Source organism: Microtetraspora sp. NBRC 16547 (genome assembly GCF_030268965.1).
GTDB lineage: Bacteria > Actinomycetota > Actinomycetes > Streptosporangiales > Streptosporangiaceae > Microtetraspora.
In genome coordinates this window covers 57,672-173,014 of record NZ_BSSE01000009.1, presented here as the reverse complement: position 1 = coordinate 173,014, position 115,343 = coordinate 57,672, and the positions used below count along the sequence as shown (strand labels likewise).

Annotated in this window: 101 protein-coding genes, 1 tRNA gene, 2 pseudogenes and 2 CRISPR repeat arrays (2 of these 106 cut by a window edge); of the genes and pseudogenes, 43 read left to right on the top strand and 61 right to left on the bottom strand. The window is 69.2% G+C overall.

Going from position 1 to position 115,343, the window contains the following annotated elements; translation table 11 throughout:
• Positions 1–720, top strand: partial view of an MFS transporter gene (locus QSK17_RS15510; RefSeq protein WP_285705438.1) — the 3' portion only. The gene continues 831 nt to the left of window position 1, outside the view; only the last 720 of its 1,551 coding nucleotides appear in the window; its start codon lies beyond the left edge, outside the window; it ends in the stop codon at positions 718–720.
• Positions 721–783: 63 nt separating this feature from the next.
• Here the strand turns inward: QSK17_RS15510 and QSK17_RS15505 are convergent, their stop codons facing one another.
• Positions 784–1,593, bottom strand: a complete 810-nt coding sequence (locus QSK17_RS15505) for an LLM class flavin-dependent oxidoreductase (RefSeq protein WP_285705436.1) — start codon at positions 1,591–1,593, stop codon at positions 784–786.
• A 363-nt stretch (positions 1,594–1,956) separates the two neighbouring features.
• Here QSK17_RS15505 and QSK17_RS15500 point away from each other — a divergent pair, with 363 nt between their 5' ends.
• Complete coding sequence (locus tag QSK17_RS15500; protein WP_285705435.1) at positions 1,957–2,430, top strand: DUF8711 family protein; 474 nt, start codon at positions 1,957–1,959, stop codon at positions 2,428–2,430.
• A 209-nt stretch (positions 2,431–2,639) separates the two neighbouring features.
• A complete protein-coding gene (locus QSK17_RS15495) occupies positions 2,640–3,152 on the top strand; it encodes a DUF6640 family protein (protein ID WP_285705433.1) in 513 nt (170 codons plus the stop codon).
• A 107-nt stretch (positions 3,153–3,259) separates the two neighbouring features.
• Here the strand turns inward: QSK17_RS15495 and QSK17_RS15490 are convergent, their stop codons facing one another.
• Positions 3,260–4,192, bottom strand: a complete 933-nt coding sequence (locus QSK17_RS15490) for a pseudouridine-5'-phosphate glycosidase (RefSeq protein WP_285705432.1) — start codon at positions 4,190–4,192, stop codon at positions 3,260–3,262.
• A 118-nt stretch (positions 4,193–4,310) separates the two neighbouring features.
• On the opposite strand from QSK17_RS15490, the gene QSK17_RS15485 reads away from it, so the two are divergent.
• Positions 4,311–5,204, top strand: coding sequence for a LysR family transcriptional regulator (locus QSK17_RS15485; protein ID WP_285705431.1), 894 nt, complete (start codon positions 4,311–4,313; stop codon positions 5,202–5,204).
• A 41-nt stretch (positions 5,205–5,245) separates the two neighbouring features.
• The gene (locus QSK17_RS15480; protein ID WP_285705430.1) at positions 5,246–6,484 is read left to right on the top strand and encodes a GNAT family N-acetyltransferase; all 1,239 of its coding nucleotides are present in this window, start codon (positions 5,246–5,248) and stop codon (positions 6,482–6,484) included.
• A gap of 34 nt (positions 6,485–6,518) precedes the next feature.
• On the opposite strand, the gene QSK17_RS15475 is transcribed toward QSK17_RS15480, so the two are convergent.
• The 4 genes from QSK17_RS15475 to QSK17_RS15460 are packed head-to-tail and all read right to left on the bottom strand — an operon-like array spanning position 6,519 to position 10,527.
• The gene (locus QSK17_RS15475) at positions 6,519–7,406 is read right to left on the bottom strand and encodes a MurR/RpiR family transcriptional regulator (RefSeq protein WP_285705429.1); all 888 of its coding nucleotides are present in this window, start codon (positions 7,404–7,406) and stop codon (positions 6,519–6,521) included.
• 54 nt (positions 7,407–7,460) lie between these two features.
• A complete protein-coding gene (locus QSK17_RS15470) occupies positions 7,461–8,291 on the bottom strand; it encodes a carbohydrate ABC transporter permease (protein WP_285705427.1) in 831 nt (276 codons plus the stop codon).
• A complete protein-coding gene (locus QSK17_RS15465) occupies positions 8,288–9,256 on the bottom strand; it encodes a carbohydrate ABC transporter permease (RefSeq protein ID WP_285705426.1) in 969 nt (322 codons plus the stop codon). The genes QSK17_RS15470 and QSK17_RS15465 overlap by 4 nt, the downstream gene beginning before the upstream one ends.
• Positions 9,235–10,527, bottom strand: a complete 1,293-nt coding sequence (locus QSK17_RS15460) for an extracellular solute-binding protein (RefSeq protein ID WP_285705425.1) — start codon at positions 10,525–10,527, stop codon at positions 9,235–9,237. Before QSK17_RS15460 ends, QSK17_RS15465 begins: the two co-directional genes overlap by 22 nt.
• A 597-nt stretch (positions 10,528–11,124) precedes the next feature.
• Here QSK17_RS15460 and QSK17_RS15455 point away from each other — a divergent pair.
• Positions 11,125–12,135: a zinc-dependent alcohol dehydrogenase gene (locus tag QSK17_RS15455; RefSeq protein WP_285705423.1), complete on the top strand. Its 1,011-nt coding sequence runs from the start codon at positions 11,125–11,127 to the stop codon at positions 12,133–12,135.
• Between the two features lie 85 nt (positions 12,136–12,220).
• Here the strand turns inward: QSK17_RS15455 and katG are convergent, their stop codons facing one another.
• Positions 12,221–14,452: a catalase/peroxidase HPI gene (katG, locus tag QSK17_RS15450; protein WP_285705421.1), complete on the bottom strand. Its 2,232-nt coding sequence runs from the start codon at positions 14,450–14,452 to the stop codon at positions 12,221–12,223.
• A gap of 49 nt (positions 14,453–14,501) precedes the next feature.
• Positions 14,502–14,939, bottom strand: a complete 438-nt coding sequence (locus tag QSK17_RS15445; RefSeq protein WP_285705420.1) for a Fur family transcriptional regulator — start codon at positions 14,937–14,939, stop codon at positions 14,502–14,504.
• A gap of 326 nt (positions 14,940–15,265) precedes the next feature.
• On the opposite strand from QSK17_RS15445, the gene QSK17_RS15440 reads away from it, so the two are divergent.
• Positions 15,266–15,976, top strand: a complete 711-nt coding sequence (locus QSK17_RS15440) for a poly-gamma-glutamate hydrolase family protein (RefSeq protein ID WP_285705418.1) — start codon at positions 15,266–15,268, stop codon at positions 15,974–15,976.
• On the opposite strand, the gene QSK17_RS15435 is transcribed toward QSK17_RS15440, so the two are convergent.
• Genes QSK17_RS15435 through QSK17_RS15405 form a run of 7 tightly spaced genes read right to left on the bottom strand, consistent with a single transcriptional unit; the run spans position 15,945 to position 24,516 of the window.
• Positions 15,945–16,769: a glutamate ABC transporter substrate-binding protein gene (locus tag QSK17_RS15435; protein WP_502889214.1), complete on the bottom strand. Its 825-nt coding sequence runs from the start codon at positions 16,767–16,769 to the stop codon at positions 15,945–15,947. The genes QSK17_RS15440 and QSK17_RS15435 overlap by 32 nt on opposite strands.
• 13 nt (positions 16,770–16,782) lie before the next feature.
• Positions 16,783–18,240, bottom strand: a complete 1,458-nt coding sequence (locus QSK17_RS15430; protein WP_285705416.1) for a GlnX family signal transduction membrane protein — start codon at positions 18,238–18,240, stop codon at positions 16,783–16,785.
• Position 18,241: 1 nt separating this feature from the next.
• Complete coding sequence (locus QSK17_RS15425; protein ID WP_285705415.1) at positions 18,242–18,922, bottom strand: FHA domain-containing protein; 681 nt, start codon at positions 18,920–18,922, stop codon at positions 18,242–18,244.
• A 2-nt stretch (positions 18,923–18,924) separates the two neighbouring features.
• Positions 18,925–20,214, bottom strand: a complete 1,290-nt coding sequence (locus QSK17_RS15420; RefSeq protein ID WP_285705414.1) for a VWA domain-containing protein — start codon at positions 20,212–20,214, stop codon at positions 18,925–18,927.
• Complete coding sequence (locus QSK17_RS15415) at positions 20,211–21,146, bottom strand: PP2C family protein-serine/threonine phosphatase (RefSeq protein ID WP_285705413.1); 936 nt, start codon at positions 21,144–21,146, stop codon at positions 20,211–20,213. Before QSK17_RS15415 ends, QSK17_RS15420 begins: the two co-directional genes overlap by 4 nt.
• The gene (locus QSK17_RS15410) at positions 21,143–23,344 is read right to left on the bottom strand and encodes a serine/threonine-protein kinase (protein WP_285705411.1); all 2,202 of its coding nucleotides are present in this window, start codon (positions 23,342–23,344) and stop codon (positions 21,143–21,145) included. Before QSK17_RS15410 ends, QSK17_RS15415 begins: the two co-directional genes overlap by 4 nt.
• A complete protein-coding gene (locus tag QSK17_RS15405) occupies positions 23,341–24,516 on the bottom strand; it encodes a hypothetical protein (RefSeq protein WP_285705409.1) in 1,176 nt (391 codons plus the stop codon). The genes QSK17_RS15410 and QSK17_RS15405 overlap by 4 nt, the downstream gene beginning before the upstream one ends.
• Before the next feature lie 267 nt (positions 24,517–24,783).
• On the opposite strand from QSK17_RS15405, the gene QSK17_RS15400 reads away from it, so the two are divergent.
• Positions 24,784–25,659, top strand: coding sequence for a universal stress protein (locus tag QSK17_RS15400; protein WP_285705408.1), 876 nt, complete (start codon positions 24,784–24,786; stop codon positions 25,657–25,659).
• Positions 25,660–25,778: 119 nt separating this feature from the next.
• Here QSK17_RS15400 and QSK17_RS15395 read toward each other — a convergent pair whose 3' ends face one another.
• The 8 genes from QSK17_RS15395 to QSK17_RS15360 all read right to left on the bottom strand — a co-directional run bounded on the left by QSK17_RS15395 (position 25,779) and on the right by QSK17_RS15360 (position 35,057).
• Positions 25,779–26,552 carry a PspA/IM30 family protein gene (locus tag QSK17_RS15395; RefSeq protein ID WP_285705407.1) on the bottom strand — a complete coding sequence of 258 codons (774 nt, stop codon included), beginning with the start codon at positions 26,550–26,552 and terminating at the stop codon, positions 25,779–25,781.
• 233 nt (positions 26,553–26,785) lie between these two features.
• Complete coding sequence (gene secD / locus QSK17_RS15390; protein ID WP_285705406.1) at positions 26,786–29,032, bottom strand: protein translocase subunit SecD; 2,247 nt, start codon at positions 29,030–29,032, stop codon at positions 26,786–26,788.
• Positions 29,033–29,068: 36 nt separating this feature from the next.
• Positions 29,069–29,419, bottom strand: a complete 351-nt coding sequence (locus tag QSK17_RS15385; RefSeq protein WP_285705405.1) for a hypothetical protein — start codon at positions 29,417–29,419, stop codon at positions 29,069–29,071.
• An 88-nt stretch (positions 29,420–29,507) separates the two neighbouring features.
• Positions 29,508–31,460 carry an ABC transporter ATP-binding protein gene (locus tag QSK17_RS15380; RefSeq protein WP_352231802.1) on the bottom strand — a complete coding sequence of 651 codons (1,953 nt, stop codon included), beginning with the start codon at positions 31,458–31,460 and terminating at the stop codon, positions 29,508–29,510.
• Positions 31,461–31,524: 64 nt separating this feature from the next.
• A complete protein-coding gene (locus QSK17_RS15375; RefSeq protein ID WP_285705403.1) occupies positions 31,525–33,261 on the bottom strand; it encodes an ABC transporter ATP-binding protein in 1,737 nt (578 codons plus the stop codon).
• On the bottom strand, positions 33,261–33,857 hold the full coding sequence (locus QSK17_RS15370; RefSeq protein WP_285705402.1) for a TetR/AcrR family transcriptional regulator: 597 nt from the start codon (positions 33,855–33,857) through the stop codon (positions 33,261–33,263). Before QSK17_RS15370 ends, QSK17_RS15375 begins: the two co-directional genes overlap by 1 nt.
• A 259-nt stretch (positions 33,858–34,116) precedes the next feature.
• Positions 34,117–34,407 (bottom strand): DUF6204 family protein, encoded by a 291-nt coding sequence (locus QSK17_RS15365; protein ID WP_285705401.1) that lies wholly within the window; start codon positions 34,405–34,407, stop codon positions 34,117–34,119.
• Positions 34,408–34,418: 11 nt separating this feature from the next.
• Positions 34,419–35,057: a TetR/AcrR family transcriptional regulator gene (locus QSK17_RS15360; RefSeq protein WP_285705400.1), complete on the bottom strand. Its 639-nt coding sequence runs from the start codon at positions 35,055–35,057 to the stop codon at positions 34,419–34,421.
• Positions 35,058–35,087: 30 nt separating this feature from the next.
• Here QSK17_RS15360 and QSK17_RS15355 point away from each other — a divergent pair, with 30 nt between their 5' ends.
• Positions 35,088–35,357, top strand: a complete 270-nt coding sequence (locus tag QSK17_RS15355) for a hypothetical protein (RefSeq protein ID WP_285705399.1) — start codon at positions 35,088–35,090, stop codon at positions 35,355–35,357.
• 80 nt (positions 35,358–35,437) lie between these two features.
• Here QSK17_RS15355 and QSK17_RS15350 read toward each other — a convergent pair whose 3' ends face one another.
• The 4 genes from QSK17_RS15350 to QSK17_RS15335 all read right to left on the bottom strand — a co-directional run bounded on the left by QSK17_RS15350 (position 35,438) and on the right by QSK17_RS15335 (position 40,090).
• Positions 35,438–36,538 (bottom strand): HNH endonuclease signature motif containing protein, encoded by a 1,101-nt coding sequence (locus tag QSK17_RS15350; protein ID WP_285705398.1) that lies wholly within the window; start codon positions 36,536–36,538, stop codon positions 35,438–35,440.
• A gap of 224 nt (positions 36,539–36,762) precedes the next feature.
• The gene (locus tag QSK17_RS15345) at positions 36,763–37,044 is read right to left on the bottom strand and encodes a hypothetical protein (protein ID WP_285705397.1); all 282 of its coding nucleotides are present in this window, start codon (positions 37,042–37,044) and stop codon (positions 36,763–36,765) included.
• A 1,289-nt stretch (positions 37,045–38,333) separates the two neighbouring features.
• A complete protein-coding gene (locus QSK17_RS15340) occupies positions 38,334–39,527 on the bottom strand; it encodes a Cmx/CmrA family chloramphenicol efflux MFS transporter (RefSeq protein ID WP_285705396.1) in 1,194 nt (397 codons plus the stop codon).
• Positions 39,527–40,090, bottom strand: a complete 564-nt coding sequence (locus QSK17_RS15335) for an SDR family oxidoreductase (protein WP_285705395.1) — start codon at positions 40,088–40,090, stop codon at positions 39,527–39,529. Before QSK17_RS15335 ends, QSK17_RS15340 begins: the two co-directional genes overlap by 1 nt.
• 78 nt (positions 40,091–40,168) lie before the next feature.
• On the opposite strand from QSK17_RS15335, the gene QSK17_RS15330 reads away from it, so the two are divergent.
• Both QSK17_RS15330 and QSK17_RS15325 read left to right on the top strand, forming a co-directional pair.
• A complete protein-coding gene (locus tag QSK17_RS15330) occupies positions 40,169–40,759 on the top strand; it encodes a TetR/AcrR family transcriptional regulator (RefSeq protein WP_285705394.1) in 591 nt (196 codons plus the stop codon).
• Positions 40,756–40,932, top strand: a complete 177-nt coding sequence (locus QSK17_RS15325; RefSeq protein WP_285705393.1) for a lytic polysaccharide monooxygenase — start codon at positions 40,756–40,758, stop codon at positions 40,930–40,932. The genes QSK17_RS15330 and QSK17_RS15325 overlap by 4 nt, the downstream gene beginning before the upstream one ends.
• A gap of 252 nt (positions 40,933–41,184) precedes the next feature.
• On the opposite strand, the gene QSK17_RS15320 is transcribed toward QSK17_RS15325, so the two are convergent.
• From QSK17_RS15320 to QSK17_RS15290, 7 genes are all read right to left on the bottom strand, one after another.
• On the bottom strand, positions 41,185–42,675 hold the full coding sequence (locus QSK17_RS15320; protein WP_285705392.1) for a cysteine desulfurase/sulfurtransferase TusA family protein: 1,491 nt from the start codon (positions 42,673–42,675) through the stop codon (positions 41,185–41,187).
• Positions 42,672–43,367 carry an ArsR/SmtB family transcription factor gene (locus QSK17_RS15315; protein ID WP_285705390.1) on the bottom strand — a complete coding sequence of 232 codons (696 nt, stop codon included), beginning with the start codon at positions 43,365–43,367 and terminating at the stop codon, positions 42,672–42,674. Before QSK17_RS15315 ends, QSK17_RS15320 begins: the two co-directional genes overlap by 4 nt.
• A 185-nt stretch (positions 43,368–43,552) precedes the next feature.
• Positions 43,553–44,581 carry a GNAT family N-acetyltransferase gene (locus QSK17_RS15310; protein ID WP_285705389.1) on the bottom strand — a complete coding sequence of 343 codons (1,029 nt, stop codon included), beginning with the start codon at positions 44,579–44,581 and terminating at the stop codon, positions 43,553–43,555.
• Positions 44,582–44,673: 92 nt separating this feature from the next.
• Positions 44,674–45,270 (bottom strand): response regulator, encoded by a 597-nt coding sequence (locus tag QSK17_RS15305; protein WP_285705388.1) that lies wholly within the window; start codon positions 45,268–45,270, stop codon positions 44,674–44,676.
• Positions 45,270–46,355, bottom strand: coding sequence for a sensor histidine kinase (locus tag QSK17_RS15300; protein ID WP_285705386.1), 1,086 nt, complete (start codon positions 46,353–46,355; stop codon positions 45,270–45,272). Before QSK17_RS15300 ends, QSK17_RS15305 begins: the two co-directional genes overlap by 1 nt.
• 4 nt (positions 46,356–46,359) lie before the next feature.
• Positions 46,360–47,049 (bottom strand): ABC transporter permease, encoded by a 690-nt coding sequence (locus QSK17_RS15295; RefSeq protein WP_285705384.1) that lies wholly within the window; start codon positions 47,047–47,049, stop codon positions 46,360–46,362.
• Positions 47,046–47,759: an ABC transporter ATP-binding protein gene (locus tag QSK17_RS15290; protein ID WP_285705383.1), complete on the bottom strand. Its 714-nt coding sequence runs from the start codon at positions 47,757–47,759 to the stop codon at positions 47,046–47,048. Before QSK17_RS15290 ends, QSK17_RS15295 begins: the two co-directional genes overlap by 4 nt.
• A gap of 183 nt (positions 47,760–47,942) precedes the next feature.
• On the opposite strand from QSK17_RS15290, the gene secY reads away from it, so the two are divergent.
• On the top strand, positions 47,943–49,256 hold the full coding sequence (gene secY / locus QSK17_RS15285) for a preprotein translocase subunit SecY (RefSeq protein ID WP_285705381.1): 1,314 nt from the start codon (positions 47,943–47,945) through the stop codon (positions 49,254–49,256).
• Here the strand turns inward: secY and QSK17_RS15280 are convergent.
• From QSK17_RS15280 to QSK17_RS15270, 3 genes are all read right to left on the bottom strand, one after another.
• Positions 49,231–49,896, bottom strand: coding sequence for a response regulator (locus QSK17_RS15280; protein ID WP_285705493.1), 666 nt, complete (start codon positions 49,894–49,896; stop codon positions 49,231–49,233). The two genes, secY and QSK17_RS15280, sit on opposite strands and share 26 nt — an antisense overlap.
• A gap of 50 nt (positions 49,897–49,946) precedes the next feature.
• The gene (locus tag QSK17_RS15275; protein WP_285705380.1) at positions 49,947–51,038 is read right to left on the bottom strand and encodes a sensor histidine kinase; all 1,092 of its coding nucleotides are present in this window, start codon (positions 51,036–51,038) and stop codon (positions 49,947–49,949) included.
• A 101-nt stretch (positions 51,039–51,139) separates the two neighbouring features.
• Complete coding sequence (locus tag QSK17_RS15270; RefSeq protein WP_285705379.1) at positions 51,140–52,180, bottom strand: FUSC family protein; 1,041 nt, start codon at positions 52,178–52,180, stop codon at positions 51,140–51,142.
• 241 nt (positions 52,181–52,421) lie between these two features.
• Here QSK17_RS15270 and QSK17_RS15265 point away from each other — a divergent pair, with 241 nt between their 5' ends.
• The gene (locus tag QSK17_RS15265) at positions 52,422–54,881 is read left to right on the top strand and encodes a cellulase family glycosylhydrolase (protein ID WP_285705378.1); all 2,460 of its coding nucleotides are present in this window, start codon (positions 52,422–52,424) and stop codon (positions 54,879–54,881) included.
• A gap of 112 nt (positions 54,882–54,993) precedes the next feature.
• Here the strand turns inward: QSK17_RS15265 and QSK17_RS15260 are convergent, their stop codons facing one another.
• Positions 54,994–56,244 (bottom strand): alpha/beta hydrolase family protein, encoded by a 1,251-nt coding sequence (locus QSK17_RS15260; protein ID WP_285705377.1) that lies wholly within the window; start codon positions 56,242–56,244, stop codon positions 54,994–54,996.
• A 159-nt stretch (positions 56,245–56,403) separates the two neighbouring features.
• On the opposite strand from QSK17_RS15260, the gene QSK17_RS15255 reads away from it, so the two are divergent.
• Together QSK17_RS15255 and QSK17_RS15250 are read left to right on the top strand one after the other, a co-directional pair.
• Entirely contained in the window at positions 56,404–57,558 is a 1,155-nt protein-coding gene (locus QSK17_RS15255; RefSeq protein WP_285705376.1) for a sensor histidine kinase, read from the top strand.
• Positions 57,555–58,253 carry a response regulator gene (locus QSK17_RS15250; RefSeq protein WP_285705375.1) on the top strand — a complete coding sequence of 233 codons (699 nt, stop codon included), beginning with the start codon at positions 57,555–57,557 and terminating at the stop codon, positions 58,251–58,253. Before QSK17_RS15255 ends, QSK17_RS15250 begins: the two co-directional genes overlap by 4 nt.
• Before the next feature lie 90 nt (positions 58,254–58,343).
• On the opposite strand, the gene QSK17_RS15245 is transcribed toward QSK17_RS15250, so the two are convergent.
• The gene (locus QSK17_RS15245; protein WP_285705374.1) at positions 58,344–59,396 is read right to left on the bottom strand and encodes a sensor histidine kinase; all 1,053 of its coding nucleotides are present in this window, start codon (positions 59,394–59,396) and stop codon (positions 58,344–58,346) included.
• 276 nt (positions 59,397–59,672) lie between these two features.
• On the opposite strand from QSK17_RS15245, the gene QSK17_RS15240 reads away from it, so the two are divergent.
• Positions 59,673–61,013, top strand: coding sequence for a M1 family metallopeptidase (locus QSK17_RS15240; RefSeq protein ID WP_285705373.1), 1,341 nt, complete (start codon positions 59,673–59,675; stop codon positions 61,011–61,013).
• Between the two features lie 98 nt (positions 61,014–61,111).
• Here QSK17_RS15240 and QSK17_RS15235 read toward each other — a convergent pair whose 3' ends face one another.
• The 9 genes from QSK17_RS15235 to QSK17_RS15195 all read right to left on the bottom strand — a co-directional run bounded on the left by QSK17_RS15235 (position 61,112) and on the right by QSK17_RS15195 (position 70,252).
• The gene (locus QSK17_RS15235) at positions 61,112–61,462 is read right to left on the bottom strand and encodes a hypothetical protein (protein ID WP_285705372.1); all 351 of its coding nucleotides are present in this window, start codon (positions 61,460–61,462) and stop codon (positions 61,112–61,114) included.
• Positions 61,463–61,775: 313 nt separating this feature from the next.
• Positions 61,776–63,329: an aldehyde dehydrogenase (NADP(+)) gene (locus QSK17_RS15230; RefSeq protein WP_285705371.1), complete on the bottom strand. Its 1,554-nt coding sequence runs from the start codon at positions 63,327–63,329 to the stop codon at positions 61,776–61,778.
• Positions 63,326–64,207, bottom strand: a complete 882-nt coding sequence (locus QSK17_RS15225; protein WP_285705370.1) for a fumarylacetoacetate hydrolase family protein — start codon at positions 64,205–64,207, stop codon at positions 63,326–63,328. Before QSK17_RS15225 ends, QSK17_RS15230 begins: the two co-directional genes overlap by 4 nt.
• Entirely contained in the window at positions 64,204–65,088 is an 885-nt protein-coding gene (locus QSK17_RS15220) for an SMP-30/gluconolactonase/LRE family protein (RefSeq protein ID WP_285705368.1), read from the bottom strand. Before QSK17_RS15220 ends, QSK17_RS15225 begins: the two co-directional genes overlap by 4 nt.
• Positions 65,088–66,098 carry an alcohol dehydrogenase catalytic domain-containing protein gene (locus QSK17_RS15215; RefSeq protein WP_285705367.1) on the bottom strand — a complete coding sequence of 337 codons (1,011 nt, stop codon included), beginning with the start codon at positions 66,096–66,098 and terminating at the stop codon, positions 65,088–65,090. The genes QSK17_RS15220 and QSK17_RS15215 overlap by 1 nt, the downstream gene beginning before the upstream one ends.
• Before the next feature lie 44 nt (positions 66,099–66,142).
• Positions 66,143–67,336, bottom strand: coding sequence for a mandelate racemase/muconate lactonizing enzyme family protein (locus QSK17_RS15210; protein WP_285705366.1), 1,194 nt, complete (start codon positions 67,334–67,336; stop codon positions 66,143–66,145).
• Between the two features lie 57 nt (positions 67,337–67,393).
• Positions 67,394–68,440, bottom strand: coding sequence for a substrate-binding domain-containing protein (locus QSK17_RS15205; protein ID WP_285705365.1), 1,047 nt, complete (start codon positions 68,438–68,440; stop codon positions 67,394–67,396).
• 25 nt (positions 68,441–68,465) lie between these two features.
• Entirely contained in the window at positions 68,466–69,485 is a 1,020-nt protein-coding gene (locus QSK17_RS15200; protein ID WP_285705364.1) for an ABC transporter permease, read from the bottom strand.
• A complete protein-coding gene (locus tag QSK17_RS15195) occupies positions 69,482–70,252 on the bottom strand; it encodes an ATP-binding cassette domain-containing protein (RefSeq protein WP_285705363.1) in 771 nt (256 codons plus the stop codon). The genes QSK17_RS15200 and QSK17_RS15195 overlap by 4 nt, the downstream gene beginning before the upstream one ends.
• Positions 70,253–70,450: 198 nt before the next feature.
• Between QSK17_RS15195 and QSK17_RS15190 the strand changes: the two genes are divergently transcribed.
• Genes QSK17_RS15190 through QSK17_RS15175 form a run of 4 tightly spaced genes read left to right on the top strand, consistent with a single transcriptional unit; the run spans position 70,451 to position 74,547 of the window.
• Positions 70,451–71,206 (top strand): SDR family NAD(P)-dependent oxidoreductase, encoded by a 756-nt coding sequence (locus QSK17_RS15190; protein ID WP_285705362.1) that lies wholly within the window; start codon positions 70,451–70,453, stop codon positions 71,204–71,206.
• 55 nt (positions 71,207–71,261) lie between these two features.
• Positions 71,262–72,029 carry a FadR/GntR family transcriptional regulator gene (locus QSK17_RS15185; protein ID WP_285705361.1) on the top strand — a complete coding sequence of 256 codons (768 nt, stop codon included), beginning with the start codon at positions 71,262–71,264 and terminating at the stop codon, positions 72,027–72,029.
• Positions 72,030–72,056: 27 nt separating this feature from the next.
• The gene (locus QSK17_RS15180) at positions 72,057–72,455 is read left to right on the top strand and encodes an ArsR/SmtB family transcription factor (RefSeq protein ID WP_352231801.1); all 399 of its coding nucleotides are present in this window, start codon (positions 72,057–72,059) and stop codon (positions 72,453–72,455) included.
• A gap of 55 nt (positions 72,456–72,510) precedes the next feature.
• Complete coding sequence (locus QSK17_RS15175; RefSeq protein ID WP_285705358.1) at positions 72,511–74,547, top strand: LamG-like jellyroll fold domain-containing protein; 2,037 nt, start codon at positions 72,511–72,513, stop codon at positions 74,545–74,547.
• Between the two features lie 311 nt (positions 74,548–74,858).
• On the opposite strand, the gene QSK17_RS15170 is transcribed toward QSK17_RS15175, so the two are convergent.
• Positions 74,859–75,026 carry a hypothetical protein gene (locus tag QSK17_RS15170; protein ID WP_285705356.1) on the bottom strand — a complete coding sequence of 56 codons (168 nt, stop codon included), beginning with the start codon at positions 75,024–75,026 and terminating at the stop codon, positions 74,859–74,861.
• Between QSK17_RS15170 and QSK17_RS36415 the strand changes: the two genes are divergently transcribed.
• From QSK17_RS36415 to QSK17_RS15155, 3 genes are all read left to right on the top strand, one after another.
• Positions 75,004–75,963, top strand: coding sequence for a lysozyme family protein (locus tag QSK17_RS36415; RefSeq protein WP_285705355.1), 960 nt, complete (start codon positions 75,004–75,006; stop codon positions 75,961–75,963). The two genes, QSK17_RS15170 and QSK17_RS36415, sit on opposite strands and share 23 nt — an antisense overlap.
• A gap of 183 nt (positions 75,964–76,146) precedes the next feature.
• Positions 76,147–80,058 (top strand): metallophosphoesterase, encoded by a 3,912-nt coding sequence (locus tag QSK17_RS15160; RefSeq protein WP_285705354.1) that lies wholly within the window; start codon positions 76,147–76,149, stop codon positions 80,056–80,058.
• Positions 80,059–80,148: 90 nt separating this feature from the next.
• On the top strand, positions 80,149–81,294 hold the full coding sequence (locus QSK17_RS15155; protein WP_285705353.1) for a HupE/UreJ family protein: 1,146 nt from the start codon (positions 80,149–80,151) through the stop codon (positions 81,292–81,294).
• A gap of 220 nt (positions 81,295–81,514) precedes the next feature.
• Here the strand turns inward: QSK17_RS15155 and QSK17_RS15150 are convergent, their stop codons facing one another.
• A complete protein-coding gene (locus QSK17_RS15150; protein ID WP_285705352.1) occupies positions 81,515–82,459 on the bottom strand; it encodes a site-specific integrase in 945 nt (314 codons plus the stop codon).
• Here QSK17_RS15150 and QSK17_RS15145 point away from each other — a divergent pair.
• The 4 genes from QSK17_RS15145 (at position 82,434) to QSK17_RS15130 (ending at position 86,852) form a co-directional block, all read left to right on the top strand.
• Positions 82,434–83,066, top strand: coding sequence for a hypothetical protein (locus tag QSK17_RS15145; protein WP_285705351.1), 633 nt, complete (start codon positions 82,434–82,436; stop codon positions 83,064–83,066). The genes QSK17_RS15150 and QSK17_RS15145 overlap by 26 nt on opposite strands.
• Positions 83,067–83,525: 459 nt before the next feature.
• Positions 83,526–84,068, top strand: coding sequence for a riboflavin biosynthesis intermediates N-glycosidase (gene ybiA / locus QSK17_RS15140; protein WP_502889217.1), 543 nt, complete (start codon positions 83,526–83,528; stop codon positions 84,066–84,068).
• The gene (locus QSK17_RS15135) at positions 84,065–85,807 is read left to right on the top strand and encodes a GNAT family N-acetyltransferase (protein WP_285705349.1); all 1,743 of its coding nucleotides are present in this window, start codon (positions 84,065–84,067) and stop codon (positions 85,805–85,807) included. Before ybiA ends, QSK17_RS15135 begins: the two co-directional genes overlap by 4 nt.
• A gap of 460 nt (positions 85,808–86,267) precedes the next feature.
• Positions 86,268–86,852 carry a class I SAM-dependent methyltransferase gene (locus QSK17_RS15130; RefSeq protein WP_285705348.1) on the top strand — a complete coding sequence of 195 codons (585 nt, stop codon included), beginning with the start codon at positions 86,268–86,270 and terminating at the stop codon, positions 86,850–86,852.
• Between the two features lie 516 nt (positions 86,853–87,368).
• Here the strand turns inward: QSK17_RS15130 and QSK17_RS15125 are convergent.
• The 3 genes from QSK17_RS15125 to QSK17_RS15110 all read right to left on the bottom strand — a co-directional run bounded on the left by QSK17_RS15125 (position 87,369) and on the right by QSK17_RS15110 (position 90,817).
• On the bottom strand, positions 87,369–88,265 hold the full coding sequence (locus tag QSK17_RS15125) for a hypothetical protein (RefSeq protein WP_285705347.1): 897 nt from the start codon (positions 88,263–88,265) through the stop codon (positions 87,369–87,371).
• Between the two features lie 94 nt (positions 88,266–88,359).
• Positions 88,360–88,965, bottom strand: coding sequence for a hypothetical protein (locus tag QSK17_RS15120; protein WP_285705346.1), 606 nt, complete (start codon positions 88,963–88,965; stop codon positions 88,360–88,362).
• Between the two features lie 955 nt (positions 88,966–89,920).
• Entirely contained in the window at positions 89,921–90,817 is an 897-nt protein-coding gene (locus QSK17_RS15110; RefSeq protein WP_285705344.1) for a LysR family transcriptional regulator, read from the bottom strand.
• A 91-nt stretch (positions 90,818–90,908) separates the two neighbouring features.
• On the opposite strand from QSK17_RS15110, the gene QSK17_RS15105 reads away from it, so the two are divergent.
• Both QSK17_RS15105 and QSK17_RS15100 read left to right on the top strand, forming a co-directional pair.
• A complete protein-coding gene (locus QSK17_RS15105) occupies positions 90,909–91,643 on the top strand; it encodes an SDR family oxidoreductase (protein WP_502889213.1) in 735 nt (244 codons plus the stop codon).
• Between the two features lie 142 nt (positions 91,644–91,785).
• Positions 91,786–92,103 carry a nitroreductase/quinone reductase family protein gene (locus tag QSK17_RS15100; protein WP_285705342.1) on the top strand — a complete coding sequence of 106 codons (318 nt, stop codon included), beginning with the start codon at positions 91,786–91,788 and terminating at the stop codon, positions 92,101–92,103.
• A gap of 435 nt (positions 92,104–92,538) precedes the next feature.
• On the opposite strand, the gene QSK17_RS15095 is transcribed toward QSK17_RS15100, so the two are convergent.
• Positions 92,539–93,045, bottom strand: coding sequence for a hypothetical protein (locus tag QSK17_RS15095; protein WP_285705341.1), 507 nt, complete (start codon positions 93,043–93,045; stop codon positions 92,539–92,541).
• A 30-nt stretch (positions 93,046–93,075) separates the two neighbouring features.
• On the opposite strand from QSK17_RS15095, the gene QSK17_RS15090 reads away from it, so the two are divergent.
• From QSK17_RS15090 to QSK17_RS15070, 5 genes and pseudogenes are all read left to right on the top strand, one after another.
• Complete coding sequence (locus QSK17_RS15090) at positions 93,076–94,443, top strand: AfsR/SARP family transcriptional regulator (RefSeq protein ID WP_285705340.1); 1,368 nt, start codon at positions 93,076–93,078, stop codon at positions 94,441–94,443.
• A 74-nt stretch (positions 94,444–94,517) separates the two neighbouring features.
• Positions 94,518–94,700 (top strand): annotated as a pseudogene (locus QSK17_RS15085) (ISAzo13 family transposase); the annotation flags it as partial.
• Positions 94,701–94,710: 10 nt separating this feature from the next.
• Positions 94,711–94,923, top strand: a pseudogene (locus QSK17_RS15080) (transposase); the annotation flags it as partial.
• A 661-nt stretch (positions 94,924–95,584) separates the two neighbouring features.
• Complete coding sequence (locus tag QSK17_RS15075; protein WP_285705339.1) at positions 95,585–98,986, top strand: malectin domain-containing carbohydrate-binding protein; 3,402 nt, start codon at positions 95,585–95,587, stop codon at positions 98,984–98,986.
• A gap of 347 nt (positions 98,987–99,333) precedes the next feature.
• Positions 99,334–99,762, top strand: a complete 429-nt coding sequence (locus QSK17_RS15070) for a hypothetical protein (protein WP_285705338.1) — start codon at positions 99,334–99,336, stop codon at positions 99,760–99,762.
• 225 nt (positions 99,763–99,987) lie between these two features.
• On the opposite strand, the gene QSK17_RS15065 is transcribed toward QSK17_RS15070, so the two are convergent.
• A complete protein-coding gene (locus QSK17_RS15065; protein WP_285705337.1) occupies positions 99,988–100,380 on the bottom strand; it encodes a hypothetical protein in 393 nt (130 codons plus the stop codon).
• Positions 100,381–100,502: 122 nt separating this feature from the next.
• On the opposite strand from QSK17_RS15065, the gene QSK17_RS15060 reads away from it, so the two are divergent.
• The 5 genes from QSK17_RS15060 to istB (QSK17_RS15040) all read left to right on the top strand — a co-directional run bounded on the left by QSK17_RS15060 (position 100,503) and on the right by istB (QSK17_RS15040) (position 105,401).
• Positions 100,503–100,576 (top strand) — tRNA-Pro (locus QSK17_RS15060).
• A gap of 324 nt (positions 100,577–100,900) precedes the next feature.
• Positions 100,901–101,563, top strand: a complete 663-nt coding sequence (locus QSK17_RS15055) for a hypothetical protein (protein ID WP_285705336.1) — start codon at positions 100,901–100,903, stop codon at positions 101,561–101,563.
• Between the two features lie 170 nt (positions 101,564–101,733).
• A CRISPR array of direct repeats spans positions 101,734–102,545; the repeat unit is 30 nt; unit sequence GTCCTCATCGCCCCTACGAGGGGTCGCAAC.
• Positions 102,546–102,727: 182 nt separating this feature from the next.
• On the top strand, positions 102,728–104,209 hold the full coding sequence (gene istA, locus QSK17_RS15050) for an IS21 family transposase (RefSeq protein ID WP_285705492.1): 1,482 nt from the start codon (positions 102,728–102,730) through the stop codon (positions 104,207–104,209).
• Positions 104,206–104,625, top strand: coding sequence for a hypothetical protein (locus QSK17_RS15045; protein WP_285705335.1), 420 nt, complete (start codon positions 104,206–104,208; stop codon positions 104,623–104,625). The genes istA (QSK17_RS15050) and QSK17_RS15045 overlap by 4 nt, the downstream gene beginning before the upstream one ends.
• The gene (gene istB / locus QSK17_RS15040; RefSeq protein WP_285705334.1) at positions 104,622–105,401 is read left to right on the top strand and encodes an IS21-like element helper ATPase IstB; all 780 of its coding nucleotides are present in this window, start codon (positions 104,622–104,624) and stop codon (positions 105,399–105,401) included. Before QSK17_RS15045 ends, istB (QSK17_RS15040) begins: the two co-directional genes overlap by 4 nt.
• A 97-nt stretch (positions 105,402–105,498) precedes the next feature.
• Positions 105,499–105,920: direct repeats of the CRISPR family, unit length 30 nt; unit sequence GTCCTCATCGCCCCTACGAGGGGTCGCAAC.
• A 79-nt stretch (positions 105,921–105,999) separates the two neighbouring features.
• Here istB (QSK17_RS15040) and QSK17_RS15035 read toward each other — a convergent pair.
• Genes QSK17_RS15035 through QSK17_RS15020 form a run of 4 tightly spaced genes read right to left on the bottom strand, consistent with a single transcriptional unit; the run spans position 106,000 to position 109,951 of the window.
• Entirely contained in the window at positions 106,000–107,484 is a 1,485-nt protein-coding gene (locus QSK17_RS15035; RefSeq protein WP_285705332.1) for an SAVED domain-containing protein, read from the bottom strand.
• Positions 107,484–108,404 carry an AAA family ATPase gene (locus QSK17_RS15030; RefSeq protein WP_285705331.1) on the bottom strand — a complete coding sequence of 307 codons (921 nt, stop codon included), beginning with the start codon at positions 108,402–108,404 and terminating at the stop codon, positions 107,484–107,486. Before QSK17_RS15030 ends, QSK17_RS15035 begins: the two co-directional genes overlap by 1 nt.
• A gap of 30 nt (positions 108,405–108,434) precedes the next feature.
• Positions 108,435–108,950, bottom strand: coding sequence for an HORMA-1 domain-containing protein (locus QSK17_RS15025; protein ID WP_285705330.1), 516 nt, complete (start codon positions 108,948–108,950; stop codon positions 108,435–108,437).
• Between the two features lie 2 nt (positions 108,951–108,952).
• Positions 108,953–109,951: a CBASS oligonucleotide cyclase gene (locus QSK17_RS15020; RefSeq protein WP_285705329.1), complete on the bottom strand. Its 999-nt coding sequence runs from the start codon at positions 109,949–109,951 to the stop codon at positions 108,953–108,955.
• A gap of 606 nt (positions 109,952–110,557) precedes the next feature.
• Here QSK17_RS15020 and QSK17_RS15015 point away from each other — a divergent pair.
• A complete protein-coding gene (locus tag QSK17_RS15015) occupies positions 110,558–111,109 on the top strand; it encodes a hypothetical protein (RefSeq protein WP_285705327.1) in 552 nt (183 codons plus the stop codon).
• A 40-nt stretch (positions 111,110–111,149) separates the two neighbouring features.
• The gene (locus QSK17_RS15010; RefSeq protein WP_352231800.1) at positions 111,150–111,692 is read left to right on the top strand and encodes a transposase; all 543 of its coding nucleotides are present in this window, start codon (positions 111,150–111,152) and stop codon (positions 111,690–111,692) included.
• Between the two features lie 340 nt (positions 111,693–112,032).
• Here QSK17_RS15010 and QSK17_RS15005 read toward each other — a convergent pair whose 3' ends face one another.
• Entirely contained in the window at positions 112,033–112,170 is a 138-nt protein-coding gene (locus tag QSK17_RS15005; RefSeq protein WP_502889212.1) for a hypothetical protein, read from the bottom strand.
• A gap of 233 nt (positions 112,171–112,403) precedes the next feature.
• Between QSK17_RS15005 and istA (QSK17_RS15000) the strand changes: the two genes are divergently transcribed.
• Together istA (QSK17_RS15000) and istB (QSK17_RS14995) are read left to right on the top strand one after the other, a co-directional pair.
• On the top strand, positions 112,404–113,978 hold the full coding sequence (istA, locus tag QSK17_RS15000) for an IS21 family transposase (protein ID WP_502889211.1): 1,575 nt from the start codon (positions 112,404–112,406) through the stop codon (positions 113,976–113,978).
• Positions 113,979–114,016: 38 nt separating this feature from the next.
• Entirely contained in the window at positions 114,017–114,754 is a 738-nt protein-coding gene (gene istB / locus QSK17_RS14995) for an IS21-like element helper ATPase IstB (RefSeq protein ID WP_285705323.1), read from the top strand.
• A gap of 382 nt (positions 114,755–115,136) precedes the next feature.
• On the opposite strand, the gene QSK17_RS14990 is transcribed toward istB (QSK17_RS14995), so the two are convergent.
• Positions 115,137–115,343 carry the final stretch of a hypothetical protein gene (locus tag QSK17_RS14990; protein WP_285705322.1) on the bottom strand. Its footprint extends 879 nt past the window's final position, so 207 of the gene's 1,086 nt are visible here — the last part of the coding sequence; its start codon lies beyond the right edge, outside the window; its stop codon occupies positions 115,137–115,139.

Here is a 115,343-nt window from a genome sequence, read left to right as displayed (position 1 = left end):
TCCGCGGTCGTCGCCTGTGACCTCTTTGCCGTACTGGGCCTGACCGGGCTGGTCTTCTTCCTCTCCCAGTTCCTCCAGCTCGTCCAGGGCCTCTCGCCGCTCCAGGCGGGCATCGCCGAGCTGCCCGCCACCGCGGGCGCCGTACTCACCGGACTGCTGGCCGGAGCGGCGGTCCGCCGGACCTCGGTCCGCGCCGTCATCTCCGGCGGACTCGCCGGCATCGGCGTCGCCCTGCTCCTGCTGACCAGGCTCGAACCGAGCACCGGCTACGGGCTGCTGCTCACCACGCTGCTCCTGGTCGGCGTCGGCGCGGGCCTCGCCTTCACCACCACCGCCGACGTGATCGTCTCCAGCGTCCCGAAGGAGCAGGCGGGCGCCGCCTCCGCCGTCGCCGAGACCGCCTACGAGCTCGGCGCGGCGCTCGGCATCGCCGTCCTCGGCTCCATCGTGAACGGCGTCTACCAGGGCTTCACCACCCCGCCCGGCATCTCGCCCGCAATCGCCGAGGCCGCGCACGCCTCCATAGGGGGCGCGGCGGAGGCCGCCGCCTCACTCGGCGGAGCCGACGGCCACGCCCTCCTGACCGCCGCCCAGGACGCCTTCACCGCGGGCCTGGCCAGTACGGCTGCCGCCGGCGCGGTGGTCCTCCTGGCCACCGCCCTGGCCGCCTGGTTCCTCCTCAAGGGACAACGGCAGGGCAGCGCCGCGGACCACCACTGAGACCCGGTCGACAGCAGGACGTGTCCGGTTCCGGCGCCACCGGCGAGCATCCTGGACGCGGCGCTACGGCGCGGGTGGGCCCGCCTTGACGCGCTGCATCAGCCGTTCCACTGAGCCCCGGTAGCTGTGGAGGTGCTCCAGCCACCACGTGGCGCCCGCCTCGGCATAGGCCCGCACCGCTGAGCCGGGCTCGCTCACCCCGATGACCGCCACGTCGAGGTCACCCGCGGTAGCCCGGTGCCGGCGCAGCTCGGTGACCTGAGCGGCCAGGGAGTCGGGCGAAAGCGTCATGCGGCCCTCCTGGTCATCTCCGGCGACGATCCAGCCGTCCCAGCGTGCGGCACGCCGAAGGGCGCCCGGCGCCGTGCCGCCGACCCACACCGGGACCCGGGGCCGCTGGATGGGCAGCGGCGCGAGCCGCACCCCGTCGACGGTGTAACAAGCGCCCCGGTGGTGCACCTCGTCACCGGACCAGAGCGAGCTCATCACGTCGAGTGCCTCGTCGAGCACGACCCCGCCGGGACGCGCTGAGCCGAAGGCGGTGAACTCCCGCGTCACGCCGCCCAGCCCGGCGCCCAGGATCGCGCGGCCGCCGCTCAGCCTGTCGAGCGTCGCCACGGTCTGGGCCAGCCTCTCCGGGCGGTGCCGGGCCACGGCCGTCACCGCCGTGCCCAGCCTGATTCGCGAGGTCGCCTGGGCCACGGCGGCCAGCGCCACCCATGGGTCGGCCGACGGCATGCCCCAGGCGAAGGCCAGATGGTCCCACACCAGCACGGCGTCCCACCCGGCGGCCTCGGCCTCCCGGGCGAGGGTGACCAGGCGTGCCGGATCTGCAAGGTCACCGAGGATCGCGACGTCGATGCCGTAACGCATGCCCCCACCCAAGCACTCGGCACCGACAGTTCCCGGGGTGCCGCCGACCGTACCGCTCGTCTGGCAGCACCCCGGAATGTAGAGGTGCTTGAAGCCCCGTCCGGCGGCCCCTCCCGTCGTCTCCGGCGAGAGGCCCGGGGCGCACGCATGAGCTGCCGATATCCGTGCTGACACGGATCACTCTCAGCCACTGGCGGGCCAGGCTTGAGGACCGTGGCACCTGCGTCCACCGGTCTGACTCCAGCGATTTTCCCCGACCTCGGCCCGTCCGCCGTGTTCACTGGGTGACAGGCCTTTGAAAGCGAGCCTCAAGGGAGCGCGTGAAAGCTCCTTCTCAGTGACGAAACATCGGAAGGACCACCAATGAGCAACCTCCGGAAGACCCTCACAGCCGTCGCGGCGATCGTGCTCGTCTCCCTCACCGCGGCCTGCAACACCACCGACGGCGGCGGCGGCGGCAAGAGCGGAGAAGGCAAGCCGGCCGGCGTCAGCAAGGTCGCAGGCGGCGCCGACGACAGTGGCACCGACGACGGTACGAAAGGTGTCGCGGGCGGCCCGGGCAACCCGGCGATCTGTGCCGAGGCGGTCGCCGCGACGGGCGACTTCATGGCCAAGGTGATGGCGGCGCCCACCGACCACGAGAGCATGAACAAGGCGATCTCGGGCCACGCCGACACACTCAAGAAGCTCTCCGAGCGGGCCGACGGTGGTCTCAAGGCGGCCCTGTCCGAGATGGTCGACGCGTTCTCCCAGCTCGACGTCGGCTCCGCCACGGCGAGCGAAATCAGCAAGAAGGTCAACCTGGCCAGCAAGAAGCTCCTGGCCGCCTGCTCCTGACCCCGCAGGCCTCCAGGCGTGCGGCCGACCAGGGCGCTCCCGACGTGGTCGTGTACGGCCGGGGGTTCCCCACCCAGGGACCGCGGAGAGTTTGCCGTCCGGGCGGCGTAATCGGCCAACATGAGGGGAGGCCACAGCGGAGGGCGGACCGCAGGGGCCCGCCACTGCTTCGCCGAACGCCGTCTGGCCAGGCACTCCCGGAGGACACAATGGCGAGAGTCGGTCAGCTGCTCGTGACAGCCGCCGTCCTGGGCACTGGGATCAGCCATGCCCTGGCGGACCTGAACCGCACGCACGTCTTCAACCCCCGCTGGACGCCGCACGCCCGCTTCCACGCGGCGTCGGCCGTCGCGACCGACGTGGGCTGGTCAATCGCCGCGCTGTGGCTGCTGTGGCGACCGGGAACACGTCGAGAACGGGATCTCGCGCTGAAGGTCGCTGCACTGCATCCGATCCTCACCTATGCGCCCTTCTACATCGCGGTCGCGCTGCCGGGATCCGAGGCCGAGGACGAGCCCGGGCAGATACCGCGTGTCGCCGGAGTGCCGGTGAACCTGTTCGTGGCCGGTGTCGCGTCGGGTCTGTCGGTACTCGGATATCTGCTGGCCCGTGCCGACGATCGCCGGAGCAGGCCCTTGGCGCCATCGTCGAATGCCCGCTCGACCGCGGGCATCCACCCTGGCGAGGTTCGTGACCACGAAGCTCTGGCAGCGGGAACGTGACGACCGGCGCCCACCCTCGTACCCGCCGCCGAACCGCGGCGTGAATGACTCCCGAACCGGGGCCGCACACTCGTTCACCGCGAGATCGTCAGAAAAGCACCGGTCACCTAGGTCCGGTCCCGCGCCGTCTCCGCGGACAGCGCCGCCGCGACCCTGGCGCCGAGGGTGACGTTGCCGCGGTAGACGTCCACGTTGACCTCCAGGCTGCGGCCGCCGGTGTCCCGCTGAATGAATTCGAGCAGGAACGGCGTCGCGGCGTTGCCGTTGATCCCCTGCCTGTCGGCCTCCGCCCACGCGCGTCGCAGCACGTCGTCGAGCACGTCCGGCGGCAGTTGCCGCGACTCGTCGACGGGGTTGGCGAGCAGGACCGCCTGCCGCAGCCCCAGTTCGTCGCGGGCGGAGATGATCCTCGCGGCCTCCTCGGGAGAGTTCACCGAATAATGCAGCTCATATCCGGAGTCCGAGATGTAGAAGCCGGGGTAGCGGCGCGTCCCGTACCCGATGACGGGGATGTTCAGCGTTTCGAACCGCTCCAGGGTCGCCCCGATGTCGAGGATCGACTTCACGCCCGCGCTGATGATCGTGATGGGCGTCACGGCGAGCGTCGTCAGATCCGCGGACTCGTCGAACGTCTCGGAGGCGCCGCGGTGGACGCCGCCGAGCCCGCCGGTCGCGAAGACCCGCACGCCGACCCGGTTCGCGAGGTAGGCGGTCGCCGCGACGGTCGTCCCGCCGTGCCGCCCGAGCCCGGCTACCACGGGCAGGTCGCGGAGGCTCACCTTGTCGATGTCGTCGGCCTCCGACAGCGCCGCGATCTGCTCGGCGGTCAGCCCGACCGTGGGGACGCCGTCGTAGACGCCGACCGTCGCGGGGACCGCTCCCTCCGCCCGGATCCGCTCCTCCGCTTCGAGGGCGACCGTCAGGTTCCGGGGCCGAGGAAGGCCGTGGGTGAAGATCGTGGATTCGAGCGCGACGACCGGCGCGCCGGTCTCCACCGCGCGCGTGATCTCATCGGAGACGTGGATCGCAAGACGTGACATACGTTCAGACCTTCTTCGAGTCGCCCACAGAGCGTGGCGTGAGCACGGGCTTCACAGGCTAGGGAGGCGTGCACTCAAGAACCAGAATGAAAAACTCGGGCTGCGATAGCTTCACGCTATGAAGTTCACTCTCAGGCAGGTCGAAGTCTTTCTCGCCGTCGCCGACTGCCTCCACTTCGGGCGTGCCGCGGAGAAGCTGCACATCTCCCAGCCCACGGTGAGCCAGGAGGTCGCCCGACTGGAACGGGCCGTCGGTCTCGCCCTCCTCGACCGCAGCCGCCGCACGGTCACCCTGACCCCGGCGGGCAGGGTCATGGCGTCCGAGGGCCGCCTGCTCCTCGACCGGGCGGGCTCCCTCATCGGGAAGGTCCTGCTCCATGAGGAATCGAGGTTGAACACCGCTCGCCTCGTGGCGTCCCCAAGCGTCGTGAACCGCCTGCTCCCAGCCGTCCTGAGCCAGGCGGAGATCGACCTTCCCACCCTCAAGATCGATGACATGGCCGTCGAGACCGGCGCCGTCTCATCGGCTCTCGCGGCCGAGCTCGCCGACATCGGCCTGGGACGGTTCCTCGACGACATGCCCGGCTTCCGCAAGGAGACGATCGCCGACGAGCCGGTCTTCGTCGCGATCAGCCGCGAACATCCGGCGGCCAGGCTGCCGGGCGTCGCCCTCCGCGACCTCGCGGACGTTCCCCTGCTCCTGTGGCCGAGAGAGCAGCATCCGAAGTACTACGACTTCGTCCTCGCGATGTGCGCCGACCGCGGGCTCGAACCGCACGTGCTCGTGAGCCCGCCCAGGATCGTCGGCTCCCGGCTCTACCTCCTGTCGCAGGGGCGGGCGTTCTCCCTCGTGCCGGGATCGACGACCGGCCACCTGTCCGAGAACGTCGTCGCGGTTCCGCTGCAGGAGCGGGCGACGCTTCCCCTGGAGATGCAGTGGCGGTCGGACGACCGGCGTCCGCAACTCCTCGCGCTGCGCGAGCTCATCCGCGGAAAGGGAGCGGAGCTCTAAGACCATGGACGATGCGGCCCAGACGATGCGATAGTCCCCCCGTGACCGCGACCACAGGCTTCCCCGCACCCATCTCACTGGCCGACGGCCTCGTGCTGCGACAGGCACAGCCCGCAGACCTCGACCAGATCGGCACGCTCCTCGCCGAACGCGGTGAACCGGCCGACGCGCTCGACCACCGGCTGGTCGTCACAGACCCCGACGCCGGCTGGTCCGCCTGCGCCGTGGTCGTCGACGGCGACCGGGTCGTCTCCACCGCGACGCTCCTCGACGAAGAGGTGCGCATCGGCAGCGTCCACCTGCCCGCCGGGCAGGTCGAACTGGTTGCCACCGACCGCGAGTACGAAGGACGCGGACTCGTACGGGCGCTCATGCGATGGGCCCACGACCGCTCCGCCGCCCGCGGCCACGTCATGCAGGCGATGATCGGGATCCCGTACTTCTACCGGCTGTTCGGCTACGAGTACGCCATCGACATACCGCCGGCGCAGACCGTGCGCACACCACCGCCCGGCGAGGGAACACCCGCACTCCGCGCCGCCCGGCCCTCCGAGATCCCCGCCATGGCGGCCCTGCAGGACGCGACCCAGAGCCGGTTCGACGTGGCCATGCCGCACTCGGCGGCATGCTGGCGATGGCTGCTGGCCCACGAGGCGAGCAACCTCTGGGTCCTCGAGCAGGCCGACGCCGTCGTCGCCGTCGGACGCACCACGCCCCCCGACGACGGGGTGCTCCTGGCCGAGGCCGCCGCACGCGACGAGGCGGCGGCGCGGGATCTGCTCCGTGGCGTCGCCGCCCTGGTACCCGACAGCGAGGTGCGGGTCGTCCATCGGGCCGGCACAGTGACCGCCACCGCCTGGCAGGAGTTCCTCGACTACGAACCGCGTAAGCAGGCGGAGCAGTACTACGTCCGCATCCCGGACGTCGCGGCGCTCCTCGGTCGGCTGCGGCCGCTGCTCTGGCACCGCCTCACCACAGCCGGGATGGATCGCACCGGCCGCGACATCGTCATCTCCACCTTCGGCGCCCACTACCGGATCCCGGTCCACGCGGACGGCCTCGGCGAGGTCGTCGCCGGCGGCGCGATGCAGAGTCCCGGAATCGTGGGAGGCGCCGGAGTGGCGCCCGACTACCTGCCCGCCCTGCTGTTCGGCCCGCACGGCATCGAGGGGCTGACCCGGATCCGGCCGGACGTCTACGCCAGGAGGGAGGAGGAGCTGTTCCAGGCACTCTTCCCACCGCTCACCGCCGATCTGCTCACCTACTACCTGCCGTACTAGGCCTGTTCGGGATTCGGATCGCGGCCGGCCGCACTCACTTGCGCCGGCGGCTGCTGATCGCGCGGTAGGTGTCCTCCAGTGCGGTGAGGGTCTCGTCGTACGTGCGCTGGGCGGCCACCCCGACGAAGAGGCAGTCGATGACGGTGAGCTGGGCGATCCTGCTGCCCATCGCGCCGAAGCGGAACGGGGTCTCGCGGGCCGCGGTCTTCAGCACGATGTCGGCCAGCTCGGTGATCGGCGAGGGGTGGAAGTTCGTGATCGCGATCGTGGTCGCCCCATGGTCGGCGGCGAGCTGCAGCGCATCCAGGACGTCGACTGTGGTGCCGGTGTGCGAGATGCCGATCGCGACATCGCCCGTGCGCAGCAGCGCTGCCGAGGTGAGCGCGCTGTGGAAGTCCCGCCAGGCGGACGCCATCAGGCCGATCCGGTGCAGTTTCTGGTGCAGGTCGGCCGCGACGAAGCCGCTCGCCCCGGCGCCGTAGAGATCCACCCGGCGGGCCTCGACGATCGCGTTGACCGCGCGCTCCAGGGCGGCGACGTCGAGGTGCTCGGCGGTCTCCGCCACCGCGCGGGAGTCGCTGTAGCCGATCTTGGCGACGATCTCCTCCAGCGGGTCGTCGGCGCTGATGTCGCCGTCGAGCGGGCGGGCGCCGCCGGCACGCGAAGCCTCCAGGGTCGCCTCGCGGGCGAGCGCGAGGCGCAGCTCGCGGTAGCCGCGCAGCCCCATGGCCCGGCAGAACCGCAGCACCGTGGTCTCCGAGGTGCCGCATTCTCGGGCGAGCACGCCGATCGGCCGGTCGGCGACGCCTTGGGGATCGGCCAGCACCGCGTGCGCGACCCGTTGCTCGGAGGGCCGCAGAGACGGGATCGCGCCGCGCAACCGCACCAGGATGCCGCTCGAGTAGTCGCCGCCGGGGTCCACGCCGCCTCCGTCGAAGTCTCTAACATGTACAGCGCAAATGGTGCAGGTCATTTCCTACTTGCTCATACCGGCGGTCAGCCCCGCGATGATCTGCTTGGTCGCGAGGACGAAGAGCACGAAGAGCGGCGCCGTAGCGAGGACCAGCCCGGCGAACAGCGCCGACCAGTCGGTCGTGTACTCGCCGAAGAACTGCGACAACCCGCGCGGGATCGTGAACTTCTCGTCGGAGCGCAGCAGCACCAGCGGGTAGAGGAACTCATGCCACAGCGGCACGAACTGGAACAACATCACCGACGCCAGCGCGGGCCGCACCAGCGGCAGCATGATCTGCCCGAAGATCCGGAACTCGCCGGCCCCGTCGAGCCGAGCCGCCTCGTCCAGCTCACCGGGCAGGGAACGGTAGAACGCCGACAGCACGAAGATGCAGAACGGCACCCCGGACGCGGCGTACAGCAGCGTGAGCCCGAGCAGCGAGTCGATCAACCCCATGGAGTCCATGAGGTAGAAGATCGGCACCAGGCCCAGCCGGATCGGCAGCATCAGCCCGGCCAGGAAGTACGCCCCGAGCACGCGGTTGCCGAAGAAGTCGTAGCGGGCCAGCGGGTAGGCCGCCAGCGCGGAGACCACCGTGCCGAGCAGCACCGCGCCGCAGGTGACGATCAGCGAGTTCAGGAAGTACGTGCTGAACGACGCGTCCGTCCACACCCGGAGGTAACTGTCCAGCGTGGGGGACGTCGGCAGCCCCAGTGGCGCGGTGAAGATCTCACTGGTCGGCCGCAGCGAATTGAACAGCATGACGACCAGCGGCAGCAGCGCGACGACCGCGTACCCCCACAGCAGCAGGTGGACGGCGACCCGCCCCGGAGCCCGGCGCGCGGACGTCACACCAGCCTCCTTTCGCGGCGGCGGAAGTACGAGGTCGCCAGCAGCGACACCCCGAAGATGAACACGAACATCAGCACGGCGAGCGCCGACGACCGCCCGATCGCCTCCACGCCGCCCTCCACGAACGCGACCCGGTAGAACAGCAGACCGAGCACGTCGGTCGAACCCGCCGGGGATCCGGTCGACCCGGCCATCGCGTAGACCAGCCCGAAGGCGTTGAAGTTGCCGATGAACGTCAGCACGCTCACCACGCCGATCGCCGGAGTGAGCAGCGGCAGCGTCACCCGCCGGAACGCCTGCCAGGCCGAGGCCCCGTCGACCCGGGCCGCCTCGTGGTACTCGGCCGGGATTCCGGCGAGCGCGGCGGAGAACAGCAGCATGGGGAAGCCCACCCACTGCCACGCGTTGACCAGGATGACGATCGGCAGCGCCGTACGTGTGTCGCCCAGCCAGGGCAACGCCCACGAGTCCAGCCCGACCGCCTCAAGCAGCGCGTTGACCGGGCCGAACGTCGGGTTGAGCAGCAGGCTCCACAGGTAGCCGACGACCAGCGGGTCCACCAGGTACGGGGTGGTGAACGCGGCCTGCAGGAACCGCCTGCCGCGGCCGTACTGGAACAGCAGGAGGGCGAAGAGCAGCCCGACCGTGTTCTGGATCACCATGGTCCCGACGAAGAACAGCGCGTTGTGCGCGAACGCCCGCCACAGTTGCTGGTCGTACGGGTAGATGCTGAGCAGGTCCCGGTAGTTGTCGAGCCCGGCGAACCCCATCTGCCGGATCCCGCGCCACTTGAAGAAGCTGTAGTCGAGCGCGCTGACCAGCGGATAGATCATGAAGACCGAGTAGAGCAGGAGCGCGGGGAGCAGGAAGACGGCCAGCACCCGCCACCGCGGCACGTACCGGCGACCGGCGCCGGTACGTGCCGCGCGACGTCGAGGAGCGCTCAGTTCCCCGGCTTGAACCACTGCTCGACACCCTTCTGCACGCTCTCGGCGACCGCCTCGGGGTCGGTCTGACCCGCGAGCATCTTCTGCACCTCGTCCCGGAAGACCGCGTCACCGTTCGGCTGGCCGTACCGGAAGTTGACGAGCAGCATGTACGGCGCGCCGTTGCCGGCGTAGTTCTTGGCCATCTCGGCCAGCAGCGGGTCCGACGGCGTGACCCCGGGGACCGCGGACAGCTGCTTCAGCTCGGTCGCGTAGAGCTGCCCGAACTCCGGCGTCGCCATCCAGTTGACCAGTTCGAGCGCCTCGGCCTGGTGGGCCGACTTGGCGTTGACGCCGAACGAGCCGTCGGCCCAGCCCGGCGTGACGGGCGTGGTCACCGGTGAGCCGGGCGGCGGCGGCGCCTGGAAGACGCCGACCTCCAGGCTCGGGTTGGCCGCGAGCACGGGCGCCAGGTCGAAGCTGCCCGTCGGGTACATCGCGGCCTTCCCGGTGGCGAACAGCGCCTGGACGTCGGGGATCTTGACGGCCACCACGTCCTTGGGGAAGTACGGCTCCAGGTCCTTGATCAGCTTGATCGAGGCCGTGAAGTCGGGGTCGGTGAATTTCTTCTCGCCGCCGACCAGCGCGTCCCGGAACGCGGTGCTGCCGTAGCGGGCGTTGCCGAAGATCTCGTGGACGATCGGCAGCGTCCAGGTGGAATCGGGCCCGGCCGCGACGGCGAACGGCGTGATCCCGGCCGACTTCAGCTTCTTGGCCGCCGCGATCATTTCGTCCCAGGTGGCGGGGGGCTGGATGCCGTTGTCGCTGAACAGCTTCTTGTTGTAGAGCACCTGGAGCGTCTGATAGGCGAACGGCACACCGTAGATCTTGCCGTCGGTGTGACCCTTGGCGCCTTCCAGCAGTTTGGCGTCGAAGCCGGACAGCGCCTCCACCTTGCCGTCCAGCGGGAGGAGCTGGTCCGCCTCGACCAGCGGCTGGAGCCCGCCGTACGCCCGGAGCTGGGCGACGTCGGGACCGCCGCTGCTGGACAGGCCCGTCGCCAGGATGTTGTTGTACTCGGTGGCCTGGAACGGCTTGAACTCGACGTGAATCTTCGGGTGCGACTCCTCGAACTTGGCGAGGATCTTCTCGTACGCCTTGACGTCCTCCACACGCCACGACCACAGACTCAGCGTGACCTTGTCAGTGCCCGCCTTGTCGCCCTGGTCGGACGCGCCGCCACCGGGCGCGCACGCCGCCAGCGCCACCGCGAGTACCCCGATCGCCCCCGCGATCCACCTTCTCCTCATGGAACTTCCTTTCGGCTCGTAACCAGTTCGGCGAGCGCAGCGCGGACCCTGCCGTCTGCGGCCTGTAGTGCGATCCGCGCCTCTTCCACGGGGGCGTCGGCGAGGAGGCAGACCAGGGCGACCTTCAGGTTCCCCTCTGCCGCAGTGGGCGTTTCGGCGCGCTGCGCCTCGGTGCACGCATCTGTCGTCCAGCCCTTCGCATGAAGGTAAATGCCATGCAAAGTCACAGCATTGTTCGGAAGTTACTTACATATGGCTGGATGGTCAATGCTTTTCGACGGGGCCGCGCGCTTCTTCAGCCCGCCCGGCTTGTACACAGGGCGCAGACGTGCACCGAATTACCGAATTCACACCACACGTGCTCATTTCAGACCCCGCTGGCCAACCCCTCGACGCAGAGTGGCTCGAGGGGTCGGCCCATAGCCGCTCAAGCGTTGACCCATTCGGCGGGCGGTGCGGGACCTTGGGCCGCGGATCCGGATGGCCCTTCGACCCGCCGGTCGTGGCCCGTTCGACCCGCCGGTCGTGGCCCGTTCGACCCTCCCCGCGGGGGCATCGCAGGCTGGACGCTGGAAGTCCAATGCGAGGAGGCTGGCAATGCGTGCGTCACTGGTCACCGGGTTCGACCGCCCGATCGAGATCCGCGATCTTCAGATCCCTGAGCTCCAGCCCGGCCAGGTGCTGGTCCGGGTCGAGGCCAGCGGGCTGTGCCACACCGACATCCACGCCGCACACGGCGACTGGCCGATCAAGCCGGCATTGCCGTTCACACCCGGCCACGAGGGCGTCGGCGTGATCGAGCAGGTCGGAGCCGCCGTCACCGGCCGCACCGTCGGCGAGCGGGTAGCGGTCCCCTGGCTGGGCTACGCATGCGGCAGCTGCGACTACTGCCTGAGCGGACGGGAAACCCTCTGCGAGTCGCAACTGAACACCGGCTACAGCTTCAACGGCTGCCACGCCGAGTACGTCGCGGCCTACGCGAGCCACGTGGTCCCCGTGCCTTCGGGCGTCAGCCCGTTCGACGCCGCTCCCCTGACCTGCGCCGGTGTGACCACCTACAAGGCCGTCAAGGTCTCCGGGCTACGCCCCACAGAACGCGCGGCGATCTTCGGCATCGGCGGACTGGGGCACCTGGCCCAGCAGTACGCACAGATCTTCGGTGCCGACACCATCGCGATCGACGTCACCGACGACAAGCTCCGCCTCGCCCGCGAGCTCGGCGCCACCCACGTCGTCAACGCCAAGACCACCGACCCGGTCGCCGCGATCCGCGACCTCGGCGGCGCCGACGTGGCCGTCGTCCTGGCGGCCGACCCCCGGGTCCTGCAGCAGGCGCATGCGTCCCTGCGCCGGGGCGGGCGCCTCGTGCTGGTCTCCTTGCCCCAGGACAACGTGATGCCCCTGCCCATCTTCGAGACGGTGCTCGGCGGCATCAGCGTGATCGGGTCCATCGTCGGCACCCGCGCCGACCTCGCCGAGGTTTTCCGGCTGCACGCGGCCGGTCGCACGACGGTCAAGTACGAGACCCGCGACCTGGAAGAGATCAACCAGGCCGTCGAGGAAATCCTCTCCGGCCAGATCCCTGCCCGGCTGGTCTTCGAGCTGTGAGGTGAGCTGCCCCGTCTCCGCCCCACCACCAGCAAAGGAGCGGGACGTCCAGGTCGGCCGGCGCGGGCCGACCTGGACGTCATGATCAGACGAGGTCGAACCGGTCGAGGTTCATCACCTTGTCCCACGCCGCGACGAAGTCCTTCACGAACTTCTCCTTCGCGTCATCGCTCGCGTAGACCTCCGCGACCGCGCGCAGCTCGGAGTTCGCCCCGAAGACGAGGTCGGCCCGGCTGCCGGTCCACTTGACCTCGCCCGTGGCGGCGTCGCGACCCTCGAACGTGTTCGCGTCCTCGGACGTCGCCTTCCACGTCGTGCCCAGGTCGAGCAGGTTGACGAAGAAGTCGTTGGTCAGCGAGCCGGGAGTCGTGGTGAAGACGCCGAGCGGCGACTGCTGGTGGTTCGCGCCCAGGACGCGGAGACCGCCCACGAGCACCGTCATCTCCGGCGCGCTCAGGGTCAGCAGGTTCGCCCGGTCGATCAGCAGGTACTCGGCCGGCAGCCTGCTGTCCTTCCCGAGGTAGTTGCGGAACCCGTCGGCGGACGGCTCGAGCGCGGCGACCGACTCCACGTCGGTCTGCTCCTGCGAGGCGTCCATGCGGCCGGGCGCGAACGGGACCTCGACATCGAAGCCGGCGTCCTTGGCGGCCTTCTCCACGGCGGCACACCCCGCGAGCACGATCAGATCGGCGAGCGAGACCTGCTTGCCACCGGTCTGGGCGGAGTTGAACGCCTCCTGGATCCCCTCCAGCGTGCGCAGCACCGTCGCCAGCCGGTCGGGGTCGTTGACCTCCCACCCGCTCTGCGGCTCGAGGCGGATGCGCGCGCCGTTGGCGCCACCGCGCTTGTCGCTACCACGGAAGGACGCGGCCGACGCCCACGCGGTGGACACCAGCTGGGACACCGACAGGCCCGAGTCGAGGATCCGGCCCTTGAGGGCGGCGATGTCCTCGGCGTCGACGAGCTCGTACGTCCGCGCCGGCAGCGGGTCCTGCCACAGCAGCGGCTCGGCCGGAACCTCCGGGCCGAGGTAGCGCGCGACCGGGCCCATGTCGCGGTGGGTCAGCTTGAACCACGCGCGGGCGAAGGCGTCCGCGAGCTCGTCGGGGTTCTCCAGGAAGCGCCGCGAGATCTGCTCGTAGATCGGGTCGACCCGGAGCGAGAGGTCGGTCGTCAGCATCATCGGAGCGTGGCTCTTCGACGAGTCGTGGGCGTCGGGGACGGTGCCGGCTCCGGCGCCGTCCTTCGGCCTCCACTGGTTCGCGCCGGCGGGGCTCTTGGTCAGCTCCCACTCGTAGCCGAACAGGATCTCGAAGAAGCTGTTGTCCCACGTGGTCGGGGTGGTGGTCCAGGTGACCTCGAGACCGCTGGTGATCGTGTCGCCGCCCTTGCCGGTGCCGTACGCGCTCTTCCAGCCGAGGCCCTGCTGCTCGATCGGGGCGGCCTCGGGGTCGGGGCCGACGTTGTCCGCCGGGCCGGCGCCGTGGGTCTTCCCGAAGGTGTGACCACCCGCGATCAAGGCGACCGTCTCCTCGTCGTTCATCGCCATCCGGCGGAACGTCTCCCGGATGTCGCGCGCCGCGGCGAGCGGGTCCGGGTTGCCGTTCGGGCCCTCCGGGTTGACGTAGATGAGGCCCATCTGAACCGCGGCGAGGGGGTTCTCGAGGTCCCGGTCGCCGGTGTAGCGCTCGTCGCCGAGCCAGGTGGTCTCGGGGCCCCAGTAGACGTCCTCGTCGGGCTCCCAGGCGTCCACGCGACCGCCGGCGTAGCCGAAGGTCGTGAAGCCCATCGACTCCAGCGCGACGTTGCCGGCGAGGATCAGGAGGTCGGCCCACGAGATCTTCCGGCCGTACTTCTTCTTGACCGGCCAGAGCAGGCGGCGGGCCTTGTCGAGGTTCGCGTTGTCCGGCCAGCTGCTCACAGGGGCGAAGCGCTGCTGGCCGGAGCCGGCGCCGCCGCGCCCGTCGCTGACCCGGTAGGTGCCCGCGCTGTGCCAGGCCATCCGGATGATGAGCGGGCCGTAGTGGCCGTGGTCGGCCGGCCACCAGTCCTGCGAGGTCGTCAGCACCTCTTCGATGTCCCGCTTCACGGCCGCGAGATCGAGGGTCTTGAACGCCTCGGCGTAGTTGAACTCCCCACCGAGGGGGTTGGCCACGGCGGGGTTCTTGGCGAGGATCTTCAGGTTGAGCCGCTCCGGCCACCACTGGCGGTTTCCGCCGCCCTGAGTCGGGTGCGGGGCGCGCTCGTGCACGACGGGGCAGCCACCTCCGGCCTCTCCCTTCGTGTCCACAACGGTTGCCTCATGGTTCTCAGACATGGGAATCCTTCCGTACTAGGCGGATCACGGTGTTCAGGAATCACGGTGTTCAGGAACTGCGGGCGGTGGAACAGTCGGGGCACATGCCCCAGTAGACGACCTCGGCCTCGTCGATCGAGAAGCCGCGGTCGTCGGACGCGGTCAGGCAGGGCGCCTCGCCGGCCGCGCAGTCGACGTCAGCGACGACACCGCACGACCGGCACACGACGTGGTGGTGGTTGTCCCCGACGCGTCCCTCGAACCGGGCCGGGCTGCCGGCCGGTTCGATGCGGCGAAGGAGTCCCGCCGCGGTGAGCGCGTGGAGGGCCTCATACACGGCCTGAAGGGAGACATGGCCCACGCGATCGCGCACACCGGAGGCGATCGCCTCGACGTCGAGGTGGTCACCGTCCCGGACGGTCTCGAGCAGTGCGACGCGGGCGGCCGTCACCCGCAGGCCGACACCGCGCAGCTCGTCGCCGGTGGTCGGGGTCCTGGGTGCGCTCATGCTGCCAAACCTACCTTCATAAACACGAATGATGCAAGATAACGAACAATCCAAGTTTAGTCCTGCGTCGGGCAACGTTCGCCCCGTTGTGGCGTGACGCGCCGTCCGGATGGGGGCCTTGGGGGCCGGCGCGTCACCGCTGACGCCCTCCGCGTGCAGGCCGCCCGCCGCCCGCACGCCGCCCGCACGCCGTCTGCACGCCGTCTGCAGGCCGTCGATCCGGCGCGACCGCTTCGCCCGGGTCCTCCGTGAACAGATCCCCGCGATGATCGCGTGATCATGTCTTGTATTCTCGGGCAATCCGTGATCTTCGAAAGGTTTACCCAATGAAGAAGGCGCTGTTCGTCGTCGCGGCGAACGTACTCGTGCTCACGTTCTGCAATACCGCCCAAGCCGCCTCGGCCAGCAGGGCCGATACGTATCCCAACTTCCGGGAGCTCGCGGCCCACCAGGCCGAAGGGAAGGACTACCGCCGCGTACAGCGCTTTCCACGTGGGTCGCGAGTGGCGCACATCGCCATCCACGGCGGTGCGATCGAGCCGCCCACCACCCAGCTGGCCGACGCGGCCGCAGGGGGCAGCTACGCCTTCTACTCCTTCGAGGGGCTCAAGTCGTCCGGCAACAGGGAGCTCCACATCACCTCCACCCGCTTCGACGAGCCCACGGCCCTCAAGCTGGTGGCGGCGGTCGACTACACCGTCTCCTGGCACGCCGCCGCAGGCGCCAAGGCGACGACGTACGTCGGCGGCCGCGACAAGGGACTTGTCAGTAAGGTCAGCGCCGAACTGCGTGCGGCGGGGTTCACCGTCGCGACCTCGGTGCCCGGCAAGATCGCGGGTGTGAGCACGCGTAACATCGCCAACAAGAACCGCAGAGGCATGGGCGTACAGCTGGAGATCAGTCGCGGCCAGCGCGAACAGTTCTTCGCCGGGGGGAAGCTGGGCCGCGCCTGGATCGAGAACCCGGCCAACCGCACCAAGGCCTTCTACCGGTACGTCGCCGCGGTCAACCGCAGCCTTCGAACTGCGGGACGGTGAAAGTGAGCGCCAGGCCGGACTTCCCGAACCACTCCTGCAGCAGCTTCTTGGCGGTTCCGTCCAGGTACATCTCGGTGATGGCCTTGTTGACCGCCTCGCAGCCGTCCAAGTCCCCGGCCTTGATGCCCACGCCGTACCGCTCGTCGGTGAACGGCGCGTTGACGATCTTCAGATCCGAGGTGGCGAAGCCGGCCAGGATGAGGTCGTCGGTGGATACCGCGTCCACCTTCCCCGCCTTCAGATCGGACATGCACTCGCTGTAGGAGGCGGCCTCGACCAGTTCCACGGCGATCTTCCGTTCCTCCTTCACCCGGCGCCAGGAGTTCGAACCGGTCACCTGGCACAACTTGCGCCCCTTCAGGTCCCGCACGCCGGTGACCGCGCTCTCCCGGGCCCGTACGAGAGTGTCCTGGTGTGCGACGTAGTACGGCCCGCCGAAGGCCACCTTCGTCTTGCGTTCCGGGGTGATCGAATAGGTGGCGACGACCAGATCGATCGAGCCGTCCATGAGCGCCTTCTCCCGCTCGGACGAGGGCACCGCGACGAACCTGGCGTTCTTCCCCAGCTTGCGGGCGATGTAGGCGGCCACATCGACGTCGAAGCCGGCGAACTCACCCTCCGCCTTCTTCATCCCCAACCCGGGCTGGTCCGGCTTCACCCCGATGACCAGGACATCCTTGTCGAGGATCGACGAGCCGGCGCCGCAGGCCGTCGCCGACAGCAGCGCTACGGCCCCTAGCAGCACCGAGGCGGTGATGCGCCGCAATCGGCCCCTCCTGGTCAGCGCGACCATGAACATCTTCCCTTCACCGGTACTCGGCGAGCCGGGGCCGGACTCCGACCAGGATCAGTAGGGCGGCGGCGAGCGCCGCCCCTGGCAGCAGAAGGTTCCAGCCGCCGAGTGCGCGGTCGCCCGCCGCCACGGCGGCGTCGAACGCCAGTCGGTGCAGCTTGGTCAACTCGACCAGAGCGCCGTCGTAGGCCCCGAACGAGGCGCCCATGGCCTGCCGCACGGCGTCCCTGTTCTTGCCCGTTGTGGCGAACTGCCGCATCTGCCGGTCATCGTGCTGGAACTGCCGGTAAAGCGTGAGCACCTTGGCCAGTGCCTCACGCTGGCCGGGCAGGGTGATTCGGTCGGCCTCCGAGCCGTAGAAGCCGAGGAAGTCCGCCTTGCCGGGGAAGGCGGCGACGCTGTTGTCCACCGCGGCGTAGTACTTGTCCAGGTTCCCGCCGGGGACGTAGAGCACCGACTGTGACTTGTCGAGGTATACCTGCTCGTAGGTGTCCGCCCGCTGCGGGTCGAGCAGATACCTGCTCTCGTCACCGTGCAGACTGTTTCCGATCGCGCGTGCCCGAGACAGCACGAGAACCGAGTCGAAGCCATCCTCCTTGGCCGTCCGCAGATCGTCGGACACCCGCTGCAGGACGAGCACTCCCGCGATGGTCAGCACACCGACGACGACGGTGGCCGCCAGCAGCGCCGGGTTGATCGCACGGCGGAACCTACGGGCCAGGAAGACCTGCAACGCGACCAGGACGGCCAGCGCGAGCGCCCCACCGAGCGCCACCCAGAACCGGCCCGCCAGCACGGCGGACGACTCGTCCGCGTAAGCGTGCCTGACGACGGTCCCGCTGTCGAGCGTGAGGTTGTACGCCTTGGGCAGCAGGTCCAACCGCATCAGGTCGGTGGCCTGGCGATAGACGTCGAGAGCCGGCCGCGAGGGGGGTCCGGCGCCATGCCGGGACTGCTCGTCCAGGAGCAGGGCGCGCGACGCGAGCCGCTCGTAGCGGCCGAGCCCGTCGAGTACGGCGCGCACGGTCAGCTGCCCCGTCGGGTCGCCGCGAGCCAGGTCGGCGGCCTGCAGCACGGCGCTGTCGGCCTGCGCGCGGCGCTGATCGTAGCGGTCCAGCGCCGCCTGGCGGCCGGGCCCGCTCTCTTCCCCGGCCAGCAGCACAGTGGCTACCTGAGCGTCCATGTCGCTCAGCGCGAAGTACAGGTCGGCGGTGGCCACCACCTGCGGGCCCGCTGTGTGCCCGATCGCCCGCAGTCCGTCCCCGGCGTGCCCCAGAGCCACACCCATCAGCGCGAACAGCAGGCCGACGGCGAGGACGGCGGCACCGGCCCCGGCGCGGATCCGGCCGGGAACCGTTCGCAGCCGCAGGGCGCGCGGCGGCGAAGGGGTGGGCGTAGGCGCGGCTACAGGCGCGGACGGAGGAACGGGCACGGACGCGGGGCCGGTGGTGGTGGGGGTGACAACGGCCATCTCAGCCCTTCCGCACCGTGATGCTGGTCCATGCGCCGACGTGGACGCGATCCCCGTCGCCGAGCGGGATCAGCGCGTTGTGCTCCACCGTCTTGCCGTTGAGCAGAGTTCCGTTTGCGGATCCCGGGTCGACGAGCTGCCACGTCCCGTCGGCCTGTGCGAGCAGCACCGCGTGCAGGTGGGAGACGCCCGGATCCTCGGGCGGCCCGGCCAGGTCGATTTCGGGGGCCAGCCCCCGCGACTGGCTGCGCCGCCCGATCCTGACCTCGGTCCCGACCAGAGGTACCCGCCGCTCCGGGCAGTACGGCGGGAACGTGACGCGGGCCGCGTCGGGGCCGCCCTGCGCGATCATCGCCTCGTAGTGGCCACGGTCCGCCTCGATCACCGCGACCCAGCCGGAGGCCGGAATGGCCGGCATGGAGGGCATGGAGGGCGTGGAGGGCTGCGTGGAGGGCGGCGTCCCCCGGTTCCCGCCGCCGAGCACGAAGTCGTACCCGCAGCTCTCGCAGAATCGGCCGCCACGAGGTGCCCCGCAGTCGGGGCAGTCGTCCATCTGGTGGGCGCCGGGCGGGACGGCCGGAGCCGAAGCAGCCGGGCCGGGCGGGGTGCCCGCCAGCAGCGCGCCGCAGACGTCGCAGTACTCCTCGTCCGCGGAGTCGTGCCCTACCGGGCAGATCGCCATGCTCAGGCCTCCGGGTCCTTGCGCATCCGGACGGTGCGGACCGACCGGGTGTCGAGCGCGATCTCGTCCGCCTTGTCGACGTCCCGCCGGAGGCGGGCGGTTCCCGTGTCAGGGTCGACCTCGATCACCTTGTCGAGCAGCTTGGCGGTCTCCTCGTTGCCGGCCTTCTCCGCGATGCCGCGTGCCTTGCCGAGCCGTGCGGTCGCGGTGTCCAGGTCGCCGTCGTTGCGGGCCTGCAGGCCCTCCTGGATGAGCGAGGCGAGTTCCTGCTGGCCGGTGTAGTGGGCCACCCGGGGATTGATGCGGGTCGACTGGACGGGGTCGTCGCTCCACTGCGCCAGGATGTTCCCCTTGGCCAGCACCTCCCCGGTCCCGGGCAGAACCAGCCGCACCAGGCCGGCGCGCATCTCCTGGCCGACGTTCCCGGCCGGCACCCGCACGTTGATGTGGTACTCGCGGGATTCACCACCCCAGGCTCCGGTGGGGTAGTCGCCGGTCAGCGCGTCCACCTCGGTGCGGCGGCCGGTCAGGTCCTCCAACGTCGGCGAGACCTGCTTGACGAAGTTCAGCTTCGCCGCGCGCGGCGTCCACAGACGCAGCGCCACGTCCGCGACCGTCTTGCCCATCGCCGCCTGGGTCATCGCCCGGAAGTCGGCCTCCAGGTCCTCGGGCCGGCGGATGTCCATCACGCTGCCGAGCAAGGTGGAGGCGATCTCGCGAAGCTCGGCGACCACCCAGTCGACGCCCACACCGCGGCAGTCGCAGACGAACTTCCCCGTACAGTACGCCAGGTTCGCGGCGAACTCCGGCGCCTTCTCGTGCTCGTTCTTTCCGTCGGTCAGCAGGATGGCATGCTTGATCGCGCCGGGGTACGCCTGCTGGAAATCGCTGAACAGATCGGCGGCGCGACGCAGCCACCGGCCCATCGCCGTCCCCCCGTCGGCCACCAGCCGGGTGACGGCCTCCCTCGCGGCGTTCCTGCTCTCCGGGGTCGCCGGCACCAGCGCCGCCCGGTCGGGGAAGACGATCTGGGCTTCGTGGTTGCCGGCGACGACCGCGAAGTGCACGCCGTCGCGGAGGGTGTCGATGGCGGCCCGCGCGGCCTTCCTCGCCTCGGCGATCTTGTCGTACGACATCGAGCCGGAGGTGTCGACGATGATGATCTCGGCGGCCTCGGCCGTGGGGGCACGCTCGATCGGGCCGCTCGCCTCGACCGTGACGATCGCGTGCACCTCCCCGCTTCCCGCAGGAAGGTATTTGTTCTGGTCTACGCGCATGGTGAAGTCGGTCACTGCTGCTCCTTCGGGAAGACCACGGTGGCCTCGGCCTGATCCCCGGGTCCGAAAGGGATCACCACGACGGTGATGTTGTCGTGTCCTCCGGCCTCCAGCGCGAGCCGCACGAGCCGCTGTGCCGCCGCGCGGGGGGTGGCGTTCAGGGCGACGGCCGCGAGCGTCGCCGGCTCGGGGTAGTAATTCCACAGGCCGTCGCTGCACAGCAGGACCACGCCCGGCCCGTCCGGGGTGAACGTGCGGATGTGCGGCACGACCTCGCCCGCGTCCGCGCCCAGCCAGGCGGTCAGCATGTGCGTTCCCGGGGTGGCGTCGTCACCGGTCAGCACCTCGGATCCGGATCCGAGCCAGTAGGCCCGGCTGTCGCCCACCCAGCCGACCGTGACCTGCCGTCCGCCGACCACCGCCGACACGTAAGTGCAGGCGGGCGCGTCCTCGCCCTGCTCGGCCAAGGCGAAGACGGCTTCGGCGGCGAGCCGTACCGCCTCCCGGGTCGCGGTCTCGGGGTCGGCCCCCTCCCCCAGCTGCTTCGCCAGGGCGGCCACGGCAGTGTCGACGGCGGTCTGGGAGGCCTCCTCCGGGCGCAGCGAGGTGGACACCCCGTCACAGACCACTCCTACGGCCACCGTGCCCGCCGCCGTGCCCGCCGCCGTGCCCGCCACCGTGCCCGCCGCCGTCAGCGCCATGGCGTCCTCGTTGCGGCTGTGCCGCAGGCCACGGTCGCTCACCCCGGCCGCGATCTCCAGCTCGATCTCGACGTGGTCGCGGCCGGAGGGCTGGAGCATGCCGCAGTTCTCGCAGTATCCGTCGGCCCCGACCGCCGGAGCGCCGCAGGCGGTGCAGCCGGCGACTCCCAGCGCGTGGCCGCACTGCTCGCAGAATGCCTCGCCCACCAGGACGAGCGTCCCGCAGGCGGGACAGGCGCCGCTCACCACAGCGTCCTCGGGCGTACGGTGTTGGCCAAATCGACGAAGTCGTGCCGCTCCTCCACGGATCGCGCCGATCTGGCCAGCGCCCGGTAGACGCGCTCCAGTTCGGCGCGCACACCCTGCTCATGCAGCGGTGTGCCCAGCAGCGTCGCCTGCCCTGATGAGGTGGCCTGACCGGTGGTGACCCGGCCGAGGGCGCTCCGCAGCACCTCCGAGAGCAGCCCGTCGCGGTCCCGGGCGTCGAGCTTCAGACTCCGCAGCCGCTCGCCCGCGGCGACGAGCTCGCCTTCGGCGGGGTCATGTCCTCGCACGGCCGCCGCCACCGCGGCCGCCTGCGCGGCGGTGCGGTGGATGGAGGTCGCGGGCACCTCGTCCAGGCCGGCGGCCGCCCCGGCGCGGTCGCCCTCCGCCAGCCGGAGCCTGGCCAGGCCGAAGCCGGCGCTCACGTATGACCGGTCTGTCTGCCAGATGGCCGCATAGTGGCGAGCCGCCTCCTGGCCCGCTCCGCCGGCTTCGAGGGCGAACGCGAGAGCCAGCCTGGGCGCGGCCTCGCCGGGGAGCCACGAATAGAGCCCGTCGAAGATGCGCGCTGCTTCCTCCGGGTCCCCCGAGGCCAGCTGCCCGACCCCCCGATACCACCAGATCCGCCAGTCTCCCGGCAGCTGCCCGGCGGCGTCCGCGAACAGCTGGTCCGGGACCGGACGGCCGAGTTCACTGAGCACCCTGATCAGCGCGAGCGTGGTCTCCGGGGTGGACGGGGCGGATTCGAGCAGCGTCACCAGCTCGGCGGGGTTTCCCGAAGTGAGGCCCGCGAGCAGGCCGGCGGCGAGGTCGAGCGGGTCCACCAGGGGGGCGGGCAACGCGGACGCGGACGCGAGGCGGTCGAGCGGGCCGAAGACCTGCCCCGTGGCAGCCGGGGCGAGCTCGGTTCCGACGGCCCGGCGCTCCGGGCCGAACAGTCCGGACTGCGCGGGGTGGGGAACGCCCTCCTCGGCGGCGCGCACCTCCCTGAGCACGCCGACGAGCTGGTCGGACATCTCCGCCGTGCCCTGGAACCGCCGGGCGGGCTCGGAGTCGGTTGCCCGCTCCAGGAACCGGCGGTAGGACTCGTACGTCTGGTCGATCGCCGGCAGTGGAGCGGCGGACCCGCCGCTGACGGGGCTGAACGGGAAGCTCAGCACCGCGAGCGTGCGCCCCACCGTGTAGAGGTCGGAACAGACTGACGGCCCGTCGAAGGCGATCTCCGGTGCCTGGTACCCGACCGTCCCGTAGAGCGCGCTGTCCGCGTCGTCGATCCGCCGCACGGCGCCGAGATCGATGAGCTTGAGCTGCTCCTCCACCTGGATGACGTTGCCCGGCTTCAGATCGCAGTACAGCAGGCCCTGGTCGTGCAGGTAGCCGAAGGCCTTGAGGATCTCCAGCCCGTAGGCGATGACCTGGGCGACCGGGAGCGCCTGGCGGTTGTCGCTTTCCGTCAGCCGCGCGCGCAGCATCTCCTGGAGCGGCACGCCGCCGATGTACTCCATCACGATGTAGCCCACCATCGTCCCGGTGCCGGGGTCGGGGTGGGTGACGAAGTTGAAGATCTTGACGATGTTCGGATGGTCCATCGCGGTGAGGAAATGCCGCTCGGCCTCCGCCGCGGCCAGCGCCTCCACGTCCCCGGTGTCGAGCAGCCCCTTCAGGACCACCCACCGGCCTTCCAGGTGCCGGTCGGCCGCCAGGTAGATCCAGCCGAGACCACCGTGCGCCAGACAGCCCTTGACCTCGTACTGCCCGCCGACGAGGTCGCCCTCGGCGAGCTTGGGCGTGAACGAGAACCGCCAGCCGCAGTGCGGGCAGAACCCCTCCGGCCGCCCCGGCTGGTCACCTCTGCGGCGGCCCACCGGCTTGCCGCAGTCGGGATTGCCGCAGAAGCGCCGGTCCTCCGGCACCTGGGCGTCGGCCAGCACCACCCCGGCCGGGTCCCGGTACGGCACGGCCGGCACCTCGACCAGGCCCATCCCGAGCTGGCCCCGGCTCGACCGGCTGCTCGACCGGCTCGTGCCGGCGCGGGCTGTACCCGACATGTCCAGCGGGATGGATGGTCTGGTCAACGGCGCCGAGGGCGGGGCCGGCTCCGGCTGTGGGGCCAGGCCGCAGGCGTCGCAGTAACCGTCCTCCACCGTGCCGCCGCACCCTGGCTGGGCGCATCTGATCATCCCGCCACTCCGATCCGGCTGATCGCCCGCTGGTAGGCGGCGATCGCGACGGTAGCCTGCCGTAGATCGCACGGTGCCGTCCAGAGCAGGGCGCGGGCCTCGCCGTACATCTCACCGAGCGCGGCATCCTCGGCCTGCCCGAGCCGGACCACCTTGGCGTGGTAAGCCTCCAGCCGGCCACGCAGCTCGTCACGGCGGCCGATGAGGCCCGCCATCGATTCGGTCGCGGTCCGCGCTCGCTCCAGCGCCTCGTCCACGGCCCGTTCCAGCCCGGTCAGCCGCTCGACCAGCTCCAGCCAGCGGTCGCCGGCCGTATCCAGCGCGTCCAGCCGGTCCCGCAGCGCGGCGGCCTGGTCCGGCAGCGCCGGCAGCGCGGGTGACGCGATCTTGACGAGTACCGTGTCCCGGATCGAGCGGGCCTCGTTCTCGGCCTCGGCGACCTGCGCGATGCGCTCGCCGAGGCGGTGGGCCCGGTCGCCGTACTCCGCCCGGATCCGCGCGGCCTGCTCCAGCAGCCCGCGACGGGCGGTGAGGTCGGCGAGCAATCCGTCGAGCTCGCCACCGATCTTGCCATCGGGGGCGGCAGAGCCGAGCGGGTCGGCGGTGACCGCCGCGCGAATCCGGTCGATCCCGGCGCCGACGCGCTCCAGATCCGGATCGTCGCCGTCCAGGTCGCGCAGCAGGTCCTGAGCCGAGCGGCGGGCAACATCGGCCTCGTCGAGCCGCGGGAGCAGCGCACTCCAGGCGTCGTCCGCGGCCGCGACCATCTCGGCGACATCGCGGTAGGCGGCGTCCATCCGCGCCACCACCGTGTCCAGCGTGATCCACTCGCCTGCGGCCCGCAGCAGCGACCGCTTCTCGACGGGCACGTTCTCCGGCTTCAGCTCCACCGACGGGCCGGCGAGCAGCCCGGTCAGCGCGGCCAGGTCGGGCTTGCCGGCCCTGAGCTCCTGCGCGCGATCGAGCACCCCCCGGTAGGCGTCGAACAGCCACCACAAGGTCACCGCTCGGGCCTGTGCCTCGTCCCAGCGGCGCCGGGTCTCCCCGGTCAGCCGCGCACCCTTGAGCAGCCGGTAACCCGGGTGCGAGTCGAGGTCCAGCAGGTCGTCCGAGATCCTGTCACGTTCCTCGGCACGGCCGCGCAGCGCGAGGTCGACTTCTTCGATGCTCATCGACGGGCCACCGGCCCTTGGCATGACCAACGTGCTTGTGCCCCCAGCGTGGGATGGACAAGATTATTCCCATCCCCATTCTTTACACAATTTTGGGATTCGCGCGCTACATCCGTTTGCTCGGCCGGTCGGTGCCCGGAGGGATGTGGTTGGGGAACGAGTCATGCGCGCTCGAGCCCAGGTGACGCACGATGGCAGAGGGGGCCGGCTGCGGGCTCCGAGGTCGGGCCTCGATCACATCTGGTGGCCGAGACGGGAGGACACACCATGAGCGAACCCATCGTGGTCGGCGTGGACGGATCTGCAGAAGCTCTACGCGCTGTGGACTGGGCCGCCGCCGAAGCCGGGCGGAGACGCCTGCCGTTGCGCATCGTGCACATCGCAGTCCACTGGGAGTACAGCATCGCGATCCGGGAACCCGGCTTGGAGGCCCCACGGCCGGAGGCCGCGGGACTGGGGGTCCTTGAGATCGCCGAGGAACGCGCCCGGACCTTCGCATCCGTCGACGTCAGTTGCCGGCTCGGCATCGGCCCCATCCCCGCCACGCTCCTTCAGGAGGCGGCCGACGCCGCCCTGCTGGTGCTGGGCCCACACGGAACCGGGGGCTTCCCCCGACTGCTGCTCGGCTCGGTGAGCCGCCAAGCGGCGGAACACGCCTCGTGTCCCGTCGTCATCGTGCCCCGGGACCCCGGCACCCGACCCGGCCGATCGGGGATCGTCGTCGGCATCGACGGTTCTGAGGCCTCCATCGACGCCGTGGGTTTCGCGTTCGAGGAGGCGTCCCTGCGCTCGGTCGGCCTGCACGCTGTCCACGCCTGGGCCCACCCGGCTTACCCACCGGAGATGCGCGCCGCCCGCTACGACACGGCGGCGGTCGAACAGGAAGGTGCCAGACTCCTGTCGGAGTCCCTGGCGGGATGGAAGGCCGAATATCCCGACGTTCCGGTCACCGAGCAGGTGGTCGAAGGCGCGCCCGCGCCGGTTCTGGCCGATGCTTCCGGCGACGCGGAACTCCTCGTCGTCGGTGCCAGAGGGCGCGGCGGTTTCCCCGGGCTCCGCCTCGGCTCGATCAGCCACGCCGTCCTCCACCATGCGAAAGGACCTGTGGCCGTGGTCCGCGGCCGCCCCCGACAAACCGCCTGACTACGAGCTCAAATCACCAGACGAGGCGCCACCCAGCACAGCATTCTTAAGCCGACGCACCTCAACGGCGTTGACAAGCTCGCGGGATGCTCAACATGACGCCCTCCTCGGCTCCCTGGTCAGGGGCTGCCCCTACCGTCCGCCTGCTCATCGGTGGTCGATTTGGCGGAGGAGGCCGACGGGGCGGGCGCCGCCTCCAGTTGCCGCTTCATCCGGGCGATCTGCTCATCGATGTCGCCTTCCGCGGAGATCCCCGCCAGCTGCGTCTGCAGGTCGTCACGCCCGGCGGGTAGCGTGGCGTCCTCCAGGACACCGGAGGCGAGGAGTTCGTCCAGGGCCCCGGCACGGGCCTCCAGCTGAGCGGTCTTGTCTTCGGCGCGCTGGATGGCCAGCCCGACGTCTCCCATCTCCTCCGAGATGCCGGTGACGGACTCGCTGATCCGGGTACGCGCCTCCGCCGCGGTGTAGCTCGCTTTGATCGCCTCTTTGTGCGTGCGGAACGCCTCCACCTTGGCCTGCAGACGCCGGCTCGCCAGCGTGAGCCGCTCCTCCTCGGCCTGGAGCGAGGTGCGCTGGTCCTGCAGGTCGCTCAGCTGGGACAGCGCGGCCGCGCGGCGGGTCAACGCCTCGCGTGCGATCTCTTCCCTACCCGCGGACAGCGCCTGCTGCGCCTGCGCTTCCAGCTTGGCGGCGGACTCCCGCACCTGGTTCAGCTGCAGCTCGACCCGCTTGCGGCTGGTGGCCACGTCGGCCACGCCACGGCGAACCTTGTTCAACAGCTCCAGCTGTTGCGAGTAGGAGTAGTCGAGCATCTCCCCAGGATCTTCCGCGCTGTCCAGCGCTTTGTGCGCCTTGGTACGAAACAGGGCCGCGATGCGGCGGGTCAGACTCATCCCCGTCTCCCTCCTACTCGCAGCCATGCGACTACACGCAGCCATGCGACTACACGGCCCGCATGCGGGCCGAGCGGCTTCTACCCATTTGCTATCTCTTCTCACCTACGCCCGGCGACGAGTGGAAGGGAGGCACGAAAGGGCGGCATGCGCCGGCACGAATCGGCCCCGCCGGCGCGCCTCCCCTTCAGCGCACCGGCGGGGCCTTTGTGATCGAACTCAGAGCGCGAGGCTCAGAGCACCGCGCCCGATCCCTCACGGGCGCGGGGCGCACTCCGCTTGCTCGTCTGCTGGGGCGGCGGCTGCTTGCTGAACCTCTCCAGCTCGATCGCCGCCGGCCCGGCCAGGAACGTCGACGACAGCGTGCCCACGAAGATGCCGATGAGCAGGGCGATCGCGAAGTCCCGCAGGGAGTCGCCGCCGAGCACCGCCAGCGCCGCCACGACGAACATCGTGCTACCGCCGGTGTTCACCGTGCGCGGCACGGTCTGCAGGATCGCGGTGTTCATGACGCGGTGGAACGGCGCCTTACGGTTCGCCGGCCACAGTTCCCGGACCCGGTCGAAGACGATGACCTTGTCGTTCACCGAGTAGCCGACGATCGTGAGCAGGGCGGCCAGGAAGATGCCGTCGATGGGTTTGCCCAGCCAAGCGAACGCGCCGACGACGGCGGACGTGTCCACGAACAGCGCGATCACGGCGGCGGCGCCGAACGTCCATCGGAATCGGACCGCCAGGTAGATGAGCTGAGCCACCAGCGCGACGCCGAGCGCGATGAGCGCGTTTCTCCGCAGTTCCTCGCCCATGCTGGGCCCGATCAGCTCGTCACGCTGCTTGGTGACATCGCCCACCTGCTTGTCGAGCGCCTGCTCGATACGGACCGCGTCGTCGGCGCTGATCTGCCCGGTCCGCACGGAGATCGCGTCGTTCGACATCTGCACGACGGCCGATGGGAACCCGGCCTCCGACACGGCCTGCCTGGCCGCCCCGGCGTCGACGGTCCGGCTGGTGGCGAACTCCATGATCCTTCCGCCGGTGAACTCCACTCCGTAGTTCAGCCCACGGGCGAACAATCCCACGGCCACCGCTACTACCAGCCCGCCCGAGATGAGGAGCCAGAGCCGCCCACGCGACATCAGGTCCGGGTTCCGCCGGGTCAGCCAGGACCTGACCCGGCCGACCGAGCCGAGACCGGACACCTTCGGGCTGATCCGGCCGATCACGAAATGGGTGAGCACCCGGGTGATCACCATCGCCGAGAACATCGAGGCGATCACGCCGATGCCCAGCGTCACCCCGAAGCCCTTGACAGGTCCTGACGCCAGCCAGAACAGCAGGCCGGCGGCGAGCAGGGTGGTGATGTTGGAGTCGGCGATCGCGCTCCAGGCGTTCTTGTATCCCCGGTCGAGCGCGGCCCGCAGGCCCCTCTGGCGCGATTCGTCGTACTCCTCCCTGGCGCGTTCGAAGACCAGCACGTTGGCGTCGATCGCCATGCCGATCGCCAGCACGAAACCGGCCAGGCCCGGCAGGGTGAGCGTGGCCCCGAGCGCCACCAGCCCCGCGTACGAGATCAGGGCGTAGCAGCCGAGGGCGACCGCGGCGAGCACACCCACCAGACGGTAGATGACGCCGATGAACACCGCGGTGAGGAGCACACCAAGGAGTCCCGCCTTGGCGCTCGCTTCGATCGCCTCGGCACCGAGCGTCGGGCCGACCGTGCGCTGCTCGACCAACTCCAGCGGCACCGGGAGCGAACCGCCCTTGATCAGCACCGCCAGGTTCTGCGCCTCCTCGGCGGTGAACGATCCGCTGATCTGGGTGGTTCCGCCGGAGATGCCGACGTTACAGCCCACCGTGTCGTTCACCTGAGGTGAGGAGATGATCTCGTTGTCGAGCACGATGGCGACCCTGCGCTTGGGGTCGCCGACCGGCTCGCAGGCCGCCTTCCCGGTCAGCTCGCGCCAGGGATCCGCCTCCTTGAAGTCGATGGTGACGAACCAGCCGAGCCCCATCTGGGGATCGGTGCCTGCCGCGGCGTCCGTGACGTCGGCCCCGCTGATGGCCACCGGGCCGAGCTTCAGCTTCTGGCCGCTCTCGTCCGCGACGGCGTCCTTGTCATCAGCCTCGGCGGCTCCGAGCACCGGGTGGAAATTGAGCTGCGCGGTCTTGCCGATGACCTTGGCCGCCTCGCGCGGGTCGAGCACGCCGGGCAGCTCGACGATGATCCGATTCTCGCCGGAGCGGACCAGGGTGGGATCGACGACTCCGAGGGCGTCCGCCCGGCGCCGGAGCACGTCGAGAGCACGGTCGGCGGCTTCGGAGTCCGCCTTGACCGTGGGAGAGTCTCTCGTCTCGAAGACGAGCTGGGTCCCGCCGCGCAGGTCGAGACCGAGGCGGGGAGCCATGGTCAGGGCCAGCAGCAGCGAGGTCGCGATGACGGCAAGCGCCGCCAGCGCACGCCACAAGGGCGCACGTGACATTCGAGCCTCCACAGGCTTGTCGTTATGAGAAACGTGTCACTGCGCTGTGGAGGGCGGCGCTCGCGCCGGGGCGATCGACGTGCTCAGAGGCACGGGCAGGCCGAGGCCCGCCGGCCCGCCCTCTCCTGTAATGAGGAGACGGCGGTACGGCACGGCCTCGGGAAGCACGGCTATGCCTCCGGACCCGGCGAACGGGCCCGAGCGCGCCTGCAGGCGGGACGTCCTGTGCTGCTGGCCCACCACGGGACCGGCAAGCTCGGTCCACTGGAGCGCCGTGTAGGCGGATCCCGCCCGGTGGGCCGCGGCGTGCGCGGCCGTCGGGGTCGCGTACGCCAGGAAGAAGATGGGCAGCAGAAGGAGCAACGCGGCGGTCAGTCTGCTCCGCATCGTTCCTCCTTTCTGCTTAACAGGTCACCGTAGCCGGGAACCCTCCCGAGTGCCCGCCACGATCCCCCCGCGTGGCGAGGTTCGGACTCTAATCCACCTCCGCGACGGCCTCGGCGAACTGCGCCGAGTACAACCGGGCGTAGGCGCCGCCCGCGGCCAGTAGCGACTCGTGCGTGCCCTGCTCGACGATCTGCCCGTTCTCCATGACCAGGATCAGGCTGGCGTCGCGGATCGTGGACAGCCGATGGGCGATCACGAAGCTGGTGCGCCCCTCTCGCAGCGAGCTCATCGCCCGCTGGATGAGCACCTCGGTCCGGGTGTCGACCGAGCTGGTCGCCTCGTCCAGGATCAGGATCGCGGGCTCGGACAGGAACGCCCGGGCGATCGTGATCAGCTGCTTCTCGCCCGCGCTGACCGTCGCGCCCTCCCCGTCGATCATCGTGTCGTAGCCGTCGGGCAGCGTGTGCGCGATGCGGTCCACGTGGGCGGCCTCCGCGGCGGCTTCGATCCGTTCGCGCGTGGCGCCTTCCGCCCCGTAGCCGATGTTCTCCGCGATGGTCCCGCCGAACAGCCAGGTGTCCTGCAGCACCATGCCGATGTTGGCGCGCAGCTCCTCCCTGGACATCTCGGCGATGTCGACGCCGTCGAGCGTGATACGGCCGCCGGTCACCTCGTAGAAGCGCATGATGAGGTTGACCAGGGTCGTCTTGCCCGCTCCCGTGGGACCGACGATGGCCACAGTCTGGCCGGGCTCCACGGTCAGCGACAGGTTCTCGATCAGCGGACGGTCCGGCGCGTAGCGGAAGGACACGTTCTCGAACGCCACACGGCCCCTGACCTGCGCGGGCCGCGCGGGCTCGTCGGACTCCGGGGACTGCTCCGGAGTCTCCAGCAGCTCGAAGACCCGCTCGGCCGACGCGACGCCCGACTGAACCAGGTTCGCCATGCCGGCCACCTGGGTCAGCGGCTGGCTGAACTGCCGCGAGTACTGGATGAACGCCTGCACGTCACCCAGCGAGATCGAGCCCGAGGCCACCTTGAACCCACCCACCACCGCGACCAGCACGTAGTTCAGGTTGCCGATGAACATCATCGCCGGCTGGATGATCCCGGAGATGAACTGGGCGCGGAAGCTGGAGGTGAACAGCGCCTCGTTGTGCTCGGCGAAGGTCTCGGCGGCCTCCTTCTGCCGGCCGAACACCTTGACCAGCGTGTGCCCGCCGTACATCTCCTCAATGTGGCCGTTGAGCTTGCCCGTCGACGACCACTGCTTGATGAACTGCGGCTGCGAACGCTTGCCGATGACCGTGGTGACGTAGACCGACAGTGGCACCGAGACCAGCGCGATGAGCGCCAGGACCGGCGAGATCCAGAACATCATCACCAGCACCCCCACGACCGTCAGCAGCGCCGAGATGAGCTGGCTCATCGTCTGCTGCAACGTCTGGGCGATGTTGTCGGTGTCGTTGGTGGCGCGGCTGAGGATCTCGCCGCGCGGCTGGCCGTCGAAGTAGCTCAGCGGCAGCCGGGCCAGCTTGGCCTCGATCCGCTCGCGCAGCCGGAACGCCGCCCGCTGCACGACCGTTGTGGTCAGCCGGAACTGCACGATGCCGAGCAGCGCCGCCAGCAGGTAGATCGCCAGCACCCAGCCCAGCACCTGGGCCAGCGCGGTGAAGTCGATGCCGTGGCCGGGCACCACGCTCATCGACGAGACCATGTCGGCGAACGTGTCCTGGCCCTTGGCGCGCAGCCCCGCCACGGCCTGCTCCTTGGTGATCCCCGCGGGCAGCCGGGCCCCGATGATGCCGGAGAAGATCAGGTCCGTCGCGTGGCCGAGGATCTTGGGACCCGTCACGGTCAACGCGACGCTGGCCGTACCGAGGGCCAGGACGACGGCCAGCAGCGCGCGCTCGGGGTGCAGCAGCCGCAGCAGGCGGCGGAGCGAACCGCCGAAGTCGAGGGCCTTCTCGGCGGGCCCGGCCATCATCCTGCCCGGGCCGAAACCGGGCTGGGGGCGGCGCGGGGGTGCCTGGGTGGTCACGAGTCCTCCTTCGTCGGTCTCATGACCAAGGTGCTGTGCCTATCTATGACCTCGACAAGCTCGGTCATGCCGCGGCCTCCTGTTCGGTGAGCTGGGACAGCACGATCTCTCGATACGTCGGGCAGGTGGTCATGAGCTCAGCGTGCTTGCCGCTGCCGACCACGCGGCCGTCCTCGAGCACGAGGATGCGGTCGGCGTCGCGGATCGTGTTCACCCGCTGGGCCACGATGACGATCGTGGCGTCTGTGATCTCCTCGGCCAGCGCGGCGCGCAGCCGGGCGTCGGTGGCGTAGTCGAGGGCGGAGAAGGAGTCGTCGAACAGGTAGATCTCGGGCCGGTGCACCAGTGTCCTGGCGATGGCCAGGCGCTGGCGCTGGCCGCCGGAGACGTTCGTGCCGCCCTGGGAGATCGGCTCGTCCAGGCCGCCGGGCAGCGCCTCGACGAACTCGCGGGCCTGGGCCACCTCCAGGGCCTGCCACAGCTCCTCGTCGGTCGCGTCCGGCCTGCCGTACCTCAGGTTGGAGGCGACGGTGCCGGAAAAGAGGTAAGGCGACTGCGGGACCAGGCCGACCGCTCGGGAGAGCACGGCCGGGTCGAGGTCGCGCACGTTGACGCCGTCCACCAGCACCTCGCCGACGGTCGCGTCGAACAGGCGGGGGATGAGATTGAGCAGCGTCGTCTTACCGCTGCCCGTGCTGCCGATGATCGCGGTGGTACGGCCTGGCCGCGCCGTGAAGCTCACGCCGCACAGCACCGGCTCCTCAGCGCCCGGGTAGCGGAAGTCCACGGACCGCAACTCCAGCTCGCCAAGGCGTCTTTCCGGGGTGACGGGGTTCACCGGCGGGTGGACGGTCGGCTCGGTGTCGAGCACCTCCTCGATGCGCTCGGCACAGACCTCGGCTCGCGGGATCATCATGAACATGAACATCGCCATCATCACCGACATGAGGATCTGCATCAGGTAGGAGATGACCGCGGTCAGCGCGCCCACCTGCATGGCCCCGTCGGCGATGCGGTGGCCGCCGAACCACACCACGGCGACGCTGGACAGGTTCACCACCAGCATGACCGTGGGGAACATCAGCGCCATCAGCCGCCCGACCCGCAGCGACACGTCGGTCAGCTGGCCGTTGGCCACGCCGAAGCGTTCGCGCTCATGCCGGTCGCGGACGAAGGCCCTGATGACCCGGATGCCGGTGATCTGCTCGCGCAGCACCTGGTTGATCCGGTCGATGCGCTCCTGCATCATGCGGAAGAGCGGGCGCATCAGCGTCACGATCACGCCCACGATGACGATCATCACGGGCAGCACGATGAGCAGCAGCGACGACAGCGCCACGTCCTGGCGCAGCGCCAGCACGATGCCGCCGACGCACATGATCGGGGCGGCCACCATCATCGTGAAGGTCATCAGCACGAGCAGCTGGATCTGCTGCACGTCGTTGGTGGTTCTGGTGATCAGGGACGGCGGGCCGAACCTGTTGACCTCCTGGGCGGAGAAGTCCTGCACCCGGCGGAAGATCGCGGCCCGCAGGTCCCTGCCCAGGGCCATCGAGGTCCGGGCGCCGTAGTACACGGCCACGATCGAGCAGGCGATCTGGATGAGCGTCACACCGAGCATCACCAGCCCGATGCGCATGATGGTTCCTGTGTCGCCCTTGACCACGCCGTCGTCGATGATGTCGGCGTTGAGTGTGGGGAGATAGAGCGTGGCCAGCGTCTGCACGAACTGGAAGAGGACGACGAGCGTGATCTCTTTCCCGTACGGCCTGAGCTGGACCCGCAGGAGACGGAGCAGCATCAAGAGAGGCTTTCTGTGGAAGGGGTGGGGGAAGGCCGCACGAGCAGCCCGTCAAGCAGGTCGGAGACGATCTCCTCGTCGTCCATCTCTCCGAACTCGCCGCCCTGGCCGAAGCCGCGGTGCGCGCTCGCCACTATCAGCATGAGCAGCAGCTGTGCCGTGGCCTCCGGGGAGCGGCGCAGCCGGTCGCGGTCCGGCTCGATCAGGGCGGCGAGCCCGGCCAGCATCCGACGCCGGCCGTCCATCATCCGCTCGCGGAACTCGGCGTCGTCGGCCATCAGCTCTCTGGGCGCGGTGATGAGGTTGGCGTTGGCGCACATCGCGGTCCGCAGCGTCGTGACCGCCTCACTCAGCCGCGCGCGCAGCTCGGTCTGCGCGCCGAGGGCCGCCAGCGCGTCCACCGCGGGCTGCGGGTCGAACGCGCTCATCAGCGCCGCCCGCAGCAGCGAGGCTTTGTCGGGGAAGACGCCGAAGATCGTGCCCTCGGCCACACCCGCGGCCTCGGCGATCTGGCGGGTGCTGATCGCGGTGCCGTACTCGCGGAGCAGAGGGAGCGTGGCGGCGATGAGCGCGGCGCGGCGGTCTTCGGGTGCCATGGCCGGCACCCTTCGCCTTTTCGTCATGCGGGTGAGCATAATGAGCGAGTACTCACTCGTTCAACCGTTTATTCGCCGGCACCGACCGGGTCACCCGGTTCAAGCACCCACCTCGGGGAGGGCATGTTCCCTTTCTCCGCGACGGGCCGCGTCGCCGTACCGGAGGAGATCGGCGCGGCGATCTCCTTCCTCATCTCGGACGACTCGCCCTCCATGGCGGGCGCGCCCCCGACCCATGGGCGCGTACCACCTTCCTGGTTTACGAGGGCCTCCGGGATCGGTGGCGGATCTTGATGTCGCGCATGTCCGTCACCGCGATCTTCAGGATCTCGTACGGGTGCCCGTGCGCGTCCAGGGCGACCATCGCGCCCAGAGCCGCCTCGTCCTCGCCGTCGTCCGGACCGGCGGGCACCTGGCAGCGGAAGGTGAAGACGGACACGCTCGCGTCGTGGGTGAACGTCCCCGCCTCGCTGTAGGCCGCGCCGCCCGCCGCCATCACGGCGGCCCGGCCAGCGTCGTCGAGCCCCGCGAACTTCCCCCTGATCGTCACCCTGAACACGGTCATCCCTTTCGTACGGCGTAGGTGAGGACGCGCTCGCCGAGCAGATCCTCGGCGACGTCCAGCAGGTCCAGCACGGCGACGGCGATCGCGTCGGGACTCTCGCCCGCCGTCGTACGCCGGCCGATCTCGGCGTACACGAGCGCGTGCAGGCAGCCGATGTGCCAGGCGACCAGACGCGGCAGCGGATCGCCCTCGGCAGCGCCGGTCTCCTCGGCCAGCACGACCGCCAGCGCGTCGGTCATCTGACGGCCAAGGTCCTCCAGGCGGGCGGTCAGCGTGGGGGCGGCCCGCATCATCTGCAGGACGCGCCCGAATCCCGCGCTCAGCCCAACCCTGCGCTCGCGGTCGTGTATCTCCTGGCGCAGCCGTGCCAGCACCGCGCCCGCCGCGGACCGGCCCGGGGGCCGCTCCCGCACGATGTCGGCCAGCCGCTGCGGGGACGCCTCCTCCGGCGGCAGGACCAGGTCCTCCTTGGACTCGAAGTAGTTGTAGACGGTGTTGACCGAGACGTCCGCCGCCGCCGCAACCTCGGCGATCGTGACCCGGTCGAAGCCGCGCTCCACGAACAGGCCGATGGCCACCTCGGAGATGCGCTGCCGGGTCTGCTGCTTCTTACGCTCCCGCAGTCCTTCCCGCATACGTGGACTCTAGTGCAAACTTTAAGTCCATTGCATATTTGCAGCGCGCTGCGGTTTCCTGACGGCTCCGCCACCTCGCCGGGTGACACGAAGCTGTCCGGCTACGCGGTCGAGGTGACCGACCGGGACCAGCTCACGCCGATGTTGGCCGCGCGCGGCTTCGGTCCCGACGCTTTCCGCGATTCCCATTTCTTCGCGGCCGACATCCGCGAAATCGTATTGACGCGGACCGAAGGATCTGTCACGGTCATCGACCTTTGGCTCCCTGACCGCGAACTCCACCACTTCACGCGCTCATAGACCACGGTCGGCACTGCCGCCGGCGCTATGATCGTCGATCGCGGCTCGCGGATCGCCTGTCGCTGTTCAGTGATCGTTGGTCACCGTCTATCGGTCCAGCGTCGGGGACGGAACTTGGAGTACCGGTGGAACCGCATCGACACCGTCCCGTCCCCCTGATCGATCACCTCTACGCGATCGGGGTGACGGGACTTCCACTTGTTGTCCGCCGCGCACAACGGCGCGAGGTTGTCCAAATCCGTGCGGCCGGTCGGGTACCACGGCTCGATGTGGTCGATCTCGGCCAGGTAGGCGGGGACGTCGCAGCCTACGCGGCAGCAGGTCCGGTATCTGGCCAGGATCGCTTCCCGCTGATCAGCCGAAGCCAGCCGGCGCGCCCGCCCGAAGTCCCTCACGATCCCGTCCGCGTCGCGGAGCACCCGCCGTAGTTCAGCCGTGTAGGCCATCCGGCGCGCGTCCACGGCCGGGATAGCGGTGCCGTCCTCCAGCAAGGCCGGCTCTTCCGATTGGCCGGTCAGGGTTTGCTCGGTGACTGATACGTGCATCACGGTGCGCCGCCCGCCCTCTGATAGGCGGATGGCCAGGGCGTCGGCCATGCGGCGGGCGTGGCTGCGCATGTCAGTGCCGTCGGTCTTGACGGCCAGAGGCTCCAGCCACGTCTTCAACTGCATCTTCAACTCCGGGTCCAGCAGCCCGCTGACGCGACCCATCCCATCCGCGGTCTCGGCGATCGTCAGGTGCTGGCGTTCGGTCTTGGCCGCCGCCCGCGCCAGCCTCCCCTCCGGGTCGATCGTCTCGATGATGGTCTGACCGGCGCGGGCCACGTCCTCCACCGTGGACGCCGACGCCCGCGCCAACTCCAGCAGGATCGGCTCGGCCAGCTCGGTCTCGGCGTCATCCAGGTGCCGGGTGGCGGACGCGATCGTCGCCGCATACCCGAACGACAGACGGCCGGAGGCAAACAGACCGGCGGTGTGCGGCAGACGCGGCAGCTGCCGCGCCAGCGTGACGCGTTCTCCGGCGCGGGCGGTGCGTGAGCCGGTGGCCGCCGCCAGCCACGCCCCGATCGACCGCCGCCCGAACAGGTGGTGGCCCTTCCCGGCCTCGGCCAGGCGGAGGCGGGTCGCGATCGCGGCTTCGGCCAGATCGATCGCCCGGGCCAACGCCACGATCTCCGCCATCGCCACCTCAACCTCAACCCCAGCCCCGGCACCGGCCCCAGCGCCAGGCGCGGCGCCAGGCGCGGCACCGGCCCCCGCGCCAACCCCGGTCTCGGCTCCGGCGCTAACCCCAGCGCCAGCCTCGGTCTCGCCTGGCACCTCCCCCGCAGCCGCGGCCAACCGCTCGGCACGAGCCAGCAACTCCATGACATCGCGTCCGGCCAGGTTCAGATCGGGCCAGTCCCCTATCCGGCTATCACCACCAGCAGCATCCGGACCTGTGGCGTTCTGGCCGTCACCGCCGGCGTTGCGTCCATCAGTGTCTCGGCGGTCGGTGGTAGCACCCCGGCCAACAGCGTCCTGGCCATTCCGACCAGCGCCCCGGCGGTCACCACCAGCGGCCGGGCCATCACCTTCGAAGCCCTGGCCAGCGCCCCGGTCATCAGCGCCCCGGCCATCCCGACCAGCCCGCAGGGGACGGTTGGCGGGCGACTCGTGAGTGGGACGGCGACCCTGCCAGATCCCATCCCAGGCAGACAGGTCACCACGGTCGTACCCGGGCCGCAGCTCGTCCCGACCGGAAAGAGAACCGCCATCGCCACCGGGACGCTGCGACTCACCCCCGCCGTCGGCCTTCTCCCCTGGCTCGGTCGCCCGCTCGCCAGAACAAGCGGGCCCTATAAAGACGGGCGTGATCGGCGATCGCCCCGGACCCGAAGGCCATCCACCGCCATCAGGCTTCTGGTCTACTGCCGCGTCCGGGAGGCCGAGCAGCCGCCGAGCCCACGACTGCGTCGTCTCCGACTCGCCGCGTCGCTCACCTCGCCCGTCAGAGCACGCCGTGTCGTCCGGCTCACCGCGTCGCGCAGCTCGCCCCTCGGGGCGCGCCGGGTTGTGTGGGGCGGGATTAGGGGCTCCTCCGTGGCCACCGAAGCCGCGGGCACGATCAAGGAGCCCGGCACTGCGGGCACGATCGAGGAGCACCGCCCCGTAGGAGTCACCGGAGAAACGACCGGATCCGATGAACGGCGTATGCCGCCTGAACCCGCGCCGCCGCGGCGGGGATGCGGAAGGCGCGTCCGACGAGCGGGACGGAGGTGCGTCCTCCGGCCGGCGCGACAGCAGCACGCCACCCGAAAGCATCATCTCTTCGCACCTCCCCTCCCGCTCTGGTGATCGGACCCTCTGCGAGGATATCGTTCACACGTTCGATATTCAACTCCGAGTAGTCGCGCTTGTACTATTTGTGAGCATCGTGGATGGCATTCCGCTTGGTGGGCATTCGTGACCGGAGAGGGCGCGCCAAGGTCTGCGTCCCTGGTGCCTGCGTCCCTGGTACCTGCATCCCTGGTGTCGCTCGGGGTCTCTGGTGTCGGCGTCATCGCTGCTGACTCCACGAGTTGGCGACGGGCGACGGTGGGGCGCCTGCGCAGTAGCGGTCAGCGAATGCCTCGGTCGCAACGCTGACGCTGCCCGTTTTGGGGCACCTTGCGCCCACGCGCCAGCCCACGCGCCAACACCCGGACCGAAGGGTTCTCATGCTGTGAGACCGAGCAACCGAAGACCGTCGACGGGATGGCCGCGGTAGTGGTCGGTAGCGGCGGCGAAGTCAGTCGGGCCGATCAGACGCACAGCCGCTCGGTGAGCGGCCATCGGCGATCACCAGGCCTTCGACCGGCCCGCCGATCAGGAAGTGACCCCGCGGCCCGGCCGTGCGATCAGGGCCGTGGCGGGGTGCCGCTCTCACGCGTCGTCACCGACATCACGTGGAGCCGCGCCCCGACGACGGCGATGGAAACCGCCCGCGGACACGCGATCAGGCGATGGCGGAGCATCGTGGATCTTCACGACGCGCCATGGACCGACGCGGACCGATCCGGCCCATCGCCTCGACGCCGAGGAGCGCCAGGGCCAGTACGGCGAAACAGGCGCCGATCCAGGGCACGGCGGGGTAGCCGAGCCCCGCCGTGAGAGCGATCCCGCCGAGCCACGGACCGACGCTGATGCCCACGTTGAAGGCGGCGGCGTTCCCGGCCACCGCCAGGGTCGGCGCCGCTGGGGCGATCCCGAAGACGCGCGAATTGAGAGCCGGGTTGGTGCCGAACCCGGCGAGCCCGAGCAGGAACACCACGATCACCACAGGGACGACGTGGCGCGCGGTCAACGCCATGAGGATCGACGTCGCCAGCACTCCCGTGAAGCCGACAGCCAGCACCCCCAACGGCCGGGCGTCGGCGGCGCGTCCTCCGATCGCGATCCCGATCAGGGCTCCGACACCATAGGTGAGCAGCACCGCCGGCACCCAGCGCGCGTCCAGCCCTGTGACCTCGATCAGCATGGCGCCGAGGTAGGAGAAGGTGCCCAGCAGCGCGGCGGTCGAGCCCGCCGTCATCGCGTACGACAGCCACAGCCGTGGCGTGGCGAGTCCGCGTAGTTCGTCGCGGACCCGCGGCGGCCGGTCGGGCCGTAGGTCGGGAACCTTGACGAGGACGGCGGCGATGGCCAGCACGGACAGCACGACGACGGCCCAGAACGCTCCCCGCCATCCCAGATGTTGTCCGATCCAGGTCCCCGCCGGGAGGCCGATCACCGTGGCGACGGTCAGTCCTCCGGCGACGACGCTCATCGCCCGGCCCCGCCGATTCTCCGGCACCAGCGCCATCGCGGTGCTGCCGCCGACCGCCCAGAAGCCGGCGTAGACGAAGGCGCCGACGAACCGGCTGGCGAACAACACGGCATAGCTCGCGGTCACCGCCCCCGTCACGTGAGCAAGGATGAAGATCGCAAGGAACGCCAGCATGGCGCGGCGACGCGGCCAACGTAGTGTGACGACCGCGAGCACCGGCGCGCCGACCAGCATGCCGAGCGCGAACCCGGAGATCAGCAGGCCTGCCTGCGGAATGGTGATGCCCAGGTCGGAGGCGATCTCGGGCAGCAGCCCGGCGAGCATCAGCTCGCTGGTGCCCTGCGCGAAGATCGCGAAACCGACGATTATGACGGCGATCGGCATCAGAGCATCGACCCGCCACTGCCATCGATCCGCTGCCCCGTCACCCAGCGGGCGTAATCGGACGCCAGGAACGCCACGATGTCGGCGATGTCGGCAGGCTGGGCCGCCCGGTTCAGCGGCGACAGCACGGCGATCGCGGCACGGCTTTCCTCGGTCGACAGCCGGGCGGCGTTCATGTCCGTGTCGGTCGCGCCCGGCCCGACCGCGTTCACGGTGATCCCGCGCGAGCCGAGCTCCTTGGCCAGCGTCGCCGTGAGCGAGTCGAGCGCGGTCTTCGACATCGCGTACGCCGCCAGCTCCGGGTTCCGGGCACCGTGGGTGAACCGGGTCGAGATGTTGACGATCCGTCCCCCGTCCCACAGCCGCGACAGACCGTGCTGGATCGCGAACGCGTCCCCGCCCGCATCCGTGATCGCGGCGACCGTCTGGGCCGCACCATCGGCGCTGCTGCCGTAGTGCACCCCCACCCGGGCACCGTCGCGCGCCAACCGCAGCGCGATCGCTCGACCGATCCCCCTCCCCGCGCCGGTCACCAACGCGGTCTTCCCCGCCAACGAACACATGACAGGACTCCCTTTTTCTAGCGAGCGTTACAGAAATGAACATAACACCTTTTCTATCGATCGCTATAAAATTGGGTCATGGTGACAGCGGCACGGGGACGTCCCCGCTCGTTCGACCGGGACGCGGCACTGGACAAGGCCATCCGGCTGTTCTGGCGACGCGGCTATGAGGCCACCTCGGTGCGGGACCTCACCGAGGAGCTCGGGATCGGCGCCCCCAGCCTCTACAGCGCCTTCGGCGACAAGCAGCAACTGTTCACGGAGGCGCTGCGGGTCTACGACGAGAAGTACGGCGGATTCATCGACCGTGCCCTCGCCGACGAACCCACCGCCAAGGGCGCCGCGGCTCGCGTGTTCGCCGAGGCGCCGGAACGCTATACCCGCCGCGACCTCCCGACCGGGTGCCTCATCGTCAGCGGGGACGCCGGCACCACCAGCACTGAGATCATCGAGCACCTCAGGCGGATGCGCGACAGCAAGGTCGACGCGTTCGCGGCCAAGATCCGCGCCGACATCACCGCCGGCCGCCTCCCCGCCGACATCGACCCGCGCGCTCTCGGCCGCTACACCATGTCCGCTCTCACCGGGCTCGCCCAGGCCGCACGCGACGGTGTCACTCGCGCCGAACTTGATCAAGTCGCCGAGATCGCGCTCCGCGCCTGGCCGTGAGGACGCGGGACGAGCCGTACCGGGCGAGTGACGACCTCATGCCGGACAACCCGACCGTCCACCAGGTCAGCCTGCCTCACGACCGCAAGGGCTACCACGTGCTTCTGGCAGTCTGGGAGGTCGCTGATACCGGCAACGCCTTCTACCGGGTCATCGACCTCGACCTCACCTAGCCCGACCCGGGGCCTACTGCCCAACCGGCATGCGGTCCTGGCCCACCAAGACAGCCAGGAGAGCGCCCCGACCTCCCGGTAGACCAAGATCGGCGATTCGCCAGCGGTGGGCCGAAGGAAGGCGGGGCGCAGTTGCGCAGAGCCTGGGACAAGCGGGCGCCCGCATAGGGGCAGACGTGGGGTCCTGGTCGGCACATCCGAACCGTGGCCCGGATCCGCGCGAGTACCTTCGGCGGGCAAACCGGCCCCTGGTCATTGGCCGGACTCGTACCGATGCCACGGCCGGTCGGGCCGAGTCCGCCGTTCTGACGAGGCGAGACGGACGGCGTAAATCGGACGATCGTCGCCGGTGACGGGGCCGAGGTAGTGGTGGCCGGTCATGTGGCACCAGGCGGGCAGGTCGAGCGGGGCCACCGGGTCGGTGGCGATGATGTGCACCACGGTCCCGGGCGCGGCGCCCTGGATGCGATCGCGCAGCTTCAGCAGAAGGGCGACGCAGAGAAGGCCGGTGCCGTCGACGGTGATGTCGGCTTCGTGCGGGGTGGAGTTGTGAGCGCTCGCGGTGGCCGCCGCACGGGTCGAGGCCGCGTCGATCAGTGCGGTGGCTGCTTTCGCGATGTCGTCGCTTGTGGTCCAGCGGCCCAGGGACAGCCGCAGTGCCCCGAGCGCTCGGCCGGCGTCCAGGCCCATGGCGGTCAGCACAGGTGACGGGGTGTGGGCGCCGCTGTGGCAGGCCGAGCCGGTGGACGCCGCGACGGCGGGGGCGGCAGCGAGGAGTTGATGTCCGGCGGCGCCGTCGATGCTGATGTTGAGCGTGTTCGGCAGGCGTTCCTTCCGCGGCCCGTTGAGCCGTACGCGGCCGGGCAGTCCGTCGGCCAGCCGGCGGTGCAGGTCGTCGCGCAGCGCTTCGATCCGGACCGCGGCGCCGTCGGCGAGTTCGTCGGCGGCCAGTTGGGCGGCGGCGCCGAGGGCGACGGCGCAGGCGACGTTCTCGGTCCCGGCCCGGAGCCCGCGTTCCTGGCCACCGCCGTAGACGACCGGCTCCAGGCGTACGCCGTCGCGCACATACAGGGCGGCGACTCCCTTCGGGGCGTACATCTTGTGCCCCACGAGGGTGAGGAGATCCACCCCCAATGCCGTGACGTCGAGGGGGATCTTCCCGGCTGCCTGAGCGGCGTCGCAATGGAACAGCGCCCCGTGCGCGCGGGCGCGGGCGGCGAGTTCGCCGATGGGCTGCAGGGCGCCGGTCTCGTTGTTCGCGGCCATGACCGACACCAGCACGGTGTCCTCGTCGAGGGCTTCGGTGAGCGCGGCCGGGTCGACCAGGCCGTCGCCGTCGACGGGCAGCAGCGTCACGCGGGCATCGTGCAGCCGTTGCAGGGCGCGGCAGGCTTCGAGCACGGCCGGGTGCTCGGTGACCTGGGCGATCACGTGTGGACGGCGCCGGCCGGAGGCCAGGACCGCACCGCGAAGCGCGAGCAGATCGGCCTCGGAGCCGGAGGCGGTGAACACGATCTCGTCCGCGCGTGCCCCGATCAGCGCGGCCACTTGGGCGCGGGCGTGGGCCAGGGCGGAGCGGGGCTCGACGCTGTAGGGGTGGTCGCTGGAGGGGTTGCCGAAGAAATGCGTCAGGTGCGGCAGCATCGCCTCGGCGACGCGGGGATCGACCGGTGTGGTGGCGTTGTAGTCCAGGTAGACCGGTTCGCCGGTCAGCCCGGGATGCGGCGGCGTGTTGTGCGTCATGCCGGTTCCTCGATGGCCACGGGGAGGGCCGCCAGCCGCCACTCCAGCATGCCGTCGTTGAGGCGGATCGCGCGTCGGCCGCGGTCTCTCAGCAGGCGGACGGCGTCGTAGGCGAGCACGCAGTACTCGCCTCGGCAGTAGACGACGATCTCGGTGTCCTCGGGGATCTCGCCGATGCGGTCGGCGAGCTCGCCGACGGGGATGGAGACGGCTCCGGGGATGTGGCCGGCCAGGTATTCCTCCACCGGACGCACATCCAGGAGCATGGCCTCCCCCGCTTCCACGCGGGCGCGCAGCTCTTCACGGCTGACCTCGCGGCCGCCGTCGTGGCCGAGGTATGCGTCCCGGGCGGCCGGGACGGCGGACTGGTGGCGGTCGGCGACCTTGCGTAGCAGGGCGAGCAGCTGGGCCACGTCGTCGCCCGCGAGCCGGTAGTGGACACGCGTGCCTTCGCGGCGGGTGGCGACGAACCCGGCCTGTTTGAGTGTCTGCAGATGCGCCGATGCCGTCGTGAGGTTCAGCCCGGCCGCCTTCGCCAGCGCGTCGACCGTGCGCTCGCCCTGGGCGAGCAGGTCGAGCAGTTCCAGACGCTTTCCATTGGCCAGCGCCTTCCCGCTGGCCGCGAACGCATCGTACAACTCGGCCTTCGCAGCTGTGTCCGGCATGGCCTCCCCCACTTCCCACTTATCCATAGATCCATGGAATATGGTAGTCGAATGCCGGCGGTACGGCACGCGGCACTCGCGGGCCTTCGGCGGCACCGCTCTGCTCACCGGTTACCTCGCCACCGGTTACGGCCTGCGCCCCGGCGACCGCCAGGAGCCCACCAACGAGACGCCTGCCGAGGCAGACAACGACTTCGACCCGCTGGCGTTCATCAAGAAGCGTTGCGGTACAGGTCCCGTCTCTCGGGCAACTGCTCGAGGCCGGCCGACTGGTAGGTGGCGACGGCGCCGACGTTGGAGCTCGGGCAGCATACGACCACGCTGGACGAACCCAGCTCCTGGAGTGCGCGCGCTGCGGCGACCGTGATCGCTCGGCCGTAACCGTGACCGCGGTATGCCGGGTGCACTCCCATCGGCTCGATCAGCCCCAGCTTGCCTTCACCCGCCGACCACACCGTCACGACCCCTACCGCCTCGCCCTGCTCATTGCGAACGACCAGGCACCGCGCGTCGACAAACGGCGCACCTGCCGCCATCGTGTGCCAGTGCTGGTCGGTGAACGTCGACCCGTCGAACGACGCCCGCAGGACCGCGGCCCACTCCTGCGCCTGTTCCGGCTCGATCACCTCGACGCGAACGCCGGGATCCGGCACAGGCGCGCCGAGGTCACGCCGAAGTAGTGTCCACGCTTCGCCACTCTCCCAGCCGTCCTTGAACAGCAGATCCTGGACCAGCGCACCCGTCGGCGCCTCGACGTAAACCTTGCCCTCGGGGAGCACACTGCGCTCAGGCGCCGACACGTCCTCGACCACCTGCCGCGCCAGTTCCTCGTCCCGCAACGCCTCCGGCGCGAAGGCCAGCCGCAGCAAATCCGCGCCGTCCAGCAGCCCGACCGCCAGAACCTCCCCAGCCCGGCTCCAGGTCCGCGTAGCCTCCGCCGTCCGCTCCGCACCGAACCGCCAGAACCACCCCACATCCCCCGGATGCAACTGCACGGGCCCTCCGTCGTACTGCCACTCCGCCAACACCCGCACCACGTCACCGAGCCCGTCGACGCCCGGCCTACCCATCTCGATCACCATCCCCCGATCACACACCACCCCACCGACCCTCCGCACCCGAATTTCCCGCCGGCAGTCAGTAATCGGCGCGATCGTTTCCTGCGCCGCCCGCAACAGGGTTGTTCCCACCTCGCCGGACAGCGGCCGGGATGTGCCTTCCACGGACACGGTCGCCGTCACCCCCGACGTCCGCGACCACCGTCCGGCCACATCCGCGAGTGCCGCGTCGAGCTCGCCGCCGTCGGCTTGTTGCTGCTGGTCGGGAGGCGAGCCTAAATGAGTCCGCGCTCCATGGCCACGACGACCGCCGCGGCCCTGCTGTCGACACCGAGCTTGGCGAAGACGTGCTTCAGATGCGTCTTCACCGTCGTCTCGCTGATCAGCAGGGCTCTGGCGATCTCCTTGTTCGCCGAGCCCCGCGCCACCAGGCGCAGCACCTCCAGCTCGCGTCGGCTCGGCCCCTGGGTCGAGGGCCTCTCGATGAGGGCGGACGCGATCGACGGAGCCAGGACCGCTCCGCCGGCAGCGGCCGTACGGACCGCCCTGTGCAGTTCCTCCCGTGGCGCGTCCTTCAGCAGGTAGCCCGCCACCCCGGCGGCCATGGCCCGCGTCACGTCCGCGTCCGTGTCGTACGTGGTCAACACGATCACTTTGATCTCCGGATGGTCCACCCGGAGCCGCTGGATCGCGCCGACACCGTCCAGGCCGGGCATGCGGAGATCCATCAGCACTACGTGCGGCCGCGCCCGCCTGGCCATGACCAACGCCTCGAACCCGTCGGACGCCTCCGCCACCACCTCGATGTCCGCCACATGGTCGAACATGCCGCGCAGCCCGTCGCGGACCACCGGATGATCATCAACGATCATCAATCTGAGGGGATGCGCAGGCATAACGCCGTCCCTTCTCCCGGGGAGGACTCCACCGTCAGCGTGCCCCCCACGCCGCCGGCCCGCTCACGCATGGCCGCCAGCCCGTAACCCGCTCTCCGCGCCGCGGGGTCGAAGCCCGCTCCGTCGTCGAACACGTCCAGCGCCACTTCGCCGTCCATGTAGGTCAGCGTGATCGCCACCCGGCCCGCCCGAGCGTGCTTGGCCGCGTTCGACAGCCCTTCCTGCGCCGCCCGCAGCAGGGTTGTTCCCACCTCGCCGGGCAGCGGCCGGGGGGTGCCTTCCACGGACACGGTCGCCGTCACCCCTGACGTCCGCGACCACCGTCCGGCCACATCCGCGAGTGCCGCGTCGAGCCCCGCGTCGGCGAGCGGGCCCGGCCGCAGCGCGTCGACCGAGCGCCGCGCCTCCTGCAGGTTCTCGCGCGCCAGCTCCTTGGCCAGCGCGATCCTCTTCTGTACGGCGTGCGGATCGGGCATCGCCTGCTCGGCCGCCTCCAGCTGGGTGATGATCCCGCTCAACCCCTGCGCGAGCGTGTCGTGGATCTCCCTGGCCAGTCTCGCCCGCTCCTCCAGGGTCCCGAGCATTCTGTTCTGCGCGCTCTGCTTGGACACGTAGTCCACGAACGCCCCGATCGCCACCACCAGACCGGAACTCCCGACGAGCTGCCAGAAGGCGTTGGGCTCGGCCAGATGGCCTCTGGCGGCGAACGTGCTGAGAACCGTCGCCACCGCCCCCACGTAGGACCAGGGACTGACCAGCATCAGGTACGGCTGGGGCATCAGCCCGAAGATGACCACATCGAAGGACCGATCCCGCGCCACCAGTGCGACGTAGAGCGCGCAGATCACCACCAGGTGGACCGCCATCGGGTTGAGCCGCCCAAGCAGATGCGGCCGCCGTACGACGAAGAAGCCGTGCCAGCCGGCCAGCAACGCGAGGATCCCCACCGTCAGCGGGTCGGGGGCCGTGTTCTCACCGAACGAAAGGATCAGTCCGAGCGCCAGGCAGGCGTAATAGAGCAGATGGAAGGCGCGCAACCAGCGCGCCTCCCAGACGTTCACGTTCTCACTCCCATCGGAAGAGCGCGGCGGCGACCGCCGTGGCCGCCACGATTATCCCGGCCAGGATCAGCAGGGGGAAGACCGCGGCGGTGCCGGACCAGGCGTCGCCGAGGGCTTCCACGCCCGGGGTCAGAGGCAGGAAGTCGCCGATCCGGCGCAGCGAGTCGGGCAGGGCCGTCCTGGGCACGGCCGCGCCCGCCAAGAAGATCATCGGGAACATGACCAGCATGCCGATCAGGCTCGCGCCTCTGGTGTTTCGTACGACGGCGGCGATCACGAAGCCGAGTGAGCAGACCATCACCGAGCAGAGCAGGAAGGCGACGGCCAGCATGAGGACGTTGCCGGGCGCCTCCGCGCCGAACACCGTGATCGCCGCGACCACCAGTAGCACCGATCCCGCCAGGCCCGCGGCGACCTGCGCAACCAATTGGGCGCCGAGCAACAGGACGGGAGAGATCGGCGTGGCGGCCAGCCGCTTGAGCACCTTGCGCTCGCGATAGGACGCCACGATGCCCGGCAACGCGCCCATCCCCCCGATGGCGACGATCATCGCGACGTACCCGGGGACCGCGCCGCTGTCGCCGCGCTTGAGCACCAGCAGCATGAGCGGGAAGGCCATCATGAAGAACAGCGAAGCGGGGTCGCGGAACAGCAGTCTGAGCTCGGTGGCCGCCAGAGCGGTGAACGCTTTCATCGGTCTGCACCCTCCAGGGCGAAGTAGGCCTCTTCCAGCGAGGCGGTCCCGGTCCGGGCGACGATGTCGTCAGGCGTGCCCATGGCCACCACGCGGCCGCGGGCGAAGACGGCGACCCTGTCGCAGAGCGCCTCGGTCTCGTCGAAGTAGTGGCTGACCAGTACGACGGTGGTGCCTACCGCCTTCAGGTCACCGACCAGTCGCCAGGTCTCGCGGCGGGCGATCGGGTCCAGACCCGTGGTCAGCTCGTCGAGCACGACCACCTCGGGGTCGCCGACCAGGGCGAGCGCGAGCATCAGCCGCTGCTTCTGCCCACCGGACAGGTCGCCGAACGCCTTCCTCGCCAGCGGCTGCAGGCTCCAGCGCTCCATCACCTGCCGCCAGTCGGCCCCCTTGCGGTAGAAGGTGCCGAACATGCGCAGCGCCTCGGCAACCTTGATCCGCTCGGGCAGCGAGCTCTCCTGCAGTTGCGCCCCGATCCGCTGGGCCAGGGCCTGCCGCCTGCGTGCCGGGTCCTCACCGAGCACCCGCACCGTGCCCGCGTCGGGTCGCTTGAGCCCGATCAGGCACTCGACGGTCGTCGTCTTGCCGGCGCCGTTGTGGCCGACCAGGCCGAACGTCTCACCGGCCCGGACCGTGAACGTCACCCCGTCCACGGCGCGTGTGCTTCCGTACGTCTTGCGAAGGTCTGTCACCTCGATGGCTTCCATGCCTCAAGGTTCACGCCGAGGCGAGTCGCGCGGCATCGCCCATCACGTCGTCCGGCATCCCCCGTTCGGAGGATGGCCGTGCTGCCGTGCCCCGTGCCGTCTCCTCACGTACGCGGATCCGCGTAGGACGAAGCCTCCGGTGAGCGGATGCCCCGCCCCCGTCCCCGCGACCACACTCGGCGCATGCTGACCGTGCTCATCCGTGCCTTCCGGGTGCCCGACATCCGGAAGAAGATCCTTTTCACCCTCGCGCTGATCGTGTTGTTCCGGTTCGGGCAGATCCTCCCCGCACCCGGTGTGAACGTCCTCGCGGTGCGGGAGTGCCTCAACGGCAACCGGGGCGGGATCGTCGACATGCTGCAGCTGTTCAGCGGCGGGGCGATGCTGAAACTGTCGGTGTTCGCCCTCGGGATCGTGCCGTACATCACCGCGGGCATCGTCATGCAGTTGCTCGCCGTGGTGATCCCGCGCCTGGAGGCGCTCAAGAAAGAAGGACGGCAGAGCCAGGCGAAGATCACCCAGTACACCCGTTACCTGACAATGGCGCTGGCGCTCCTCCAGGCGGCCACGGTCGTGTCCCTGGCCCGCTCAGGCGGCATCTTCCCGACCTGCCACCGTCGCCTGCTGCACGACCAGGGCCCGCTGATGCTCGTGGTGATCGTGGCCACCATGGTGGCGGGGACCGCCGTGATCATGTGGCTGGGCGAGCTGATCACCGACAGGGGCATCGGGAACGGCATGTCCATCCTGATCTTCACCCAGGTGGTGGCCGCGTTCCCCTCGTACGTGTCGAACATCTTCCTGCTCAACCCCTTCGCGCTGTCCGTGATGCTGATCGCAGGTGTCTTCCTGGTGGCGGCGGTGGTGTTCATGGAGCAGGCACAGCGGCGGATCCCGGTCCAGTACGCCAAGCGGATGGTCGGGCGCAGGATGTACGGCGGCACCTCGACCTACCTCCCGCTGAAGGTCAACCAGGCCGGGATCGTGCCCGTCATCTTCACCTCGTCGATGCTCTTCCTCCCGCAGCTGGCGACCCAGTTGACCGGCGGCGCCGGGCCGGTATCCGAGTGGATCGCGCGATATCTCGTCTCGGGCGACCATCCGATCTACGTGACGACGTACCTCCTGCTGATCGTGGGATTCACCTACTTCTACGTGTCGATCACCTTCGACCCGATGGAGGTGGCCGACAGCATGAAGCGATACGGCGGCTTCGTCCCCGGCGTACGGCCCGGCCGGCCCACGGCGGAGTATCTGCGGTACACGCTCTCGCGGCTGACCGCGCCGGGCGCGCTCTATCTCGGCGCGCTGTCACTGATCCCGATCATCGCGTTCGTGCTGCTGCGCGATCCGTCGACTCAGCAGAGCTTCCCGTTCGGCGGAACGACCATCCTCATCATGGTCGGAGTGGGGCTGGACACGGTGAAGCAGATCGAGGCACAGGTGGAGCAGCGCGCGTACGCGGGCTTTCTCAAGGAACCGTCAGCCCGGACCTGACCGCGAAGACGACCAGCTGGGCGCGGTCGCGGGCACGGAGCTTCACCATGGCCCGGCTGACGTGGGTACGCACCGTGTCGGGGCTGATGACCAGCTCCTTGGCGATCTCAGCGTTCGATCGGCCGGTGGCGACCCACGCGGCCATCTCACGTTCCCTCGGCGTGAGCGTTTCCAGGCCCTCGACCGGAGCGACGTCGTGGCGGCCGAACCGGCCGATGACCTTTTTGGTGACGGACGGGGAGAGCAGCGCCTCACCCGAGGCGACGACCCTGATCGCGTGGGCGAGCTCCTCCGGGGCGCTGTCCTTCAGCAGGAACCCGCTGGCTCCGGCCTGCAACGCGGCGAACACGTACTCGTCGATCTCGAAGGTGGTGACCACGACCACCCGGGTGCCGTTGAGGTCGGGGTCGGCGGCGATCGCGCGCAGCGTGGCGATGCCGTCCATGCCGGTCATGCGGATGTCGAGCAGCAGGACGTCGGGACGGGTCTCGCGCAGCAGCCGGAGGGCCGCCGCGCCGTCCGCCGCCTCACCGGCGAACTCCAGGTCGGGCTCGCGGTCGATGAGCGCCCGCAACCCCATGCGCATGACCGCCTGATCGTCGGCCAGCGCCACCTTGACCCGATCCGTCGACGGGCCCACGCGGCTGCCGTCGGCGTACGGTGCGGCCGCGCCATGCGGCGTTCCCGTGGTCACACGGTCTCCGCGGACACGGTCTCCGCGGACACGGTCTCCGCAGACAGAGGGAAACGGGCCACGACGCGGAAGCCGCCGCCTTCGCGGGCGCCCGCGGCGAAGACGCCGCCGGCGTCGGTCACGCGTGCCCGCATCCCGACCAGCCCTCGGCCTTCGGCCGTTCCGAGCGGACCGCGCCCGCCGTCGGCGATCTCCAGGACGAACTCGCCCGGTTCCGTGGCGGCGCTGACCAGGGCCGCGGTCGGACCGGCGTGCCGCACGACGTTGGTCAACGACTCGCGTACGACCCGGTAGACGGTGTCCTGAAGGTGGGCGGGAACCTCCGGCTCCGCCGGTCGCAACTCCACGGGCAGCCCCGCCGTCCGCACTTCGTCGATCAGACGGGGCAGGTCGTGATCCGGCGCGACGGGATCGATGAGGTCGAGCGCGGAACGCAGCTGGTCGAGGGCCTTCGTGCTGGTGGCACGGATCGCCTCAAGGGACTCGCGGACCTGGTCCGGCCGCTCGTCCAGCATGAGCAGGGCCACCCCGGCCTGCATGGCGATGGTGGCGAGACCGTGCCCGGCGACGTCGTGCACTTCCGCGGCGATGCGCGCCCGCTCCGCGGCGATCAGTTGCCCCGCGCTCAGCTCCCGCCGGTCCGGGTCCCGTACATTCGACAGATTCGCCTTCGACGCGACCGAAGCCGCGGGACGCCGTTCCGGCTTGACCAGGAGCGGCGGCTGAGCGGGCGGCGCGGGCAGCGACCAGCCCGTCGCGACAGCAGCTCCCGGACCGTCACCGGCCGGCGCACCAGGATCGGCAACCGGCTCAGCATCGGTGTCGTGGATGTCGCCGATATCGGCGCCGGTCGTACGATCTGGGGATGTTCCCGCGCCGGGGCGCTGATCTCCCGCGCTGAGGCGCTGGTCGGCCGTACCACGAGCCTGGCCGGGGCCGCCGAACGGCCACGGAATGGCCAGCCAGCCGACCCATGCCAGCATGAGGACCACCGGCAGGTCACGCAGCCGCCCGAGCTGGGACAGCGTCGCCGCGGCCGCCGTCAGTGAATTGCGCGGGCGGCCTTCCGGCTGCGTGTGCTCGGTCACCATCCCCCACCAGAACAGGCACAGATGATCTGATCCTAGTGCCCCTCCCGTCAATCTCTGCCCCGTCGCGTCGCCCAGAGCGGCACCTCGGCTGTTCGGCCTCAGCCGCGCACGCTCTCGCCGCTCGGCTCGTCCAGCGGCCTCAGGGCGGCCGAGGCCGCGTCGTGATCCATCCCGGTCGCCTCGAGCAGATCGACGGCGATGGAGCGCAGCTGCGCGAGAGCGACGTTCGCGGAGAAGCCCAGGTTCTTGGGCCGCTCCCGTGCGGCGACGGCGAGCAACGCCTGCCTGGCCAGCATCGGTTCGCGCCCAGCCCCCAGTTCGAGCTGGAGCAGCAGCGCCGCCTCCGAGACCTCGCGCAGCGACTCGGCCAGCGCGGCCGGCGGCGGGCTGGCCTCCCCCAGCCCCGCGAGCGTGCGGCGGGCCAGCACCCGCGCGTTGCGCAGCGCCAGGTCCACCGGTACGGAGGCGGTCTCGTACCTGGCCAGCCTGGCCCGGTGATGCCAGCGCAGCGGCGAGATCCTGATGATCTCCCTGCTGTTCTCCAGCGCCGCCGCGAACTCCTCGACCGCCGTCTGGGTCCTGCGTCCGCACTCCAGGGCCTCGGCGGCCAGGTCCATATCGCCCTTCTCGATCGCCTCCGCCGCCTGTTCCAGCAGGGTGGAGAGGGCGTCGAGCACGCCAGACAGATGCTTGCCCGCGATGGTGAGCGGGCTGGCGGGCAGCAGTGCGACCGCGGCGATGCCGATGAGGCCGCCAGTGAGCGCGTCGGCCATCCGGTCCAGCCCGCCGGAGTCCGCACCCGGCACCAGCATGGTGACCAGCACCGCGGACGACCCGACCTGCGACACGAACAGCTCACCGCTGTTCAGCAGCCCCGCGATGGTCATCGCCAGCGCGATCACGAGCGCCATCTGCAAGGGGCCCGAGCCGATCCAGGACACCAGCAGGTCGCCGATGCCCACGCCCAGACTGACGCCGACCACCAGCTCGGCCACCCTGCGCAGCCGCTGCCCGAGCCCCACACCCACGCAGATCATCACGGAGATGGGCGCGAAGAGGGGGTGGTCGTGGCCGAGCAGATGAACGGCGACGATCCAGGCCAGCGCGGCACCCACGGAACACTGCACGATAGAGGGCACAAGCAGGCCAAACGTACCCAGCCGTTTCCTCACTTGATCACTGAGCCACGTCCGCACTCCTCCACGATGGCGGATCTTTATGACATTGGGATCACATTTGCCCTGATCTGATTTGAACCATTCGGCGAATGTCAGGGTGACCACGGCCAAGCGGGCCACGAGCGGGTTCGGCTGGTCTTCCGCACTGTTGTGGATCTGGCCCTTCATATGTGAGCAATGCTCATGTATGGTCGCTGACACTATGAGGAATCGCTGGTTGTCGCCGATCGCCGTCGTGGTGCTGGCCGCCGTCATCGTGCTGGGGGCGGCGTTCGACCCGTCGGGGCTGGCCGCGCCGTACACGTGGACGGGCGCCGACCTGCTACCCGTCGCCGGGCTCTGGCAGGTGGCCGCGCTGGCCGTCTACGTGCCGCTGCTGTTGGTGGGGGTCGGGGTGCTCGCGTGGGTGGTCGCGCACGGGCGTGCCCCGCTGCATACGGCACTGCTGGTGTGGGGCGCGGTGGTGTGGTCGGCGATGGCGGCCAAGCTGATGATGTCGCTCATGATGGCCTTCGGTGATGTGGTCTACCTGGCGTGGTCGACCGGCTTCACCGGCGTCAAGGCGGCGGTCTTCGGCCTGCCGGTCCTGGCAGCCACCTGGCTCACGCAGCTCCTACGCCGCCACCTCACTCCACCCCCTTCGAGCTCGACCTCCCCGCCCTCCCCAGGGTCGGGCGCTGGGCCCGCTGCCCCGGGGTCGTTCTTCCCGCCCGCTTCGGGGCCGGGGTGGGTGGCGGCGGGGGTGGCCGTGGTCTTGGGTGCGTTGCTCGGTGGGGTGTGGTGGGGCGGCTCACCCATCGGGTACGCCATCGGCGACTCCCCGCTGGCCCCGGCACCCGAGGCGGGACCACTGGGCTGCCTCGCCGCCGTCACCCTGCTGGGCGTGGTGACCTGGGTACTGAACCGCTGGCTCAGCACCACCACCTCGCCGCGGGCCGTCGTGGCCGGGATCTCCGCGCTGGGAGCGGCCGCGACGCTGGGCCTGGTCGAGGTGGCCATCGCGCTCCCCGGCGACCTGGCGGGCGGCGACACGTTCTGGGCACCGGCGATCATGCTCCGCCTCGCCCCCGCGCTCTCCTTCGGCGCCCTCCTCGCCCTCGCGACGGCAGCCCTCGTCGCCCTCCTCCCCGCCACCCTCCCGGCGCGAAGAGCCGCCCTTCTCCCGGCCCGCAAGAGCGTCGCCATTTCTGTGCCGCTATGGATGGTGCCTGTCGTGGCCGCGGCGGCGCTCGCCGTACCGCTCCTGCAGCCCGGCACCGCCACCGCGCAGCCGCCACGCACCAAGGGCCTGACGCTCTCAGCCGACCGCAGGATCGTCGACGCCGACGGCAACGAGGTGCTGCTGCGCGGCGTGAACGTCAATCAGCTCGAAGACTACTTCCAGAAATTTCCAGACAAGGCGGTGACGCGACCGCTCACCGAGGCCGACTTCGCCGGCATGGAGCAGATGGGCTTCAACGTCATCCGCCTCGCCCTGTCCTGGTCAGCCCTGGAACCCCGGCCCGGCCACTACGACCCGGCCTACCTCGCCAGGATCTCCTGGGCCGTCGAGACCGCGGCCAAGCACGGCCTGCGCACGGTCATCGACATGCACCAGGACGCCTGGGGCAAGGGCGTCAACGCCGCCCCCGGCGCCACCTGCGAGAACGGGTCCCCGATGCACGGCTGGGACGGCGCCCCCACCTGGGCCGACCGCTTCGACGGCGCCCCCAAGTGCGAGTTCACCGGACGCGATATCTCTCCGGCCGTCGCCCGCGCCTTCACCAACTTTTACCAGGACAGAGACGGCATCCAGACCCGTCTGGTCGCCGCCTGGGGCATGCTGGCGGAGCGGTTCGCGAGTGAGCCGATGGTCGCCGGATACGACCTGCTGAACGAGCCCGGCTTCGGCGAGGCCCCGCCGATCACCTCCGGCGTCCTGCTCGGCCGCTACTACGACCGAGCGATCAAGGCCATCAGGGCGGGCGAGAAGCGCGGCTTCCCGCACCTGATCTTCTTCGAGCCGTCCGTGCTCTGGTCGGGTCTCGGCTTCGAGGTCTCGGTGCCCAAGGACTTCACCGACGACCGGCTACTCGTCTTCGCTCCTCATCTCTACAACGAGTCGATCACCATCGACCAGGGCACCGGCCTCACCATCACGAGCATCGAGCGCGGCTTCGACCTGGCGAGCCGGGCGGCGGCGTACTACGGCGCCGGGCTCTGGTCGGGAGAATGGGGTTGGTTCGGCGATGCCGCCACGGCCCCGATCACGAAATACACCGACCAAGAGGATCGGCACCGCATCGGCGGCGCATTCTGGGTCTGGAAGCAGTCCTGCGGCGACGCCCACGCCGGAGCGGAGGACGAGACCGGCGGCAACCTCATGATCGAGGACTGTGCCACCGGGAAGGACCTGCCCCCGCCCCCCGAATACGTCGCCGAGCTCTCGCGCCCCTACCCCCGCTCCGCCCCCGGCCGCCTGACCGGCCTCACGTCGGACCAGGCGAGCCTCACGGCCCAGGGCGAGGGCGCCGGGTGCGGCCTCGACGTCTGGTTCCCCGGCGGCGGCCGGCCGGTCGTCCGTAGTACCGGACTCACGGGCGTCGCCATCCGGCAGGCACCGGGCGGCTGGCGCATCACCGGCTGCACCCAGGGCGGCTACACCCTGACGGCACACCGCTAGGGAGCGTCTGACAAATGCTGCCCGTCGCGAGCGCGGATCCAGATGTGGGTGGGGCGACAACGGGACGAGGCGCCGTCTGGGGCGGCTGGACCAGGAACGACGCCGCGCGCGATCAGCGCGTGTAGGTCACCTCGGGGAAGCGGGGGGTCGGCCCGTCAAGGAGCGGGCTCCTCTTCCCGCGCAGGTGCAGGTCGAAGAACGCCCGCGGGTAGGCCCGTTGGAAGGCCAGGGCGCGTGCGGTGGGGATGGCGCCGACCGACTCTGTGACCTCCTCGGTCGTCAGCCCGACCAGCGGCGCGGCCAGCGGGATGAGCTGGACATCGTCGCCGAAGGAGTTGTGCGCGGCGCCCTTGACGGTCACGTTGAGCCGCCACCCGCGCAGCTTCGACCAGAACGTCCGCAGGGCCGGGTTCGTTGACATCCCGCCCTTGCCTGGCGTGTCCACCACCATGTACGGCCGGTCCAGCCCGGCGCCGGCGACGGGGCCGATCACCGCGCCGTCAAGGCCGAGCCCGGCCTTGATCCGCCGATCGGCGTACATGGCCGAGGAGGTGGACGCGCCGCCCAGCGAATGGCCGAACATCCCGATCCGCTTCAGGTCCAGCGCGCCCCGCAGTCCGCTGGGCAGGGGCCGCGCCTCGGCGTCGGGGTTGCGGCCCGCGTTGAGAGCGGTCAGCTCGTTCAGGACGAAGCGGACGTCCTCGGCGCGCACCCGGGCGGCCTTGGCGTAGTCGGCGATCTCGCCGCGGGGGTTCTTCGCGACCCTTCCGCCGGGGAACTCCACAACGGCGGCGTCGTAGGTGTGATCGATGGTCACCACCAGGTAGCCGCGGCTGGCCAGCTCCTCGACCACGCCGGTGCCGTACGAGCGCGAGGCGTTGGCCCCGGGCGAGTACAGCACGACGGGAAGGCGGCCGAGGCGGCCGTCGAGCGGCGCGCCCTGGCGTCCGTGCGTCGTGCCCAGCAGCAGCCTGCCGGGCGGCACGCCGATGTCGCGCAGGTAGCTCTCGGCGGCGGACGCGGGCATCCAGGGGGCGAGCGGATGGTGATCCGCCTTCCGCGCCGGGTACCACAGGCTGACCATCAACTCCCGCTTGCCGACCGTGGGCACCCAGGGGTCTCGCCGCGAACCGTCCACCAGGTGCAGCGCCACCGTGCCGATCCGATGCGGACCCGTCGGGGCGGGCAGGACCAGTCTCACCGGGGACGTCGCCGGTCCGGCCGATCCCGTCGTCTTGGACGTCGCCGGTCCGGCCGGCCCCGTCGTCTTGGGCGGCGCGTCCGCGTGGGCGGCGCCCGCCGTGGTGGTCGCGACGGCGGCCAGCACCGCCGTGACGCCGATCATGAGTCGTGATCTGTGCATGCCTTCAACGCTGGCGTACGCGTCGCCGCCCGGCATCGAACGCGAGCATGAGCCTCGCGTCGGCCCAGGAGGGTACGCCGGGGCCGGTTCCCGCCGACGGGTCATCCTTGAGAAGGAACTTTCTTTCACCCGGTGACCTGCGCCCCTTACGGTCGAGGGGTGATCGATCGCGATTCGCGCCCCCTGCTCGCGCGCCGGCTGCGCCGCGTCCACTGGGTTGCCGTGGACGCCGTCGCCGCGCTGGTGCTCGCCGTCGCCTTCGGCTTCGCCGCGAGCGCCCATGCGGGCCCGCCAGTCCTGTCGCTGCCAGCGGTGGCCGTCGCCGCCCTGCCCGTCGCGGCCCGGCGGTCGTGGCCCGTGCCGATGCTCGCCATATCGCTGGCGGGGGCCGCGGCGGGGTTGCTCATGGGCGTGGAGGCGCTGTACGTCCCCGTCGCTGTCATCCTGTACGCCGTCGGGTCGCTGGAGCCGCGGCGGCGGGCGATCGCCTGCCTTCTCCCGTCCCTGGCCGGGGTCGCGGCGGCGATGGCCCTGGCCAGGGGATCCGCGTGGCCGGGCGGCCTTTCAGAGATCGTGTTCGGCTGGCTGCTGATGGGCCTGGCGTGGACGGCCGGCCTGGCGGTCCGGGAGCAGCGGCTGCACGCCGTACGGGCGGCCGAGCAGTCGGCCGCGCGGGCGGTGACCGGCGAGCGCCTGCGGATCGCCAGGGACCTGCACGACGTCCTCGGGCACAGCATGAGTCTGATCACGCTCAAAGCCGGAGTCGCCGGCATGGTCGCCGAGGCCCGGCCGCAGGAGGCGCGCGAGGCGCTGCGGGTCATCGAGGCCACCGGCAGGGCGGCGATGGCCGAGATACGGGCCGTGCTGGGCATGCTGCGCTCCGGGGCCACCGACCCCATACCCGGGGTATCAGGGGTGGCGGAGACGGCGCCCGCGCCCGGGCTGCGGGACCTGCGTGCGCTCGCCGCCCGTGCGGGCGTCGATGTGGAGTTGACCGTGAACCTGGACGTCAAGCCGTCCCAAGGGGTGGCCTTGGCCGCCTACCGCATCGTGCAGGAGGCGCTGACGAATGTGGTCAAGCACGCGGGCGCGGCCCACTGCAAGGTGCGGATCACCTCGCCGGAGCCGGGCGTGATGGAGGTCGAGGTGACCGACGAGGGGCCGGGCTTTCCCGCCGCCGATCGTGGGTACGGGCTGATCGGCATGCGCGAGAGGTGCCTGATGTACGGCGGGAGCCTCACCGTCGGACCCCGCCCGGAAGGCGGCTTCCGGGTGCTGGCCCGCCTCCCCTGCGTACCTGGGGCGGCATCGTGACCGGCCCGATCCGGGTGGTCGTCGCCGACGATCAGCCACTGCTGCGGGCCACGCTCACCATGCTGGTCGGCACCGCCCCCGACATGGTCGCGGTCGGCGAGGCGGGCACCGGCGGGCAGGCGGTGGAGGCGGCTGCCCGGCTGCGGCCCGACGTCCTCCTGATGGACGTACGCATGCCCGGCATGGACGGTCTGGAGGCGACCCGCCTCATCCGCGCCGACCCCGCGCTGGCCGCGGTCCGCATCGTCATGCTGACCACGTTCGACCTGGACGAGTACGTCTTCCGGGCGCTGCGCGTGGGGGCCGCCGGCTTCCTGCTCAAGGACATTCCACCGGCCGATCTGCTCGCCGCGATCCGTGTCGTGGCCTCTGGCGAGGCGCTGCTCGCCCCCACTGTCACACGCCGCCTCATCGCCGAGTTCGCGCGCCGCGACGAGACCGACGCGTTGATCGCCCGCGAGCTGAGCCAGGTGACCGACAGGGAGCGGCAGGTCCTGGCCCTCATCGCCCGTGGCCTGACCAACCCCGAGATCGCCGACCGGCTGGGGGTCAGCGTCTCCACCGTCAAGACCCACGTCCGCCGCCTCCTCGCGAAGCTGTCCGTCCACGACCGGGCCCAGCTCGTCATCGTGGCCTACGAGACCGGCGTGGTCTCCCCGGCGCGACGGACATGCTCACCGACGCCTTCCGAATGACCCGGTCGAAGGCAATCCGCTGAGGCCTGTCAGCAGCGGGCTCGCCCGGCCGGCCTCCGGGTGCCGGCGCCGATGCTGCAACCGGCGCCGCTATCTGCTGCTCGCCGGCAGCGCGACCGGCCGGGGGAAGCGGGCGACGAACCGTGCTCCCGAGGGACTGTCTTCAATGGCGAGGGTGCCGCCATGGGCTTCGGCGATCTGCCGGGCGATAGGCAGGCCCAGGCCGCTGCCGCCGGCATCCTTGGCACGCGCGTCTTGCAGGCGGACGAAGCGCTGGAAGACGACTTCCCGCTGCTCGGGCGGCACCCCACACCCGTCGTCGTGGACCTCCAGCACCGCCGCGTCGCCCCGGTGCTCGACGGTGACCGTGACGGTGGAGCGGGCGTGGCGTTCGGCGTTGTCCATGAGGTTTTGCAGCAGCCGTTCCAGGCCGATCCGCTCGCCATTGACCATCACGCCGCTGCTGAACCTCCTGACCACCCTGATCTTGCTTTGCCGGTGGTCGCGCTGCCGGTGGTCGAGCTCGCCGTCCACCAGGACGGCGAGGTTGAGCAGGTCGTGCTGACCGATGATGCCCGCGTCGAGTCGTGAGATCTCCAGCAGGTTGGTCACCAAGTCCTGTAGCCGCTCGACCGATTCCAGCAGCCTGTCGCCGGTTCCCACCCAGTCGGTCTCCTCCGGCTGCATGAGCGCGTCCTCGATCTCGGCATGTATGGCCGCGAGCGGGTTGCGCAGGTCATGGGAGGCGTCCGAGGCGAACCTCAACTGCTCCTGGATCGCCGTCTGGGCCCGTTCCAACGTCTGGTTGGTGGTCTGCGCAAGCTCCTTGAACTCGTCATCATGGCGCGGCAGCGGAACCCGCTCGCTCAGATTGGAAGGCCTGATCGTGGCGAGTTTCCCGCTGATGGCGCGCACCGGTTGGAGGGTCTTGCCCATCATCCAGTACGTCCCGAGCGCGGTGGCCGTGATCAGCAGGAGTGAACCGCCGATGAGTCCGGCCAGGACGGCAGCGCTTGCGTAGAGCGGAGGCTGGGGAGCGGCCAGCAGAAGCAGCAGGGTGGCGGAAGCGCAGACCAGTGCCATGACGGCGCTCGCCATGGTGGTCACACGGGTTTTGATGGAGTAGTGATGCCATGTGTTCAAGATGATCACCCCAGCAGCGCCCTGGATGCGGCTGTGGACAGAGGTGCCCGTCCAAACAGCGGATGAAGTTCTCGCTATTCCCATATGGGCCGACCTCGGTGGCTATGAATCGCCCCGGCTTCGATGGACCTCAGGGGTTGATTCGGAGAGCGCATCCACTCTGGTCTTGGCCCTCACCCTCTAACCAGCAAAATCGGTCATTGACTGCGATTTGACAAATAATTACATTATGTTGGCAGATCGGGGGACCGCGTGCTCGAAAGGGAGACCGTCCTCATGGTACGTCGAGCCCTGATTCCCACCGTCGCAGCCTTACTTTTCCTGATCTGGGGTGTTCCATCGGCCGCCTTCGCGGTGGACGGGACCCGGACGCCGGCGGCGCCCTCCTACACGGTCAGCCTGACCAGCAACGCGTCGGGCAACACATGGACCGGACACGAGAGCATCACCTTCACCAACCCGTCCGCGGATCCCCTGACGGAGGTCTACCTCCGGTTGTGGGACAACTACCACGGCACATGCCCGTCCACACCGATAACCGTGACCAACGTGACCGGGGGCACGCCGTCCCCGCTGTCGGTCGCCTGCACCGCGCTGAAGATCGCACTGCCCGCCCCGCTCGCCCAGAACGAGAGCACCTCGATCAGCTTCGACCTGAGCATCGTGGTGCCCAGCGGCGCGGACCGGTTCGGCAGCGATGGGTCCTACAACTTCATCGGCAACGCGCTGCCGGTTCTGGCGGTCCGCGACGCGAGCGGCTGGCACCTCGATCTGTACAGCAACAACGGCGAGTCCTTCTACGCGCTCACCAGCAACTACTCCGTCACGCTCGACCACCCGACCGCGCTGCTGGTGCCCGCCACAGGCACCTCAGTCGAGACGCCGGGGACGTCCGGTCGTACGGTCACCAAGGCCACCGCCACCAACGTGCGGGAGTTCGCCTGGGCCGCCGGGCCGTTCGTGAAGACCACCAGCACCACGACAACCGGCGTCACGGTGAACGTGTACCGGGTGAGCTCGATCAGTTCGAGCAGCGCCTCCTCGATGATGACCACCGCCAAGAACGCGCTGGTCGCCCACGCCGGGCGGTTCGGGGCCTACCCGTACGGCGAGGTGGACGTGGTGCTGGACAACAACTTCTGGTTCGGCGGCATGGAGTATCCCGGCTTCGTGCTCGACGTGGTCAACTCCACGGCCCTCGCCCACGAACTGGCCCACCAGTGGTGGTACGGCATCGTCGGCGACGACGAGTACACCAGCCCGTGGCTGGACGAGTCGTTCACCGACTACGCCACCGACCTCTACAACGGCATCTCGGGCACCAACTGCTGGAACAACGTCTTCTGGCAGTCGTCGGCCGAGAAGATCAGCAACTCGATGGCCTACTGGGACGCCCACTCGAGCCGGTACGGAACCGTGGTCTACACCTACGGCAAATGCGCGCTGCACGACCTGCGGCGCACGATCGGCACGACGGCGATGGAGAACCTGCTGAGGAACTACGCCAGCGCCCACTGGTACGGGATCTCGACCACCGCCGAGTTCAAGGCCGCCGCCCAGGCCGCCACCTCGGTCGACCTGTCATCGTTCTGGGCCGCCCATCGCATTGACGGCTGAGCGAACCCGCACGCTCACAAGTCCGGGCCTCGACCGGGGTCCGGACGTCCGCGATCAGAACCCGCACCCCGCCACGACGGTGAAGACCCGTGCCAGGTTCAACGTTTCATGGCCCCATCGGCAATGGCGTCGGCCGCTTCCCCGATGGCCATCCCGACGATCTCCAGCCGCCGAACAAGCTCCCGCTCCTTCAACGCATCAGGCGTTATGTCTTCCGAGAAGATCCGCGCGATTTCGTACTGATATATCCGCCGAATCGCGCCCCCCGCCTTCTTCGCCTCCAACGCGTCATTTGCCACAGTCGAAGGCCGGGAAGCGAGGTTACGAACGGCATCCTCCAACGCCTCGATCCCCACAACCACCTGATCGAGCATCGGCGAAAACCGGATCTGGTCCGGCACCCGATAAAGATGCGACTCCCGCACGAAATCCCGCAGTGAATCCAGCACATCGCCAATAGACCGGGAAAGCCGAAATCCCCGTTCTCCCGACCTCCCCGCCGATCACCGCCATCGCCAGCCAGGCGCCCTCCTTGGTCGCCTCCACCTGGCCCAGCAACGCCTCGGTCAACGCATGCGCCCGGTCATCGCGGGGCGGGTCACAGGTCACGGGCCCCGTGGTCGTCGCCGGCTACCCCGTCGGCGCCGACGGCGACGTCCGTCCTCCCACATTCCGGGAGGACGGACATCGCCGTCTCCACGTACCGCTACAAAACCCTTGGCTCACACCGGACCGGTAGGTTTCGCGCTCCGGCCCGGGATTTCAGCCGGTCCGCACCACCCCGTCCATGGCGATAACGCCGTCCACCCTGCGCGGAAGGCCCAACGGGTTGCCGTCACGCAGTTCGGGCGGGAGCAGGCGGTCGGGGGTGTCCTGGTAGGCGATCGGTCGCAGGAACCGCTGGACGGCGGAGGCGCCGACCGAGGTGTGCGCGGAGTCGGTGGCCGCGGGATACGGCCCGGAGTGGTTCATCGCCCAGCTCACCGCGACCCCGGTCGGATAACCGTCGCAAACCACCCGTCCGGTGCGCCGGGTGACAACGTCGATCACACGACGGGGGAGATCCTCCTCCCCCTCTCCCATGTGCAGCGTCGCGGTGAGGCTGCCGGGGAGGCGGCCGAGCAGGGCGAGGAGCTCCTCCTCCGTGACGTACTCCACCAGCACGGTCACCGGGCCGAAGCACTCCTCGGTCAGCGCCTCGGTGAACATGGCACCGGGCACGCTCAGCACCGTCGGCGTCGCCGTACCGCCGGAGCCTCGCGCGTCGGCCCCGGCCAGGACGCGGACGCCCGCCTGCGCGGCGAGCTCCCGCACGCCTTCGGCGTACGCCGCCAGGATGCTCCTGGTGAGCAGCGTTCCGGCCGGCGCGTCGGCGCCGCGTGCGGCGAGCGCCTCCTGCAGCGCCGTCCCGTGCTCGCCGGCCGGAACGAAGGCGAGTCCCGGCTTGGTGCAGAACTGGCCCATCCCAAGGGTGAACGAGCCGAGCAGCCCTTCGGCGATCGCCGCACCGCGTTCCTCGGCCGCGGCCGGCGTGACCACCAGGGGGTTGACGCTGCCCAGCTCACCGAAGAACGGGATCGGTTCCGGGCGGGCGGCGGCCAGATCGAACAGGGCCCGTCCACCGCGTACCGAACCGGTGAAGGCGACGGCCGTGACATGCGGGTCGGTGACCAGCGCCACCCCGGCGGCCTGCCCGTGCACCAGGCTCACCGCGTCGGGAACCCCGGCGCGGACGGCGGCCTTGCGCAGCGCGCCGTAGGTCGCCAGTGAGGTCGCCGGGTGGGCCGGGTGGGCCTTCACCACGACGGGGCAGCCGGCTGCCAGCGCGGAGGCGGTGTCGCCGCCCGGCACACTGAAGGCGAGCGGGAAGTTGCTGGCACCGAAAACGGCGACCGGGCCGCGCGGGACCATCATCCGCCTCAGGTCCGGGCAGGGCGGCACGGCTCCGGGGTCGGGGTGGTCGATCGTGACCCCGAGGTAGCCGCCCTCCATGACGACGTCGGCGAGGAATCTGAGCTGCGCGCAGGTGCGGGCGAGCTCGCCGGTGAGCCGGGGCAGACCCAGCGCGCTCTCCCGGTCGGCGAGCGCGAGGATCGTCTCGCCGTCCTTCTCCAGCTCGGTGGCCATGTCGCGGAGCAGCGCCGCCCGGCCCGCGATCCCCAAGGCGGCCAGCGCGGGAAGCGCCGAGGAAGCGGCCGCGCAACGCGCCGCCACCTCCTGCGGCGTGGACTCGGCGCCGACCACCTCGACGGCCTCGCCGGTGCGAGGGTCGACGGAGACGACGTCCGGGATGGCGTGGTTCGTCGCAGCGTTCATCGCAGCGTTCCTTCCAGGGACTCCAGCATGGGCGCCAGGCCGCGAACCACGTCGTTGGTCAGGGTTCCGATCTCGCCGATCTCGATCTCCACGACGTCTCCTCCGACGAGCGTGAAGGGAAGGTCCGGCACCAGGCAGGTGCCGGTCGCCAGCACGGCGCCGTCCGGGAAGACGTCGGCGGCGAACAGGTATCCGGCCAGGTCGTCGAGCCGCCGGTTCAGCTGCCCGGTGTCGGCCTCACCTGACCAGGCGACGGCGCCGTCGCGACGGATCGTCATGCGGATCGGCAGCGCGTAGGGGTCGGCGACCTCCCACACCGGGCGGATGGCCGGGCCGACCGCGCAGCCACCGAGATAGATCTTGGCCTGGGGAAGGTACAGCGGGTTCTCGCCCTCGATGGTGCGTGAGCTCATGTCGTCGCAGACCGTGTACCCGACGATCTCGCCGTGCGTGTTGAGCACCAGGGCCAGCTCGGGCTCGGGCACGTCGACCGTGGAGTCGGCCCGCACCGCGACCGTGCCGCCGTCGCCGACGACCCGCCAGGCGACGGACTTGAAGAACAGCTCGGGCCGTGGCGCGTCGTACACCCGCTCGTAGACGTCCGCGGCGGCGGCGCTCTCGGTCATCCGTGCCTGGCGGGAACGACGGTAGGTGACGCCGGCGGCCCACACCTCCATCCGGCCCTCGACCGGCGCGAGCGGCTCGGCCGGGCCGTCCGAGGGTTCCGTCAGAGCCCGCTCGACGAGTTCGCGCAGGTCGGCCAGGCTCAGGCGCATCAGCTCGGCCAGCGGCAGCGGCAGTGGATGGACCAGGCCGTCGTCCGCCCGCACCCCCGCCCGGATCTCGCCGTCTCTCGCGTAGCGCACGATATGCGTCATCGGTCAGCTCCATGGAAGGGGGTGGCGGGGCGGCCGGTGGTTCCGGGTTCGACCGCGAAGATCGACCCGGCCAGCGGCTGGGCGGCCAGCTCGCCGGGGGTGAGCCGGTAGGCGGCGGAGGTCACGTACAGCACGTCACCGCCGGGGCCGCCGAAAGCGCAGCTGGTCACCTGGGTGACAGGGAGGCGGACGATCCGGTCCAGGATGCCGTCGGGGGTGTAGCGGCGGACCGTTCCGCCGCCCCACAGCGCCACCCACAGGCAGCCGTCGTCGTCGACCGTCATGCCGTCCGGCATCCCCTCGGCGGGGTCGACGGTCACGACCACGCGGCGCGAGCCCAGCTCGCCCGACGCGGGGTCGAAGTCGTAGGCGTCGACCCGCTGGGTTCCGCTGTCGATGTGGTACATCACGGTCCCGTCGGGGCTCCATCCCAGGCCGTTGGACAGCGTGACCCCGGTCAGGACGCGCGCGACGCTCCGGCCGTCATAGCGGTAGAGGGCGGCGGCGCCGGGTTCGGCCTCGTACGGCATGGTGCCCGCCCAGAGCCGCCCGGACGGGTCGCATTTGGCGTCGTTCATCCGGTTGCCCGGGCGGTCGGCCTCCACCTCGGCGACCATGCGGACGTCGCCGGCGGGCGACAGCATCGCCAGCCCGTCACGTACCGCGAGGATCAGGCCGTCGTCGCCCGCGGGCACCGCGGCGCCGACGTGCGTGCCCACGTCCACGACCTGGTCCACGCCGCCGACGGGGTCGAACGTGTGGACCGCGCATCCGGTGACGTCCACCCAGACGAGCCTCCGCCGGGCCGCGTCCCAGGCCGGCCCCTCCCCCACGTCCGCGTTGCTCCGCAACACGAGTTCGCCGTCGATTTCGCTGACCATCAGACCTCCTCCTGACCGCACGGGTCGATCGCGACCTTCACGACTTCCTGATCGGGGACGGCGAGCAGCGCGGGCACCTCGTCCAGCGACGCCACTCGCACCGGTACGAGGGCCGGGTCGATCACCCCGGACGCGAGCAGCCGTACTCCGGCGGTGACATCTTCGTCCCAGAGGTGCGCCGCCGTACCGACCAGGCGCTTCTCCTTGAGCACCACGTCGGCGAGCGGCACCGCGGCGTCCCGGCCGGAGAACCCGACGATCACCACGGTGCCGCGGGCCCGGCAGTGCCGGATCGCGTCCGGCAGCAGAGCGGGCAGGCCGGTGCACTCGAACACCGCATCCGCTCCCCTGCCGTCGGTCAGCCGGTCGATCGCGGCGGCCGTCTCCTCCGGCCGGACCGCCACAGCTCCGGCGTGGCGAGCCGCCTCCCGGCGAGAATCGGCGGTCTCGCTCGTCACGACCTGGATCCCGGCGGCCACCGCCACCCGGGTCAGCAGCAATCCGATGGCGCCCGCGCCGAGTACCAGCACGGTGCCACCGGTCACGTCACCGGCCTTGCGCAGCGCGCGTACCGCGACGGCGGCGGGCTCGGCGAGCACCGCCATCCGCGGCGGGACGTGGTCGGGGACGGGGACGCAGGTGGCCGCGTCGGCGACCATGTACTCGGCCAGCCCTCCGTCGAGGTTGAGGCCGCGTACCGCCTGTCGCGCGCAGACCCCCTCCTGGTGCCTGCGGCACCACCAACACGTGCCGCAGCCGAGCACGACGTCGGGGATGACCCGGGTGCCGACGGGCAGCCGGCTCGCGTCGGTTCCCGGACCGTGCCCGGCGATGACGCCGACCACCTCGTGTCCGAGTGCCAACGGCGCCCGGGTGCCGGTCAGCGGGTGGGGCCTCTCCACGTCGATGGCGAGCGGCCCCTCCCGGTACTCCTCCACGTCGGTGCCGCAGATTCCGCACAGCTCGACGCGGACCAGCACCTCCCCGGCCGCCGGAACGGGGTCGGGCACTTCCTCCACGCGCACGTCTCGGCGCGCGTGCCAGCGGGCCGCTCTCACAGCCGGGACACCCGCCGTTCCACGTCGTCCCGCTCGGCGACCCCGTCGCGCAGGGTGACCCCGTGCCCGGGAGCCCGGCCCGGCCGCACCTGCCCGTCCTGGATCTCCGGCAGGCCGGTGACCAGCTCGTCGTACCAGGTGCGCAGGAACGCCCTGACCGTCTCCTGGATGAGCCCGTTCGGCTGGCTGCACACGAAGTGCACGCAGCTCGCCAGCGTGGCCGGGCCGGTGCAGTCATGCGGGGCGACGGGCACGCCGTAGGCGTCGGCCATCGAGGCGACCTTGCGCGCCTCGGTCAGCCCGCCGGTCCACTGGACGTCCAGTGTCAGGATGTCGACGCCGCCGGAGTCGAGCAGCGGCTTGAAGCCGCGCCGTCCCACGCAGGTCTCTCCCGTGGCGATCGGCACGCCGTCGACCCTGGCCAACTTGCCGAACGCGTCGGCCGCGTCGGAGCGCAGCGGGTCCTCCACCCAGTACGGCCGGTACGGCGCGAGCGCCGAGATGATCTTCTCCGCGGCGGGCCTGTTCCACAGGCCGTGCAGCTCGATCATCAGTTTCATGTCCATACCGACCTCGTCGCGGACCGCGGCGACCGTCGAGAGCGCCTTGTCCATCTCGGCCGGGGAGATGTCGGTGCCGCCGGTCCGCTCGGCGGCGGTGTCGAAGGGCCAGATCTTCATGCCTCGGATGCCCTCGTCCCACAACTCGCGGGCCAGCCGCGCGGGCTCGTTGAGGAAGGCGTGCAGATCCTCGTAGCGGTCGGCGGCGCTCACCCCCCAGTTGCCGGACTCCTGCCGGGTGGACGAGCCGACGTAACCGGGTCCGGCGCACGTGTTGTAGATGCCGATCGTGTCATGCACGGCTCCGCCGAGCAGGTCGACGAGCGGCAACCCCGAGGCGTGCCCCAGCAGATCCCACAGGGCGATGTCGATCGCACCGTTGCCGCGCGTCTCGGCCCCCGCTCCCTGGAATCCGACGTAGGTGGCCAGCGCTCGCGCGGCCCGCTCCGGCGTGGGATCGGTCATCCCGAGCAGGACGGGAGCGACGCTTTCGTGCAGGTAGGCCTCCACCGTACGGGCGCCGAAGAACGCCTCGCCCAGGCCGACCAGTCCGGCATCAGTGTGCAGGCGGACGAACAGCAGGTTGGGCTGGATGGCCGGACGGATGGTCTCAAGAGCAGTGATCTTCATCCAGATCTTCCGAAGGTTGCTGAACTGCGGGGGACACGGGACGCGCGGGCGTACCGGTCAGGCGAAACGGGCCTCACGCGTGGCGACCGCGTCGACATTGGCGGCGTCGACGACCTCCGCGCCGGTGTCGTACGTCCTGGCCGGGTAGCCGGGGTCGAACTCCTCGGCGAGCAGGGCCGCGGCGATCCAGCCCTGCGCGTACGGGTTCTGCCCCAAGGAGAAGTCGATCGACTTGTCCTTGATGCCGTCCAGGACCGGCTGGATCAGGTCGAAGCCTCCGACGGCGAACTTGCCGACGAGGTTCTTGCCCTTCGCCCAGGTGGACACGTACTGGTGGTCGAAGGCGGCCATCGCCCAGCCGACGATCTCGTCCTTCTTCGAGGTGTACTTGGCGTCGATGGCGGCGACGGCCTTGGACTCGTCGGTGCTGGTGACGAGGACCTCGGTGGTGAAGGAGGTGCCGTTCTCCTTGTTGTACGCCTCGATCCCCTGCTTGATCCCCTGGATGCGCTGCTCGAGGGCGGTGCTGCCGGGCGCGAAGTTGCCGCACACGATGACGCCGTCGGACTTGCCGGTGCGCTCCTTGGCGTACTTGGCGATCTCACGGCCGCACGCGTCGCCCGCGTTGACGAAGTTCTGGCCGACGAAGCCGACGCCGAGCTTCTCGTAGCCGTCGCTGGCCACGTTGGACAGGATCACCTTCACGCCGGAGGAAGTCGCCTTCTGGATGTTGGCGTCGAAGGAGGTCTCGTCGATCCGGGTGAAGATCACACCGTCGGGCTTGGCGCTCAGCGCGCTCGCCTGGAGCTCGACGGTCTTCTGGGTGTCCTGCGCGGGCGGGCCGATGAACTGGGTCTGCCATCCCATGATCGCGCCGAAGTCCTCGAAGCCGCGCTGCACCGGGGCGAAGAAGGGGTTCTTGTCGTGCACGACGAAGATCACCTTCTTGCCCTTCTGCGGGCCGTCGGCGGCGCTGCCGCCGGACGAGGCAGCGGCCACGGACGGCTCCTTCTCGCTGCTGCACGCGGTGGCCAGGATGCCGGCGGTGGCCAGGGATCCGCTGATCAGCAGGCCCCGGCGCGACAGCGGGCTGTTCGTTGCCATGTTCTCTCCTGTTTCGGTTGGGGGGTCAGGCGTTCAGGCCGTGGGCCGAGCGCTTGGCGACGAGGTGGTTGAGCATGACGGCCCCCAGGATCAGCAGGCCGGTGGCGACCTGCTGCCAGTTGCCGTCCACGCCGAAGAGGACGAGCGCGTTGGTGATCACACCGGTGATCACCGCGCCGAGGAACGTGCCGAGCACGCTGCCCGTACCGCCGGCCAGACCGGCGCCGCCCACGACGACCGCGGCGATGACGCTGAGCTCGAAGCCGTTGCCGGTGAGGGGGTTGGCGCTGCCCAGCCAGCCGACCAGGATGATCGAGGCCAGGCCGGTCAGCCCTCCGGTGAGGGCGAAGCACATGACCTTGACGCGGTCGCTGGCGATGCCCGCCCCGGCGGCGGCGGACGGGTTGCCGCCCACGCTGTAGACGTCGTAGCCGAACTTGGTCCTGGCCATGACAAAGGCTCCGATGGCGACCACGGCGGCCATCCACAGCGTCTGCGCGGCGACGTTGGGGAGCGGGCTGCCCGCGAACAAATGGGTGAACGCCTCGTTGCGCGAGCCACGGATGGGCACGCCGTCGGACAGCAGCAGCGCGGCGCCGCGCAGTGCGGCCAGCGCGGCCAGCGTGACCACGAACGAGGGGATCTTGAACCGGGTGGTGATCAGGCCGTTGATCACACCGATCATCACACCGGTGAGGATGGCCAGCGGGGCCGCGACCCCGACGGGCACGCCCACCTTCGTCACCAGCCAGGCCAGCTCCACCGCGAGGAATCCGTGCAGCGACCCCACCGACAGGTCGATCTCGCCGACGACGATCAGGAAGGTCATGCCGGTGGCGACGATGCCGAGGATGGCGATCTGCTGGGCGACGGACAGCAGGTTGTCGGCGGCGAGGAAGCCGTCGGCTCCCACGGCGCAGACCAGGAAGATCACCGCGGTCGCGGCCAGCACGCCGAACTCCCTGGCGCCGAGCAGCCTGCGGACCAGGCTTCCACCGGAGTCGTCCACCCGGTAGGCGATCGCGATCTGCTGCTGGATGGTCATGCGAGTTCTCCGGAGGTGTGAGGGGCGCCATCGTGCGCAGCCGCCGGCGCGTTGCCGACGATGAGTCCGACGACCTCGGCCGCCGTGGTGGCCGCGACGTCGCGCATGCCCGACACCAAACCGCCGCGCATCACCACGACCCGGTCGGCGACCTCCAGGACGTGGTCGACGTTGTGCGAGACGACGACGACGGCCTTGCCCTGTTTCCGCAGGTCACGGATCAGCGAGAGCACGTTCTGCTGCTGCTCGGGTCCGAGCGCCGCGGTCGGCTCGTCCAGCAGCACGAGCTCACCGCCCTGGTGCACGGCTCTGGCGATGGCGATGCACTGGCGCTGCCCTCCGGACAGCCCGGCCACGGGCATCCGTACGGACGGGATGCGGATGCGCAGGGTGGTGAGCACTTCTCGCGCCTCGGCCCGCATCCTGCGGGTGTCGACCAGACCGAACCTGCGCGGCTCCTGCCCGAGGAACACGTTGGCGGCGACGCTACGCTGGTCGACCAGGCCGAGGTTCTGGTAGACGACCGCGATGCCGCAGGCCGCGGCGTCACGGGGGCTGCGGAAGACCTGCGGGCGGCCGGCCATCCGGATCTCTCCCTCGTCGGGCCGGTACGCACCGCAGATCACCTTCATCAGCGTCGACTTACCGGCGCCGTTGTCGCCCATGAGGCCGACCACCTCGCCGGGTTCGACGCTGAAGTCGACGCCGCGCAGGGCCTCGACCCCGCCGAAGCGCTTGCGTACGCCTACGGCCTCGAACAGTGGCATGCTCTCTCCCTTCCGAACCCGTGGGTTGGCTTGACTGGTAAGACCGGTTATGCCGAGCGAGATTTGTACCTCGAAGGGTGGTTCGTCAACCCTTTCGCACATCTCGAATCGGCAACGGCCGCGCAGGTCGCGGCAGCGAAGCCCACGCAGTATGGTGGCCCTGGTCTTACCGGCCTAACCACATCTGAGGGGGTCTCCTTGCCGGACCTGGAGGGAAGAAACGCACTGGTCACGGGCGGTGCGGGCGACATCGGCGCCGCGATGGCCGCCGAGCTGACCCGGCGGGGCGCCCATGTCACACTGCTGGACGTCAAGTCCCCGGACGAGGCACATGAGTGGATCACCACGGCCTCCGCGTACGGCGAGGTGAGCTACGTACGAGCCGACGTACGGGACCGGCCGGCGCTGGAAGAGGCGCTGGCGGAGATCGGGCGGCTGGACATCGCGATCGCCAACGCGGGGATCGTCGACTCCGCCCCTTTTCTGGAGATCACCGCCGAGCAGTGGGAACGGCATCTGGGCATCAACCTCACCGGCACCTTCCACACCGCCCAGGCCGCCGCACGGCGCATGGTCGCCCAGGGCGAGGGCGGGCGCATCGTCCTGACCGGATCCTGGGTGGGCACGGTGCCCTGGCCGGAGATCGCGGCCTACAGCGCGTCCAAGGCGGGGGTGGCGATGCTGGCCCGCTCGATGGCCAAGGAACTGGCACCACACGGCATCTTGGTCAACGCCCTCGCACCGGGGATCGTGGCCGCCGGCCTCGCCAAGTGGCAGTTCGAGAACGAACCGGCCTACGCCGCGCGGGCGAGTAAGGCGATCCCCCTGGGAGTGCCGCAGACCGCCCAGCAGGTGGCCAAGGCCGCCGCGTTCCTGTGCTCGCCGGAGGCCGATTACATCACTGGCACTACGCTGCTCGCTGATGGTGGCTGTTCGTTGTTCAACCAGGAATGATCGGATTTCACCGGAGGGCGGACGATCCCGCGATCTTGAAGGTAGCGTGGCACGGATGATGGCAGGCAGAGACGCACCCCCGCACGATGGGCGGCCTCCCACCAAGGAGAGCGTGGCCAAACGGCTCGAACTCGAGCTGCTGTCCGGGAAACATCCGGCCGGGTCGAAGCTGGAGTCGGAACGGGTGCTCTCCCAGCGGTTCGGCGTGAGTCGACCGATGGTCAGGGAGGTGCTGCGCGGCCTGGAACAGCAGGGCGTGATCGAGGTCGTTCCCGGCCGGGGCAGCTTCGTCCGCGACGTACGGATCACCGACGCGGTCCGCCCGCTGGACGCGCTCTACCGGCAGCGCAAGCCGACCTCACGCGACGTGATCAACGCCCGGGTGATGCTGGAACGGGAGACCGCCGCGCTCGCCGCCCGACATGCGACCGCCGAGGATCTGCGCGCCATCGAGGAGGCGCTGCGGCGCTTCGACGAGGCCCGCGATCTCGTCTCCCGGGCCAGGGCCGACGTCGCCTTCCACGCCGCGGTCGCCGCCGCCTCGCGCAACCCGGTGATCGAGGCGATGTTCGGCTCAATCACCACGCTCACCTTCGAGCTGATGCTGCGCAGCCTAGGCGACCCGTCGGTCTCCCGCGAGGGCGTGCCGTACCACCAGGAAATCCTCAACGCGATAGCGGCCCGCGACCCCGATGCCGCCAGCGCCGCGATGACCGGTCACCTGGATGTGGCCCTGCGCACCTACGGCGACGACCTCGACCAGAGCCTCGACCTGGTCGCCCAGCGCAAGATCGAGCAGCTCATGGACCTGTCCGAGGACTGACCCCTACGATGTTTCAAAACCCGTCACATGGACTCTGACCGCCGCATCGCAGGACGGCTACCAGGTCCGCCGATCGGCCGGCAGAACCGAGACGTCCCTCTCAACCGGCTAATGCTTGTATCTTCCGGTCAGTCGCCCCTCAGGCACAGGTCAACCCCTGATCTTGATCGCGCCTACCCTGCCCGAGGCGTCGGCACGCTGTGGGAGCACCGCCCGGTAACGCGTCTCGATGCGATCGCCGCTGTCCTGGGCCGCTCCCGAGCCATCCTTCTGGCGGAGTCGGAAGCCCCGGCCTCCACGACCGAACTCGCCCGCCGCACCGGTGTCTCCGCGGCCGGAGTCTCCCAGCACCTGACCGCCCTGCGCGACGCGGGGATAGTCCAGACGACATGCCCCGCAGCTCGGGGTCGTACAGCGCGACGCTGAGCCGCCGGCCCACGCTGGGGCTTCTGTTCATGCTCTCTTCCTTGGGCGTTGCCCGATGGTGCGCCGCACGGTTCGCCTGGTCGCGGATACCGTGATCGCCGTCGTGAGAATGGCGAGTTTATGGAGGCTCCTGAGATTTCCGAGATCCGTCGGCATCTCAGGAGCTTCTGGAGATTGGGAGATCTGCATGTTCAGCCAGGACGGCCACCGACCCGGCAGTGAGGTGGCACCCAGCCGCCGCTCCTTCCTTTACACTGCTGGACTGACCGGGATCGGCGCCGCCGCCTTGAATCTGGCGGGCGCGCCCGCGGCGTCCGCCGAGCCGCAGCGCGGCGAGGACAGGTCCGACGATGACAGAGGACCCTGGCGGGTTGACCCGGAGAATCCGAGGTTCACGCTCGTCGTGATGCCGGACACTCAGTACCTTTTCGATGGCGAGAGCATCCAGTCGGCGCCGGTCGAGGCGTCATTCCGGTATGTGCTCGACAACGCCCGCGAGGAGAACATCGTCTTCATGGCGCATCTGGGCGATCTCGTCGAGAACGCCCAGAAGAACGAACTGGAGGCGATCGGGAAGACGTTCGACGTCCTGGACCGGCGGCGTTTCCCGTACAGCGTGCTGGCCGGAAACCACGACATCAACCCGTCGACGGACGACCAGCGCGGCCCCTCGCCCTACCTGGACGTTTTCGGCCCTCAGCGCTTCCGGCGGTCACAGACCTTCAAGGGCGCCACCCCGGACGGCTACAACACCTACCACATGTTCCGCGCCGCCGGCCGTGAGTGGCTGCTGCTGGCGCTGGACTGGCGGCCGTCGGCGAAGGGCATCGCCTGGGCGAACGACGTCATCAAGAGTCACCCACAGACGCCGGTCATCTTGACGACCCACGAGCTCGTCTATGCCAACAAGTACGGGGACGAGGCACAGTTCTCCTCATTCGGCAACCGCCTCTGGAATGAACTCATCGCTGAAAACGACCAGATCTTCCTGACGCTGAACGGGCACTACTGGCCACCCGCGCGTACGGTCAAGAAGAACAACGCGGGCCACGACGTCCATGTGCACATCGCCAACTACCAGGACCGCTACTACGGCGGCTCGGCCATGATCCGGCTCTACCGGTTCGACCTGGCCAGAAACACCATCGACGTCGAGACCTTCTCGCCGTGGATCCTCGACCGGGCCGACAAGGGGCTGAACGCCCTGGAACGCCAGGAGATCGAGCGGACCGGGCCGCAGGACTACTTCTCCGTGTCGATCAACTTCGAGGAGCGGTTCTCCGGGTTCGCGCCGGTGCCGCCACGGCCGGGACGTCCGGCGAACGCCATGATGCTCCCCGGCACGGTGGCCTACTGGCGGTTCGACGGGCCCCATCAGGACGGGGAGCCGTTCGCCGACTCCGACCAGGTGAGGGACCTGTCGGGGCACGGCAACGACCTGACCAAGGTCACCGTCCCGGGCAGCCCGGCGACCGCCCTCACCTGGTCCACCCAGCACCACCCCGATCAGCCGGGGCAAGGCAGCCTGTACTTCGGCGGCAAGAAGAAGCCACTCCAGGGCGCCTACCTCCAGACCGCCCCCACGGCGCCGCTGAACACTGCGACGTTCCCATCCGGCTACACGGTCGAGGCGTTCTTCAAGCTCCCCGCTGACTGGAGTTCCAGCCAGAACGCCTGGACGGCCCTGTTGAGCCGCTGGGGCATGGGCGGCGAGGCGGGCAAGACGTCAGGCGACTTGCAGGAGCCGGTCGTCACCCTCAGCCTGTCGGACGGCCGGGCGCTTCAGTGGTGTGTTTACCCGCTGAACCTGGACGGTCCGGTCACAAACTGGGGTCATGAGCTGCCGCTCGATACGTGGTGGCACGTCGCAGTGGTGAACGACGGGCGCCGGACGACCATGTACGTCGACGGCTGCCCCGTCGCGCGAAACCCCGCCACCAAGGCGACCGGACTGTCCACGGTGGGATTGCAGTGGCTCCTCGGAGGTTACGAGTACGGCGGCAAGCTGGACCAGGTCCTGCGTGGCTGGATCGGCGACGTCCGCGTGGTCGATCGCGCGCTACGCGTCGACCAGTTCATGATCGCGCAGTGACACGTCAGGAGCGGTCCCGCGCCTGCAGATTGATCTCGTATTGACGATCACGCATGTCGCCCTGTCGGACGTAGGCCCGGCAGGGCGACAGCGCAGCAGGACCATGGCTGCTCAGTTCGCCACGCGCGTAGACGGCGGCGCGTTTGAAATCGGCGCCTCCGCTGATCGGACCTCCCTCTGATCCGTCACAAGCGGGGGCAGGTGGGTGGCGTGGCACCAGGCGAGGTACCCGGCCCCGGGAGGATGCGGACGGCACCGTCCGGCTCCGCGGCGGCGGGAGTCCCGGGACCGGTGGCTCGGTCCCGGGAGGGTCAGCTCTGCCGTAGGGCGGGCATCGGGAGCGGGATTGCGTAGGCGGTGGCGCCGCCGCCCACTCCTCCTTCGCAGGAGTTCGGGGGCGCGGTGGTCACGCCCTTCGTGGAGGGGCGTTCGGCGGCCCAGAACATGTAGCCGAGCATGCCGGGGGCCCTGCTGCTCATCTCCTGCGTCGCCCTGCTGGCCGGCATGGCGGGCGGGGCGCAGCGCGCGGCGCTGGCCGCCCAGCCCGACCAACTCGCCGCAGCCGTATGCGCTTACGCGGGCGGACGAGCCGCCCTTGTCGGCAGCGGGAGGCTCAACCAGGCGCGACAGCTGGGGCTCACCGGCAGACAAGCCGCGAACGCCAAGACCATCGTCGACGTGGCCGCCGAGCTCGGGCTGCCCGAGCGTGCCGCCATCATCGGCATGGCGACCGCGCTGCAGGAAAGCGGGCTCGACGAGAACGCCGTGGGCGACCACGGCCGCGCCTTCGGCCTCATGCAGCAGCACCCCGAGTACGGCTGGGGCAGCCGGGAACAGGTGACCGACCCGCGATATGCCGCCCGCGCGTTCTTCTCCCGCCTCGCGAGGGTGGAGGGCTGGGCGGGGAAGCCGCTCACCGTCGTGGCCCAGGCCGTCCAGCGCTCCGCCCACCCGGACGCGTACGCCAGGCACGAGGGCCGCGCGGGACAGATCGTCACCGCTCTCACTTCGACAGCCGGGCCCCGTAACGACGTGCCAAAATCCGTAGACGACCGCGACAACATCGAGGCCGCCGCACCTCTCGGGATGCCGCTCGATGTCCTCGTGGGCGAGGTGGCCGCGAACCTCGGGGGCCGGGCGATCTGCTCTCCTACGAGACCGACCCATCCGTCCCCGGTCCCGACCACGTCGGCATCGCGATCGACGCCACCCGCATGGTCCACGCGCCCTTCACCGGCAGCACCGTACGCATCGACAGCTGGGCGGGCGTACCGAGCCGGGAACGACAGTTCGCCGGCGCCGTCCGGCCCTCGTGACACCGAAACCCACGCACCCACACCGCGGCTGAGCTCCTACCGCTGCCGGCTCACGCCGGGAGGGCCGGAGGCCGCGCGCGATCACCGCGCGACGAAATGATATTTCTTCTTCCCGTCAGCCCCTTCATGCTCACTGTTCACTCGTGCCCTCCACTGTGGCCGCTCGAGACCTAAGCGCCTTTATGGGCGCTTTATCCGAACGTGATGAAAGGGACTGCACCCGATGCAGCCAGTGGCAGCACGAAAGCTGCTGGGAAGCTCGAGCATTCGAGGACGTTTCGCCGTGGTCGCCGTGGCCGCGACGCTGCTGGTCAGCGGCGTCGTGACGGCGGCGCATGCCGACCCCGACCCGGGGAAACCCGACAAGGGACGTCCCAGCCCGACGCCGACCGGCTCGCGAACCCCTCCCACCCTCAGCCCCGCCGACGGTTCGTACCTCGAGAGCACGGCCAAGGTCGCGGCCGTTCCGACCGAGGCCGGTGACAGTGTCACGGAGCTCGCCGTGGACGGCGCCGCGCTCAATGCCACCCGGACGGTGGGCGTCTCCCGGCTCCGTTTCGACGTCGGCTCGAACTCGACCGAGGCGCGCTACCACAACTACGTGCTCGTCAACGGCGCGTACCGGAGCGACATCGGCGACCACGTGAACGAGCGGGCGACCATCGAGATCCCGAACGAGCACCTCGTCAAGGGCGAGAACACCATCGAGATCTTCGCCGGGACAATCAACAGCTCCTGCGGCGTCAACTACGATGACTTCGTCCTGTCCGACGTGAGCCTCGAACTCCTCGGCGAGGTCGCGGACGGCGAGGACAACCCGTACACCTTCTCCTTCGGCGACGGAAACTGCGGCTCGAACACCTCGCTGCTCAAGCAGGCCAAACTGACGTTCTTCGTTCAGGGCGACCCGCAGGGCACCACGGGGCTCGCCGCGGACCTGGACACCACGAAGCTGGCCAACGGCGGGCACGCCATCACGGCCAAGACCGCGTCCGGGGTCACCGTCAAGAACAGCGTGACCGTGAACAACGCTCCGGCCGGGGCGCCGCGGCTGCTGCCCACGGACGGCACGCTCGTGGCGGGCGACCAGTCGGTCTTCGCGACCGTGCCCGCCGAGGGCGGAGGCGGCGTCACGTCCCTCACCGTCGACGGCGCCGAGCCCGCCACGAAGGCCACCCTGGGCAACGGGGCGGCGACGTTCAGCTTCGACGTGGGTGCGGACTCGATCGACGACAAGTACGACGACTTCCTCCTCGTCAACGGAAAGCGCATCGACCTGGGCGGCTCCTGGGCCGGGCGGCGCGTCGCCGTCGCGGTGCCCGCCCGATTCCTGGTGCCCGGCGACAACACGATCAAGGTCGTGACCGGGGACTACAAGGCGTCCTGCGGGATCGACCGCGACGACTTCACCATCGCGAACCTCGACCTCGCCCTCGACGGCGCCACCGTGACCGGCAAGGACATCAAGCCGTCGTACGACATGGGCGACGGCAACTGCGGCAGCAGCCAGACCGCCCTCCGCGACGTCGAACTGCACTACACGATCGACGCCCGGCCGGTGCACGTCGTCCAGACGCTCGGCTCGGGTGACGCGACCCTCAGCTTCACCGTGGGCAGCAACTCGATCGAGGCCCGGTACCAGAACTACCTGCTCGTCAACGGGCGGAAGGTCGTGCTCGACGGCGACTTCGTCAGCCGGCGCGTCGACTTCACCTTCCCGAACGAGTACCTCGTGCCCGGCTGGAACACGATCGATTTCGTGACCGGCACCTATCCGACGTCGTGCGGCGCCAACCGCGACGACTTCGCGATCTCGAACATCGCTCTCACCCCGGTGCGGGGTACGGCGACCGGCCAGATGCTCAAGAGCTCGTACAGCATGGGCGACGGCAACTGCGGCGACAACGTGAACCTGCTCACCGAGATCGACCTCGAATTCCTCGTGGACGCGCCCGCCGGCGGTCTGCGCGCGGACCTCGACACCACCGCCGTCAAGGACGGCAAGCACACGCTCGCCGCGGCCTCGACGACGGGGGAGACCGCCACCCGCACGCTGATCACCGACAACTCCGCGCCCAAGGTCGCCGCCAGCGTCCCGGCCGCGGGGGAGAAGATCACCGCCTCGGTCGTGCTGGACGTCACGCTTGAGGACGCCTCCGGCGTGGTGTCCGGGCCGGACGTCACGCTCGACGGCCGGCCGATCGCGCTGGGCGCCCAGGTAGGCCCCGGGCTGTCGCCCGGCGCGCACACCCTGGCCGTGACCGGCTCCGACGGCCTCGGCAACACCGCCACGCGTGAGATCACGTTCGAGTCCGCGGGCGTCCCGGACGTCCCCGCCGAGCTGGCACCGGCGGTGGGCAGCGTCGACGTGTCGGGATCCGTCACGCTCTCGGCGAAGGTGGCCGAGCCCGGCGGCGGCAAGGTGACGGCGACGTTCTCCGAGGCCGAGATCCTGACCCCGAACCAGGCGTACCAGGGCGTGGCCACGTCCGTTCCCACGACCCTGCGGGTGCCCGGCGAGGAGAAGATCAAGGCCGCCGGGCTCGAACCCGCCGACGGTGCGACGCTGGACGCGCCCGCCGGCCGGGACGTCACCTACCAGCGGTTCGACATCCAGGTGAAGGGCCACGTGGACGCCCCCGTGCTGCGCTGGGAGGGCGTCATCGACCCCGAGCGCCTGGCGTCCCTGCGGGCGTGGAACACCAAGACCAAGGCGTGGGACCTCCTGACGAGCTCCCGCGGCGCCGCCGAGGGCAACACCGCGCTCACCGCCGTCGTCGGCGCGGAGTACATCGACGGCCAGCAGGTCCACGTCATGGTGACCGGCGAGGACCCGTTCGCCGACGACATCGACCCCGGCGACCCGAACGGCTTCGCCGACCCCTCCACGTACGACTTCTCGATCGTCCACTTCACCGACACGCAGTACATCTCCGAGGGCGCGGTGGAGCAGGAGACCGCCGAGGAGCGCGCGGTGTGGGAGTCCGCCTACGCCGGCATCGTCAACTGGATCAAGGACAACAAGGACCCGCGCAAGATCTCCTACGTCGCGCACACCGGCGACATCATCGAGAACAACATCCGCAAGCCCGCGGACGAGGCCATGCGGAAGCAGGTCATCGGCGAGTTCGAGGTGTCCTCCCGACAGCAGCGCGTGCTGGACGAGGCGAACATCCCGAACGGCGTGATCGCCGGCAACCACGACAACCAGTCGGGCACCGAGAACGGGCCGGAGTCGATCTACAACAAGTACTACGGCCCCGGCCGGTACCAGACGGCGGCGCAGGGCTGGCAGCACGCCGAGTACGGCGGGCCGTGGAAGGAAGGTGACAACCAGAACCACTACGACCTGTTCTCCGCCGGCGGGCTGGACTTCGTCGTGGTCGGCCTGTCGTACGGCGTCACGCGGGAGGAGGCCGAGTGGGCCGACTCCATCTTCAAGCGGTTCCCCGACCGCAATGGCATCCTGCTCTCGCACGACTACCTCGTGCCGAGCACCAACCCGGACGGACGCGGCGCCGGATTCTCGGCTCCCGACGGCTCGATGCTGTACAAGACGGTGGTCGAGAAGAACCCGAACGTCTTCCTCATCCTCGCCGGGCACGAGCACGGCGTGGCCACCAACGTGAAGCCGAAGGTGGGCCAGGTCGGCAAGGGCGTCGTCGAGCTGCTGGCGGACTACCAGTTCTACACGGTGTCGGCCGACCGCCTCGGGCTCACCGAGGTCGGCGGATACAACCCGGACGACCAGCTCCAGTTCGGCGCGAGCTTCTTCCGCCTGCTGCAGTTCAACGTCAAGCGGTCGGAGCTGACCGTGGACACCTACTCCCCGTTGCTCAATGACTTCGGCGCCGGCGAGTTCGACCCGCTGCGCCGTTACGACGGGCGCGAGGACAACATGGTGCTCCCGGTCGACCTCACCACCCGTACGACGAGCTTCGCGACCGACTCACTGGCGATCTACAAGCCCACCCGGGTCGTCGGCACGAGCACGGTCGAGTCGGGGCAGGTCGCCTCGGTGGTCTGGGACCGCCTCAAGGCCAACACGGCCTACGCGTGGTTCGTCACGGCACGCTCCACCGGCGGCGGCGTGACCGCGTCCGAACCGAGCGTCTTCGTCACGAAGAACGAGCACGGCCGTCCCGGCGACTGGGGGCCGGACTCGCCGATGTACCGCTGGTTCCAGCGCAAGTAACCCCATCTCCGCCGCCCCGGGCCCCGGTCCGGGGCGGCGTTCCCCTGCCGGATTTCCCGTACCTTTCCCGTACTTTTTGGAGAACGAGACATGCCTCGCAGGCACCGGCTGTCCGCCCTCGTCCTCGCCCACGTTCTCGTCGGCCTGCTGGCCGGTGTGCTCGTCGGCGCGGCGCGTCCCGCCCCGGCAGCGGCGCACGACGCGACCACGAAGGCCCACGCCACGGTGACCGGGACGGGCCCGGACGTCAGGGCCGTGCTCGATCTGGAGTACGACCTCCTCATGAAGTCGGCCTGGCTGTACGCGGAGGCGTACGACGCGAAGGAGCGGACCGAGCAGCTCCGCCAGCTCAAGATCAACCACGACGCCGTCATCGACTACGTCACCCGCCGCTTCGCCGTGACGTACGACGACGCACCATGCACGCCCACGCCCGCGGGCGACGCGGACGTGCGCGAGCGCGCGAAGGTGGCCTTCGCGGTCGTTACCCTCGACTATGACTGCGCGGGCGACGGCTCGGGGCAGCACGCGATCTCCAGCGCGCTCTTCCCCGACGCCGAGAGCTTCGTGCACAGCACGGAGACGCTCGTCGGATACCGGCTCGACGGCACGACCGGCTCCGCGGTCCTGACCGCCGCCAGCCCGACGCTGCGGATCGGCGAGCGCCGGGCCGCCCACCAGGTCGGCGAGTTCTTCCTGCTCGGCGCCGAGCACCTGCTGTCCGGCCTCGACCACATCTTCTTCCTGCTCGCGCTGCTCATCGGCGCCCGCCGGCTCCGCGACGTCGTCGTCACGGCCTCCGCCTTCACGGTCGCGCACAGCATCACGTTCCTCCTCGCGGCGATGGGCGTCGTCGACGTTCCGGCGGCGATCGTCGAGCCGGTCATCGCCGTATCGATCATCGTCGTGGCCGTCGCCAACCTCCTGGGCCGCGGGGAAGAGAGAGCGGGCAGATGGCGGCTGCCGGTCGTCTTCGCCTTCGGCCTGGTGCACGGGCTGGGCTTCGCGAGCGCGCTCGACATCGACGAGAGCGGGTCGTGGGGGCTGCTCCTGTCGCTCCTGAGCTTCAACGTCGGCATCGAAGTGACCCAGCTTGTGATCATCGCGGTGCTCTTCCCACTGCTGACGCTGCTGCGCCGCACGTCCGTCGCCCGGTGGGTGACGGTCGCGATGTCGGTCCCCATCGTGGCGGTCAGCCTCTACTGGTGCGTCGACCGCGTCACCCTGCCGTTCTGACCGGGAACGGCGTATGCCCCCAATAGGCCGGATGCGGCGTAAATGCGGACAGGGAGGCCCGACCGGGGACGCGTCGCGCTCGAAGGGGAGGCCGATTTTCTCGGCGACACGCTGCGATGGCTGGTTGTCCGATCGGACCCGCGTCGGCCAACTCCCCGCCATCGACCAACTACGGCAGGGACGATCCCACCCACGGCAAGAAGACCATCAACATCCCAGGTCAAACCGTCCCTGCAATCGAGCTACACCCGTTCAGAAATGCGTCGCTGCAGGTCGTAGGTGGTCTGGTGGCACTCAGGTCTATCCCTAGATCTGCCTCCTTCAGCGCGGGTTTCCAGATCTGCCGACGGAACCAGTCAGCCGGGATGTGGCCGTCGGTCGATCGCAACCGCGGTTCGCGTGGGCTGTCCTTACCCGAGGACCGTCGGCCCGCGCGGTAGATCGCGAACGCGGCGCGGCAGTACTCACAACGGCACTTTCCGGCGGTATAGGCGCTGAGCGTGCCGTGCCGGTAACTCCGCCCCTTCTCATTCGGCTCGGTGAGACGCAGTTCGACTGGATCGGATGCGAGCCTGAGCTTCGACTTGTCCCTCGGCTCGTGCCGCCAGACGAAGAAGAGGTCATTCGGCCCGAGCTTCTCCACCTCGATGTGTGCCTCGATCTTGGCCGCTATCTGAGCGGTGAGCTTGAAGCGCCGGAACTCCTTGTCCTTCGGGTAGTCCTTCACGATGAAGCGCTCCCCGTTGGGGTGGAACTTCGGGTTCACCTCCACGACGGCGCGCGACACCGTGAGGATCCTCGACCGGGGTGCCAGATCCTTGACCCGCAACGCGGTCAGCTCGCCCCACCGCAGGCCGGTCTCGATCGCGGTCTCCACCAGGAGTTGAGCATCGGCGTCGGGGAGCGCTCGGTACAGGAGGTCGAACTGCTCAGGCGTGATGATCGTGCGTGGCTTCCGGGGAACCGTGGGCGTCTTCACGCCTCTGCACGGGTGGAGATAGGTCACCTGGTCGTTGAGTGCGGTCGTGAAGATCGCGCTGAGCAGCACTTTGGCGTATTTGATGGTCGCCGGGGTGACGCCGTTCTCGGTGCCGGTCAATCGAGGGACTCTCACCGCTGAACCAAACCCGACCGTCGTCGTGGCCGGCAAGGCCAACAGCGTCACGGTGCAGGCAACATGCACCGACACCGGCAAAAACGTCCCCGGCTTGCCGGTTCAACTCGACGGTAAGGCCGTCGGGGTCACGAAGACACCGTTCTCCTGGACCCCCGCGAAGCAGGGCACGGCAACGGGTAGCGTACTGGGCGTCCAGCGGTACACCGACGTCCAGTTCTCCCTCACAGTCACACCCCCGCCGCCGCCAAAGGGCCCGACGTGGCGGCTGAACCTGACCGGCTACCTGGCGCCAGCTTCGCCGAGGATAACGGTCAAGAAGATCGGTTGGATACTCCGGCCCTCCTGGGCCGCGCCAATCACTGCCCAGGGCGTCAACGCCACGGTCGAACTCCCCCCAATCCCCGCCGGAACCTCCCAGCCACAGGTGGGCATCGAACTGGACACGTACGACGCCGTTTACGTGAACGAAGTAGTGGAAGAGGTCCAGCTTCTCGCGCGGCTCTTCCCACCGCCTAGCCCCACCGCCGCCGCCGGGCAGAACTTGACGCTCACGTTCTTCCAATACGCGCCGATACTCGAGACCGTGGCGGACGACCTCCAAACCTCCGTGGTGTACCGGGCGACAACACAAATCTCCCTCGCACAAATCAGCTGAGGCACGAAGCGTTCCAGTCATCGGGCGAGGGACTGAAGCGCTCCGGCTTCGGTGGAGGCTCGGCGCGCCACGGCGTACCAGGACGGGCGTGGGTGGGATAGGCCAGACCAGTACGCGGTCACCGGTCGTCACCGTTCACCACCCCCGTTCCACAGGTCCAGAGCACTGGCCGCGTCCTCGGCGTTCGCGCGATCAGCAGCGCTGAGCGTGGCCGGGGCCGTCGACCGCGACCGCGCCGAAGGCGCGCCGCGCGGTCGAGTTCACATCGCGACCGGGCGGCGCACGAGAGCGGCGTGAGCGTGCTCAGGCTGGTGATGCAGGCGCAGCGTCTTCGTGCCTGAACCGGCCTGGGCGGCCATATCGGCGTCCGGCTCGACGGCGTCGATAAGTCGATGGCGAGGGTGGAACCGGCTATGGCACGGTGTGGGGGTGTCTGAGCAGTTCTCCCTGCCGCAAAGCATGGACGAGGCGATCGCCGCGGAACGGACCGGGCATCTCCTGCGCTATCTCTATTTCTGGGGGCATCGCCCGCCCAGGGGCGGCGGCGTCGGTCCCGGCTGCCTGTCGCAATGGTGGCCGGTCACCTTCACCGAGAACGGCCGCAGCTTCGCCTCCGCCGAGCACTACATGATGGCGCACAAGGCCTGGCTGTTCAGCGACGCCCCAACCGCCGAACGAATCCTCACGGCCGGCCACCCGGGTGAGGCCAAGACGCTCGGCCGCGCCGTACGCGGCTTCGATCAGCGGGTCTGGAACGCCCACCGTTTCGACGTCGTCGTGCGCGGCAACACCGCCAAGTTCGGCCAGCACTCCGAGCTACGGCGTTACCTGCTGTCCACCAGGAACCGGGTCCTGGCCGAGGCCAGCCCGAACGACCGTATCTGGGGCATCGGCCTTGCCGTCGACGACGACCGCGCCGCCTCCCCCGCCACCTGGCAGGGCCTCAACCTGCTCGGATTCGCGCTGATGGCGACCCGCGGCGCGCTGGAGACGGGGGCATGAGCTTCGGCACCTACGCCCGGCGCGTACGTGACCGGAATCTTCCGTACGGCGCGCGGTATTCCGCGCTGCGCTGCGCGGTCGAGCGGTATATGCCGCTGGGGTTCAACGCCACATGGGCCTACATCACCGGTCGCGCCGGCAACGTCCGCACCGACGAGGCCGCGCTCATCCGCGCCCTGGACGTATTGGAGGTCAGCCGGAAGGCCCGGCAGGCGGAGCTGGCCGAGTTCGCGTGCCGCCGCGGCGCGGACAAGAAACAACGGCACAGCCGTACGGTAATGGAGGAGGAGATTCGCTACCGATACGGCTGCCGCTGGCCGGGCCCGGACGCGCACGAGGCGACGCTGCGGACCGTCACAGCGCTGTGGGACGAGCACACGCGCCTGCCGTTCCCCGACGTCCCGCCGGGCCCGAAGGGTGGCCTGGTGGAACTGGATACCTCCATCGCAGGCGTGATCTGGACCTACCTGCAACGCAAAGGGAACCTGCACCCCGACCACCGGCGCCTGCTGCGGGACTGCCTGGCCGACCTTCGGGGGCTTCGCCTCAGCTTCCCCGTCTCCTCTGATTTCTTTCGATTGCGAAAGATGGCGGAACTGATCGCGCATGACGCCCTGCCGCTGATCCGCCTCGCATGGGCGGGCGATGCCGCTCACATCGCCGAGGTCTTCCTCGCCGCCCGCGCCCAGATGACCGGCCTGCCTCACCTGCGTTCCGACGAGCAGACCCGGGCCTGGGTCAGCGACGTCATGCTTCCGGCATCCGTGGTATGGATCGCCGAGCTACACGGACGGGTCGCGGGTTTCGCCGCCCTGCGCGGCGACCTGCTGGAGCACCTGTACGTCACGCCCGACGCCCAGGGAAGCGGCATCGGCACCGCACTGCTGGACGAGACCAAGAAGGCTCGACCGGGTGGGCTCGGCCTGTGCGTGTTCCAGCAGAACACCGGCGCCCGCCGCTTCTACGAGCGCCGCCACTTCACTCTGATGGAGGAGGGGGACGGCAGCGACAACGAGGAGAACCTGCCCGACGCCCGCTACCGGTGGCGGGACATCGACGAACCCCGGCAGGTGGAGCCGTCCGGGCTCAACGAGGGTCTCACCTGCGCCTTCCCTGACGTGCTCGCACACGATGTCACCGCCGTGGTCAACGCCCTCCCCACCGCCAGGCACACCCCTTCTGCCTCCTTCCGCGCGATCGTGGGCGACGACAGCCTCACCATCCCGGCACGGATCTACAACCCCGAACCCGCACCCGAGGCGCTCGGCGGTCTTTCGCCGCTCCGCCGGACGATCCTGCACTGCATCTACACCCGCCACCACGACGGCTACGTCCGCCGGCGCCACCTCCGGCAGATCATCGGCTCGCTCGAGCCATGGGTCCTCCCCTACATCGTGTACCTGATCGGGGAGTACGTCGTTGAGATCGTGACCGACATCCAGACCTCGCTCGGCGACCTCAACACCGCGGACTCCCCGGCCCGCCGCGCCTTCGGGCGCTTCCTCGCCGACAACCCCGGACTCCTCGCCCTCATCGACCAGCGCGTGGCCAGCTACTGGTCCTGCTACCACCGGTGGGATTTCCCCCGGCTGGCCGACTATCCCGGACGCCTGCTCGTCACCGCCATGCGCGCCGCCGCAACCTCTGCTGGATCCGCGCCCGTACCCGGATCCACTCGCCTTCGTAGGCCACAGCCTCCACGATCAGCGGCGACAATCCCGCAAACACCACCTTCATGAACTGGGAAAGACCATGCACGGCTCACTGCGACGCAGCAGGGCCCCCTCGTCACCACCCAATACCTGTGACAGAGCCGGAAGAGAGCCCCAGAGCCGTTGGCGCTGGACAGCCCCTTCGGTTCGTGGGGTCTGTCCATCCAGGGCCAAGACCCGTACAGTCCCCGTTCGTCGAACCCAACGGGCCATCACTCGTGGGCCTGGTTCCTGGCGCGGTGAGCGCTTCGCTGGTCCCGTAGGAACTTCTCGCTACGACCGAGGGCGGAAGGTCGCCCCCTCCTTGGAGATTTCCCGGACTCCTTCCAACGCGATAAGTCGTGGTGAACTCGGACTCGTAGGTGTCGAAATCTCCTGGATGGACGGTCGCTCACGAGTATTGAGCAGGCAGTGGCATCCGTTCGGCGGTCGCCAATCGCCCCCTCCGCTCCGGGAGAATGCAGGCATGGTTGAACAGAGCATCTGGATGCAGAAGGTCGCGGCCGACCCCGATCACTCCACCTGGTTCATTGAGCGCTTCCGTTCCATGTCTCGCGCTGGTGACGACCTCGCCGGGGAGGCCCGCCTCGTGGACGCCATGGTGCCGCGCCGCGCCCGCATCCTCGACGCCGGCTGCGGATCCGGCCGGGTCGGCGGCATGTTGGCCGAGGCCGGCCACGACGTTGTCGGCGTCGATGTCGACCCAGCTCTGATCGAGGCCGCCGAGCAGGACCACCCCGGGCCGCGCTGGATGGTCGGCGACCTGGCCGAACTCGACCTTCCTGCGCAGGGCATCACCACGCCATTCGATGCCATCGTCTGCGCCGGGAACGTGATGACGTTCCTCGCGCCGAGCACCCGTCGTGAGGTGCTGAGACGGTTCCGTGCACACCTCGCGCCGGAGGGCCGGGCCGCGATCGGCTTCGGCGCCGGCCGCGGCTACGAGTTCAGCGAGTTCTTTGCGGATGCGGCAGCCAGCGCGCTCGAACCCGACCTGCTGCTGTCCACCTGGGACCTGCGTCCGTTCGGGGACGACTCGAGCTTCCTGGTTGCTCTCCTCCGCCCTGCCTGACACAGCGGCTGAGAGCGGATGAGCAGGGGCTGCGTGGAGGAGCAGCTTGGGCCTGCCTACCGTCATGCCCGGACGTGTGATGCGCCTCAACCGCTCGACGTCGGCCCAGCTCACTTCGAGGGCGAGAATCTCGGCGTTGGTCCACCATGGCTTCCCAGTCGGCGCCGGTACGCGGCGCGTGCCCGCGCCGCCACCGCCAAGGTGGATTCGCCCGGGCGGGCGGGCAGGCCGGACGATCGGTTCGGTCCGGGCGCGTGCCTCGATCCGTGGCAGCACTGCGGCCGTGCGGGCCAGATTGCGGCGACGCATCCCGGACGAGCACTCGCACCGCTCTCCGCTCCTACCCGGTCACGCATGGGCCGTCACGGGCGTCGAGAACGAGCAGGAACGGGGCCAGGTAGCGCACGGCCCGGCCAGGAGGATCTCTCCACTGGCCAACAGGCGGCACAGACCGTCCAGGATCACTCCCGAGAACTCAGCTACGTCCGCGAGATGCAGCACGCCGCAGTGTGCGAATTAGGGGGCGGTGCCGTCTGGACGTGACCGTTTAGCATCCCGCCTCTCAGCCAGACGATCACATCCGTGAGGCTCGCGTCGCGCGCCGTCGCCGCTGCTTGGCCAACAGGACCGTGCGCGCGTCCGCATCTTGCCCCAGCCGTCGGTAGTCGGCGGCGAGCTGCTCGTACGGCTGCGGCACGGCACGTACCCGTCGCTGTCTGCACTCAACCAGGCAAGGCGCCGGGCGGCGGGCAGCATCGGGTCCAGCGCGTCGTAGACGAGACCGTCCTGCCGCCGCCGCGACCACGTCTCAGGGGCGTCACGAAGCACGCCGATGCGGGCGTGCCGCAGGTCGACGGTCCCCCCGGGTGCCTTCCGGGGGCGCAGATATAGCTCGCGGACCTTCAATTGCCAGGCGGCCAGGGCCCTACCTCCCGGAGCGGACAGCGTGGCGTCGTTGAGGTAGAGATGCCGGCCGATGTTGGGCCCGATCAGGGTGACCTCCCCTTCGGCGGTGAACCCGCGCCCGCATTGCAGGCCGCGGCCGATGGTCGCCCCCGCGGCGTCGAGTGCCTGGCCGCCGGGGTTGCGCAGGTGTGCACCGGTGAAGTCGGCAAAGGTGCCTATGCGCGCATCGGCGAACCGGATGGCGCCTTCGGCGCGGAATCCACCGGAGCAGGACAGCCCGCCGCCTATGGCCATCCCGTCGCCGTCCAGGGCGATGAGGCGGTGGCCGTCCGGACCTGCGGCGGGCGTCCTGGTGCCGTCGAGGTCGGCGCCGTCCAGGTTCAGCGATCCGGCGATGCGCGCCTGGGTGAGGTCGACCCGCCCCCTCGCAGTGAGCTTGCGCGCGTCGACGGTGCACTCGACCTGCAGTTCCTCCGCTTGAAGCGCGTCACCGCCCGGATGGATCACGGCCCCGCCACCCGGGCGTTACGCAGGCTGACCATCCCGGTGACCTCCATTCGCTTGCACAACACTCCCCCGTCGGCGAGCAGCCCGTCCAAGGTCAGCGCCGCACCTGGCCCGCGGCTTCCAGCTCGATCGCGGAGATACCGCGGCCCGCCTGCAACCGGTCGCAGTCGATCGCCAGGCCGGTTACCGACGTCCGCGCGTAGCTCAGGGTGAGGCTGCCGGCGAGTTGTGTCCCACGGAGCTCCACGAGCCCGGTGAACATGCACCCTTCCAGCCTCAGATGCCCATCGATCTGCGCGTTGGAGCCCGACAGCCCCGGCAGGTGAGAGCCGTTGAAACTCATCTGAGGGCAGCGCGTCCAGTACAGGCTCGGGTCCCGTTCGAAGTGGCAGGACAGGAACCGCGCGGAATGGCGGACGGTCGAGTACGCCAGATCCAGCCGCTCGACGATCCGGGCGCCCTTAATCCGTATGGCGGGAATCCTGTGGGATTGAGGGGCTTCTTCCCTCATCAGCAGCGCGGCGTTCACTCGGGCACGGACGGTTCGCTCCGTCCCCCAGGCCGCCCCTGTCGCCGGATCGTCCTCCTCTGGCTTGCCGGTGGTGAAGTCGACCTCCTCGCCGAACGGAAACGCCTCCCACATCCGGCGTTCAGCCTCGGACAGCTCCTCGACCCGCAATGTCGCCCCTCGCATGGACACAGACCCCTCTCTTTGGATCGTTCATCTGCTGAAGAGGGTTATCTGTGTCACGCCATCATCTTTACGACGTAGATCATGAAGTGAGTCAGAAGTGCGGACGGCGTAGCCCGGCTCGCTGCCGGACACACGCCTCCAAGGCGCCACCTGTCGAGGAGGGCTGACGCAGTGTGTCTCAACCAGCCCGAGGCGTAGAGCCGGGGATGATCAGAGGCGTACGGCGTGGGCGACGGGGTCGGCGATCCCGGGCATGCGGCGGGCGGTCACTGCGGGGCGGGGCGGTGGTCAGGCGCACCCTTCGGTGGAGACAGGGGCGGTCGCGCGCCTTCCCGCCTTGGCGGCCGTCGAAGGCTGCCGGGCCGTGAGCGGGTACCCCTTGCCCTCCAGATCCGTATCCACAGCGAAGACCATGCCGAGGGCGGATTCAACTGGTCGTCGCAACACCTCGACCGTGTCAAGGAGGATGTTGTGGCGCAGGGAAGGGCGCGTGCAGCGATCCTCGCTGGTCGCCCGCCGCTTCGGGCGCCGGGACGACCCCCGGTCAATCGGCGCGAGGAGCGGCGGCGTTTCTTGCGGTTGATCGCTGAGGGGCTGTCGAGCGAGGAGGCCGCTGTCGCGTGCGGCGTGTCGACTGGCAAGCGCGCCGGCCCAAGGTGTGCAAGCTCGCCGCCAACGGCCTGCTGCGACAGTACTTCCCCAAGGGAACCGACCTGGGTAGGCACAGCCGAAACGATCTGGACGCAGTCGCCGCCGCACTCAACAATGTTCGGCCGTGCGCATAACGTGTGGTCCCCAGATGGTCCCCTCGCGCCACGATGAGACTTCGATTGCTACGAGTGCCGAACGTACGCACTGGCCCTTGCGTCCCGCCTACCGGGAGCCATCGCTTTCCATCGTTCATGACCTGGAAACGGGTGAGAACGTCGAAGCTTGCCGCAACGGACATAAGACTCGTCGATCACGAGTCCCGCAACTGGTTTCCGTCGTAACCACTGTCCGGGCCACATCTCACTCTGCGGCGGGCCGCAACGTCAGTCGCCGCTCGGACGAAAGTAGCGAGCGCCGGCGACCGGCTCTGCTCCGGCCAGGCGATCATCATTGTGCTCGGCGGCGCATCGAGAACCGGTACACACACCAGGTCGCCGGCCAGGTAGCCGCGAGCGGATTCTGGAAGAATGGCGGTAGTCCGCCCCATGGCGATTAGTTGCATCAATTGTCCGGCATCGTGCACCTCGGGACCTTCGGTGCCGTCATGCCGCATGCCTGCAAAGCGCGGCATCGCCTCGCCGTCCAGGTCCGCCAATGTCACCGCAGCCCTTCCGGCCAGCCGGTGCCGCGCGGGCAACACCGCGATCTGGTGTTCTACCAGTAAGTCTTCGAAGTCGAGTCCGGTCAGGTCGGGCCGACCATGCAGCAGCCCGACGTCGGCGACACCACTTCGCAGCAGGACCGTCTGCTCGCCGAACCCGCAGAACAGCACGTCGACCTTGATCGCGTCTGGTTCACTCTCATAGGCGGCCAGGATTTCCGGCAACATGCCACCGTCACCGACGGCTTTCGTCACCAGGACCAGCCTGGGATCCTGCTGTCCCGCCCGCTGGGCACGACGAGCGGCCGCCGCCAGCGCGTCCAGGGCTCTCCTGCCCTCGTTGAGCAGCACCTGCCCCGCCGCCGTGAGGGTCACCCGTCGGCTGGTTCGCTCTAGCAACACAACACCCAGACGGCGTTCGAGCTGCTTTACGGCTCTGGACAGGGGCGGCTGCGCGATGCCGAGGCGATTCGCCGCCCGGCTGAAGTTCAACTCCTCAGCGACCGCTACGAAATAGGCCACCTCGCGGGCCTCCAGCCCATCCATACCTCCACGGTATCGCTCGTGATCGAGCTGGTCATGGTCCTCCACATCCACACTGTGATGAAGTCCGTTCATGACAGACGACCCCATGTGTATGCCAAAGATCGCTCTGGTCACCGGCGCAAACAAGGGCATTGGGTACGAGATCGCCGCCCAGCTCGCCGGGTTGGGAATGACGGTGCTGCTCGCGGCACGGGATCCGGACCGGGGCATGAAGGCGGCCGAGACGCTGAGATCGACCGGCTGCGACGCACACCCGATCACTCTCGATGTCACCCTGCCGGCCACGGCCTCGGCCGCCGCGACGAAGATTGCGCGGCAACTCGGCCGTCTCGATGTTCTGATCAACAACGCCGGGATCTCGGGGAGCCTTTCCCAGCAGCCACCCGGCACCGCGAGTCTCGACACGGTACGAGCGGTGTTCGACACCAACGTCTTCGGCGTGATCACGGTGACCAACGCCATGCTGCCCCTCTTGATGCGCTCCCCCGCACCGCGGATCGTCAACGTCTCCAGCAGCGTCGGATCACTGACCGCGCACAGCCCCAGCGGCCCGATGGCCTGGCTCCCGGGATCGGCCGCGTATGCCACCTCCAAGACCGCGCTCAACGCGCTGACCGTGCAGTACGCCAAGGAGCTTCGCGAAGCCGGTGTGCTCGTCAACGCGGCCGATCCGGGCGGCTGCGACACTGATCTCACCAGGCCGACCGGATTCCCCGTCCACCGCACCGCCGCCCAGGGCGCGGCGATAGCCGTACGGCTGGCGACCCTCGGCCCCGATGGCCCCACAGGCGGTTTCTTCAACGACGACGGCCCGGTGCCGTGGTGATCCCCCTGGAGCACCCGATCGATGAGAACCCCACGGTGGAGGTAAGGCAATGGTGGAAAGGTACTGGCGTCCAGGCCGCCTCACCATATGGGTGGTCAACCCCCTGGTTCGACGACTGGGCAGGGCCAGCACGCTTGAGGTCGTGCGACGTAAGACCGGCACCCTTCAGCGCGTGCCGGTCAACGTGCTCGAACTCGAAGGCCGCAGTTATCTGGTCTCCATGCGAGGTCAGACCCATTGGGTACGCAATCTCCGTGCCGCCGGCCGCTGCGCCCTCCAGAAACAGGGCCGACGGCGCGATTACCTGGCGGTGGAACTGTGCGGAGAGCAGCAGTTATACATCATCGCCGCCTACAGGGATCGCTGGCAGGTACAACGCTTCTTTGGCCAGATGCCGAGCGCAACCGACCATCCGGCCTTTCGTCTTGACCCGGTGGAAGCCAAGCCCATCGACGCTTGACCACCGGTCAAGCAGCGCCATCAGGCCAGCCACAAAATGATCGTGGTCCCTAAAATGCCGAAAGGGCCGACCCGATCAATCGGATCAGCCCTCTGAGCTGCGTCGGGACGACAGGATTTGAACCTGCGACCCCTTGACCCCCAGGAAGTAAGGGTAGGCGTCTTTGCAGCTCAACGGCCTTCAGATAGCCGCGCATGACATCTGGTTACGTGCGGATTGTTCGGCTGCATGCACGACGTGTGGTCCCCATGTGGTCCCCACACACCAGGCTTTCGCGAACCCGACTCCCGACGTGGCCGGCAGCGCCATTCTCGGTCGCTCCACCAGGTCGACGTGGGACAAGGTGATGAACCTCGACCGATTCGACCTCGTCTAATCCTGACGTCCAGGTCGGCCTGCGTGGGCCGGCCTGGACGCCCGGTCCTCGATCAGTGATCAGGAGAGTGCGGCGCAGAGATCGATCTCAGTCCCGCGGATCTTTGTGAGCTTGCGGTACCCGGTCGCGCTGATTTCAAGCCGGTAGTCGCCGTCGAGGATGAACAGGCCAGGGGCGTGGTTGCCCATCCCCGTGCTGAACCCCACCATGACGGGGCCCTTCCAGCGCCAGCTCTGCGAGCGGTCGGGGGCAACGTCGATGACGGCGTCGCCGCCCGCGTCAGCCTCGGTGGTGGCTCCCGTCTCCTTGTTCGTCAGGCGTAGCACGAACGCGCCGGTGAACTGCGTGCGCACCGTTCCGTCCTTGAAGGTCTTCAGGACGCGAAAACTTACCTCGTCGACCGCGGGCTCGCCGTGGACGGGGAAGGCGCACCGGGTGCCGGCCGCCACGTCCCAGGGTAGGGACGGGGCGGGCTTCCATGGACCGGAACGGTCAGCCGCGGCAGGCGCGGTGGACAGGCCGACGGCGCAGGCGACAGCCATTCCGACAAAAGCGATGCGACGCATGATTTGCTCCTTCGACTAGGTACCTGGATCATGGCGAAACCCACTCACCACAGACTCACCACGCCGAGGGACATGGACATCCATCTACTCGGGCCGTTCGAGATCCACCACAACGGTGGGCGCGTCGAACTGGACGTCCGCCGGCAGGAGCGTCTTCTCCTCGCCGTCCTCACGCTGGAGGCGGGCAAGGTCATTCCCATCGACCGGCTCGCCGACCTGCTCTGGGATGGGCGGGACCCGGCGACAGCGCGGCACGCCATCCACACGTACATGGGCCGGCTCAGGACGGCCCTTCGCCCTTACGGGCTGGAGATCGTCACCGCCGGAGCCGGGTACCTGTTACCCGCCGACGGTCACGCGCTCGACGCGAACCGTTTCTCCTCGCTCGCCCACCGAGCCGCCGAGGTCACCGACCCCGCAGAGCGGCTACGACTGCTGGACGACGCCATCGCGCTGTGGCGCGGCCCATTCCTTGCCGATCTCGCGGACGACCGGCTGCGGCACCGCCTCGCGGCGGCTCTCGACGAGCTGCGGCTGTCCAGCATCGAGTTGCGGGCCGAAGCCCAGCTGAGCCTGGGGCTCCATGATCAGGCCGCGGCCGAGCTGACCCCGCTGGCCGAGGAGCACCCCACCAGGGAACGGCTCGCCGCGACGCTCATGATCGCGCTCTATCGGTCGGGTCGCCAGGCTGGCGCGCTGGCCGCCTACCGTGCCACCCGCAAGTTCCTGGTGGACCAGCTGGGCATCGAGCCCGGGCGCGAGCTACGTTCGCTGAACGACCGCATCCTCCGCAACGACCCGGAGCTCGTACGGCCTGCTCCCGCCTACGCGGTCAAGATCCACGGCCAGTGGCTGCCGTGGAGCATCGGAGGACACCCCGCCCTGGAGTTCTGCAACACCTACGCCGGCTGGGGCGGGCCTCCGCTGGCGGGCTCCGAATGGCTGCGCGGCTACGCCTCGCTCGCCGCCTGGGCTGGGCACGTGGGCTTCGCAGACGACGCGACGGTACGGGAACTCCTGCGCGCAGCGGAGGAGCGTCCCGGCGAGGCGGAGGCTGTCCTGATGGAGGCCCGAGCCCTGCGCGGCCACCTCTATGCCTGCCTGCTCAACGCCGACGACGCGCACGCGTTCCACGCAGTCGCCCCGTTGGCCGACGAAGCGGCCCGGTTCGCGGTCTTCGTCAGGGATGAGGGCGGCCTGGGACGCTGGGTTCTCCCCCCATCGACAGGGTTGCGCCTCCCGCTGCACGTCGCCGCCTACAGTGCCGCCGGTCTGCTGTCCGACGCGCGCCGCTACACGGTGTGCAGGTGTCAGGGGGAGAACTGCGGCTGGCTGTTCCTCGACTCCACCGGGCGCCGCAAATGGTGCAGCCCAGCGACCTGCGGGCAGGCCCGCTAGCCCCAACGCCGTTTAGTTAAGGGCTCGCAGAGAAATAAGCCCTAGCTTGCCGGGTTTGCGTTCGTTGAGATGGTATGGGCGTGACGCAAGAGACGGTGGAGACGCTGAGGCCGAAGTTCGGGACGATCTTTCCTTATCTGGATGAACGGCAGCGGCGGCTTCTGATGGGGGCCGAAGCTCGTGCATTGGGCCGTGGCGGGATCCGGGCGGTGGCCCGAGCTGCGGATGTCCGTGAGGCGACGGTGTCGTTGGGCGTCGACCTCCGCGTGGATCACCACCGCCCGCGCTGCGGATCTGCCTCATCTGCACGCGTTCACCCGCGCCCTTGACCAGGACCGCGATGCCGTCCAGGCGGCCGTCACCTTGCCGTTCCACAACGGCGGCGCCGAAGGCGTGAACACGAAGACGAAACGCATCATGCGCCAGATGCACGGCCGATCAGGCTTCGCGTTGCTCCGCCACCGCATCCTCTTGGCCTAACGCTCCGTCACCACCGAAAGAGAGACAGAGCCTAACGGGGGCTACGTGGTGCGAGGCCCGAGCGATGGCGACGCCGCTTGGCAGATCTCTGCCTGACTGACGGTTTTGCAAGACCGACCGCCAGGTCTCTCGCTACAGCACCCGGCCGTTCCCGCTGTGTTCAGCGGGTAGCTCGGAGTCTTCCCGATCGTCATGCTGTTCCACGGGGTCGCCATCGGCATCGGTAGCAGGGTCGAGGCTGAAATCAGACGGCTCTTGGGCCTCTGCCTGCGGACCCGCGGACCTGGGAACATCAGAAGCTCATAGCTGCCGATCAAGGCCAGCGACGGCCACGCCGCGATGATCCGGCCGATCAGGCCGGGCTCGGCTATGGCGACGTCCGCGCCGGGACTGGCGAGGCTGCCGACCACCTCCATCCATCTGCGGAGGCCTAGACATAGATCCATAGCCGTGTTATCAATTCGGCCAGACTGGTCTGACCGGCCGGACCGTTCGGCGGCGGACCTTAACGCAAAAGGAGTGTGGCGTGTTATTCCCGCGGCCACGTAAGGGCTTCATTCTGTTACTCACCGGCCTGTTAGGGCTGCTCGCAGGCCTTTCAGTCGCACCCGGAACTGCCCTCGCCACGGCGGCTGCGTCTGCCGGGGCGGAGTCGGCGCCCGTGATCGTCGTCGGCCAGAACGCCGAGCCGCGCGAGCACTTGGCGGCGAAGGAACTGCAGCGCTACCTCGGGCTGCTGACGGGGGTGCTGCCGACGGTTCGGCCTGATAGCGGCGGCGCGCCGGATGGCGCGGCCTTGATCGTGATCGGGCGGGAGGACGGCAATGCCGTCCTGTCCGATCTGGTCCGCAGCGGCCGGCTCCCCGACGCCGCGCACCGACCAGGCGCTGAGGGATATGTGATCCGGACGGTCGACGTGGACGGCCGAACGGGAATAGCCGTGCTGGGTTCTGATCCGGCCGGTGTCCTCTTCGGCAGCTACCGCCTGCTGGAACAGTACGGGGTGCGTTTCTACCTGTCCCGCGATGTGCTGCCGCCCGGTCAGCAGCGCTTCGAGGTGAAGCAACTGAATCTCACCGAGGCGCCGTCGGTCGAGCATCGCGGGTTGCTGCCGTGGCACGACTTCCTGAACGGGCCGTCCGCCTATGGGCTGGAAGACTTTCAGCGGTACATCGAACAAATGAGCAAGATGCGGATGAACACGCTCGTCTTGCACAACTACGCGGGCGGGTATCCGACCGAGGACATCAACGAACCGTTCATGAGTTTCACGTGTCAGGGCCAAGGCTACGACGGGCACCTGGACACCTCGGTCGACAACCAGCGATGGGGGTTGGCCACGTCATACGCCGATGACCTCGCCTTCGACTCCGGCCGTTATCTGCCCTTCGATGTCCTGGGGTCCGACGCCGCTCGCTTTACCAGGCAGCAGCCGCAAGCACGGGAGAACACCTTCGCCAAGGCCAAGGCGATGATGAAGCAGATCATCGGGTACGGCCAGGCGCGCGGCGTGGAGGTGGTGCTGGGAGCGGACTTCGACCTCGTGCCGGCGCAGTTGCGCAGCAAGTGCAATCCGCTCGATCCGGACGTGCTCAAGCGTCGACTCGACGACATCCTGCAGACCTACCCGACGCTGAACCACATCCAGATGTACTACAGCGAGTCGAACGGTGTCACCACCGCGCAGGGCATCGAGGCATACAAGGTGATGCACGCCTACTTGGCGGAGAAGGCGCCGAACGTGCGGCTGCTGACCGGGTCGTGGTTCCAGGAGGAGCGGTTTCCGGAAATGGATGCCGCTCTGCCCAAGGACGTCATCTTCTCGACCCTCATGCCCCACGACATGAGCGTAAAGCCGCAGTGGGCCGGCCTGAGCGAGGGCCGGGACGCGTGGGCGGTGCCGTGGATGGAGTTCGACGGGGGGCTGTCCGAGCCGCAGCTTGCGGTGAAGCTGATGGAACAGCGGCTGCCGACCCTCCGCGAAGCCGGTGTGGAGGGGGTCATCGGGATCCTCTGGCGGGAACGGGCTGTCGAACCGAATGTCGCCTACCTGGCCCAGGATGGATGGCAGCCCGCCGGAAAAGCCCTGCCCGCGGGCGAGTTCTATCGGGACTATGCGGCATCGACGTTCGGCGACGCGGCGTCCGCCGCAGGAGCCGAGGCGTTCAACGCGTTGGAGGACGCCGGCGTTTACGGATACCGCAACGGAGGGGTAGTCACGCCGGAGTACACCGGGTGGAAGTTCGGCGGTGGCGCCCAGGCGGACGTCCACGCCGCCCGATACCGGGCGGTAGGAGACCGGTTCAACGCCCTCAAGCCACTGGTCACAGCTCCGGGCAACCGTGACGATCTGGAGCTCTGGGCCGAGTCCATGCGGTGGGCGGAGAAGTTCTGGACCGCCCGGTCCCGCGTGCCAGACGCGGCCGCGAAAGCCGGGCAAGGTGTATCTGACAACTACTTCCTGGTCGACTCCGGCGGGCAGGGAGAGAAGGACCTGATCGCCGATCGGTGGTACCACGGCAACACCTCCGCCGCTTCCACCTCCGGCAGGGTTGTCAACGATTTCGGGTACCCGCAGGCGATGCGGACCGAGCGTTGGTCCTCGGAGCGGTTCGGCTACACGTTCCCCATCCCGCAGGGGTACGACCGCTACCGGATCGAGCTGTTTTTCCAGGAAGGCTGGTTCGGGGTGGCGGCCCCCGGAGATCCGATCGGCAAACGGGTCTTCAACATCGAGATCGATGGCAGGTTGGTCAGGGAGAACTTCGACATCGCCAAGGAGGCCGGCGGTTCGCTGCGTGGGGTGAAACTGACCTACGACGTCGTCGTTCCCGCGGACCGTCAACTCGACATCGACTTCGTGCCGGTGGTGTCCAATCCGGCGGTTGACGCCGTGCGCGCGTTCCCGATCGACGCCGACGGCAACGCGTTGCCCGCGACGTATCCGCCGAGCCACGCGGAAGAGGCGTGGAAGGATCTCAAGCACAGCGGATTCCGCGAGGCGATCGACGCCTACCAGAAATCGGTGCGCGACCTGCCCCTGCTGGGTGGACTCGTGTCCGCCGCCGGAGGGCGCTGGTACTCCAGCGACACAGAAGGCACATGCCCCCGATGCACTAAAGACCCATACGTGACGTACGAGCGGCGTGTCGTGGAGCAGTTGCCGGCGGCGCCGCCGACCGGTCTGGTCGTGCGGGGCACCCCGGAGGGGGCGGTGCTCACGTGGCGGCCGTATCCGGGCCGAGCCGGCGAGGTAGCGGGTTACCGGGTGTACCGGGCACCTGCCTCCGGCGGCGAATTCACCCGTCTCACGGCGGCCCCGCTGTCCGAGACCAGCTACCGCGATGACGTCGACGGTGAATTCCGGTACGCCGTCACGGCCGTGACCAAGGCGGGAGTGGAGAGCCCGCGCTCCTATGAGGAGACGGTGGCCGCGGGTGCGGCGGACCGCACCGCGCCGTACGTGCTGATGATGCCCTCGCGCAGCCAAACCACGCGACATGAGGCGCTGCCCGTCACCGCGACGCTGATCGACGGGCGTACCCCGCAGCACCTGGCCGCCACGCTGCGGTGGCGGCTGATGGGGCAGCAGAAGTGGGACGCGGTGCCGATGCGGACGAACGTGGTCGGCCGGGCGACGACGTTCGTGGCCGCGATTCCGGCGTCGGCGTTCGCGCCAGGCAAGCCGGTGGAGTACTACGTTGAGGCGAGCGATGGGGCCAACACCGGGCACAGCCCGGCCAACGACGGCATCCATTCCGTGACCGTCCTGGAACCCGCCGGTCCCACGGTCGGCGGTGTCGAGAAGATCACGGTGCAGGATGAGGCGGAGTCCAAGCTGGTGAACTGGTCGGCCGCAGACGGGCCCGTCTTCATCTACGAGGTGTATCGGGGTTCCCATGAAGGGTTCGCCCCAGGTCCGGACACCTATCTCACGTATGTGCCCGGCGTACAGCGGGAATTCCGTGACGCGACGGCCGAACCCGGACGCAAGTACGTCTACAAGGTCGTGCCCGTCACCTTCGAGGGCCGAAGCGGCCCGGCCAGCCCACCGGGACGGTGACGATCGTGCCGGTGAGTGCCCGCACCGAATGATCGGATGACGATGTGTCCCGTGGATCTTTCTGACCCGCTGCGGTCGCCCAGGCGGCGCCTCGCCGCGGCAAAGATCCACGGGACACTGCGGGTGCCGATAAATCATCCGCCCGGGTCAAGCCGTATCGCGGTACTCCCTGAGGACTCCTCCAAGTCGATCATTTCGGCAGACGTCGAGCAGTGCGATCGGGGCTGGGCCGCTGTTTGGACGCCTCATCCGTGACCGGGACGCCAAGTTCACCGAAGCCTTCGACGCCGTGCCGGCCGATGCCAGAGTCGCCGCCCATCCCCCAGCCGGCAAGGAGCGATCACCCCATGGCGATGAAAGAGCCTGTGGAGGTCACGGATGAGGAGCATGAACATCTCATCGGACGAGTCGCGGCGATCGATGTGGCCAAGGCGTTCGGCAAGGTGTGCACTCGGGTACCGCACCAGTCCGCGTCCGGGCGCCGGGTGACCAAGGTGTGGGACGTGGAGGCCACCCTGAACGCGGTCACCGAACTCAGCGACCGACTGGCCGAGTTCGCCCGCGGCAGGATGCGCGCCAAGACCCAGCACTGGTCGAAGCGCTCGGCGGCCAGTTCGACGACCACCACGCCGAGCTCGCGGCGCTGCTACTGGCCCAGATCGACGGCCTGGACGTGCTCGGATCGAGCAGCTTCTGGACGATCTGCCTGCCGCGCACCCAGATCGCGCCCCAGACGACAGCGGCCGGGACGGAGATTCCTCCGCGAGCACCGGTGACCCTCCCGAGATCGCCACGGCCGGTCGGCCGGCGCTGTCGGCTGTCGAACGGCTCGATGAGATTCCCGGCATCGGCCCGGCGGTCGCGCAGGTTCCCGAGGAGAGCAAGGCGCACACTGCCCGGCTGGGTGCACAGGGCGGCCTTGCGGTCAGCTCCTGCGCGGCGGCCAGTTCGGCCCGCCGGCGTGCCGCTCGCCGGCGTCGATCTGGATCCGCTCCGCAGCGTCAGTTGGGCGACTCGAGCGCGGCCAGTGCCTCCCCGAGAACAGAGGCGACATGCGATTCCGCCGTGGCGGGAACCTCATGGAACCCTCGCTCGGGATCGTAGGCGATGTCGAGACCGTTCTCGACCAGGTGGTTCGCCCAGCGAAGTGCGGTATTGAGCTTCTCCTTCGGGATCGTACGCCCTTGTGTCACAGAGGACAGATTGCGCAGGTTTGTGGCGGGGCCGGATTGGTTGTGCTCGCGCCGCAACTTCCAGGGAAGAGCACGGCTGTGGTCGGTCATCCGCTTGGAGAGCCCGGCGGCCCTCTTGGCCTGGAGGATGCCGGACTCGGTCACGCCGAAGCGGGCGGCGAGGTCGGCGTTCGACCAGCCCTCGGCGATCAGGCGGGCCAATTCCTCATGATCGACCAGCGGTTTCCTACCCATGATCGACAGCTTAGGTCCGCCCGAGACCCGCGGGTACGCACATAGCCGGAATCTGCGCTAAGGTTGGTCTCGCCCGGGCAACCGGACAACGGGACGTAGCGCAGCTTGGTAGCGCACTTGACTGGGGGTCAAGGGGTCGCAGGTTCAAATCCTGTCGTCCCGACCGCGTTTACGCAGGTCGGAAGCCTGATCACTTTCTAAGTGATCAGGCTTTTCTGCTGTCTGACCGTCATCTGACCGTGGACCAGAGCCTGCCGGATCGTTCTGACCGCTGCCCGACCATGCCTGATCTGACCAGCGGGTTCGCGCTCAGCGCCGCCGCTCGTACGGCTGTGTTCAAATGAGGTTCCGGGTTCAGGATGAGGGAGCATCACTGCAGACCCTCCAAGGCGCCGGAGCTGTGCGGGAGAGTCAGCGCGTTGAGGTCGGCGGCCTGGTCGTGGCGCAGCCCGTGAGTGAAGGAGCGCAGGTACGGGGCAGCTCGTCGATGTCGATCTTCGTCATCCACTCCTGCAGATCCTCGTCACGATCGGCTCGGGAGTTCCGCCGCTTCAAGCTCACCCCGCAGATCGCCGCCAAGCTCAAGCAGTACATCAAGGACAACAAACTGGAGCGCGACGACCTGCTCTTCGTCTACCGCCCCGAAGAGCTCGCACCGCAGGCGGCAGCACAGCAAGTCGAGCATCTGGGCCTCACCGAACCGAACGCCGCCGGGCAGCGGTATCGGCATGGCACGCTCAGCGCGTACTCCGCGGGCAAGTGCCGTTGCCAGCACTGCAAGAACGCCTACGCCGTCTACCGGGCAGAACGACGAGCCGCCGGCAAGGACGACCCGCGGCAGGCTCGGCAATGGGACCGCGACGGCCACATCCCCCGCCGCTGGTTCCGCGACCAAGTATGGCGCCCCGCGCTGGCCGCCTCCGGGTTGGAGTTCAAGGTCAAGATGCACGATCTCTGCCATGCCCATGCCTCCTCGCCGGCGGCGCCGACCTCCAGGTCGTCAAACAACGCCTCGGCCACGGCAGCATCTCCACCACCGAGAAATACCTCCACACCCTCCCCGACGCCAACGAAACCGCCCTCGACGCCCTCGCACGCACACGATCGCGTTCCCGAAGTTGAGAGGAGCCAGCACAAAGCAGCCAGATGAGCAACAGCTCGATTCCACATGCGGCGATATCATTCAAGCGATACTTTCACCTAGGTGATCATGGCTGCTGCAGCGAACCTCCCGGGTTTTCTGCACAACCGGAGGTTCGCTGCAAAACACCGCCCGAATCGCTCGGATAATAGGCTGCTGACCTGCGCCTTTATGCTGGGGTCCTCATCGCCCCTACGAGGGGTCGCAACATCGTGAAAGTCAACTTATAGACCCGACCCGCGACGTCCTCATCGCCCCTACGAGGGGTCGCAACCACACCCCAAACAGAGTGCGCCCGTCGTCAGTCTGGGGTCCTCATCGCCCCTACGAGGGGTCGCAACTCGTTCGCGTGGTACACATACGCCGACGACTGGAGGTCCTCATCGCCCCTACGAGGGGTCGCAACGCGTCGACGTCCGGGTGGTGCAGGAGATCCTCGGGCGTCCTCATCGCTCCTACGAGGGGTCGCAACCCGTTGAACAGATGGGGAGCAGTCCAGACCCGTCAGTCCTCATCGCCCCTACGAGGGGTCGCAACGCGAGTGGGCAATTCCGGGGCGGGTGCAGAGCCCCAGTCCTCATCGCCCCTACGAGGGGTCGCAACGCAGCAACACCTTGGCCTCGTTGGTGCGGCACTTCCGTCCTCATCGCCCCTACGAGGGGTCGCAACATCCCCACTCTGGCGCCATCACTGTCGAAAACGTGTCCTCATCGCCCCTACGAGGGGTCGCAACGCTCAATCGAGCCGATGCGCCAGTGCCGCATCATGTCCTCATCGCCCCTACGAGGGGTCGCAACAGGGGTGCGGCCACGTCCAGCGGCATCCGGGCTAGTCCTCATCGCCCCTACGAGGGGTCGCAACATCGTCGGCAGTGTCTCGTAGGCGTACTGACGCACCAGTCCTCATCGCCCCTACGAGGGGTCGCAACACAAAAGCGACTCTCAGGTCAAGCCGCATTGGGGTCCTCATCGCCCCTACGAGGGGTCGCAACAGAAGAGCGCTGTCCGTGGCCGTGTAAAAGTCTCCGCAGGTGGCCCGTTCGAGGTCGCCACTGGTGGCCAGTGAAAAGTCCCCACCCTTCATGTGTGTCACCACCGGGGGGGTGTGCCCTGAACGGTGATCGTGACGGTGTCTAGCCAGTCACCGACCACCGCCCAGGGGGCCTTCCACGTCATGAAATCTGCGGGGGAAGTCATGGATGTCATCGCCGCCTACCGCGAGGTAGGCACGTATCGCGGGGCCGCTGCGATGTGCGGCACCACACACAAGACGGTCAGACGCATCATCGAGCGTGCCGAGGCCGGGGGCAAGGCACCCGACCGTAAAGGCCGCGGACATAACTACGACGCGGTCGCCGGCCTGGTCGCGGGCAAGGTGAAGACGACCCAGGGGAAGATCTCGGCCAAGCGGCTGCTGCCGATCGCGCGGGCCGCGGGCTATGAGGGGTCGGCGCGTAACTTCCGCCGTCTGGTCGCCTCGGCGAAGAAGGCCTGGCGGCGTGACCACCACCGGGGGCGGCGCCCAGCAGTCTGGACGCCGGGCGAGACGCTGGTGATCGACTGGGGGGACGCCGGTGGCGGGTTGCACGTGTTCTGCGCGGTGCTGGCCTGGTCGCGCATCCGGTTCGTCAGGTTCGCCGCTGATGAACGTGCCGCCACCACGCTGGCCTTGCTGGCTGAGTGTTTCGAGGAACTCGGCGGAGTCGCCAAGGTCGTGCTGGCCGATCGGATGGGCTGCCTGAAAGGCGGCGTGGTCGCCAACAAGGTCGTGCCGACCGCGGACTACGTCCGTTTCGCGGCGCATTACGGGTTTCGGCCGGACTGGTGCGAGGCGGCCGACCCGGAATCGAAGGGGATCGTGGAGAACCTGGTCGGCTATGCCAAGCGAGACCTGGTCGTGCCGCAGGCGCCTTTCGATGACCTTTCCGCTGCGAACGTCGCGGCCCGCGTGTGGTGCACCGAGGTCAACGCGGTGGCGCATTCGGAGATTTGCGCGGTCCCATCTGAGCGGCTGGAGCGCGAACGCGAACTGCTGGGCGCACTGCCGTCGCTGCGCCCGGTCATCGGCACGAGCGCGGTGACCCGGAAGGTGGATCGGCTCTCGTGCGTGCGGTTCGGCTCGGCCCGCTACTCGGTGCCCACAACGTTGATCGGCGCTGTGGTTGCTGTGGCAGAGGCCGGTGGCAGGTTGCTGGTCACCGACATGGCCAGCGGCCAGGTCGTTGCCGAGCATGGCTTGGTCGCGCCTGGGGAGGCGTCGGTGGCCGATGAGCATTACGGCCGAGCGCGTAGTGCGCCGCGCCGGGCGGTACGGCCCAAAACCGAGGCGGAGAAGGCGTTTTGCGCGCTCGGTGACATCGCGGAGCGGTTCATCACCGGCTCAGCCGCCTCGGGTAACACCCGTCTGGCGGGTGATCTGGCCGAGTTGGCCGCGTTGCGGGCCGCGCATGGTGACGCGCAGCTGCTGGCCGCGCTGGAGCGGGCGGTGGCTTTCCGCCGGTGGCGGGCCTCTGACGTGCGCTCGATCCTGGCCGCCGGCGCAGGCACGCCACAGGTCGTCGGCGCGGGGCAGGCGCTGGTCTTGCACCTGCCCGAGGTGCCGACAAGGCCCCTGTCGGCCTACGCCATCACCACCGCCGGTGGTGAGGTGTCATGACCACCCCCGCCACCCCGTTGCCCACGCCGTCCACCCCGCCGTCCACGCTGTCCACGCCGCTCTCGCCCGCCGTGATGTCCAGGAGCCCTCTGACCGAGCAGACAAACGCCCTGCGCCACAGCGCTGACCTGCTCACCCAAGCCGGTGTGGACGGACTGAGTCTGACCTTCGACAACGACCGGATCACCATCCAGGTCGGCACCGAACTCGGCCATCCCCACCAGCGCGCCGCCATCGTCGCTCACCTGGCCGCTCTGGCAGGCAGCAGGCCCCGCCGCTGGGGCGGGACCGGCCCGACCTCCGAGTGGATCATCGCCGACGGCGTGTGGGTCGGGCACCGGGTCCACATCTTCACCGCGCTCGACACCGCGCTCGACACTATGGTCGAGGCCGCGGCCGGACAGGACCGTTCATGACCGCGGCATCGGTTCCGCCCCTGCCCGCCGACCTCGATACCGGTCTGCGTCGGCTCAAACTCGGCTCGATGCGCCGACTGGCCCCCGAACTGCTGGTGACGGCCAAAACCCAGCGGTGGAACCCGGAGGAGTTCCTGCGCACCCTGCTGGAAGCCGAGATCACCTCGCGCGATGAGTCCAACACCCGCACCCGGATGAAGGCCGCCGCGTTTCCCGTGATCAAAACGATCGAGGAGTTCGACGTCACCGCCTCCTCCATCCCAGCGGCGACCTTCGACTATCTCGCCTCGCTGGAGTGGATCCGCGCGGCCGAGAACTACTGCGCGGTCGGCCCGGCAGGCACTGGCAAATCGCATAGCCTGATCGCGTTCGGAGTCGCTGCCGTCCACGCCGGGCACAAGGTCCGCTACTTCAGCGCCGCTGACCTCGTCGAGACGCTCTACCGAGGGCTGGCCGACAACTCCGTCGGCCGCGTCATCGAGAACCTGCTGCGCGCTGATCTGGTCGTCATCGACGAAGTGGGCTTCGCGCCGCTGGACGATACCGGAGCCCAACTGCTGTTCCGCTTTGTCGCTGCCGCCTATGAGCGACGCGCTCTGGGAATCGGCTCGCATTGGCCTTTTGACCAGTGGGGCCGTTTCCTACCCGAGCACACCACCGCTGTCAGTCTGCTGGACCGGCTTCTGCACCACAGCATCGTCGTGGTCACCGAAGGTGAGTCCTTCCGCATGCGACAAGCACGAATCCGAGGAGGAGGACGCCCCACCAACGACTGATCAATTACCGAGGGGTGGGGACTTTAACCTGGCCACCAGCGGCGACACGCACTTGGCCGTTGACAAGCGCGGAACCTCTCGGCGGGCCAGTCCCGCGGTCCTCATCGCCCCTACGAGGGGTCGCAACACGCCGGCGCATCCGACGAGGTCAAGAAGCACGTGGTCCTCATCGCCCCTACGAGGGGTCGCAACGCTTGCATGGTCGGCTCGACTGGCTCCAGGACCAGAGTCCTCATCGCCCCTACGAGGGGTCGCAACTTACCTGTCAGCGTCACCGTCCAGCACAGGTGAGGGTCCTCATCGCCCCTACGAGGGGTCGCAACGCAGAGGGGAACGGTGCTGTAGTTCTCAGCCGCGTGGTCCTCATCGCCCCTACGAGGGGTCGCAACTAGTGCGGGCGCATCTCGGTCGGGAGCGAGTCCCGGGTCCTCATCGCCCCTACGAGGGTCGCAACCCATCGGCGCGTTGTTCCTGGGTGGCCTTGGCCAGGTCCTCATCGCCCCTACGAGGGGTCGCAACATGTGGATGGGCTGGCTGGACATGGGCAGTCCCTGGTCCTCATCGCCCAACGAGGAGTCGCAACTTACCGCAGGTGGACTTATGCCTCCACAATGAATGCCGCTTCGTATCCGTCGTCGATCTTGATGTCCTCGTACACGATGGTCTGACATAGTCGGTTCCACCGGTTGCCCAGTAGAACAGCAAGTCCCATGGGGCAGGCGAGGAAGAGGTGCATGCGTCGGACACGGCGGGTGGAGCGGCGGAGGTGATCGCGGATGCCGACTGCCAGGGCGTTGGCGGCGGTGCTGTTGGGGACGGAGCCGTCGTTTGCTGTGCCGCTCGGCGGGGTGAGGACGATGAATTTGCTGACGGGGAGGTTCTGCTCGCGCAGGTACTCCAGGACGTCCTCAGCGGGGTCCGTAGCGACGGCGATGGCGACAGCGATCTCGTCGCCTTGGCCGATCTCGTATTCGATGACTCCCGGGGCCGGGGCGATGTCGAATGGGTCGTTGGTGGACCAGAGCTGGCTGCCGGCCCTCCCGCGCTGCACTGCCGCGAGGTCGGTGCCGGTGACCATGCGGAAGGTGGTACCGACCAGAAAGGCTGGCGCGAGACGGATGCTGCCCGTGACGGAGACGGCGGTTGTCCCGGTGGGCAGGCGTCTCGGCGCGGCCTCGATGTCTGCCTGCAGTTGGGCCCAGGTGTTCGGCGAGAGGGGGCGACGCTTGGTGTAGTCGGAGTCGCCGTCGAAGCGGTCGACCCAGTCGATGGCATGGTCGGCGTTCGCTGCCAGCGGGTCCGGCTTGAGAGTGGCGATCGACAGGACGGCCCGGGCGGGGCCGGCTTTCAGGTCAAGCTCGGCGACGGCAGCCTCGATCATCGCCAGCGTGAGCTCACGTCGGCCCTCGCGGACCATTTTGGCGACCCAGCCGGCTCCCTCCTCAAGCGCCCGCTGGTCGTGGCGAAGCCCGGTGACGGCCATCAGGAGTTGCAGTTTCTCCTGGTACCAGACCATGTCCAGAGGCAGGTCGAAGCGCAGCACCGACAAGAGGTCGATGAGCTCCGCCTCGGTCAGCCCTGCCTCCTGCGCCCACCGGGCACGGGCCTTGCCTCGGTCCGACCTGGCTCCGCCGATGGCCGCTTTGGGCATCAGGAGGCCAGTGCGGGCGTCGCGGCCCGCCATCAAATCGTCCTCGGGGTCGGCCGCTCGGTTGGTGACCAGGCGTAGGTCGGCGCTGCGGCCGTCTGCGGTCAACTCCTTCCACGTCCTGGCGATCTTCTTGAGAATCGACGGACCACCGTTGGCGCTGGGTTTGGTCAAGTACTCCTCGTTGACCGGCGTGGCGCTGTCAACCGCGTACTTGACCTGTTTGTAGGTGTTCGGAGGAACGTCACGCAGCAGGACGACGTCGTCGAGGTTGCCCACGCTGTCGAGTTCGACGCCGACCGCGCGGACGGGGTTGTGCGAGCGGGCGGTGGTCTCGCGAAGGAGGGTCAGACAGGCCTCCCAGGCGACGAGCCACTGGTAGTAGTCGCCGGTGGTGCGAACGCTGGTGGGGCCAGCGGCGGGGAGATGGGCCATCAGCGCTCCTCGGTGAAGACGGGGGTGGGCTCCAGCTCTTCGGCGAGGGCGAGAAGGTCTTCGTCGGTGATCGGTCGGTCGGGGAAAGCACGGAAGACGGCGGCCGGAACCAGACGCTGGGTGAGGTCGGAGAACGTGTAGCCAGGCCGGTCGCCGGTGGCGCCGGTGAGCTCGACGACCTTGCGGACGGTCTCCGGCCGGATGCCGAGCCCGTCGAGCGCCTGGGTGAGGACAGCGTGGCGCTGCTCGTCGCCGGGGCGGGTGAAGACGAAGGTGGCCGCTGCGCGGCGCATGACCGCTGGATCGAGGGCGCCTAGCCGGTTGGTGCATAGCACAACAACGACCGGGAGCCTGGCACCGGCCAGGCTGTCGATGCCGGCCAGGAACGCGTCGACACCGGCCCGGTCCTCGTGGTGCATCTGCTGGGCCTCGCGGGACTGCACCAGGGCGTCGGCCTCGTCGACGACGAAGATCTGCACGGCGCGCACACCCTGGGTGCCGGACAAACGCTTGCCCATCGTATGCATGTGGGCGAAGGCGTCGCCGATGAGCGAGGTCATCTCGCCTACCAGGCCGCTGCCGCGAGTGGCGAGCTTGAGCCGGTACAGGTAGACGGGCAGGCCGAGAAAGTCGGCGAGGTCGCAGCCGAAGGACTCGGCCAGGGCCGACTTGCCGGAGCCGACGTCGCCGGCGAAGACGAACAGCGGCGCCCGGTCCGCGAAGAGGGTGAGAGCGGCGACATCGCCGCCGTGGTGGGTGGCGGCCCAAACCTGAAGCCGACGCGGGTCCGCGAGGAGCGCGGCTTCCTTGCGCAGGCGCAGCTTCATGCCGTCCAGGCCGACCAGGCGGTCGTAGCGGGCGCGGCGGGTGGGCTCGGGCAGTTCGATGACGGGGTGGAACAGGTCGTCCTGGCTGGTCACGTTCTCATTCCTCCTGCCGGTGGCGCTGGACTAGTAGGCGACGTAGACGTCGCGGGAAACGCCGGCGCCGTTGCGGGCGTAGCCGTGCCCCGTGGTGGTGGTGCCCGCGAGGGCGCTTGGGGCGGTGCCGGTCGTCCGGGAGATCGGCAGGTCCTCCTTGACTCCGGCCTGCTCGCTGCTGGTCAGGAGCCAGAAGGAGGAACTGTAGGTCAGGAAGCTGTGGAAGCCGTAGCCGGTGAGGCCGACCGGGTCCGGGAAGCTGCCCGGCCGTGAGTCGGTGAGCTGACCGCCGGCCGTGGCCTTGTAGCGCAGGCGGAACTTCCAGGCGTTGGTGCCCGTGTCGCGGAAGCCGTAGTCGACGGTGTCGAGGAATCTGCGGTTCAGGAGGATCGCGACCTCCTCGGCGTAGTCCTCGATGCTCTCGCGGGCGGGCTTGCCGTAGAGGTTGTACAAGAGGCGCAGGTCGGCGCCGACTCTGCCACCGACATAGCGGGCGTCGTTGATCGTGAATGAGGCGGAGGCGGATCTGGTGTACGAGCCGGTCATGGTCATTCTCCCGGGAAGGTGGGTCCGAACAGCTCGCGCCAGGCGTCGAGCGCTTCGCCCTTCGTGGCCGCGTAGGCGGCCATCGTGATGGTGTCGAGGGTGGTCCTGGCGTGGTTCACCAGCCGCTGGCGATGCTGCTCGGTGTAGCCGCGCGCGACGTTGTTCTCCGGGTTGACCGGGTCCCAGACCTGGATGGTGTCCGCCGTCGCACTCACCGCGTCGGCCTTGTAGTAGTCGGTGAAGACGATCGGCGTCTTCAGGCCGGTGCGGACGATGTAGGAGAGAACCTGCTCGATCGCTGCCGGGTAGTCGTCGACCTGGAGCGGCTCGCCATTCCAGCCGACATCCCACAGGTGGGCCACCAGGAGCTCGATCAGGAACGACTTGCAGCGCAGCTCCGGGTCGACTTCCTTGCTCTCGCGGATCCACGCCTTCAGCAGCCGGATCAACTCCCGGTACCCGTCGCCAGCCTTGTCCTTGCGCGTCTTGATGAACTCCAGGTGCAGCGTGACCGAGGTGAGCACCTTGGTGCTGTCAGCGGTGACCAGGTGACCCCTGTCATCCGGTTCGCCGGTGTAGAGCACCGGCACGACGTCGATCTTCAAACCACTGCTCCGCATGGTGATCCCGACGGCGTGGTCCGACGGCTTGAAGTCGTCCTCGTCCTTCGTTGCGCCATAGACCTCGATGCAGCGGTCTCGCAGCCAGGTCAGCATCGTCGAGACGTCGATGTCGGTGTCCGTGGTGCGCAAGTAGGCGGCAACGTCCGCGTCGGACCCCGTGCCGCTCTTGCGTCGGATCGCCGTGTGCTTGGCCGTACTGCCGGACGTGCGGAGCTTCACCAGGTCGAAGTCCGGGTGGGTGGCGATGTAGTCCTCCAGCCGCTCCCGCAGGTGGTTCACTTGTCGACGGCGCTCCTTCGCCTCCTCCACCGGCACGTTTACCTTGCTCTGCGCGAATGCCTTGAGGACCTTGTGGTCGACGTAGCGCTCTCCCGCCATAGGTGTTCGCCCTTCACCCGAGAAGCTGACCGGCAGAAGAACAGGCTTACCACCCACCACTGACAAACCCGGTGGGGAACTGCACGGAGCGCGGCGAGGACGAGAGATGCAGCGTGCGCAGACGTCAGCCAGGGCCACCGATGCCGTGGGCCGACGAAGGAGGCCAAGCGGCGGCGATCGCCCCAGCCCGCTACGCAGATCACGCCGTCAGCGATCGTCACGGCGGATGGTGCTACGGGCTTGACCTCGGCTGAATGGTGAGTAGCCGGGGGCATCTCAGCCCCCGGCCCTCACAGAACCGTGCGTAAACCTCTCGATTTACACGGCTCCCGTCATCCAGTCGCTGCGGGTCACGGCTTGACAAAGTGCCAGTGGGCGAAGAGCCCAGGGTAAAGCGCTGCGGCTCTGCCCAGAGCGACGCGTCGTCGAGGCCCAAGTGACCGTGACCTGCCCGGACGGCACCACCTTCACCGGCTCCTACCGCCTGGCCACCACGTTGACCGACGCGCGCCGCTATCCGGCCGCCGCCCTCGTAAGCTCTACCACCAGCGGTGGGAGCACGAGTCGGCCTACTACGCGCTGCGTCACACCATCATGCAGGGGCGGGTGCTGCGCTCGGGTGATGCCGCCGGGCTGGAGCAGGAGATGTGGTCGGTGCTCGCGCTCTACCAGCTCCTTCGTACGGTGATGGTCGACGCCGCCGAGTCCCGGCCCGGTACCGATCCGGACCGCTGCGGCTTCTCCGTCGCTCTGCATACGGCGCGCGATCTGGTCGTTCAAGCCGCATGCGTCGCCGACCGCGGCACCGACCTGGTCGGGGTCATCGGGCGCCGTGTCCTGGCCCATCTGCTTCCGTCCCGCCGCCCGCGGGTGAGCACCCGCAAGGTCAAGTCACCGATCTCTCGCTACAACGAACGACGCGACGATGGCCGGCCAGACCGAAGTCAGCCTGTCACTGCTCTCACCATCACCGTCCTTGCAGCACCTACGGAGCCCCCGCTTCCCATGGCGTCCCGGGATGACCGGCTCACCGCACTGACCGACCGCCGCAGGGAAAGGGTTCTGACCCTGCTTCAGGAAGATCCCGGCCGGTCCTGGCGCCCACGGGACATCGCCTGCTACCTGGGCGACATCACCCTAGGCACCATGTATCGATAGCTTTCACGATGGGCCGAAAACGGCCTCATCCTCAAGATCGGTGCCGGTCTCTACACCGCCGCTACGCACCCGCCGACTCCCTTGCCAAAGCCGCAAAAACGCTAACTCCCGGCCTTGGGGGAAGCCCACCCTCGAAAGCGAGGTCGAGGCGCATTTTGGCCGGCACCCGGACGCTGAGATCATCCTCAGCCAGCCCGGTATCGGTGTCGTTCTCGGCGCCCGGGTGCTTGCCGAGTTCGGGGACGCTCCCGGGCGCTACACGTCTGCCAAGGCCCGTAAGAACTACGCGGGAACCAGCCCGATCACCCGTCAATCCGGCAAGATGCGCACCGTTCATGCCCGCTTCGTCCACAACGACCGCCTCGTGGACGCGCTCCATCTCCAGGCTTCCTGCGCGACTCTTCACGACCGCGAGGTCCGCGCCTACTACGACGAACTCCGCGCCCGCGACGTCGGGCACAACGCCGCCCTCCGCCAAGTCGGAAACCGCCTTGTCGGCATCCTCCACGGCTGCCTCAAAACCCGCACCCACTACGACCAGGCAACCGCCTGGTCACACCGATCCCGCGCCCTCGTAGCTTGACATCTCAGCTCCAGGGATGTCTGACGCGATCATGTCGCGCCTTTTCCCACAGCGCTCACCACGACCGGCGCTTAACCGACGCAGCCTGCGGTGGTTTGGGACCTCCCCCTGCAGGGCGATCCCGGAGGACCTACCTCCATCTCTTGCACAGCACCGCATCCAGAGGCTTCTATCAACGCCTCCTTCAGCGTTCGTGACACACGACCTGCGGAAACACGCCTTGGTCCATCCCGCATATATCCCGCGACCGCTGACATGCGACGGCAGCCGGCGCCTAAGAGGTCCTAACAAAAAGATCAGCGGACGAGGCGCCGCCAGCAGATGATGGCGGCGGCGAGGGTCATGAAGGCTTCGTGGATGTCGTCGCGGACTCCCAGGCGATCCCGGTGTAGAGCACGAACAGGATGCCCGACAAGACCTTCCGGTCATCCAGACGCCTGCGGCCGGGGTGGTCGGCACGGCGTGGCACGACCGGCAACAACGGCTCGATTGAGAGCGGTCACGTGGAAGTCTTGCTGAGCGGACAGAAAAGTCGAGGCTGACGGACAACGGATCCCGGCTGGCGGCCACTGAAAATCCTGGTCAATGGCCAGGTTGAACTCCTGATCTTGTCCGTGTGTCACAGCGCGGGTCCCCCTCCGCGGGGGCTTGGGTTGCGGGTTGTCGAGACCTGACACCCAAGACCCGCGGGGGGCCGTGACGAAGTCTGGCATGGAGCTCATGGAGATTTACGAGGCTTACGACCTGACCGGGTGCGCCTGGTCGGCAGCGCAGCTGGTCGGCTGCGATCCCAAGACGGTGCAGCGGTATGTCGCGATCCGCGCGGCGGGTGGTAATCCGCACGCCGGCGTGCCGCGGGTCAAGGTGATCGACGCGTTCCTGGCGAAGATCGAGGAGAAGGTCGACCGGTCGAAGGGGAAGATCCGCGCCGATGTGGTGCACAAGGACCTGGTCACGATGGGGTTTTCCGGGTCGGAGCGGACCACGCGGCGGGCGGTCGCCGACATCAAGGCCGCCTGGAAGGCGGGGCGGCGGCGCGTCTACCGGCCGTGGGTGCCCGAGCCGGGGATGTGGCTGCAGTGGGACTGGGGCGAGGGGCCGCGGATCGGCGAGCGTCGCACGCAGCTGTTCTGTTGCTGGCTGGCATGGTCCCGGTTCCGGGTGGTGATCCCGGCATGGGACCAGACGCTGGGCACGTTGACCGCGTGCCTGGATGCGGCGTTGCGCACGCTGGGCGGGGCGCCGACGTATCTGCTGACCGACAACGCCAAGACGGTCACGGTCGAGCACATCGCCCGCATCCCGGTGCGGCATCCGCAGATGGTCGAGCTGGGGCGGCATTACGGGTGCGTGGTGGCCACCTGCGAGCCGTTCGACCCTGAGTCCAAGGGCGGGGTGGAGGCAACGGTGAAGATCGCCAAGGCGGATCTGGTGCCTACCCACACCAACCTGCGCGCCGGCTACGGGAGTTTCGCCGAGCTGGAGGAGGCCTGCGCCGCCTGGGGTGAGCACATCAACGGCCGCCGCCATCGTGAGACGCATCGCCCGCCGGTGGAGATGCTGGCCGAGGAACGCGCTCGCCTGCACGCGCTGCCCGCCGAGCCTTTCGTGCTCGCACTCGGGGAAGAACGCCTGGTCCGCGACGACCGGACCGTCCGCTGGGGAGATGTGCGCTATTCGGTGCCGCCCGGACATGAGGGCAGCACGGTTTGGTGCCGGGTGCACGGTGAGGAACTGGTCATCGTCGGCCGCGGTCTCGGCAGTGGTCTCGGCGGGCACGTTGCAGCAAGTGGTGGGCGGCACGGCCGCGGCGGTCTGAAGGAACTGTGGCGGCATGCTCTGTCCACGCCGGGCAGGCCGCGGATCGTCGATGCGCACTATCCCGAGCACGGTGGCGGGAACGGGCACAAGGCGCCCAGGCCTCGTCCGCAGACGAAGGCTGAAGAAGCGTTCCTGGCGATCGGGCCGGGCGCGGAGGCGTGGCTGATCGAAGCCGCCGCGACAGGAGTGCCGCGGATCCGCGCCAAGATGGCCCGCGCGGTCGAACTGGCCGCCCTCCTGGGGACTGCCCGCGTGGATGAGGCGCTCGGCTTGGCCGCGATAGGCGGCCGCTTCGCCGAAGCCGACCTGGCCTCCATCTGCGACCACCTGGCCCGCCACGCGCGCGTCGGCGAGCAAGCCCGCGCCGATGAAATCCACTCGGCCCAGCCCGGCACCGCGTCCTGGGCCGCCCTGCGCACCACCACATCAACCACATCGATGACTGGCAAAGGAGACCGTTCGTGAGCGTTACCCTGCCCGCAGCCCCGCCGATCCCCGACAAGTTGGAGGCCCTGCTGCGCCGGATGCGTTTCCCCTACGCCCGCAAGGCGGCACCCGATGTGCTGGCATGCGCCCGCGCGCAACGCTGGGACCCCGCCGAGGTCGTCCGCGTCCTGCTCGCCGAAGAAGTCGTCGGCCGCGACAATGCCACCCGCCGCAACCGGCGCAAGAACGCGAACTTCCCCTCCGGCAAGACCTTTTCCACCTGGCGCAGCGAGGACTCCACAATCAGCGAAGCCACCCAGAACGCGCTGATGACCCTGGAATGGGTTACCCGCGCGGAGAACCTCGTGATCGCCGGCCCGTCCGGAACCGGCAAGTCCCACTTCGCCGAGGCATTGTCGCATCTGGCGATCGAGAAGGATCTGCGGGTGGCCTGGTTCACCCTGGAGTCGCTGGCCGCCTCTGTCAGCCGAGCCAAAATCGACGGATCGGTCTCGCGCGCGATCACCCGCATCTGCCGCAGTGACGTCATCGTCATCGACGACATCGGGCTGCCGCCGGTCAGCCACGAGACCGCCGAGGCGTTCTACCGCGTCGTCGACGCCGCCTACGAGCGCCGCTCGGTCGCCGTCACCAGCAACATTCACCCGTCTGGGTTCGACACGATCATGCCCAAGACACTCGCCACCGCGACCGTCGACCGGCTGATGCACCATGCGCACCTCGTGGAGACCAGCGGCGATTCCCACCGCCTCGCCGAGGCTCTATCCGGACGCGGAGTGGTCCCGCTGACCTGACCACCCACCGGGACATCGACCTGGCCACCCACCGGGATTTCTCGTGACCACACCCGGAATTTTGATGGCCATCAGCCTGGAGAAATCTGGCCGCTCAACGGGAGAACGGCGTGTCCGCTAGCACTCGATCCGCGCCCACAAACCGTCAGGAACGACCCACGGTGGCTGCTCGCCCTTCCTCACGCGGCGATCAACCCGAAGGCGATCACCCGTATTCCTCGATCATTTTGTTAGGACTTGTTAGACAGGCACGAGCCGCGGTCCTCATCACCCCTTGAGGGGGGCGCACTACGCGGCCTCCCGCGCGAGGCATTCGGCGTACCGATCCTCACCGTCCAATGTGGCTGCTCTGTGGGAGCCGACGGATCGGCTCCCACAGAGGTCAGGCCTTCTCGGGCTCAGTCGCCGTTGACGCGACTGTAGAGCACTGCTCGGCGACCCAGTCAAGGTCGGCGAGCGTGACCAGGTGAATGAGCCGCTGCAGGAAACGCTCGGCCGCCGTGATGGTGATTCCGAATTCGTTCGTGATCCAGGCGATGAGCCCGGTGCCGTCTGGAGGAACGTCAGCGGAGAGCCGGGCGGTCAGCTC

Coding starts and splice junctions, on each gene's coding strand:
- QSK17_RS15505 (WP_285705436.1), bottom strand. CDS start 1,593: ATGCGTTACGGCATCGACGTCGCGATCCTCGGTGACCTTGCAGATCCG.
- QSK17_RS15500 (WP_285705435.1), top strand. CDS start 1,957: ATGAGCAACCTCCGGAAGACCCTCACAGCCGTCGCGGCGATCGTGCTC.
- QSK17_RS15495 (WP_285705433.1), top strand. CDS start 2,640: ATGGCGAGAGTCGGTCAGCTGCTCGTGACAGCCGCCGTCCTGGGCACT.
- QSK17_RS15490 (WP_285705432.1), bottom strand. CDS start 4,192: ATGTCACGTCTTGCGATCCACGTCTCCGATGAGATCACGCGCGCGGTG.
- QSK17_RS15485 (WP_285705431.1), top strand. CDS start 4,311: ATGAAGTTCACTCTCAGGCAGGTCGAAGTCTTTCTCGCCGTCGCCGAC.
- QSK17_RS15460 (WP_285705425.1), bottom strand. CDS start 10,527: ATGAGGAGAAGGTGGATCGCGGGGGCGATCGGGGTACTCGCGGTGGCG.
- QSK17_RS15455 (WP_285705423.1), top strand. CDS start 11,125: ATGCGTGCGTCACTGGTCACCGGGTTCGACCGCCCGATCGAGATCCGC.
- katG (WP_285705421.1), bottom strand. CDS start 14,452: ATGTCTGAGAACCATGAGGCAACCGTTGTGGACACGAAGGGAGAGGCC.
- QSK17_RS15445 (WP_285705420.1), bottom strand. CDS start 14,939: ATGAGCGCACCCAGGACCCCGACCACCGGCGACGAGCTGCGCGGTGTC.
- QSK17_RS15440 (WP_285705418.1), top strand. CDS start 15,266: ATGAAGAAGGCGCTGTTCGTCGTCGCGGCGAACGTACTCGTGCTCACG.
- QSK17_RS15435 (WP_502889214.1), bottom strand. CDS start 16,769: ATGGTCGCGCTGACCAGGAGGGGCCGATTGCGGCGCATCACCGCCTCG.
- QSK17_RS15430 (WP_285705416.1), bottom strand. CDS start 18,240: ATGGCCGTTGTCACCCCCACCACCACCGGCCCCGCGTCCGTGCCCGTT.
- QSK17_RS15425 (WP_285705415.1), bottom strand. CDS start 18,922: ATGGCGATCTGCCCGGTAGGGCACGACTCCGCGGACGAGGAGTACTGC.
- QSK17_RS15410 (WP_285705411.1), bottom strand. CDS start 23,344: ATGATCAGATGCGCCCAGCCAGGGTGCGGCGGCACGGTGGAGGACGGT.
- QSK17_RS15405 (WP_285705409.1), bottom strand. CDS start 24,516: ATGAGCATCGAAGAAGTCGACCTCGCGCTGCGCGGCCGTGCCGAGGAA.
- QSK17_RS15400 (WP_285705408.1), top strand. CDS start 24,784: ATGAGCGAACCCATCGTGGTCGGCGTGGACGGATCTGCAGAAGCTCTA.
- QSK17_RS15395 (WP_285705407.1), bottom strand. CDS start 26,552: ATGAGTCTGACCCGCCGCATCGCGGCCCTGTTTCGTACCAAGGCGCAC.
- secD (WP_285705406.1), bottom strand. CDS start 29,032: ATGTCACGTGCGCCCTTGTGGCGTGCGCTGGCGGCGCTTGCCGTCATC.
- QSK17_RS15385 (WP_285705405.1), bottom strand. CDS start 29,419: ATGCGGAGCAGACTGACCGCCGCGTTGCTCCTTCTGCTGCCCATCTTC.
- QSK17_RS15375 (WP_285705403.1), bottom strand. CDS start 33,261: ATGCTGCTCCGTCTCCTGCGGGTCCAGCTCAGGCCGTACGGGAAAGAG.
- QSK17_RS15370 (WP_285705402.1), bottom strand. CDS start 33,857: ATGGCACCCGAAGACCGCCGCGCCGCGCTCATCGCCGCCACGCTCCCT.
- QSK17_RS15360 (WP_285705400.1), bottom strand. CDS start 35,057: ATGCGGGAAGGACTGCGGGAGCGTAAGAAGCAGCAGACCCGGCAGCGC.
- QSK17_RS15350 (WP_285705398.1), bottom strand. CDS start 36,538: ATGGCGGAGATCGTGGCGTTGGCCCGGGCGATCGATCTGGCCGAAGCC.
- QSK17_RS15345 (WP_285705397.1), bottom strand. CDS start 37,044: ATGGGATCTGGCAGGGTCGCCGTCCCACTCACGAGTCGCCCGCCAACC.
- QSK17_RS15340 (WP_285705396.1), bottom strand. CDS start 39,527: ATGCCGATCGCCGTCATAATCGTCGGTTTCGCGATCTTCGCGCAGGGC.
- QSK17_RS15335 (WP_285705395.1), bottom strand. CDS start 40,090: ATGTGTTCGTTGGCGGGGAAGACCGCGTTGGTGACCGGCGCGGGGAGG.
- QSK17_RS15330 (WP_285705394.1), top strand. CDS start 40,169: ATGGTGACAGCGGCACGGGGACGTCCCCGCTCGTTCGACCGGGACGCG.
- QSK17_RS15320 (WP_285705392.1), bottom strand. CDS start 42,675: ATGACGCACAACACGCCGCCGCATCCCGGGCTGACCGGCGAACCGGTC.
- QSK17_RS15315 (WP_285705390.1), bottom strand. CDS start 43,367: ATGGATAAGTGGGAAGTGGGGGAGGCCATGCCGGACACAGCTGCGAAG.
- QSK17_RS15305 (WP_285705388.1), bottom strand. CDS start 45,270: ATGATCGTTGATGATCATCCGGTGGTCCGCGACGGGCTGCGCGGCATG.
- QSK17_RS15295 (WP_285705384.1), bottom strand. CDS start 47,049: ATGAAAGCGTTCACCGCTCTGGCGGCCACCGAGCTCAGACTGCTGTTC.
- QSK17_RS15290 (WP_285705383.1), bottom strand. CDS start 47,759: ATGGAAGCCATCGAGGTGACAGACCTTCGCAAGACGTACGGAAGCACA.
- secY (WP_285705381.1), top strand. CDS start 47,943: ATGCTGACCGTGCTCATCCGTGCCTTCCGGGTGCCCGACATCCGGAAG.
- QSK17_RS15265 (WP_285705378.1), top strand. CDS start 52,422: ATGAGGAATCGCTGGTTGTCGCCGATCGCCGTCGTGGTGCTGGCCGCC.
- QSK17_RS15260 (WP_285705377.1), bottom strand. CDS start 56,244: ATGCACAGATCACGACTCATGATCGGCGTCACGGCGGTGCTGGCCGCC.
- QSK17_RS15240 (WP_285705373.1), top strand. CDS start 59,673: ATGGTACGTCGAGCCCTGATTCCCACCGTCGCAGCCTTACTTTTCCTG.
- QSK17_RS15230 (WP_285705371.1), bottom strand. CDS start 63,329: ATGAACGCTGCGACGAACCACGCCATCCCGGACGTCGTCTCCGTCGAC.
- QSK17_RS15225 (WP_285705370.1), bottom strand. CDS start 64,207: ATGACGCATATCGTGCGCTACGCGAGAGACGGCGAGATCCGGGCGGGG.
- QSK17_RS15220 (WP_285705368.1), bottom strand. CDS start 65,088: ATGGTCAGCGAAATCGACGGCGAACTCGTGTTGCGGAGCAACGCGGAC.
- QSK17_RS15210 (WP_285705366.1), bottom strand. CDS start 67,336: ATGAAGATCACTGCTCTTGAGACCATCCGTCCGGCCATCCAGCCCAAC.
- QSK17_RS15205 (WP_285705365.1), bottom strand. CDS start 68,440: ATGGCAACGAACAGCCCGCTGTCGCGCCGGGGCCTGCTGATCAGCGGA.
- QSK17_RS15200 (WP_285705364.1), bottom strand. CDS start 69,485: ATGACCATCCAGCAGCAGATCGCGATCGCCTACCGGGTGGACGACTCC.
- QSK17_RS15195 (WP_285705363.1), bottom strand. CDS start 70,252: ATGCCACTGTTCGAGGCCGTAGGCGTACGCAAGCGCTTCGGCGGGGTC.
- QSK17_RS15185 (WP_285705361.1), top strand. CDS start 71,262: ATGATGGCAGGCAGAGACGCACCCCCGCACGATGGGCGGCCTCCCACC.
- QSK17_RS15180 (WP_352231801.1), top strand. CDS start 72,057: ATGGACTCTGACCGCCGCATCGCAGGACGGCTACCAGGTCCGCCGATC.
- QSK17_RS15175 (WP_285705358.1), top strand. CDS start 72,511: ATGGTGCGCCGCACGGTTCGCCTGGTCGCGGATACCGTGATCGCCGTC.
- QSK17_RS36415 (WP_285705355.1), top strand. CDS start 75,004: ATGCCGGGGGCCCTGCTGCTCATCTCCTGCGTCGCCCTGCTGGCCGGC.
- QSK17_RS15170 (WP_285705356.1), bottom strand. CDS start 75,026: ATGAGCAGCAGGGCCCCCGGCATGCTCGGCTACATGTTCTGGGCCGCC.
- QSK17_RS15155 (WP_285705353.1), top strand. CDS start 80,149: ATGCCTCGCAGGCACCGGCTGTCCGCCCTCGTCCTCGCCCACGTTCTC.
- ybiA (WP_502889217.1), top strand. CDS start 83,526: ATGGACGAGGCGATCGCCGCGGAACGGACCGGGCATCTCCTGCGCTAT.
- QSK17_RS15135 (WP_285705349.1), top strand. CDS start 84,065: ATGAGCTTCGGCACCTACGCCCGGCGCGTACGTGACCGGAATCTTCCG.
- QSK17_RS15130 (WP_285705348.1), top strand. CDS start 86,268: ATGCAGAAGGTCGCGGCCGACCCCGATCACTCCACCTGGTTCATTGAG.
- QSK17_RS15110 (WP_285705344.1), bottom strand. CDS start 90,817: ATGGATGGGCTGGAGGCCCGCGAGGTGGCCTATTTCGTAGCGGTCGCT.
- QSK17_RS15105 (WP_502889213.1), top strand. CDS start 90,909: ATGCCAAAGATCGCTCTGGTCACCGGCGCAAACAAGGGCATTGGGTAC.
- QSK17_RS15095 (WP_285705341.1), bottom strand. CDS start 93,045: ATGCGTCGCATCGCTTTTGTCGGAATGGCTGTCGCCTGCGCCGTCGGC.
- QSK17_RS15090 (WP_285705340.1), top strand. CDS start 93,076: ATGGCGAAACCCACTCACCACAGACTCACCACGCCGAGGGACATGGAC.
- QSK17_RS15070 (WP_285705338.1), top strand. CDS start 99,334: ATGGCGATGAAAGAGCCTGTGGAGGTCACGGATGAGGAGCATGAACAT.
- QSK17_RS15055 (WP_285705336.1), top strand. CDS start 100,901: ATGTCGATCTTCGTCATCCACTCCTGCAGATCCTCGTCACGATCGGCT.
- istA (WP_285705492.1), top strand. CDS start 102,728: ATGAAATCTGCGGGGGAAGTCATGGATGTCATCGCCGCCTACCGCGAG.
- QSK17_RS15045 (WP_285705335.1), top strand. CDS start 104,206: ATGACCACCCCCGCCACCCCGTTGCCCACGCCGTCCACCCCGCCGTCC.
- istB (WP_285705334.1), top strand. CDS start 104,622: ATGACCGCGGCATCGGTTCCGCCCCTGCCCGCCGACCTCGATACCGGT.
- QSK17_RS15035 (WP_285705332.1), bottom strand. CDS start 107,484: ATGGCCCATCTCCCCGCCGCTGGCCCCACCAGCGTTCGCACCACCGGC.
- QSK17_RS15025 (WP_285705330.1), bottom strand. CDS start 108,950: ATGACCGGCTCGTACACCAGATCCGCCTCCGCCTCATTCACGATCAAC.
- QSK17_RS15020 (WP_285705329.1), bottom strand. CDS start 109,951: ATGGCGGGAGAGCGCTACGTCGACCACAAGGTCCTCAAGGCATTCGCG.
- istA (WP_502889211.1), top strand. CDS start 112,404: ATGGAGCTCATGGAGATTTACGAGGCTTACGACCTGACCGGGTGCGCC.